The organism is Halorientalis marina (assembly GCF_023028345.1).
Lineage (GTDB): Archaea > Halobacteriota > Halobacteria > Halobacteriales > Haloarculaceae > Halorientalis > Halorientalis marina.
This window is the reverse complement of sequence record NZ_CP095487.1, coordinates 1,215,599-1,324,760: the sequence shown is the minus strand read 5'-3', so window position 1 is coordinate 1,324,760 and position 109,162 is coordinate 1,215,599. Positions and strand designations below refer to the sequence as shown.

The window sequence follows — 109,162 nt, the reverse complement described above, 5'->3', positions numbered from 1 at the left end:
CCCGGCGCGTTCGCTTCCTCGCTTTCGGGTTCCGCCGTCCGCGACGGGTCGAGCGAGGGAATCGACCGGGTTTCGAGGTCACCGACAGAGCCAGCGTCCGCCGAGCCGCCAGTCGTGCCGCGGCCACCTCGGCGCGAACCGCCGGCGGCCGCCCCGCCCGTCGACTCGCTCGACCGACCGGCGTCTTCGCGGCGCGCTCCACCGGTGCCGCCCGACTCGGTCCGCGAGCCAGCCCCACCGCGCGACTGGTCCCGACCGCGCGACCGCGTCGCGTCGTCCCCCCGGGAATCGGCCTCCCCGCTCCGTGACCGCGAGCCACCCTCCGCTCGGTCGCGTTGATCGCGCTCGTCCGTGCGAGACCGCGTCTCGGCTGCGGTGTCGCGTCCTTCGCTTCGCGTCTCCGTCCGCGATTCCCCGCGGTCACCGGCCCCCTGGCGTTCGTCCCGACTGCCGCCCTCCTCGCGCCGGTCCGGGGTCGACCCGGTGTCCGCCTGGGCCGTGCGGTCGGCCTCCCCGTCGGCCGACTCCGTCGCGGTCGCCCCCTCCGGCTCCGGATCGGTATCGGTCGCCGACGCACCAGCCGGGTCCGCGTCGCTGTCAGCCGCCGTATCGGCGTCAGCGGTTGCGGAGTCGTCCGTCGCGGCAGTCGTCTCCGCGGCCTCCGTCGCGTCGGCATCGGCAGTCTCCGCGGCCGCCGCAGCACCGGTAGCGGCGTCCGCTGTCCCCGTGTCGCCTCCGGCCGCGCCCGCTGGCTCGGGGATTTCCGTCACGTCGACGCCCGCGTCGACGACCTCGTAGATACCGACCTCGTCGTTGGCGCGCTGGAACGCCTCGTCCTCGGAGAGGAACTGTTTGGTGTTGCCGACGTACGCGACGCTCATCGAGCGGCCCTGGTGGTAGACCACGTAGTAATCGCCGCTGAGGACGTTCTCGGAGAGTTCGATGTAGCCGGTGAAGTTGCCGTCCGAGAGCGTCCCGTTGACCTCGCGGATCGGCGTCTCCTCCGTGTAGTACTGTGCCTGCACCTCGCTGTTTCCCTCCTGCATGACCGCCAGCAGGGGGAGCGCGGGCGAGGGTGCGACGTGGGCCGTCCCCGAGGCATCCTCGAAGTCCTCGATAGCACCGTCGAGAACGCCGACGACGGTCCCTTTGGTCATACACAGCCGGGTTGGCCCGACGGTGACGATACCGGAGAACCCCTCGTCCGCCAGGTCGTGCAGGCCACGATACCCGCCCGAGAACGACCGTGTGTCCCAGTCGTCCACCTGCTCGACGGCGCGCGTACTCATTGTATTTCACAAGTCCCATGCATCCCAAATACTTTGCGGGGAGCACACCCCAGCCAGCGTCGGGCCGGGAGCCGACGGAGCGGGCGCCGACGGGTGACAGCGTCCGTCACAGCGAACCGACCGCTTCGTAACCTTCAATGCCGCCAAGAGTGGAAACGTGGGTATGGAACTGCGGGTCATCGAGAAGACCGACACGGAACTCTCTATCGAGATCGCCGGCGAGGACCACACGTTCATGAACGTCCTCAAGGGCGCGCTGCTGGAGAGCGAGGGCGTCGAGGCCGCCACCTACGACATGAACCCCGAGCAGTCCGGGGGCCAGACCGATCCGATCCTCACCATCAAGACCGGCGAGGACGTCGACGCGCTCGACGCGCTCGAAGCCGGTGCCGACCGCGTCATGGACAAGGCCACCGGCTTCAAGGAATCGTTCCAGAGCGCAGCCTAACAGGCGTACTGCAGCACGTACACCGTCCCGTCGGGCGCGACGTGGACGTCCACACCGGTCCGGCCGCGGTCCGGTTCCACGAACGCACCGCCGCTTCGGCCGGAAGCGTTCAGCAAGGCTCGCGCCAGTGCGCGCTCGGACTCGAAGGCGGTCGAGTCCGTGTCGAGGTCCGTCTCGACCTCGAACTCGTCGACGAGGATGCGGTCGCCACACGCGTCGCCGATTCGCGACTCGATCTCTTCCTCGTTAGCCGGTGATCCGTCGCCGTAGGCCGCCCGGACCCGCTGCTGGTTGGCGAACCGGACCGCGTCCGCGATCTGATCGTCCCGCGTGAGTTCGTCGAACCCCCCGTCCGCCCGCCGCTCGTTCAGTTCGGAAACGTACGCGGCCTCCACCTCCGCGAGCGAGAGCGAGCCGGCCGTCGTCGCATTGCCCGGAACGGGGCCCGGAGAGGGACCGATGCCGTACCGCGTGAGGTCGACGATACCGACGGCGCCCAGCCCGATGACGACGACCAGCCCCAGCACCGCGATGAACGCGACCACGAGTTTCGCGTCGAGAACGTCCAGATAGCCTACGTCGGCCGACGGCGTGCTCGCCGTTTCCGACCCGCCGAGCATCTCGCTCATTACCTCCTCCTCGTCGAAATCGATGGGCTGGCGCTCGAAAGTGTCGTGACCACAGCGGTCACAGGGCGGCGTGTTCTTCGGGTGGTCGTTACCACACTCGGTACAGACCCAGACGTACCCATAGGCGTCCGAGGTCGTCTCGTCGCCCTCCGGGGCCGCGGGGACCACCGCTTTCTCGAACTCGCTGTGCCCGCAGTTGTCACAGGGCGGATCGTTCTCGGTGTGTGGTTTCCCACACCACTCACAACGCCACTTCACTACCGGGGAGGAGGGGGCGGGAGCGCAAAAGCCTGCGGAAAGCAGTCGCTCGCGGGCCCCTCACAGCCGCACCGGCACGCCCCGCTCGTCCAGGTACTCCTTCGTCTCCGCGATGGAGTACTCGCCGAAGTGGAAGATCGAGGCGGCGAGTCCCGCGTCGGCACCGGCGTCGGTGAACACCTCGTACATGTCCTCGGGGCCGCCACAGCCCGAGGAGGCGATGACCGGCGTCGAGACGGTGTCACAGACCGCCTTCGTCAGCGGGATGTCGTAGCCGTCTTTCGTCCCGTCGGCGTCGATGGAGTTGACGAACAGTTCGCCCGCGCCGCGCTCCTCTGCCTCCTCGGCCCACGAGAGCACGTCGATGTCCGTCCCCTCGCGGCCGCCCTTGACCGTACACTCGAACCAGCAGGACTCGCCGTCGACCTCGACGTAGTGGTCCCCGGCCTCGTCGAACCGGCGGCGGGCGTCGACGCTGATGACGATACACTGGCTCCCGAAGGCCGCCGCGCCCTCTTCGATGAGTTCGGGGCGCTCCAGCGCACCCGTGTTGATGGAGACCTTGTCCGCGCCCGCACGCAGGGTCTCTTTCACGTCCTCGCGCGTGCGGATGCCGCCGCCGACGGTCAGCGGGATGAACACCTCGTCGGCGATGGACTCGACGACGTGGAGCATCGTCTCCCGCCCCTCCGCGGAAGCGGTGATGTCGAGGAAGACGAACTCGTCGGCCCCGGCCTCGTTGTATTTTTTCGCCATCTCGACCGGGTCGCCGGTGTACTCGAGGTCCTCGAAGTTGACGCCCGTGTACACCGCGGGGTTCCCGTCCTCGTCCAGGTCCACGTCGATACACGGGATGATGCGCTTGGTGAGGGTCATCTACTGTCTCGGGGTTCGCGCGTCCCGGGTTTCACGGTTTCGTTCGCCGCAACGCGCTTCCGACAGGTCGAAGTACCCGCCGCCGGAACCGGGGGATATGAGCGACGACCACGAGGAAGTCGACAACGACTACCCGGACCCGCCGGAGCGCAGCACTGCACCCCAGAGCGACTACTCGATGAGCGACGTGCTTACCGGCTTCGTCGTCATGCTCGTCGGCGTCGCCATCACGTTCGGCGTCCCGCTCCTCCTGGCCTAGGGACCGCGAACACGCACCCGCCGCCCCACGTCGACGCTCGCGTTCCGAACGAACGCGGGCGGGCCGGCGAAGACGGTCGTGGTGCGATTCCCGTCCGTCCGGACGCGGAAGGCGGTGTCGCCGTCACGCCACCCCGCGTCCGTGCGCGTCGCCCGCCGGTCGAGAGCAGTCGTGAACGCCGCCCGGAATTCGCTTTCGTTCGCCGCGTCGTCCCAGCGGAGAACCCAGACGTACCCCCGCTCCGAGCCGTGGCTGAAGGGGATGAGCGTGTCGTTGCCCCACCCGTCGGCCCCGGCTGCGGCCCGCGAGGCGTTCAGGGACGCCGAGAGCGCGATCCGGGTGCCGAGTTCGCCGACACGCTGGCGGTCGGCCGGTCGCCACCGCTCCGCCGTGACCGCCACCGAGAGGTTCGCGGGCGGTTCCGCGCCCGGTTCCAGTCGGTGGAGTATCGCCTCGGTCGTCCGCGGCGGCCGGTCGTAGACCGACGCGAGCGTGTCGTTGTCCGCTACGCGGTCGGCCACGTACCGGTACCCGTACCAGTACGGTGCCATGAAGTACCGACCGCCGGCGGTGTCGCGTTGCCGGTAGAACCGACCGTAGCGGGTCCCCTGCGGGAGCGTGTCGGTGTGGGCACGCCCGTACCGATCGGCCGTGTACGTCGCCGCCCCTTCCTTGACGCTCAGGGTAAGCAGTCGCTGCTCGACGCCGGAGGGGACCTCGTCCCAGGCGAGGTACATCCGTCCCGAGACGTTCCGCTGATTCTGGACGACGTGGACGTACTCGTGGGCGAGGACGCTCTCGATGCGCGGCCGCGTCGCGACGCTCCGGTTGACGCGGATCAGATCGGTCCCGATGGTCTGTGCGGCGAACCCGGCCCCTGGCGGGGACCGGGCACCCAGGAGGCGGAGGAACTCCGGCGGCCGCGGGTCGGTCCTGGTCTCGGCGGGGTCGACGATCCGGATGCGGTCCGGCGGCCGCGCGTCGACGCCGAGTTGTGCGGTCACGTGGCGGAATACCCGGTCCTGATCCGTCCCGAGGCGACCGCCGACCACCGGAACCGTCGCGGCGTCGCCGGTCGAACCCGTCGAGCGCGCCTCCGTGGTGGTTTGTGGCGTCGCAGTGGTGGCGGCCACCGGTTCCGAAGTGGGCGATGCGGTCGTGGCCGCCGTATCGGCGGGCGAACTGGTCGGCGCGCTACAGCCCGCGACGGCGACCAGAGCGAGGAGGAGGAGGGCGATCCGGGCGGACATCACCCGGGTGTAGGGAACCCGCTGTTAGGAAAGTTCCCGTTCGATGACGGCCCGCAGTTCCGCGATCTCCTCGCTGTCGTAGCTGAGCCGTTCGCCCGCGACCGTCAGGCCGAGCGCTCCCGAGCCGTCGGTCGCGCCGACGGCGGTGACCGGTGCCACGCCGTCGAACGCCTCCCGAACGGCCGCCGGGTCCGTAGTCTCCACGACGACCCGGCCGGGCTGTTCGTGAAAGAGCAGTTCGGCGGGGTCGGCGTCGCCGTCGAGTTCGACGGTCGCGCCCGCCTCGGCCGTGACCATCTCCGCGAGCGTGACCGCGAGGCCGCCGTGACTCGTGTCGTGGACAGCGAGCGTGGCCTCGTGGTCCGCCACTTCGGCGAGCGTCTCGACGAACGCCGGCGCGTCCTCGGGCAGTTCGGGGAATCGATCGCTCCCGCCCTGCTGTGCGAGGTATTCGGAGCCGCCGAGTCGCGCCTCCGTGTCGCCCGAGAGCGGCAGGTCGCCGACGACGAGCAGGTCGCCCTCGCCCGAGAACGCGGCCGGCGGCGCAGCGTACCCCTCCTTGGTCCCGACCAGCGCGAGCGTCGGCGTCGGCGGAATGGGGCCGGCCGCCGAGTCGTTGTACAGCGAGACGTTCCCGCCGACGACGGGCACGTCGAGTTCGCTGCACATGTCCGCCAGCCCGTCGACGATGTTCTTGAAGCCGCCGTACACGTCCGGTTTCTCCGGGTTGCCGCCGTTCAGGCAGTCGACCGCCGCGAGCGGCGTCGCGCCCTTCGCCGCGACGTTCGTGGCGTTCTCCAGCGCGACCGCGCGGGCACCCTCGTACGGTGCGGCCGTCGTCCAGTTGGGGTCGGCACCCGAGGAGAACGCGAGGCCGACGCCCGTCTCGCGGCTGTCGCCGCTCAACCCATCGGCGGAACTCCGTTCCGCCCGCTCTCGGATCGCGAGCACCGCGGCGTCGTCGCCCGGCGGCGTCGCCGTCCGGACCTGTACCTCGTGGTCGTACTGCCGGTAGACCCAGCGCTTCGAGGCCGTGTTCGGACTCCCGACGACCGCCTCGAAGGCCTCGGTGAGGTCCGCGTCGGGCAGGTCCCGTTCCGGCTGGGTCGGCTCCTCGGCGGGCAGGTCGTTCATCGGCGCGCCGTCCCCCAGGAACTCCGCGGGGGCGTCGACGACCGTCTCGCCTTCGAACTCACAGACGTAGTTGCCCTCGGTGACCTCGCCGATGACCGAGCAGCCGAGGTCGTAGCGCTCGGCGATCTCGCGGACCGCCTCGACGTTCTCGGGTTTCACTTCGTAGGCCATCCGCTCCTGGGACTCGGCGAGCAGGATTTCCAGCGCGTTCATGTTCGGCTCGCGCTGGTGGACCCGTTCGAGTTCGATGTGGGCGCCCAGCCCGCCCTTGGCGACGAGTTCGCTGGTCGCACCGCCCAGCCCCGCCGCGCCGAGGTCGCGGGCGGACTCGATGACTCCCGCCTCGATGAGGTCCTCGCTGGCCTCGATGAGCAGTTTCTCCGTGTAGGGGTCGCCGACCTGGACCGCCGGCCGGTCCTCCGTCTCGGCGTCCTCCGCGAGGTCCTCGCTGGCGAAGGATGCGCCGCCGAGACCGTCGCGGCCGGTGGCGTTCCCGACCAGTACGAGCTCGTTCCCCGCCGATTGGGCCTCGGCGGTTACCATGCGGTCGGGATCGTCGATCAACCCGACGCAGGCCACGTTCACCAGGGGGTTGCCCTCGTAGTCGTCGTGGAAGGCGACGCTGCCCGTGACGGTGGGGACGCCGATGCAGTTCCCGTAGTGGGAGATACCCTCGACGACTCCCTCGAAGAGGTAGCGGGAGTGTTCGCGGTCGAAGCCGCCGAAGTAGAGGGAGTCCGCGAGCGCGATGGGGTAGGCACCCATCGAGAGCGTGTCGCGGACGATGCCGCCGACGCCGGTCGCCGCGCCGTCGAACGGGTCGACGTAGGAAGGGTGGTTGTGGCTCTCGATACCCATCGTGATGTAGGTCTCGCTGTTCTCACCCTCGGTGTCGGGGAGGGCGACGACCGCGGCGTCGTCGCCGGGCCCGACGACGACCCGGTCGCCCTCGCTGTCGAACGCCGAGAGCAACGGCCGCGAGGAGCGGTACGCGCAGTGTTCGCTCCAGAGGTTCTCGAAGAGCGCGGTCTCGGCCGGGGTCGGCTCGCGGCCGAGTTCCGCGGTCACGAGGTCGTGGTCCCCATCGGACAGACTCATTGCCGGGGCCTTACCCCAGACCGGCTAAATCGCTTTCCATACGCGGGCGGGCGCGGGACGAACCCCGTGACGGACGGGACCGCGCGAGGGACGGGCCCGCCCCGCCGGCCTCGCTCACTCACCGTCGGTCGCGTTCAGCATATCCGTCTCGAACGTCGAGTTTTGCCCCAGCGCGTCCAGCGGTCGCCGCTCGGAACCGAGCCGGCTTTCGGCCGTCGCGATGACGGTCACGTTCAGCCGCGACCGCTCGCCGTTCCGGACGTGCGTCGGCCACCACTCGTCCATCTTCCCGTTGTCCAGTTCCATCGCTATCGGGAGCGTTCGCGTCTCCCCACCGGGAATCCGGTGGCTGTTCGGTGCCTTCCTGTCGGCGAGCACCACCTCGTTCAGCGTCACCCGATACCGGATATCCGTGATCGTCATCCGGGCCGGGAGTTCGTTCGAGACCGTCGTCCGCACGTCGAGCGGCGCCGTCTCCGGCGTCGCCTCGCCCCACGAGGACTGCACGCGCTCGACGGTCAGCGCCTCCCGGCCGTCGACCGTGATCGTCTCGTCGCGCTCGCCGTTCATGTCCGCCAGCACGTCGGTCTCGGTCGTCCCCCGCCGCTCGGCGAGGTCGGTGTCGAACTTCGTGATGCCCACGTCCGCGGTCGCGGTCGGGACCGTCGCCACTACCGACTCCTCACCGCGGTTGAGGTGTCTGGCCCACCACTCCGGCGTCTCGCCGTTGTCCATCGGCGACGTGAACGAGAGTTGCGTCTCGCCGGCGGTGACCGTCCCGACGGTCGTCGACCCCGTCGCGACCCGGACGCCGTTGACCGCCGTCCGCTGTTCGATGTCCAGCGTCAGCAGGTCGTTGATCTCCTGTTCGGGTGCCGACAGCGTCGCCGTCGTCTCGATGTCCGTCCGCTCGTCGGTCACTGCGCCCCACTCCTGGCTCGTCCCCGTGACCTCAGGGTCCGCGAAGTCGGTGCCGTTCGTCGGCGTCTCCATCGGCTCGACGCTCGTCGCGCCGTCACCGAGCATGTCCGTCTCAAGCGTCAGCGACTTCTCGAACAGCCGCATCGGAACGCGCTTCCGCTCGCCGTCGTCGTCGACCAGCCCGTACATCTCGACGCGGAGTTCGCTCCGCTCGTCGTCCCGGACGTGTTCCGGCCACCAGTCGGCCATCTTCGCCGTCTCCAGGTCGACGGTCACGTTCAGTTCGCCCGTCTCGCCGGGTTCCACGTCGATGCCGGACTCGCGGCGTTCCTGCCCCAGTCGGACGCCGTTCATCGTCACCACGTACTCGACGCCGTCGAGGGTCACGTCGTAGTCGTGTGTGTTCTCGACCGTCGAGGAGAACCGGATCGGCGAGGCCTCGGCGTCGGCCTCGCCCCACGTCGCCGTCTCGTCGCTGATGCGCATGACCGACTCGTTTCTGATCGTCACCGTTCGCGGCTCCTCGTTCGTGAACCCGGCGAGGATATCCGTCTCGATGGTCGTCCGATCGGCGGGCACTGCCCGCGAGAAGCCGGGGCCCGAAACCGTCCCCGTCAACGCGAGTTCGGACTGCTCGCCGTTGTTGACGTGGGTCACCCACCAGTCGGCGATGCGGGCGTTCTCCATCTCCGTCGTGAGGGCAAGTTCGTTCGTCCCGGTCCCGAAGCCGACGCCCTGCTCGGCCCCCTGTGCGAGCGTTACGTCGTTGAGCCTGGCCGTGTAGTCGACGGTCAACAGGCCGGGAATCCCGACGGGGTTCGGGTTCGTCACCGTGACCGACGTCTCGATACCCGTCGTCTGCCCCTCGACCGCGCCCCACTGACTCTGTGTCGACTCGACCGTCGGCGCCGCGAGTACGCCCGTCGTCGCGAGGGCCGCTACGAGCACGACCGCGAGAACGAGCACGACGGCGAGCCCCGCACCGCCGAGTTTGAGCGCACGCCTCCGGGATACCATACACCCACTCGGCAATCAGCGGGGATGAGTCTTATTGCCAAAACGAGCGGGGATATCGAGCGGTGAAAACGAGGCGTTCTCAGTCGTCGGCGGTTGCGTCTTCCTCGCCAGCGTCAGTGGTGGCTTCCGTCCCGCCGTCAGTCATCGGTTCCTCCTCTTCCTCGCCGCCGTCCGGGATGGCGGTGGCGAGGCGCTGTTCGTGCCACTGGAACTCGCGGCCGTAGAGAGTCGGCGCCTCTTCCTTGAGGTTCCACGGGTCCTCCTCGTCGACCGTCGCGCCCTCCATCCAGGACTGAACGAGGTTCCAGACGAAGATGAGCTGGCCGACGAAGAGGATGATCGCGCCGGCGCTCGCGAGCGCGTGGAAGTTCGTGACCTGGGCCAGCGGCGCGAGTGCGCCGTCGAAGGCGTAGGTCGCATACCGGCGGGGCATCCCCAGGTAGCCCAGCGCGAGCATGGCGAAGAAGGTGAGGTTGGTGCCGATCATCGACAGCCAGAAATGCCACTTCGCCAGCGTCCGCTGGTACATCCGACCGGTGAAGATCGGGAACCAGTAGTAGATGCCGGCGAACACCGCGAAGCCGATGGCACCCATCACGATGTAGTGGAAGTGGCCGACCACGTAGTAGGTGTCGTGGAGGATCTGGTTGACCGGCACCGCCGCGAGGAACACGCCGGTGACGCCACCGAGGATGAAGTTCGAGATGAACCCGATGCAGAACAGCATCGGCGCTGTCGTCCGAATCTTGCCGTTCCACATCGTCGTGATCCAGTTGAACGTCTTGACGGCGGACGGTATCGCGATCGCTAACGATACCGCCATGAAACTCGCCTGTAGCCGGGGGTCCATCCCGGTGGTGAACATGTGGTGTGCCCAGACGCCGAACGACAGGACGCCGATTGCGAGCGTCGAGTAGACGACGAACTTGAACCCGAACAGCTTCCGGCCGCTGAAGCGCGGCAGGATGTAACTGACGAGTCCCATCGGCGGGAGCACGAGGATGTACACTTCGGGGTGACCGAAGAACCAGAACAGGTGTTGCCACAGTATCGGACTGCCACCTTCGACCGCGAAGAACGTCGTGGCGAAGTTCCGGTCCAGCAGCAGCATGATGAGCGCGCTGCCCAAAAGCGGGAAGGCGAAGAGGATCAGCGCCGACTGGGTGAGGATCGTCCACGAGAAGATGTCGAGGTTGGCCCAGTTGACGTCCTCACCGCGTTCGGTGAAGATGGTCGCGATGAAGTTGATCGCCCCCATCGTCGCCGAGACGCCGGTCAGGTGCAGCCCGAGCAGCATCAGGTCCACGCCGGGGTTGGCCTGTTCGGCCGACAGCGGCGTGTACATCGTCCAGGCCGTCTGGGCGGGTTCGACCGCGTTCCCGGTGAGGGGTGCGGTGAAGAAACCGGCCCAGATGAGGATGGCGCCCGGCGGGAGCAACCAGAACGCGATGGCGTTGATCCGCGGGAACGCCATGTCGTCGGCCCCGATGAGGAGCGGGACGAAGTAGTTCGCGAACGCCGCGATGATCGGCGTCCCGAACAGGAACAGCATCGTGATCCCGTGACTGGTCAGGATCGAATTGTAGAAGCTGTTCCCGATGATCGCGCCCTCCGGCGCGAGCAGTTGAATCCGGATGAGCATCGCCATGATTCCCCCGACCGCGAGGGCGATGATAGCGTACGTGCCGTACAGGAACCCGATGTCCTTGTGGTCGACCGTCGTGAGCCAGCGAACGATGCCGGCCGGCTTCTCGTCGTGTCCGTAGGACGTCTCCTCGCCGAGCGCGCCGCCGCCGGCGAGTGGCGTGTACGAACGCCAGTCCTCGACCCGAGAGAGCGCGACCGCGACGGCGACGAGGAAGACCCCCATCAGCACCGTCAGCGCAAGCTGTTCTCCTGCCATATTCGCCTCTCAGGACTGGTCCCTAAAGAAAGGTTCCATTCGATTCGCGTCACAGCCGTCGATGCGCCGCACAAACCGCTAGGCTGCACGCTGGTCGGTTCGCGCCCACCGTGGGAACGCTCGGCCTCAGGTCGTCGGTTCCTCGTCGCCCGAGCCCTCGCCCTCGGCGGCGACGGGTGCCGCTGACTCGCCGGGTTCGACCTCCATCTCCCCTTCGGCCTCCTGGATCGCCTTCCCCGCGTAGTAGGTGAGGACGACGAGCAGCACGAAGGTGACGATGACGATGGCGAACTGGAGCCCGGAGATGAGGTTGTCCCAGCCGAACGGGTTGGCGACGGCGAAAGCGACGATGAAAAAGACCAGAATACCGAGCGGTATCACGTTGACCGTGAGGTCGAGCATCGTTTCGCGGTCGAATCCGAGTACCATACACGACCGTTTCCAGTGCCCGGTAAATAGAGTGTCGAAATCTCGCGACCGGACGGTGCCGTTCACCGCGTGGTCCGGCCCGAGAGCCTCAGGCCTCGACGTTGCCTTCGAGGACGCGCCCGGTCCCGCCGGCGGCGAGCAGGATGACGCCGGAGACGCCGATAGCCAGCGCCCGCGGGACGACGGCGCCGTAGCCCGCGGGTTCGGCGATCACGTCGAGGACGGCGATGGTACCGGGGTCGACCTGTGAGACGAACAGGCCGCCGCCGATGGCGACGAGGACGACACCGAACGCGAGCAGCGACCCCCACAGCTGGGCGACGTAGCCCGACTCTTTGAGGATGCCGGCGACGCTCCCGCCGAACAGGAGAAGGCCGCCGACCGCGACGGAGAAGATGCCCACGACGATGCCGACTTCGGAGATCGCTAGCCCGAGCGCGACGAACACGGGCCAGGGGCTGGCCATGCGGTACTGATCGCTCAATCCCGGGTCTTCTTCCATACACCGACCTTGCGGTTCGGCGGTGAAATGTACACCGGAATGCAGCCGAGACCGGTTCCCGGCCGCCAGCGGGCCGGACGCCGACGCCAGCACCGTCACGGGGGTGGGCACCGACGACGAGTCGGAACCAACATATTCACTACACCCCTCACCCAAGCGCATCGTATGAGCGACCGGACCACGGGCGTCTCGCGCCGGGGCTTCCTGCGGACGGCGGCGGGCGGTACCGCAGTGGCCGCGGCGAGCGGGACCGCAGCCGCACAGGACGGGACTACGACCGGCACGCCGACCGGGACCGCGAGCGGGGAGACCCGCCCGGACTTCGGCGGCTACCTCGAAGACGTCAGCAACTTCGAGGGCGAGGTCGTCGACGAGCGCGGACAGGACGAAATCACTATCGAGGTCGGCGCGCAGGGCAACAACGGCGCGTTCGCCTTCGCGCCGGCCGCGGTCCACATCGACAGCGGGACGACGGTGGTCTTCGAGTGGACTGGCGAGGGTGGCGGCCACAACGTCGTCAACGAGGGCGGCGCCTTCGACTCGGGCGACCCCGTCGCCTCGGCCGGCGTCAACTTCGAGTACACCTTCGAGGGAGACGGCGTGTACAACTACTTCTGTACGCCGCACAAGGCGCTCGGGATGAAGGGAGCCATCGTCGTCGGCGACGACTACCCGACGACGACCGGCCCGTTCCCCGGCGTCGGCGGCGGTGGCGGGACGACCACGATGGGCAGCGGCACCGAAAGCGGTGGTGGCGGCGGTGGCGGCGGTGCCGCCGGCCAGCCCGACCTCGGTGGCTATCTCGACGACGTCGAGAACTACGGCGGGTCCGTCACCAGTATGCGTGGACAGGGCGAGGCCACCGTCGAAGTCGGCGTCGACAACGGCGGCCAGCCCTACGGGTTCGGTCCGGCAGCCGTCTGGGTCGACACCGGCACGACGGTCAAGTGGGAGTGGACCGGCGAGGGCGGCGGTCACAACGTCATCGCCGAGGACGAGACCTTCGACTCCGGCTCCGCGGTCGCGTCGGCCGGCGTCAACTTCGAGTACACCTTCGAGGAGTCCGGTGTCTACCAGTACTACTGTGCCCCGCACAAGTCACTGGGGATGAAAGGCGTGATCGTCGTCGGCGACGACGTGCCGACGGTCGCCCCGGCCGGCGGCGGTGGTGGCGGCGGCGGGTCCGTGTTCCCCAACAGCGCAAAGACCATCGGCGTCGCGACCAGTTTCGTCATGGCCGCGACGCTCGGGCTCGCCTACTTCTTCATGCGGTACGGCGGCGACTACGACACGCCTGAGTGACGGCACTCGCCGGGTACCACAGGCAGGGGTTTTCGCCCGCTCAGATCGACTCCGGAGTCGTGTGAACCGCCAGTTCGACCTCGCGGTGCCGTCCCTCGATGTCGGCGACGATCCGCTCGACGATTCGCCGCGCCTCCCGTTCGATGATCGGTTTCGCCTTCTCGATCACCCAGTCGAGCGAGACGAACCGCGGGAGGTCGAGCGTGTTCGAGTCCGCCGAGTGTGGGTCGAACCCGATGTAGAGATGGACGCGACAGGCGTGGTTCTCGCCCGCGGGCGCCTCCTCGGGAATCGGGTCGATCAGCCAGTAGCCGGTGGCGTCGATGTCCTTTGTTAGCTCCCAGTCGATGCGCTCGGGCGGGTCGACGTCGGTGACACGCGAGTGGGCGGTGTAGGCGAGCTTCCACCAGGCGAACGTGATGTAGTACATCGTCCCCGGACTGCCCTCACCCTCGCTACGGACCTCCTTGAGGTGTTTCGAGTACTCCGCGTAGCGGGGGAAGTCGACGAGGAACTCGTAAATCTCCTCGGGGGGCAGATAGACGACGGTGCTGACCTCGACTTCGTCCACACCAACAGGACGGGCGGGACATCCCTAACGGTTCCCCCCACTCAGTTGGGTACCGAACGGACCGTGAGTCGGTCCGGCGCCTCAGGCCGGCTCGAAGACGTGCAGCGGCCACCCGTCCTCGTAGGACAGCGCGGCGTCCGGGTCGATTCCCTCGGCGACGGGATCGCGGACGGCGAGTTCGACCGCCGACCCGATCTCGATATCGGCCGCATCGGCGTCCACGCGGCCGGTCAACCGCGCTCCCGAGTCGAGTTCGACGACGGCCACCGGGAACGGCGCGAGGTCGGCGAACGCCGAGGGCGGGCGATAGACCTCGGTGAAGGTCTCGACGAGACCACGCCGGGGCTGTTCCTCGATGGTCACGGCGCGGCTCCCGCAGCCGTAGCAGGCCGGCCGCGGCGGGAGCAGGTGTTCGCCGCAGTCGGTGCAGACGCCGGCCAGCAGCCGTCCGTCGGTGAGCGCGTCGAAGAAGCCGGGGAGCGTGAACGGGCTGTCGCTGTCGATGTCTCCTGTTGCGAGCGGGCCGGTGGGGTAGTCGTGGTCGGTCATGATTGGGTGGTGAGAACGTGTGCTGCGGTCGCCGCGTCGGCGAGGCCGCCTTCGTTGATCAACAGGGCCGTCTCCGCGCCGTCGACCTGGCGGTCGCCGGCCCGGCCCGTGAGCTGTTCGTGGGCTTCGACGGCCTGCAGGAGGCCGGTCGCGCCGATGGGGTGGCCCCGTGCCTTCAGGCCGCCGCTCGTGTTGATTTGCACGTCGGTCCAGCCGTCGGAGCGTTCACTCGGGTCGCGTACCGTCTCGACGCCGTGTCCCTGGGGCGCGAACCCGGCCGCCTCGGCGAGCAGCGCCTCACAGATCGTGAAGGCGTCGTGGACCTCCGCGATATCCACGTCCGACGGGTCGATCCCCGCTTCGTCGTACGCGTTCGTCACCGCCACGTCCGCCCCCTCGACGTACGTGAGGTCGCGCTCGGCGACGGCGAGGTTGTTCACGGTCACGCTGGACCCGGTGGCGGTCACACGGTCGTCGATCCCGAGTTCGTCGGCGACCTCGTCGTTGGCGACGAGGACCGCGGCCGCGCCGTCGGTGACGGGCGCACAGTCGAACAGTTTCAGCGGCGGGGCGACGTAGTCGGAGTCGAGGACGGTGTCCACGTCGACTTCGCGCTGGAACATCGCCCGCGGGTTCGCCGCGGCGTTACGGTGGTTCTTGACGGCGATGCGAGCGAGGTCGGTCTCGTCGGCGTCGAACTCGTGGCAGTACCGCCGGGCCAGCATCGCGTACAGTGACGGCGCAGTGATACCCGAGCGCTGTTCGAGCGCGCGCTCGAAGGCCGCGGAGAGGGCGTTGGTCGCCCCCTCGGTCCCGCCGGCGGTCATCTTCTCGATACCGCAGGCGAGGACGGCGTCGTGGACGCCCGCGCGCACGTCCCGGACGGCGTTTTTCAGCGCGAGCGCACCGGCGGCCGCGCAGGCCTCGACGCGTTCGGCGGGGACGTTCCGGAGGCCGGCCCACTCGGCGGCCAGTGTCCCGTACATGATCTGGTTCTCGTAGCGTTCGGACTGGTTGCCGACGTAGAGCGCGTCGACGACCGACGCGGGGTCGGGCAGGTCCGCGAACGCCTCCGCGAGCGCCGCGGAAAACAGATCTCGCCCCGGCAGGTCAGTGTCCCCGAGGTCCGAAGCCCCGACGGAGAGGACGTGTGCTGGTTGCATCGTCTCGAGATTCTACTCGGGCTGTGTTAACAGTTGGCGTTAGCAGAGTGACAGCTGCCGACGGCGGTAACGGCGTCCGTTCGCCGGTGACACGGTCCGATACACCTATGTGGAGGTTCCCACATACCACGGCTATGAGCCAGGAGACAGAGGCCGGCCAGTTCGGCGACTACGGCGGTCGCCACGTTCCGGAACCGTTGCAGGAACCGCTCGCACAGCTCGCGGCCGCCTTCGAGGAGGTCGTCCCCTCCGAGGAGTTCCAGGAGGAGTTCCACTACCTCCTCGAACAGTTCGGCGGCCGGCCGACGCCGGTGTACTACGCCGAGACTCTCAGCGAGCGCTGGGACGCGGACATCTACTTCAAACACGAGGACCTGCTCCACGGCGGCGCGCACAAGCTCAACAACACGCTCGGGCAGGGACTGCTCGCGAAGAAGGCCGGCAAGGAGCGCCTCATCGCCGAGACGGGTGCCGGCCAGCACGGCACTGCGACCGCGATGGTCGGCGCGATGCTCGACCTCCCCGTCAAGGTCTACATGGGCGAGAAGGACATCCAGCGCCAGGAGATGAACGTCTTCCGTATGCGTCTGATGGGCGCGGAAGTCGAGCCCGTCACTCGCGGGAACGAGGGACTGGCCGAGGCCGTCGACGCCGCCCTCGAGGACTTCGCCGAGAACATGGAGGACACCCACTACCTCGTCGGGAGCGCCGTGGGCCCCGACCCGTTCCCGCGGATGGTCCGTGAGTTCCAGTCGGTCATCGGCCACGAGGCCCGCGAGCAGATCCAGGAGCAACACGGCGACTTGCCCGACGCCTGCGTGGCCTGCGTCGGCGGCGGCTCCAACGCCATCGGCCTCTTCCACGCGTTCAAGGACGACGACGTGATGTTCTACGGCGCCGAGCCGGGCGGGAAAGGCGAGGGACACCACTCCGCGCCGCTCTCGATGACCAAGACGGAGGACCCCGAAATCTTCCAGGGGATGAAGACGAAGGTCATCGACGAGGACACCGAGAACCACTCCGTCTCGGCCGGACTCGACTACCCAGCGGTCGGCCCGGAACACGCCGCCCTGCAGGAACTCGGCCGCGCGGAGTACCACGCCATCCCCGACGAGGACGCGCTCGCCGCCTTCCGCGAACTGAGCGAGGCCGAGGGGATCATCCCCGCGCTCGAACCGAGCCACGCCATCGCGCTCGCGAAGAAACTCGCCCAGGAGGATCGCCACGACACCCTGCTCGTGAACCTCTGTGGCCGCGGCGACAAGGACATGCAGACCGCCGCCGAACACTTCGACCTCGGGCCGAACTGACGAGGCCAGCGGAGCGAAATCCCTTCGGAGGGGGGCGGTGAACGGACGAGTACGGATGACCGAGACACGCGATGTCGTGATCGTCGGCGGTGGCGTCGCGGGCCTGACAGCGGGCGTGTTCACCGCCCGCCACGGCCTGGAGACGACGGTCCTCGATTCGGGCGAGTCGATCCTCCGGCGGAACGCACACCTGGAGAACGTGCCGGGGTTCCCGGCCGGCGTGAACGCGCGACTGTACCTCGATATGCTCGGCGACCAGGCCGAACGGGCCGGTTGCGAACGGGAACTCGCGGAGGTCACGTCGGTCGCCGCGGACGACGAGGGGTTCGTCGTCGAGACGGCCGCCGGCGCCGACTTCTGGGCCGACTACGTGATCGCGGCGACGAAAAACACCGTCGACTACCTCCGGGGCATCGAGGGCGTCGGATTCGTCGACCGCGGAAAGACCTTCGTCGACTGCAACGAGTACGGCGAGACCGGCGTCGACGGCCTCTACGTCGCGGGACGGCTCGCCGAGAAGGCCTACCAGACCGTCGTCTGTGCCGGCCACGGCGCGGAGGTGGCGACCCGTCTGCTCGACGAGGACGAGCGCCCGTTCTATCACGACTGGACCGTCCCGGAGGACTACTTCACCGGCCGCGGCCGAGACGTCCCGCCGGGCTGTGAGGAGATCGACGCCGCGGAGCGCCGTCGTCGCGAGGCCGAGTCCGTCGAACTCATGCAGGAGTACTTCGCGGAGCCGTACGGGGAGGAACCGGTCCAGCACCCGAGCGTCGCCGGCGACGACTGAGACGGCGGCCGCCGGAGTGTTGAGCCCGGGGTAGTTTCTTTGGGCCGCCGGTCGTATCGCCGGTCGGAGGGGATACTGTGAGCGACCTACGATTATCGAGTCCGGCCTTCGACGACGGCGACCGGATTCCAGAGGCGTACGGCTACACGGAACGCAACGTCAACCCACCACTGACCATCGCGGGGGTCCCGGCCGCGGCCGAGTCGCTGGCGCTGATCGTCGACGACCCCGATGCTCGGGAGCCGGCGGGGAAGGTCTGGGACCACTGGCTGGTCTGGGACGTGCCACCCGACATCGCCGAAATTCCCGAGGACTGGTCGGCCGACGCGGCCGGTACGACCGAGGGACAGAACGACTTCGGTGAACACGGCTACGGCGGGCCGAACCCACCGGACAGGGAACACACCTACCAGTTTCGGCTGTACGCGGTCGACACGACGGTCGGGCTGTCGGCGTCGGCGGACAAAGGCGACCTGCAGGACGCGATGACGGGCCACGTCGTCGCGGACGCGACGCTCGAAGGGACGTACGCGCCGTGAGCCGTCGGTTCGGCCGCAGAAACACGCCCCCCATCCCCCACCAGGGGAGTTGGGCGTGGTAGTCGCTCGCCGTTCAGTACTCTTCGTGGACGAAGTACGCGTCGACCGAGCCCGCGATCTCGGTCAACAGCGTCGCGGAGTCGGTGTACTGCAGGACCTTCTGCATGTCACCGTCGAGCTCGAACTTCCCGGACATCATGCCGTCGACGGCACCGATGTTACCCCGGATGAGCTCGACCCAGTTGTCGTAGGTGCCCGTCAGCATGAACCCCTCGTCGACATCGTCGGTGCTCTCGATGAGGCGGGCGCCCGTACACTCGCCGTCTTCGAGGCCGACGAACGCCTGCCCGACGTAGCCGTCGGCGCCGTCCTCGCTGACGTACTGGTCCATCTCGTCCTGGAGTTCCTCGGGCATCGCGTCGATGTCGAGGCTGTCGACCGGCATATCCGTCATCTTGAAGATGAAGTCGCCGTTGAAGTCGACGCCCCAGCCCGAGGACTTCTCGTTGTACTCGTCGTGACCGTTGATACCGTCGTTGTACTCGTCGAACCACGCCTGACTCGGGAATGCCACTTCTGACATACGTGTGCCCTGTGGCGGCAACCCCACTCAAGCTTTGGCAATTTATGTGAGGTGGGTTTTTAACGGCGGCACGGACCTCAGACCGCGTCGAAGCTCTTGTACCCCCAGTAGAGGCCCAGCAGCGTGATGGGAAAGCCGATGATGTTCAGCGAGACGGCGTTGAGCACAGTCCCGATACCGTACAGCACCGTCCCGCCGTAGACGGCGACGGCCGAGCGCCGCCTGGCGAAGTACCAGACGCCGAGGTAGAGGGCCGCGATTCCGAACATGATCACGTAGAACACGCCGAAAAGGGCCTCCATACCCGTCGGCACGCCGGCCATCGACCGAATCGCCTCGCCGAGCGCGACGAACAACAGCCCGAAGAACGCGGAGAGGATCGCCAGCGTGAGGTTGAACCACGCGAACCGCTTGAGGTACTTGTCGGCCTCCGTCCGGACCACCAACGTGCCCGAGTCGGGCGCCCCACGGCCGCCGTGCTGTGGTTGCTGGGTGTTGCGAGCGTGCCCGCCCTGCCCGCCGCCGTACTGCGGTTGTTGTGCGTTCCGCGCTCCCTGCTGGCCGCCGTGGGCTGTGCCGCCCTGCCCGTGACCCGCCGCCTGCGCCCCCCGAGCGTGGGTTCCCTGCTGGCCGGTCCCCCCCACACCGGTCCCGTCGCCGACCGGCGTGCCGCAACTCTGACAGTACTGATCACCCTCCAGTACCTCCGCACCACAGTTCTGGCAGTGCATTCCTCCCGATACGTCGAGTAGAATACATGATAACCGTTGTGGACTTTTCGAAGGGTGACGTGGGTTTTTGGTCCGGGAGTGCGGAGTCGGGGGTAGATGCTGTCGGGAGTCAACGTCGCGCTCGGCGTCACAGGGTCGATAGCGGCCGTCAAGACCGTCGAACTCGCCCACGAACTGCGCCGCCGCGGGGCCGCAGTCCGCGGCGTCATGACGGAGAGTGCACAGGGAATCGTCCACCCCTGGGCCGTCGAGTTCGCCACGGAGAACCCCGTCGTCACCGAGATTACCGGCCGGGTCGAGCACGTCGAACTCTGTGGCCGCGAGGGGTGGGCAGACGTACTGTTGATCGCACCCGCGACCGCAAACACCGTGGGAAAGATCGCCGGCGCCATCGACGACTCGCCGGTGACGACCTGCGCGACGACCGCCCTCGGCGCAGACGTGCCGGTCGTGATCGCCCCCGCGATGCACGAGCCGATGTACGACCACCCCGGCGTCCTCGACGCCATCGAGCGCGTCGAGTCCTGGGGTGTCGAGTTCGTCGACCCGCGAATCGAGGAGGAGAAGGCCAAGGTCGCCACGGAGGACGCCGTCGCGTCCGCGGTCGCCCGGGCGACGACACCCGACACCCTCGCCGGCGAGCACGTGATCGTCACCAGCGGCGCGACCACGGAGTCGGTCGACCCCGTCCGAACCCTCTCGAACCGTGCTTCGGGCCGGACCGGCCGGGCAGTCGCGCAGGCCTGTCACGTCCGTGGCGCGGAGGTGACGCTCGTCCACGACGCCGCCCGCTACGGCGACGACGACGAGATCACCTACGCCTCCGTCGTCCACGCCGAGAGCGCCGCCGAGATGCTTGCGGGGGTCCAGGCTCACGCCGGCGACGCCGACGCGCTCGTCTCCGCCGCCGCCATCGCCGACTACACCGTCGCTGGCGCCGACGAGAAGATCAAGTCGGGCCAGGGGGACCTGACGCTCTCGCTCGCGCCGACGCCCAAGCTCATCGACACCGTCCGGGAGGAGCACCCCGACCTCACGGTCGTCGGCTTCAAGGTCGAGACGGAGGGCGGCGACGAGACGCTGATCGACCGCGCCCGCGAGGCGCTCCGCCGGGTCGACCTCGCGTTCGTCGTCGCCAACGACGCGAGCGTGATGGGCGAGACGGAGACCCGCGCCCTGCTCGTCCACGAGGACGACGTGGCCGAGTACGAGGGCAAGAAGTACGGTCTAGGGGAGCGTGTCGCCGACGAACTGGCGGCCGACCGCTGAGCAAGGTTCTTCTACCGGGCGGGCGAGTGACTGGCCGTGCTCGAAAACACCACCGCGTTCGTCACGGGTGCGAGCCAGGGCATCGGCCGCGAGATCGCCGTCACGCTCGCCGACTACGGCGCGAACGTCGCGCTGGCGGCCCGGAGCGACGGCATCCACGAGACAGCCGAGATCATCGACGACGAGGACCGGACGCTGACCGTCGAGACCGACGTGACCGACGAGGACTCGGTCGAAGCCGCCATCGAGGCCACCGTCGAGGAGTTCGGCGGCCTCGACTGTCTCGTCAACAACGCCGGCATCGCCGGGCCGGTCCAGCCGTACGACCGCATCGAGGAGACCGACTGGGAGTACGTCCTCGACGTGAACCTGATCGGTGCGTGGCGCTGTGTCAAACACGCCGGCGCGCACCTCCGGGAGAGCGACCAGGGCAGCGTCGTCAACATCGGCTCCATCGGCGGGAAACGGCCCTACCCGAACCGCACTCCCTACGCCGCCTCGAAGATGGGGATGGTCGGACTGACGCGGACGCTCGCGTACGAACTCGGTCGCGACGACGTGACGGTCAACTGCGTCCAGCCCGGCCCCGTCGCTGGCGACCGGATCGACGAGGCCATCGAGAAACAGGCCGCGATGGCCGAACTGGAGAACGCCGAACCCGCGTCCATCGGCGACGACGACTTCGCCCTCCCGGAGTTCATGATTCCCCCGGCGGACGTGGCCGAGCAGGTGGCCTACCTCGCCGGGCCGTACGGGCGGAAGATCACGGGCCAGGAGATCGCCATCGACTCCGGCGGGACGTACTGAACCACGCGTCGCCCCGACTCACCCCTCGCCGGGCCGCCGCTGGCCCGCCTCGTCGGCCAGCAGTTCGTCAAGCACCTTCCGCTGCGCTTTCCGGAGGTGGTCGTGCAGCGTCGCCGAGGCGATGTCGAGCGAGTCGGCGACCTCCTCGGCGGTGCTGTCCCGGGGCCAGTTGAAGTAGCCCCCGAGGTACGCGGCTTCGAGGACCTCCTGCTGGCGGTCGGTGAGGTCAGCGAGCGCCTCGTCGGTCAGTTCGGCCGGGGTGTCGGTGGGGCGCTGTTCGCGCTTCGCGAGCATCGTCGTGTCCGGATACGTCTCCTGGACGCGGTCGACCACCCCACGGGCGTCGGCGTCCGGTGCCACCTCGACGACGACCTCCGCCCGGCCGCTCTCGACGGTCGCCTCGTTGACGTTGGTGCCGTACTCGGCCAGCGGGACGAACACGGAGCCGGCTTCGAGCGTACACTCGATGGTGTCGCTGTCGTCGACGGGCCGCGCGTCCTCGGCCCCGGCCTCGGCCAGTTCTTCGCACGCGACGGCCGTGTCGACACCCGAAACCGCCAGGTACGCGAGCAGCCGGTGGTCCGCGATGGGGACCAGCCCCTCCAGTTCGAAGGTGCAGTCGAGGGCCGCCGAGGTGCTGACGAGCGCAGAGGCGTCGTCCGTACAGGCCAGTTCCATCTCGACGACGGCGTCCGACAGCAGGAGATGGCGGTTCTCGATGGCGTTGATCGCGTGGCCGATGGTCGCCCCCAGTTCGTCGAGGACTTCGAGTTCGCGCTCCCCGAAGGCGTCCGGCCGCGTCGAGAACACCACCAGCACACCGTAGACAGTCCGCTCGTAGACCAGCGGGACCGTCGTCCACCGTCCCGATTCCTCGCTCTCGGCCCGGCCGGGCACCGTCAGCGAGGTGGGGCCGCCGTCGGGGTCCGTGATCCCGTCGGCCTCGCGCATCGCCGCGACGATGGCGTCCTCACCGCCGTCAGGAGCCTCCAGAACGGTCCCCCCGGTGCCGGTCCGGCAGGTAAATTCGTCGGTCGGACCGGTGCCGGACCCGATACAGACCGCGTCGTAGAAGGCCGAGTCGACGAGGCGGTTGAGGACGGCCTCCTCCACCTCGTCGCGGGTCGACGCGCCGACGAGCGCCTGGTTGACGCTCCGGATGACGTGATTGATGGAGTCGAGCGTTCGCAGTCGGTCCCGCTGTCGGCGGAGCATCTCCTCCCGGCGCTTCCGCCCGGTAATGTCCGTGACGACCAGCGTATAGCCGATCCGTCGCTCCGTGGGGTCGGTGATGGTCGACGACCTGACCTCGTAGGTCCGGTCGTCGATGGTGACCTCGCCGAGCGCGTCCTCGGTGTCGAAGTCGACGGGCTCGTCGAGGTACGTCGACAGCGGCGCGCCGAGCATCTCGGTCCCGTCGGTGTCGAACAGTTCCTCGGCAGCCTCGTTGCAGTAGACGATCTGTCGTCCCTCGTCGACGATGACGACGCCGTCCTCCAGGTCGCGGATCGCGACGTTGCGGCCGATGTGGCGGGTCGCGGGCACCAGGTCGAACAGCCGGGAGCGAAAGAGCGCGTAGCCGAACGTCAGTCCCGTGGCCGTCAGCGCGTACGGCGTGAGGTCGATCCCCGGGAGCGGCCCGAGGGCCGCGACCGAGAGGGCGTTGCTGACGACGGGGATGACGACGCCGACGAGCAACAGGACCGACTGGTCGAGATAGAGGTAGTCGGAGACGAACACGAGCCGCACGAGCAGGATCGAGCCGACGGCGATCAGGGTGTACGCGTAGACGAGGTGGAACCAGTACCAGGGGCCGAACTGCTGGGCCGCGAGGACGAGGCCGCCCGCCCGAACCAGTTCCGTCTCTATCCAGACCAGTTCGTGGACCGGATTCGTCCAGACCAGCACGACCGTCGCGACGGGGACGGCCAGCAGGGCGCCGAACCGGCGCCGGGAGAGCAGGTCGTCGTACCCGGTGTAGGCGAGCCCGAACCAGAGGAAAGAGACGGAGACGAAGGGAATACCGAACCACTGCACCCGCTCCCAGAACAGGCGAGCCGACTCGTCAGGCTGGACGAGCGCGGCGGCGTACCCGACCGTCCAGACCGTCAGGGCGAGCATCAGCCCGACGAACGGTCGTGCGCCCGGCTCGTGCCGTCGCGGCCAGGCGTACGCCGCCAACCCGAGGGTCGTGACCCCCGAGAGGACGAGGAGTGTGAGGTGAAACGCCGCAGTCGGGATCATACCGGTTAATCATCCCATACTCACAATATACGAACATATTAACGTATGGACTCGTGGCAAGTATCGGTGCAGAACGTCTGAGACGGCCCCGGGACGCCTCAATCGTCGTCCCAGGTGTTCGAGTCCGCCGGCCACTCCGCCTCGCCGTAGAAGGCCACGCCCATCCGTTTCGCCGCCTGGGAGATGACGTGCCCGCCGGTCGGCGCCGTCAGGAACAGGAAGGCGATCCCGACGAGCGAGGTGAGGCCATTGCCACCGGGGCCGAAGTAGACGAACCCGGCGAGGAACATCGAAGCCGCGCCCAGCGTCGTCGCCTTACTCGTCGCGTGCAGGCGGTTGTACACGTCCGGCAGCCGCAGGAGGCCAACGGTCCCGACGAGCAGGAAGAAACTGCCCACCACGACGAGTGCGGTTACGACGACAGCACGAACGAAGCCGATCTCCGGCGGGCCGCCGCCGCTCGCGGCGAGTGCGATGTCCCCGATCATGGTTCGATGATGTCCCCCTCCGTGACGTAGCGCGCGACCGCGATGGTGCTGATGAAGCCGATGATGGCGAGGACGAGGCTGACGGTGACGAACAGGCCACGGCCGGTCGCCAGCGCGTAGAGGACGGCGATGGCGACGACGTTCGTCCCGATGGTGTCCAGCCCGACGACCCGATCCGGCGTCGTCGGCCCGCGGACGACCCGGTAGCCGGCCAGCAGCGTCAGCCCGCTCGCGATCACCAGTCCCGCGGTGATCGCGAGTTCGAGGAACGCGGGCACCGTCGACTCAGCCATCCGTCTCACCTCCGGTGCCGTCCGCGCCGTCGGCCTGGTCGTCGGCGTCCGTGGTGCCGTCGGCCTGGTCGTCGGCGTCCGTGGTGCCGTCGGCCTGGTCGTCGGCCGCCGACGCACGCGTACTCGGCCGCGGCGGTGCGGGGTCGCCCGGATCCGCGTCCTCGCCGAAGATGCGGATGGCGTAGTCCTCCCAGGCGCGGATCGGCTCGACGACCGAATCGCGGTCGCCTCCGGCTATCGTGTGGATGTAGAAGGTGTTCGTGTCGTCGTCGTAGTCCATCGTCAGTGTCCCCGGTGTGAGCGTGATGCTGTTCGCGATCGTCGTGATCGCCAGGTCCGACTCGACGCGGAGCGGGAGTTCCACGACGGTCGGCCGGATCGGCATCGACGGCGCCAGCACGCGGTAGGCGACGTCGACGTTCGCCGTCGCCAGTTCCCGCAGGAACAGGGCAACGTACGCCATCGCGGGCGGCACCCCCCGGACGACCCCGCCGAGTTCGACCTCCGGCTGGTAGAACCGCCGGAGCAGGTACGCGAGCGGGAGTCCGAGCAGGAGTCCCGTGAGGAGTTCGGCCGCGATCCGCGTCGGCGTCAGCGTCACGCCGCGCACGAACAGCCAGAGCAGGGCCAGTCCGACGCCGGCCACCGGCCACCGCCGCGTCATCGGACCACCTCCAGCGCGCGGTCGCCGAGGCGGTGTGTTTCGCCCCCGCCCTCACCGGTGGCACTGGCGTTGCCCGTGGCGTTCAGCGCCTCGGAGGCCGTCGTCGGGTCGACGACGTCGACGTATCCCTGCGAGTCGACGGCCGCCTCGGCGGCAGCCTCGGCAAAGCTGAAGACGAACTCGAAGCCGACGCCGATGGCGACGAGCGTGAGCGCGAGCAGGGCCGTGACGGTCACGAGGGCGTACTGTGGGGACCCCTCCAGGACCATCGCCGTCGGCTCGCCCCAGAACCCGCGGGACCAGGTACGGGAGACGTACGCGATGGTCAGGATGGCGCCGAACAGCGCGACCCCGAGCGCGAGCGGGGCGAATGGCGCGCCGGCAATCGTCGCCCGGCCGGCCGCGTCGAACACGAGCATCTTCCCGAAGAAGCCGGCCAGCGGCGGGATACCGACCAGTGCGAGGCCGCCGACGAAGAACGCCCCCGAGAGGTACGGCGCCTCGCCGGTCAGCCCGCCGAGGTCGCGGAACTTGATGGAGCCGACCGTCTCGAAGACGGCGCCGCTGGTCATGAACAGGAGCGCCTTGGCGACAGCGTGGTTCAGCGAGTAGACCAGTGCGGCGACGATCCCGAGAACCGCCACCGACTGGCCGCCGACGGTCGCACTTACCGTCGCGCCCACCGCCAGCGGCAGGACGATGAAGCCGACCTGGCCGATGCTGGAGTGGGCGAAGACGCCGTCGAGGTCCGGCTGGTTCACCGCGGCCAGCCCGCCGAGGACGATGCTCGCGGCCGCCATCAGGAACATGACGGGGCCGAAGAAGGCGAGGAAGGAAGTCCCCGAGAGGCCGGGCAGTCCCAGCCCGGCGGGCAGGGTCGCCGTCGCGAACACCGTGAAGTAGAGGCGGACGATGGCGTAGATGCCCACCTTCTTCGTGATGCCCGCGAGGACGGCGGCGACGGGCGCGGGCGCGGCGCGGTAGGCGCTCGGGACCCAGAACTGGAAGGGGACGATCCCGGCTTTGAGCGCGAAGACGGCGAAGAGGATGGTGGCGATCCCGAGGACGGGCGTGGGGTCGATACCGTATGCGCTCGCGTTCCCGAGGCGACGGGCCATGTCGGCCATGTTCAGCGTGCCCGTCGTCGCGTACAGCCCACCGATGGCGACGAGCATGATCGCGCTCCCGACGAGATTGAGGACGGTGTAGATCAGCGCCGCGCGGGTGTGTTCCGGGCCGCTGTAGAAGACCACGAGGACGTAGCTCGGCATCAGCATCACCTCGAACCAGACGAAGAGGTTGAACACGTCGCCGGTCAGGAAGGAGCCGCTGACGCCGACGAGCATGAAGTGAAAGAGCGGGTGGTAGGAGAGCCGCTGGCCGAACTCGTCGAGGTAAAACACCGAGAAAGTGACGGCAGCGACGGCGACCAGCGCCGCCAGCCCGAGCATGAACACGGCGAGTTCGTCCGCGACGAGTGTGATACCGAACGGGGCATCCCAGTTCGACAGCTGGTAGGCGACCGGGCCCCCGCCGAGGACGCGCTGACCGAGCGCGACGACTGCCAGCAGATAGCCGACGCCGCCGAGCAGACTCAGCCCCCGCTGGAGTCGCGGGGCGCTCCGCGTCAGGAGCGTGACGATAGCGGCGGACAGCGCCACCAGCATCGGCACGACGACGACGGGGTCCGTCACGCCTCCTCACCTCCGTCGGTCGCGGGTTCCGTCGCTCCCGCGCCAGCCGTGTCCGAGTCGGCCGCCTCCGTCTCCACGGGCCGGCTCCGACCCAGTTCGGACACGTCGATGGTGCCGTGTTCCTGATAGACCCGGAACGTCAGCGCGAGCGCGAAGGCGGTCGTCCCGAACCCGATGACGATGGCGGTCAGGACGAGCGCCTGGACGAGCGGGTCGGTGACGCTCCCGGACGCGCCGCCGTGGCCGCCGATGGGGACGCCGCCGCCGAACCCGCCCATCGTCACCAGGTAGACGTTCGCGGCCTGGCCGATGATGGCGACGCCCCAGACGACCCGGACCACGTCACGCTGGAGGATCAGGTACGTCGCGAGCGCGAAGAGGAGGCCGAGCACGGCCGCGAGGACGAACTGAGTCATTCCTGTCCCACCACCGCGAGGATCGTCAGGATGCCGCCGACGACGACGAAGTACACGCCGAGGTCGAACACGAGCGCGCTCGCGACCTCCAGTTCGTGATACAGCGGGAGCCCCTCGATGAAGACGACCCCCTGTGTCAGGAAGGGATAGCCGAGCGCCATCGCGGCCAGTCCGCCGCCCGCGGCGATTGCGAGGCCGACTCCGAAGACGGGAGCGAAATCACGACCCATAACCGAGGAGAGGTTGTCGGGGTAGGTCACTGACTGGTCGAGCAGTTCCGACTCGATATAGTCGAGCCCGTAGATGATGTACGTGAGCGCGAAGGCCGTCGCGGTCAGCACGCCGGCGATGAACCCGCCGCCGGGGAGGTTGTGCCCCTGCAGGAGGAGCGCGATGGCGGTCACGAGGATCAGCGGGACCACGATCCGCGTGACGGTTCGGGCGATGATCGTCGGCTGGCGGTCGGTCACTGTGCTTCCCCCCGTTCGCGCATCGCGACGATTGTCAACACCGAGAGCGCCGCCATCGCGACGACCGAAATCTCGCCGAGCGTGTCGAACGCCCGGAAATCCACCAGGATGACGTTGACGATGTTGCCCCCACCGCCCCAGTCGAGCAGGAACTGGCCGTGGGTCTCGGGGACGCCCGCACGCGCGACGAAGTAGCGAGCGATGACGTCGTCCGGCGTGGCCGCCGTCGACAGCAGGACGGTCACGAAGACGGTCACGCCGACCAGTGACGCGACCAGCGCGTCGCTGGCAGTCCGCAGTCGGCTCTCCTCGCCGTAGAACGCCGGGAGTTGGTCGAGCACGAGCAAGAAGAGCACGAGCACGAGCGTCTCGATGACGAGCTGGGTGAGCGCCAGGTCGGGCGCGTCCGCGAGGATGAAGAAAATCGCGACCATGAACCCGAGAATCGACAGCGTGAGGACGCCCGCGACGTGGGATGGCGTGAGGTCGACCGCGACCGCAGCCAGCACGGCGACGCCGAGCACGAGGAGCATCGGGAGCGTCACCGACAGCGCGCCGAGTCCGAACCCGGCGAAGGGGTTCGGGACGTTCGTCGCCGCGTACCCCGCGAGGGCCATCACACTCACCGCGACGAAGAGGGCGGCGGCGTAGGTCCGCAACTGCCCGGTCTGGAGGTACCTGTCGACGGCCTCGCTCCGGTCCAGCCCGGTCGTCGCCCCGTCGTAGTACCAGTTGGGGCTGAGGGGCCGGACGGCGCGCAGTCGCCGGATGCCGTCCCGGAGTCGGCCGTAGAACGGGTACGCGACGAGGCCGAGGGCGATGGTCACCACGCTCATCAATACGGCCGGTTTCGGCTTCGTCGGAATGTAGTAGCTGAACGAGAACGACTCGCCGCCGTGGGCGGCCGCGCCGGCGGGCAGGGTCGCCTCCGTGATCCGGCCGACGAACGATTCGAGCGGACCGAGGTGGACTCCGAACGTCGCGGTCACGCCGCCGAGCCCGATTATCGAGGCGACGACCGCGAGGAAAAGCGGCGGGACGAGCATCGGGAGCGGTGGGGTGTGGACCGACTTCAGGCCGTCGGGTTTCTCCCCGAAAAAGAGCATCATGAACCGCACGGAGTACAGGAAGGTGAACACGGAGCCAAAGACCGCGATGGCGGGCAGGAGCCACCAGAGGGCGGAGCCGCCGTCGGCGACGGTCACGTGGGCGACCTCGTACGTCGCCTCGAAGAGCAACTCCTTGGAGTAGAAGCCGTTGAACGGCGGGACGCCGGCCATCCCGAGCGCGGCGACGACGGTGATGGCCGCCGTGATCGGGAGGTCGCGCCAGAGGCCGCCGAGGTCACTGATCGCTCTGGTGCCGGCCTCGTGGGCGACGATCCCGGCGACGAGAAACAGCGTCGCCTTGAACACCGCGTGATTCAGGATGTGGAAAGCACCGGTCTCCGCGCCGAGGACGTTCGCGACGCCGAAGCCCGCGATGATGAGCCCGAGGTGTGATGCCGTCGAGTAGGCCAGCAGTTCTTTGATGTCCGAGGCGGCAACAGCGAGGATGGCAGTGACGGTCATCGTCACGAGCCCCAGCACCGCGAAGACGAGCATCCACTCGTCGGTCACGAGGAGGGGGCGGAACCGACCGACGAGGTAGACGCCGGCCTTGACCATCGTCGCGGAGTGGAGGAACGCGGAGACGGGCGTCGGCGCCTCCATCGCGTTGGGCAGCCAGATGTGGAGCGGGACCTGCGCCGACTTCGCGGCCGCACCGATCGCCAGCAGGAGTAGGGTCGGGACGAACAGCCCGGTCTCTCGTAGTGTCGCACGCATCGCCTCGGCGTTGGCGATCAGCGACTCCTCGGTACCGATCAGCCGGAAGGTCGCCTGCCCGATGGCCTCGGCCGACAGCGCGTGCAAGAGGAGAAAGCCCACGAGCATGAACAGCCCCCCGGCGACGGTGATGAGCATCGACTTCCGGGCGGCATAGAGTGAACTCGAGTCGTCGCGGTAGTGGCCGATGAGCAGAAACGAGGAGACGCTGGTGAATTCCCAGAACAGGAACAGCGAGATGAGGTCGGCGGCGAAGGCGACACCGAGCATCGACCCCATGAACGCCAGCAGGGTCGCGTAGTACTTGACCTGGCCCGGCTCGCCATGCATGTACCCCCCGGAGTAGGTGAAAATCAAAACACCGACACCGGAGGCGAGCAGGCCGATCAAAAGCGAGAGACCGTCGACGTAGAGGGCCATGGACACGTCGAAGGAGGGAATCCACGAGACGGCGACGGTCCCTTCGGCCCCGAACTGGCTCGCGACCAGTCCGAAACAGGCCAGCGCGACGGCGGCAGCGAAGTACGCAGTTCGCTCCCCGAGCACCCGGTAGACGAGCGGGACGAGCGCCGCACCGAGAAACGGGAGCACCAGGAGGGCGAACAGCGCCGTCGGTGTCGGTTGCACGCCCAGAAATCACCGCGAACAGAACTTAATCCTTCTCAAATGTGGTCGTGTGTGTCGTGTGACCGGGCATCAATATATCAGATGGAATACAACAGTTCGTCGCGAGCCGAACGTCCTCGCTTTCAGTCACTTTTATATCGTCCTACTACTGTAAATATCCCATTACTGAACGAGTAAACAGTGGTTAAAATAGAACGAGGGTTTATATAAACAGGTACTCTTTTCTGTTACAAGCACGCCCCCGGAACAGATAGCCGGTATCTCGGCAACGAGCGATCCACCGTGGACCGCGTGCGACCCACCCCCCAATCATGCAACTAAAACGAATCATATCCGACGACGACGCAGTGAGTCCGGTCATCGGAGTCATCCTGATGGTCGCGATTACGGTCATCCTAGCCGCAGTCATCGCGACGTTCGTCCTCGGCCTCGGCGAACAGGTGAGCTCGACCGCGCCACAGGCGTCCTTTACCTTCGAGTACAACGCCGGCAGCAGTGACACCGGTCCGCTGACGATCACCCACGACGGTGGTGACTCGGTCAAGGCCACCGAACTGTACGTCAGAGGGCAGAACGGCGGCAGTGGTGACTCAATCAACGACGCCTGGGCGGATTACCTAGGCACGTCCAATACCGGACTGACTGACACACAAGTGACCGCGAGCGGTTCGATCGGTTCCGAGAGCGCAGTCGTCGCGGGCGACTTCGTGGAACTGACCGGTGTCAACAGCGACGCCAAGTTCCGGATGATCTACAATCCCGCGCAGGGTGAGAGTACCGCGACGCTGAGTACCTGGGAAGGCCCCGACGCCTGATCAGGTAGCCACGTTCGCGACAGTTCCGAGCGTCTACTGCCGAACTCCGGTCCGCCGATTTCCACGTTTTCTCTTTCGTTCGTTCCGTTAATTTGTCATTCGAAGAACCAAACGCATAAATAAGGCAGAGGATAACGGCCGCGTATGCAGGTTAGGCAGCTACTGAACGACGACGACGCAGTGAGTCCGGTCATCGGGGTCATCCTGATGGTCGCGATTACGGTCATCCTGGCCGCAGTCATCGCGTCGTTCGTCCTGGGGTTGGGCGGCAACCAGCAGGCGACACCGACGGCGAGTTTCACGTTCGACTACACGCAGCAAGGCTCAGACTCGAACGAGAACGGCGACGGTGACAGCGACTACAACTACCTCTCGATCACCCACGACGGCGGGGACACGATCAAGGCCAGCGAACTGTACATCAGGGGCAGTGGCGTCGGCAATACTGACATAGTTGCTGCGTCTGACGTGACCTCGGACAACCAGTGGCAGTCCGGTGACGAGACCTGGCCCGCCACGTCGACGAGCACGACGAAGGGCGACGAGAGTGCCGTCGCTGCTGGCGACCGCATCTACGCGTCGGCCGAGTCCGACTACGAGGTTCGGGTCGTCTGGCAGCCGGGCGGCGGCGACACGTCCGCGACCCTCGGGCAGGACACCGGTCCGGACGCCTGATCGGTCGAACCGTTTTCCGCTTTATCGATCCGGTAGCGGTGGCACCGGCACCGTCGACACGCGCGATGGGTTTATATTTCGGATGCCCGACAACGGAGACATGAACGTCCTCCGGGGGATTCCGGTCGTCGCTGTCGCGGTCATCCTCGTGGGGACACTGCTCTCCGGGCCGCTCGTGCCCGGGGTCGACTTCACGAAGGTCAGAGAGACCGAAGAGGGACTCGGCTCGCTCGGGAGCGGGAACATCACGATCAGTGAGGCGACGCTCCCGGACAGCGCGGTTCTCCAGCGCGGGAACTACGGTGCCGGTACGTATCGGCTCCGGGTCCCGGCGGCGACCGTCACGGTCGATCGCTACACCGGGCGACCGATCATCTCCTACGGAATCGACATCGACGAACTCGGGTACAGTCGCAACACCATCCGGATCCTCGTCAACGAGTCGGAATCCCGGCTGACGATTCCGCTCGAAGAGGACGACCTGGACAAGGGGCAACTCGAAGCCGAGGAGTACGACGCACAGTTGACGCTGCTCACCCGGGCAGGCGGGAACGAGACCGTCGTCGCGACACGCAACATCACGGTGGCGGTTCGTTCATGAGCGTTCTCGGCGAGTCCGAGCGGCTGGACCGCTGGTACGCGGGGACCAGGGCCGCCCGCGGGACCATCGAACGGGCCGTGTTCGGGGACGGCTACGGGACCGCGCTGTTCCTCGGAAGCGTCTGCTTTTTCATGCTGTACTGGCGGATCGGCGTGTTCATCACCGACAACAACGCCATCGCGACGACGCTGCTGAACGTCGCGGACGGCCGCCTCCACCTCACCGCCGCACCCTATGGTTCCGGGCTCGAATCCCCCGGCACGTACGTTTCCGGCGACCGTGTGTACGGACGCAACTACGGCGTCGTCTTCGCAGCGCTCCCGTTCCTGTGGCTCCTGGAAGGGGCGGCGACCGTCGCCGACGTCAGGGTCGTCCTCGTCGCGTGCTGGGGGCTGCTAGTGATGGGCTGGGCCGGGACGCTGGCGCGGCTGTTCGAGCGACGGTGGCTCGTCGCGGTCGGGAGCGTCGTCGCGGTCGCGACCTTCCTCGGGAGCCTCACGGCCGCGACGCCGCTCGCGCCGCTCGCGCGGCCGGTGATCGCGCTCCAGTTGCTGACGATGGTCGCCACGGCGCTGTCCGGCGTCGTCCTCTACCGGCTCGTCGCCAGGATACACAGCCGGCGGGTCGGCCTGCTCGCCGGTGCCAGTGCGATGGTGGCGACCCCGCTCGGGTTCTGGGCCTCGCTCCCGAAACGACACACGTTCACGGTCCTCCTGTTGCTGGTGAGTTGCTACGCGCTCTACCGCAGTCGGGCGGCGGCTGACGGCGCTGCTGGCAACGCGACCACCTACCGGGCGCTCGCGTACGGGGCCGTCGGCCTGCTCGCGTGGGTCCACGCCGCGGAGGCCCTGGTCGCGTTCCTCGTGCTCGTCGCCGTCGACGTCCCCACCGCTCGCTCGAACGACCGCCGGTCGCTCGCGGTCGTCGGCGGCGTCTTCCTGCTCTCGCTCGTGCCCTTCTTCCTGACGAACGTACTGATCTCGGGGAACCCCATCGAGCCGCCGCGGTTGCTGACGCCGTACGGGGAGGACCCGGGAACGGGACTCGGGAGCGGCGGCGGCCCCAGCGGTGGCTTCTTCGAGACCACGCTCGTCGGGCAGATGCTGGCGAAGGGGATCAGCGTGCTGACCGCGCTCGCGACGAAACTGTTCGGTGGCCTGCTGGTCCTCCTGACTGACGGCACCAGAGTCTACCAGACGTTCGTCAGGAGCGGGTACATCGCCGAGGTCGCCGCGGACGAATCCGGCCTCGCGATCAGCCTGACGATCCTCGAATCCGCACCGCTGCTGGCGGCCATCGTCGGCGTTCCGGTCGCAGCCGCCCGCCGGCTCCGGTCGGACGGTTTCGGGCGGCTCCGGGCACACCTCCGAACGCCGGCCGGCACCGTCGACGCGTTCGTCGTCGGGAGCGGCCTGCTTTTCACCCTGCTCTACATGACGCGGTTGCCGCTGCACGCACAGGTCACCGTCCGGTACCTCCATCCGCTGTTCGCGTTCGGGGTGTACGGCATCGTCCGGCTCGCGGTCGTGCGGGAGACGCTCACCGACCACTGGCGGACGGGGCTGTGGACGTACGCCGGGACGGTCCTCATCGGCGGCCAGCTCGTCATCGCGTACCTCGCGCTCACCGGGCCCACGCTCGGGGAAGCCGTCCAGTTCCACGCGCTGTTGAGTCTCGCGACGGCGACGCCGCTCGCCCTCTGGGTGGTCGCCGCGGCGGCCTCCGACGCCGTGCCGCGGAGCTACGGCGCGGTCGCGCTCGCGCTCGCGTCCGCCGCCGGGACGCTCTTTCTCCTGCTCTCCGGGCTGGACTACTTCGATTACGCCGGGCAGTACATGCTCCCCGTCGTCCGCGTCGTCACCGACGCCGTAACGCTCGTCGCATGAGCAGATTTTAGGGGCGGCCGTCGATACCGTCGACATGGACAGACTGAAACGGTCACTCCACGAGGCCCCGGTGGTCGAGAAGGACGGGTACCACTACTTCGTCCACCCAGTCAGCGACGGCGTCCCGATGCTCCGACCGGAACTCCTCCGGGAGATCGGCGTCAAAATCGTCCGCAAAGCCGATCTCGACGACGTGGACAAGATCGTCACCCCCGCAGCCATGGGCATCCACATCTCGACGGCCGTCTCGCTGCTGACCGATATCCCGCTCGTCGTCGTCCGCAAGCGGCAGTACGGCCTGGCCGGCGAGGTGTCCCTCCAGCAGGTCACCGGTTACTCCGAGTCCGAGATGTACATGAACGACGTCTACGAGGGCGACCGCGTGCTCCTGCTCGACGACGTACTCTCGACCGGCGGCACGCTCAAGGCCCTCTGTGGCGCACTCGACGAGATCGGTGCCGACATCGCCGACATCGTCGCCGTCATCAAGAAGGTCGGCGGCGACAACGCCCTCGACGGGACCCGATACGATCCGAAGACGCTCATCAACGTCGACGTCGTCGACGGCGAAGTCGTCATCGTCGACGAGGACGGCGACAGCTGAGTCGACACGGACGGCCGTCGAACGAAAGGTTCCCGTCGGTTCGGCGCCTCGGGTAGCCCGATGCGTCGTTTCGCACTCCTCGTCCTCGCCGTCGTCGGCTTCGGCATCGCCGGCTACGCCGTCTTCTTCTGGTCGCCGTCGGCCGACACGACCTACTATCTCGACGCCCGCGCCGTCAGCGAAGCCGAACTCGGTGACGGGCCGGTCGCAGCCTACGAGAACCTCTCCGCCGAGAACCGCCGGCTGTTCGACGCGGCAGTCGGCAACGGAACCGCGACACTCGGAAGCGACACGACCCCGCTGAACGCCCGCTACGTCGAGTACGGTGGACAGTACTACGAGACGACCGTGCGCGCGACCGGGCCCGACGACGGCACCGGCGCCACCCGACTCGTCGCGCTCGGCGTCGGCGCGCTCGCGACCCTCGTCGGGACCTTCGGGCTCGTCGGGCTCTGGGTGACGTCCTGGGAACGAGGGCGGCAGGAGATCGACGCCGAATCCTGAACCCCCGTCGCGAGTGGGCCTGACGAAGGAGCGGGAGGTGGATTTGAACCGCGGTCGTTCCGCTTCGCTCCACTCCCTGCTTCAAATCTACCACGGACAGATTCGCCGCTCGCGGTGTAGCGAGCGGCAGAATATAGCGGGAGGTAGATTTGAACTACGGGAAACGCTCGCTCCGCTCGCGTTTCTCTCGTTCAAAGTACCGTGATCCGACTCTCGACTCACGGTAGCCGCGGAGGTGGACCTCCGCGGCGTGAGTTCGTCGAGAAGTAGCGGGAGGTAGATTTGAACTACCGATCTGCGGGTTATGAGCCCGCCGGAATCTCCTGGCTATCCCATCCCGCTACGTCTCTCTAATCCCGACCGTCAATTAAGGGTTGTGATTCGCAAGCCGTCTGTGAATTTCTCCCCCGCTCACTCCGTGTGCACACGCCACGTGAACAGGCTCTCGAAGACGTAGTTCACCAGCATCCCCAGTCCGATTCCAGTCCCCTTCGCGACCAGCAACCAGAGATCGATCCCGTCGATCAGCGTGACGGCGACGAACTCGTAGAGGAGGGTGAACACCACGATCTGGACCGTCGTCCCCGTCGCACGGACGGCGTGCGAACGAAGCAATCGGTTGGGGAGCGCCCCCTCGCGGCCGTGTTCCGCGAACGTCCAGCGTTCGTTGATGGCGAACATCACGAGGATGGCGAGTTCGATGGTGAGGAGGTTGACCCAGATCGCCGGCAGGCCGCCGAACTGGACGAGCAGGAAGAGCGCGGTCGTGTCGACGACGGCCCCGGCGACGCCGACCGAGACGAACTTCCCGAACCGGACGCCCGAGAGCAGCGACGCGAGCCGCGAGTCGAGCGAGCGGTCGCTCATCGACGGTCCACCAGCGCGTCGCCTTCCTCCCGGGTCGCCGCGATGGCGGCGTGGAGGCGGCTGTCCCGGATGCGTTTCGCCCGGTGACGGGCGGCGAACAGCGCCCGGCCCATCCGCAGGGAGGTCCGGATCGGTTCGACCGTCGACCCGGGCTGGTCCTCCCAGGTGATGGGTACCTCGGCGATGCGCAGGTCCAGCGCCCCGGCGATGGCGACCAGTTCGATATCCCAGGCGAACCCGGCCTCGTAGAGATGTTCGCGGACCCGCTCCCAGGCCTCGGCGGTGATCGCCTTCGCGCCGCACTGGTAGTCGTGGAGGTCTGCATCGAGGAGCAGTCGGGCCAGCCGGACGAACCCCTCGCCGAGCCACCGGCGGGCGACGGTCTGGTGACTCTCGACGGTCGCCTCGGGATGGCGGCGCGACCCCACGGAGAGGTCGAACCGTCCGTCGACGACCGGCTCGACGACGGCCACGAACGAGTCCGGCGGCGTGCTCCCGTCGGCGTCGGTGAAGGAGCGCACGTCGGTATCGAGGGCCTCGAAGCCTGCGGTGACGGCGGCGCCTTTCCCGCGGCGGTACGGGGAGACGCCGACGGTCGCCGGGAGGGCGGCGAGTGCCTCCCGGACGCCGCTCTCGGGTGCGTCGAGTTCGATACGGATGGCGTCGGGCGACAGCCGTTCGTCGAGGGCACGGACGTACGACGAGAGCCGTTCGACGTCGGGACGGTAGGCCGGCACGACGACGCCCAGGGACCGACTCATTACCTGTCACACCGCGAGCGCCGGACAAAAACCGTTCGGCTCACCGCAGTCGGGCGACAACACAAAAGGTATACGCGGACGCGAGTTTGGGTCGGATGATGGAGTTCGGGCTCGTCGCACTCTGGCTCGTCGTCTACATCGCCCTCCTGCTGGCCGGACTGCCCCTGGCGGCCACGCTCTTTCCCCGGCTGGCGGACCGAGGGGCCGGCGTCGCGGTGCCGCTGTCGGCCGCGATACTCTGGGTCGTCGCCTACTGGGTCGGCCACCTCTCGCTGTCACTCGCCGTCCCGGTCGGTCTGCTCGTCCTGTTCGCGGCCGTCGTCGCGGCCGTCTACTTCGGCGACCCCGACATCGACACGCGAATCGTCGGCGAGACGGCCGCAGTGTTCGCCGTCGCCTTCCTGTTTCTGATCGCCATCCGGGCCGTCGACCCGGCGGTCCACCCCGGCGGCGGCGAGAAGTTCCTCGATTTCGGCCTGCTCAGGTCCCTGCTCCGGGCCGAGACGCTCCCGCCCGAAGATATGTGGTTCGCCGGAGAGCCGGTGAAGTACTACTACGGCGGGCACCTGCTTGCCTCGCTGTTGACGCGGCTGACCGGCACCGCACCGCGGTTCGCGTACAACCTCGCACTCGCGGGCTTCTACGCCATGCTCGTGACCGCGGCCTACGGCGTGGCCGGCTCGCTCGCCGCGTCCCGTGGGTCGCCGCGGGTCCTCGGCGGCCTGTTCGGCGCCTTCTTCGTCGGGATCGCGAGCAACCTCCGGACGGCCGGTGCCGCGGCGGTCAATTTCCTGCCCGACAGCGTCGGCGGATTCGTCAGCGGCCTGTTCGCCGTCCAGGCACAGGGGCTGGCAAGTGGCGACGGCTTCAGCTACTGGCACGCCAGTCGAATCATCGAGGGGACGATCAACGAGTTCCCCTTCTTCGCGTGGCTGAACGGGGACCTCCACGCACACATGATGAGCACGCCCTTCCTGTTGCTTGCCGCCGCCGCCCTCTTTTCGTACGCACGGACGCCGGGAGCGAACGTCCGCCACCGGTTGTTGCTCGTCCTCGGCGTGGTTCCGCCCATCGCCGGCCTGCTCGCGGTCGTCAACACCTGGTCGTTCCCGAGCATCGGCGGGCTCACCCTCCTGGCCGTCCTCCTGGCACCGGCCGACCCGACGACACTACTGCCGGACCAACTGGGAGCGTTCCTCCGCACCACGGGCAGTCGAGGGAAAGACGAACTCGGGCGACTCACGGTGGCGGTGGCGATGGCTGCCGGGGTCGTCCTGCTTGGCCTCGTCTGGTCCATCCCATTCTGGCTCGGGACGGCCACGGGCGCCAGCCGCAGTCTCGGGCTGTTCCCCGAACGGAGCCCCCTCGGCCCGCTGTTGATCGTTCACGGTGGCTTCCTGCTCGTGTTCGTTCCCTACCTCCTGCGCCACGGCCTCCCGCGCGTGGCCGACACCGTGAAGGCCTGGGTGATGCTGCTCGTCGTCGCCGTCGTCGCCTGGCTGGTGAAAGCCCCTGCAGTCCTCCTGTTCGGGCCGCTGATCTTCGTCGGCTGGGCGCTCCTGCGGTTCACCGGCGGCGCGTCCGACGTCGGGCGCCGCCCGGCCCCCTCGGTTGCCGCCGCGGACGGTGGCGAGCAGGACACGGAGGAGGAGGAGTCGGTCGACGAGAGCGAGGAGGCCACAGCCGAACGTGACGCATCGACCGACGGGGACCGGCTCCGCGACCGGCCGGGGTTCGAGGTCGTCCTCCTCGTCGCGGGCGCCGGCCTGGCCCTGCTGGTCGAACTGCTCTTCGTCAAGGAGGAGGCCGGCCCCGGTCGGCTCAACACCGTCTTCAAGACCTACATGCAGGTGTGGGTGCTCTGGGCCGTCGCGGCCGGCGCGATCGTCACCCACCTCGTGAGCCAGCACCGGCCGAGCCTGTCGCTCAGCGGCGGCCGCTGGAAGCCGGCCTTCTCGGTCTTCGCCGCACTGCTCGTCGTCTCGACCTCGCTGTACGCCGGGTTCGCGCTCCAGAGCCACTTCGCCGGCTGGCAAAGCGAGAAAGAGACCAGCCGGGTTGACGACCCGACGCTCGACGGGACGGCGTTCGTCGAGACCAGCCACCCCGGCGAGGCGCCGGCCATCGAGTGGCTGGACACGAACGTCGCGGGCCAGCCCAACATCGTCTCCGCGCCCGGCGGGTACAGCTGGAACGCACGGGACGGTGACGGTGCGAGCGCGCCGTCGAGTCTCACCGGCGTCCCGACGGTCGTCGGGTGGTTCCACGAGATCGGGTACCGCGGCCAGGAGGCGTACCGGACGCGCGTCTCGGACGTTCGGACGATCTACACCGGCTCGCCGGCCGAGCGGGTGCGGCTCCTGCGTCAGTACGACGTCGAGTACGTCTACGTCGGCCCGGCAGAGCAGGAGACCTACGGCCGGCCGGCGTTCGCCGGCATCGAGGGCGTCACCGTCGAGAAGCGGTGGGACGCGGTGACGATCTATCGGGTCGACCAGGACGCGCTCGAAACCACCGACGGTCAGGCGAGCTGAACACCGCGGACCGCGAAGCGAGCGCTACCCACCGGCCACCCGTGACGGCAACTCCCCGCATTATTCGCCGCTCAGCGGCCGGAGAAAGATACTATCGCACAGTGTCACGGAGCCACGAGTACGCATCGGCTTCCGTCGAGGGGCCAGCCGGGCGGAGAAAGAGGTGCTGGAACTCGTCAGGCGGCTCGTTTGCGGATGACCTCGATCTCCTCGGCGTCGGCGGACATGGTTTCGAGGTGCATGGGGACGTACTCGCGGCGCTCGTATTTTTCCATCTCAGTCTCCTCCTCGCCGACCGTACACCACAACTGGACGCGGTCGGGGCCGTGCCACTCACCCTGCCGGGAAATGCCGAAACAGAAGTACTCCTCGCCGTCGTACTCGATGAGCGCACCCTTCCGGATGCCGGGGTCCCCGCGGATGATGAGCTGCTTCATACTCGCGCGTTCGGTCGAACCGCTGTTAAGCGCTTCGACACTGGGTAGCCGAGAGCTGGCGGTAGCGGGGGCGCTCGGCCGTCCGCCTCACGGCTCCCGATGGTCACCGTTCGGCTTTCTGCTGGCGCTCCCTTCGGTCGCGCCAGCCCATCCCTGCTCGCGGCTTCCGGTGGTCGCCGCTCGCTCGTTCGACGGCGCTCCCTGCGGTCGCGCCGTCTGGAAACCAAACTGGTTTTAAGCGGCAGTGGCGAAGGACTGGCAAGGTCGATATCTATGGAGATGCCGCGCCGATTTAACACGTACTGTCCACATTGTAACGAGCATCACGAACACGAGGTCGAGAAGGTCCGTACGGGCCGGTCCTCGGGAATGAAAAAGGTCAACGACCGCCAGGCCAAGCGCCGCGGGTCGGGCATCGGAAACAAGGGGAAGTTCTCGAAGGTCCCCGGTGGGGACAAGCCCACCAAGAAGACCGACCTGAAGTACCGCTGTGCCGAGTGTGGGAAGGCCCACCTCCGCGAGGGATGGCGCGCCGGTCGACTGGAGTTCCAGGAGTAATCATGGCGGGGAGCTTCATCACCGTTCAGTGCCCGGACTGTGAGAACGAACAGACGGTCTTCGAGAAGGCCGCGACGGACGTCTCCTGTGCGGTCTGTGGTCACACCCTCGCCCGACCGACGGGCGGGAAGGCGGCCATCGAGGGCGAGGTCCTCGAAGTCGTCGAAGCCCGATAGACGGGGCGCGGCGAAGCGGCGGGTTTTAACGCCTCGGCTTCGAAGCGTGGCGTATGAAATACAGCGGCTGGCCAGAGTCCGGTGAACTGGTCGTCGGCCGGATCGACGAGATCGAGGATTTCGGCGTCTTCGTCGATCTACTGGAGTACGAGGACAAGCGCGGTCTCTGTCACATCAGCGAGGTCGCCTCCGGGTGGATCAAGAACGTTCGTGACCACGTCAGCGAGGGCCAGACGGTCGTCGCCAAGGTCCTGGAGGTCGACGAGGAGTCCGTCCAGATCGACCTCTCGATCAAGGACGTCAACGACCACCAGCGCAAGGACAAGATCCAGGAGTGGAAAAACGAGCAGAAGGCCGACAACTGGATGGAACTGGCCTTCGGCGAGGACCTGGACGACGAGAAGTACGCGGGCGTCGCGAACGTCCTGCTGGCGGAGTTCGGCTCGATGTACGACGGCTTCGAGCAGGCGGCCATCCACGGGACCGAAGCCCTCGAGGACACGGACCTCACCGACGAAGAGGTCGACGCCATCGTCGAGACCGCTCGCGAGAACGTCTCGGTCCCCTACGTCAACGTCACGGGGTACGTCGACCTCCAGGTCGCGAGCCCCGACGGCGTCGACGCGGTCAAGGAGGCGCTCCAGGCTGCGGAGGGCAACGGCGAAATTCCGGACGAGGTCGATCTCGAAGTCACCTACGTCGGCTCCCCGGAGTACCGCATCACCGTCCGGGCACCGGACTACAAGACCGCCGAGAGCCACCTCGAAGAGAGCGCCGAGCGCGCCGCCGCGGTCATCGCGGAACACGGTGGCAGCGGCGAGTACCACCGCGAGCGCCACACCGAGGAAGAGTAACGGCCCGCGGGAAATGAAGTCCGACATTCGCGTCTGTGCCGACTGGGAGGACGCCCACGAGCGGCCGGTGTACACGCTGACCGAGACCTGTCCCGAGTGCGATGGAGACGCGGTCAACAGCGCCCCGGCACCGTTCGACCCGGCCGACCCCTACGGGAAATATCGACGCGCTATTAAGCGGCGGAACCGCGAGTAAGGGCTATGGACGAGTTCGAGATCGAGACGCTCGCGGACCCGGAGCTGGACGATCCGGTTCTCATCGAGGGGCTCCCTGGTGTCGGCCACGTCGGGAAACTCGCCGCCGAACACCTGCTCGAGGAACTCGACGGCGAACCGGTGCGGAACGTCTACTCACAGCACTTCCCGCCACAGGTCACCGTCGACGAGGGACGGACCAAGTTGGCGGGCGCCGAGTTCCACGCGGTCCACACCGACCAGGGCCAGGACCTGCTCGTGTTGACCGGCGACCACCAAGCACAGGACAACCGGGGCCACTACCGCCTGACCGACCAGTTCCTCGACGTGGCCGACGAGTTCGGCGTCGAGCGGGTGTTCGCCCTCGGCGGCGTCCCGACAGGCGAACTCATCGAGGAGTACGACGTGCTCGGCGCGGCGACGACCGACGCGCTCGTCGACGACCTCGAAGCCGCCGACGTGGAATTCCGCGAGGACGAACCCGCCGGGGGCATCGTCGGCGTCTCCGGCCTCCTCCTGGGGCTTGGTGAACGCCGCGACTTCGGGGCCGCCTGCCTGATGGGCGAGACCAGCGGCTACCTCGTCGATCCCAAGAGCGCGCAGGCCGTGCTGACGGTCCTGCAGGAGGTCGTCGGCTTCGAGGTCGACTTCGGCTCGCTGGAGGACCGCGCCGAGGAGATGGAAGAGGTCGTCCGGAAGATCCAGGAGATGGAACAGGGCACGCCGACCCCCTCCGACGAGGACCTGCGGTACATCGGCTGAGAAGGTACGGGGTCCGGTCCCCGGAACGGCTCTTCCGCTGGACATAAACGGGACGCGGCAGAACAACGCCGGCGATGAACACGATCGAGCTGGCGATCCGGCTCGTGGCGGGACTCGCGCTCATCCTGACGAACGGCTTTTTCGTCGCGATAGAGTTCGCGCTGACGCGCGCCAGGCAGTTCACCGAATCGGAGTTCGTCGGGGACAACCCCGCGCTGGAGCGGGCCTGGGAGATGACGCAGAACCTCGAGCTGTATCTCACGACCTGCCAGGTCGGGATCACGGCGTCCAGCATCGCGGTCGGGATCGTCGCGGAGCCGGCGCTGGCGGCGCTTTTCGAGCCACTGTTCGAGACCACGGCGCTTGCCTCAGTCGGCGCGGGCGCCATCATCGCCTTCCTGATCATCAACCTCGTCCACCTCACCCACGGCGAGCAGACGCCGACCTACCTCGGCGTCGAGCGGTCGCGGTTCGTGTGTCGGTACGGTGCGGCGCCGCTGTACTGGTTCCACTGGCTCATCTCCCCGGTCATCACGCTCGGTGACGGGATCGCGAAGGGGACGCTCAAACTGTTCGGCATCGAGATGACCGGCGCCTGGCTCGAAACCGAGGAGGACGTCATCGAATCGCGGGCCGACCTCCGGAACCGGCTCGGGACGGTCCTCGACGAGGGGAACCTCTCCGAAGAACGGCAGGAGGAGGTGATGAACGCCCTCCAGATCGGTGAACAATCGATTCGAGACGTGATGCTCCCCGCAGAGGAGATCGTCGCGCTGTCGACGGCGGCCGACTCCGAGGAGAACTTCCGCCGGATGGAGGAGCACCCACACACCCGGTATCCGCTAGTCGGCGAGGACCTGACCGACTTCGTCGGCATCCTCTACTTCCCGATCCTCGCGCGACACCGGGAGGACCTCGCCGGGGGCGACCTCGACTTCGAGGACCTCACCGCCCCGCCGATGACGATGTCGCCGGATACAGACGTCAGCGACGCCGTCGACCAGTTCCAGGCCGAGAGCCAGGAACTCGCGTTCGTCATCGAGGACGGCGCGGTCGTCGGGATGGTGACCGTCACCGACCTGCTGGAGTCGGTCATGGGCGACATCGAGGACCCGATCGACCAGAACGCCCTCTGAGAGCGCGACCCGACAGCGAACGTTTCATACGCTGACGAGCCGTACGGTGGCTCGTGTCACCGGAGGTGCTGGCGGCGCTCCCGCAGTGGCTGGTCGACGGCGCGCTCCTCGGCGTCGCGGGGAGCCTCCTCGTCGCCGTGCTCTTCTATCTCATCGTGCGCCGGTTCCCCGGCGAGCGGACGGCCGGAGGACGCGAGGCCGGCGAGCGGACCGAGGCACGCCGGCGCAAGGAGATCAGACACTACCTCGATGCCATCGACGAGCAGTACGCGGAGGGCCACCCCGTGGCGGGCCAGCACGTCGACTTCTACCTCCCGAAACGGGACGTGGCGATCACCTTCGACGCCCGGGCGTTCTACCGTATCGACCGCTCGGCGACGGAGCCGGTGCTGGTCGAACACGAGATGCCCGGGGTCGTGCTCGGCCACCGCCTCCCCTTCGAGACGCCCGAGATCGACCTCGACGGCGAAGACGGCGACCTGGACCCGGAGCGAGCGGCCTTCGCCGTCCTCGGAGTCGCAGACGGAGCGGGCGTCGAGGAGATCAAGCGCGCTTACCGGGAGAAGATCAAGGAGGTCCACCCGGACCACGGCGGCGACCGCGACGAGTTCGAGCGGGTCCGCGAAGCCTACACGACGGCGAAAAAACACGCGAGGTGAGCGGGGCCGACTAGAGGCATCGTCAGGTCACTTCGTAGGCCACGCCGGCGTCGCGGAGGGCGTCGGTGATTCGCCCGACTTCGTCGGTAGTGGCGACGACGACGACCTGCTGGCCGCGGTTGGCGGCATCGGCGGCCACCTCACCGGCGGCGAAGTAGCTGTGGTCCGTGATGCCGGCGTCCCGGAGGGCGACGACGGCCTCGACGCCGGCGGCGGTCACGAGGTCGGCGTCGGCGCAGGCGTCGGCGATCTCGTCGACGGCCTCGACACCACCCGAACGGACCGGGCGGACCTGGATCACCCGGACGTGGCCCGGGTCGAGGTCGATGACGCCCTCGAAGCCGGTGACGCCGACGACTTCGTCGGCGTCGGCGTCGGTCGTGGCGACGCCGGTCGCCGACCCCTCTTCGCCGGGTGTCGCGCGGAGCAGGCCCTCACGGAGCGAGAGCGTGACCGGGTCGCCTTCGGCGATTGCCTCGGTGGCGATGGCGGCGTCCTCCTGGACGCTGCCGAGGACGCCCTCGGTGACGTGTTCGGCGTAGCGGCGCACGTCGGTCGCGGCCTGGAAGAGCCAGTCGACCCCCTCTTTCGTGACGCGGTACCGCGACCGACCTTCCTTCTCGACGAGGCCCTCGTCGACGAGTTCGCGGATGTACTCGCTGACAGCCTGGCTGGTGACGCCGACGGCCTCCGCGATCTCCCCCTGACTCACCGCGGGCTGACGGTCCGCGATCTCGACGAGGATACGAAACCGCGTCGCGGCCCGCTTGGTTTCGAGGACGTCGACCATATCGGTTACTCGGACGCTCCGCTTATAAACCCACGGCGAACGGACCGAAGGACGTCGGCAGGCATTTACTCGCCGCGGCCCGAAGGGTGGTCGATGGACGCGACCCTCCGTGACCGCGCGGTCCTGCTCGGGGACACCCTCGTCGTCGCCGACCTCCACGTGGGGAGGGGGACAGCCTCGAACGTCGAGTTACCGCTTGGCGAGCGTGACCACCTGCTGGAGCGGCTGAGCGCATTGGTCGACCGCTACGACCCCGAGACGGTCGTCGTCGCAGGTGATTTCCTCCACTCGTTCGACCGGGTCCCCTCGGACGTGCGGGAGACGGTCCGGGCGCTTTCGGGCCGGGTCCGTGAGTCCGGCACCCGACTGATCGTCACGCCGGGGAACCACGACTCGATGCTCGACAGCGTCTGGCAGGGTCCGACCGAGACTGAGTACACGCTCTCTGGCATCCCCGAAGTCGTCGAGGCCGATAGTTCTCACGAGGGCACCATTCAGAACGGTGAGGGTGACGGGCGGACGGTGGTCTGTCACGGTCATACCGAACCGGCGGCCGATGCGGACTGTTACGTGATCGGGCACGACCACCCGGCGATCACCGTCGAGGGGCGGAAGTGGCACTGTTACCTCTACGCGGCGGACGCCTACCGCGGGGCGGCCGTCCTGGTTCTGCCGGCCTTTACCCACCTCGCCGGCGGCGTCTCGATCAACCGACGGCACGGGACGGCGGACCTGAGTTCGCCGCTCGTCGCGGACCTGGACCGGTTCCAGCCCATCGTCCGCGACGAGGAGGCCGACGAAACCCGCGCGTTCCCGCCGCTCGGCGAGTTCCGGGAGTTACTGTAGGCGGTCGGCCGCGACCCGCCCGCTCTCCAGCGCGCCCTGGATCGACGACCAGCGAGTGTAGTCGCCGGCGAGGACGACCGGTCCCTCGGGGGCGTCGACGGCGGGCAGGTCAGTCCGGAACCCCGGCGGCTGGTCGAACTGCGCCACGTCGATGCGCTCGGTCCTGACACACCGGAAGTCGTCGAAACGGCGCTCGGGATACCAGGATTCGAGGACCTCACGGCCCCGGGCGGCGAGTTCGTCGTCGTCGGCCCGGTCCCCCTCACCGAGCCACGTCGCGCTCACGAGCGTCCGGTCGTCGGGCGCGTACTCGGGCGCGACGGCCGACAGCGGCGCGATCTGGTTGGGGTCCGCACTCGCCGCGTTGAGCAGTATCTTCTTCCCGGTGTCGAGGTCGATGTGTCCCGGGAGCGAGTAGTACTGCGTGACACACCCCTTCGTCCCGGCCGGGACGTCGTCGACGCCGGTCAGTTCCGCGGCGGTCGGCGGGTCGGTCGCGACGACCGCCCCGTCGGCGTCGATGCTCTCGCCGTCCGTCTCGACGCTGACGCCGTCGTTGTGCGCGTCGAGCGATTCGACGCGGGTGTCGAGTTCGACGGTCGCGCCGGCCGCGCGGGCGCGCTCGGCGAGCTGGGCGGTGATTGCGCCCATCCCGTCGGCGGGAACGGCCGTCTTCCCTTCCGAGAGCGCCTTGAACGTGTAGCGGAAGACGCCGGCGTCGGTCGACAGCGAGCGGTCGAGCGTGATGCCGCCGTAGAAGGGGGCGGCGAAGTTGTCGACGAACCGCCGGGAGAACCCCTGCTCGGCGAGATACGCCTCGATGGACTGGTCCGGCCCGCGGTCGAAACAGTCCGGGAAGTCGAGTTTCCCGAGGCGCCGCTGGAGTCGAAAGAGTCGGAGTTTGTCGGTCGTCCGGACGTCGGTGTTGAACAGCGTCTCGGTGAGGTCGCCGAGGTTGTCGAGGGGGTCGGCGAGCACCGAGCGACGGCCGGGGTGGGCGATGGTCGCGCCGCCGGTGAAATAGCGGAGGTCGAGCGCGTCGAAATCGAGTTCGCGCCTCGCGGCCGGGTAGGCGGTAAAGAGGACCTGAAACCCCCGGTCGAACGTGTAGCCGTCCGCGTGGACGGAGCGGACCCGGCCTCCGACCTCGTCGCGACGTTCCAGTACTCGCACGTCCACGCCGTCGACGGCGAGGTGGCGCGCGGCGACCAGTCCGGCCAGTCCCGCGCCGACGACCACGACCTGTGACATAGCCACGGGTTCGGCCCGGGCCCACAAAACCGCGGTGATGCGGGGTCGATGGCAGGCGTTTTGTCCGTGCCGTCCCGAGACGCGGGTATGCCCACGACACCGGCGTTTCGCGGCCTCGCATGTACGGACTGTGGCGAGTCCTTCCCGCTCGACGACGCCAGCCACCGCTGTCCGGACTGTGGCGGCCTGCTGGAAGCGGCCTACGACCACGACGCCGCGGCCGTGACCGCCGACGACCTCGCGCCGCGTCACGAGGCCGGCCTCGAACGCTACGCCGACCTCCTCCCCGTCCCGGCCGACGCGCTCGTCTCCATGAACGAGGGCGCGACGCCGCTCGTCGCCTGCTCGACGCTGGCCGAGGACATCGGTGTCGGCCGCGTGCTGGTCAAAGACGAGGGGCGGAACCCGACGGGAAGCGTCCGCGACCGCGAGATGGCGGTGGCCGTGACCGCCGCCGCCGAGGCGGGCGCGACCGACGTGGGTCTCCCGACGACCGGCAACGGCGGCCAGGCGATGGCCGCCTACGCCGCCCGGGCGGGACTGGACTCACACACCTTCGCCCCCTCGCGGATGCCCTTCCTCAACAAGGCGATGATCAACGTCCACGGCGGCGATATGTCCGTCGGCGAAGGCCGGTACGGCGACTCGGCTCGGGTCTACGCCGAGGAAGCCGAAAACGACTGGTACGCGCTGACCGCCTTCGAGACGCCCGTCCGCCAGGAGGGCGCGAAGACGCTCGCCTACGAGATCGCCGCCGACCTGGACTGGACGGCCCCGGACGCCGTCGTCACCCCCGTCGGCCACGGCATCACGCTGACCGGGCTCCACCGCGGCTTCCGCGACCTCCACGAGCTCGACATCGTCGACGGGGCGCCGGCGCTCTACGCCACACAGGCGGCGGGATGTGCGCCCATCGTCGAGGCGTTCACCGACGGTCTCGACGAACACGAGCCCGTCGAGCGCCCGGATACCATCTGTGGCGCGCTGGAAGTCGCCGACCCGACCGGGAGCCCGCTCGTCATCGACGCCGTCCGCGAGACCGATGGCGGGGCGGTCGAAAGCGAGGACCGGGCGATCCTCGAAGCGGCCGTGTCCGTGGCCGAGACGGAGGGGCTGGAACTCGGTGCCGCCGCCGGTGCCGCCGTCAGCGGCGCTCGAAAGCTCGCCGAGGACGGTCCGCTCGGCGCCAACGATACCGTGGTCGTTTGCAACCCAGCGACCGGGAACAAGGACAACGACATCCTGCGGAGCCACCTGATGAGCAAGGGGATCTGACCGCCCGGAGTGACTTGCGGCGGCACCCCACCATCCGAGTCACCAGACGTATTGGCCGCGAGTTCGCAGTGGTGGGCGATGGCCCTCGGCGGACTCGTCGTGACGTTCGGTGCCGGAATCGTCTTCGGACTCGCCCTGGCTGCGCCGCCGGGGCCGATGAACGCGATCATCGCCGAGGAGAGCGTCGTCCGTGGCTGGCTCGCCGGCTTCACCGCCGGCCTCGGGGCGATGACCGCCGACCTCTGTTTTTTCCTCCTCTCGCTGGCCGGCGTCGTCGCCGTCGTCCGGGACGCCCCGACGCTCCGTGGCACCATGATCCTCGTCGGCGGCCTCCTCATGCTCTACTTCGCGTACGGGGCGGCCGACGACGCACGCGAGGGGTTCGCGTCCGGTGACGGGACCGCGGGGTTCGGGGGGGCACCGAGCGAACTGGGCGGGACCAGTCGGGGCTTCAGAAAGGCGTTCGCGCTCGCCATCACCAACCCCTACCAGATCGCCTTCTGGCTGACCGTCGGCGTGGGACTGCTGGAGCCCGGCGTGGTGGACGTGCTCGCGAAGACGCCCTACGTGGGCGCGGAGCTGACGGGCCTGCTCGTCGTGCGCACGGGGAGCCCGGCGCTGCTCGTGGGCCTGTTCGGCGGCATCGTCTGCTGGATCGTCGGATTCCCGGCGACGCTGGTGGCCGCCGGCCGGCGGGTCGACAGACTGGCGCCGCTGGTAGCGGCAGGGAGTGCCGTCGTCCTCGGCGGGTTCGGCATCCTCTTCTGTTACGACGCCGCGACGACGCTGTTCTAGTCGGTGTCCAGCTCTTTAGCCATCTCGGGGCTCAGCTCGGCATCGAGGTCACCCATCCGGGCGACTTCCGATTCGAGCCACTCCTGAAACCACCGAACACGCTTGAGGCGCTGGTGGACGATGCTCTCGGCGGTGTCGCTCTCGACACGCTCGGCGGCGTCGTGACCGCGTTCGAGGACGCGTCCGACCATCTCCGAGGCGTCCATGTGTGTCCGTGACTCGTAGCCCATCCGCAACAGCATCAGTGCGGTCCCGTTCGCGCCGACCTTGTCGAGCAGGTCGGCCTCGATGAGACACTGCGTCTCCAGGGAGAGGTCCGTCAGGTCGCCCTGATAGGAGTGGTCCCGGACGGCCGCACAGACCTGGTCGACGAACGACTGTGGATAGTCGCCGTGGGTCGTGAGGTACTCGCGGGCGATGCGGGCACCTTCCTCGGCGTGGACGTCCTGTTCGGCTTCCAGTTTCGCGATGTCGTGAAAGAGGGCGGCGACGCGCGTGGCGTCGACGTTCGCGCCCTCTTGCTCGGCGATGTCGGCCGCCAGTTCGACCACGTTCATGATGTGATTGAACCGGTAAGCCGCGGAGTGCCAGGGGTACCACCGCATCCGACCGCCTTCGTCCTCGCTCTCGACGCTCGCCTCGAGATAGTCGTGGACGAACGCCTTCATTTCGGCGAATTCGTCGTCGGAGACCGGTGATTCCCGAATCTCAACACCCACGGAACCACCTCCCGACGTGACGTTCGATGTTCATCTTACCGATATAAAAGCGTGTGCGGGTCTTTAGCGTTACGACAACCCTACACCGGGGCGCCGCTGGCCGGTTCGACGGGATAGGAACCCCCCTCACACCCGGGCCGTCCCACCTTCGTCGACGGCCAGCCGGTGTAACACCCCCGTTTCCGAACGCGTCCGTTGACAGATACCCGCCGATTCGGCCACGACGTGTCGAAACGGGAGTCGAACGGCACGCCCAGTGAAAATTCACGTCGTGGACGTAGATTTATGCGGCCGAGTGTCATAGTGGATGTATGGAGTTCCGCAACGCGTCACACGAGGATGGGGAAGCGATGAGGGAGATCGCGACGCGCTCGCTCGAAGCGTCGTACTCCCTGAGCCCGGGGACCATCGAGAACGCCGTCAGACAGTGGTACGGCGACGACAGCCTCGAGGAGAAGATCGACCGCGAGGACGGTCTCCTGCTCGTCGGCGAACTCGACGGGGACCCGGTGGCGTTCACCGAGAGCGTCCTCATCGAGAACGACGACCGGACGACCGCGGACCTGCTCTGGCTGCACGTCCACCCCGACTACCGCGGCCAGGGGTTCGGCGCGGATCTGTTCGAGGAGACCCGTGACCGCCTTCACGAGGCCGGCGCCGCCGACCTCCGGGGTCGGGTCCTGTCGATCAACGAGGCCGGCAACACCTTCTACAAACAGCGCGGCTTCGAGAAAGCGGGGGAAGGCGAGATCGAGATCGACGGTCGGACCCACACCGAAATCCTCTACGTCGAGGCGGAACCGACCGGGCTCCAGCCAGTCACGACCGACGACGACACCACCGTCTACGTCGACCGCGACGACATCGACCAGGGATCAATCGGCGCCTTCCACACCGTCTACAGCGACGAGGAGCGGGACGAGCTCTACGGCTACTACTGCGGGAAGTGTGACAACCTCGCCAACGCGATGGACGCGATGGGCCGCATCGAGTGTGACAACTGCGGCAACTCCCGAAAACCGACGCGGTGGGACGCCGCGTATCTGTGACCCACCGACCGGTCAGTCATCGATCTCGACGTCCTCGCGGAGCTGCCTGACCTCCTCCTCCCGTTCGGCGATCCCGGTCGTCACGAGCAGTCTGATCCCGCGCCGGACGCTGATATCGACCTCGTGGACCTGGTCGGCCGGAACCAACAGGAGTCGCCCGCCGGTCGGGTTCGGGCTGTTCGGCAGGAAGACGTTGAAGGCCTCGCCGCCGGTCACGTCCCGGGTCTGGTCCGGCGCGTCACCGGTCACGAACCCGAGCGTGTAGACGCCCTCCCGCGGGTACTCGACGAGGACGACGCTCTCGTAGCGGCTCGACTGTTCCATCAGCGCGTTCGAGACCTGCCGGACGCTGGAGTAGATGACCCGCACGAGCGGCACCAGGCCGACGCCGCGGTCCAGCCAGCCGAACAGCCGTTCGCCGAGGCTGCGCTGTGCGAGATAGCCAAGTAGCGTGATGAGGAGGAGGATCAACACCGCCGCGAGCGCCTGCGCGACCACCTCGATGTTCGCCGTGTACTGGGCCAGTCGCGTCCCCTGAACCACCGGATCGATGAACGTCGTCAGCCAGTTCAGGAGAAAGCGGAGGGCGACCACCGTGACGATCAGCGGTGCGATCAGTGCCAGTCCCGCGACGAAACTGCTCCGCACTACCTTCGAGACGTCCATGCCCGGGAATCTCTCTCGCCCCGAAAAAGCGTGACGGCGGCGCGAAGGGTTTTGAGCCCAGCGTCCGTACACGGGGGTATGGGTGAGGAGTCGACACGGGACGACCCGACGCCGGACACGGCCGACGACCAACCCGTCACACCGAGGGGTGCCTGGACGCGCGCCGAGATGGGCGACTTCCTCGATTCGGCGACAGTCCCCATCCGGCTTGGCTGTACCACCCCCGCCGGTGGCCTCTGGATGCTCTCGCTGTGGTACCGCTACCGCGACGACGCCTTCCACTGCGCCACGAGCGCCACCGCCGACATCGTCAGGTATCTCGACGCGGACGACCGCGTCAGTTTCGAGGTCTCCGTCAACGAACCCCCCTACCGCGGCGTCCGTGGCTTCGGCCGCGCGACCATCACGCCCGACCCCGAGAAGGACCTCCTCACCGACCTCCTCCAGCGGTATCTCGGCGGCACCGACTCGCCGCTCGCCGACTCCCTCCTCGACGAGTCCCGGGAGGAAGTCACTATCCGCATCGACCCACAGAAACTCTACTGCTGGGATTACAGCGACCGGATGGGCGACGGGGCGTAGCTCACTCCAGCCCCGTCCGTCGTCGGTCCGAACCACCGACTCGACGAAGCCACAGATAGAACAGTCCGACGAGCAGCCCACCCGCACCCACCCCGAGACCGACGTCCAGCAGCGTGTGTATCGTCGATGGCCCGCCGGCCGCGTGCGCGACGATCCGACTCAGCATTCGTTCTCGGGTCGCGCTACGCTCCGGTCGGATAAGCGTCTAACGGAACGAAGCGAATCGGGAGAATTGTCAGATATTTTATATAGTCCCGGACGGATTCGAACCGTCGTCAGCGGCTTTCTTCCGCGAATGCAGAACACACCCACGTCCAAAGGCCGCTATGATTGGCCAGCTACACCACGGGACTACAGTTTGCAATCAAGCCTATGAGCCAGAAGGGAATTATACTTTCTTCTTAGTTCCGTCGCGGGAGCCTCGTCGAACCACAACCAATATACGAGATCGTTTATCGGGTCATATATCGCAAACGCATCGACTTGTTCCGAATCGTACTTTACACTCTCGTACTTGGTTTGTCCCTTGTGAACGGAACCCATCATGTTGACCCTGAGTGTCTCTTCTCGACTATCCTCGAAGCCGCGTTTGACCTGTGTCTTAGTCAGATTACCGTCGATGTCTACGATGAGGTCGTACTGACACGGAATCCGTGGTTCGGCAACGTTGTATCCCGCTTGGATCAATCTCGTGGAAACGATATTTTCGGCTACAGCGCCGGCACGGTTGGCAGAGAGAGCCTCGTCCCCTGACATCGGTTACGCGATGAGTGGCCGAAGTGAAGAGCCCACGACTTCAGGAAAACTGCCCACTGCCCATCGGTTTCAGTCCGCGGCGTCGGGGTTGGCTTCGACTTCGAGCAGGGCACAGACGTCTTCCTCGACGCCGAAACAGTCGGGACACTGGGGTTCGCGGTCGATGATGGTGTCGAGGCGTTCGGCGACGGTCTCGTCGATGACGGGTTCGAGCTGGCGGGCCTCCTCGCGGAACTCCTCGACTTCCAGTACCTCGTGGAGGAACCGCTCGATGATGCAGTAGTTCTGGAGGGCATCGCGGGCCCGGCGAATGCCCTCGTCGGTGAGGGTGACGCCCTTGTACTTCTCGTGATCGAGCAGCGCCTGCTCCTCGAGCTTGCCGATCATCTCGTTGGCGCTGGCGGGGCTGACGTCGAGCATATCGGCGATCCGCCCGGTCGACGCGGGGCCGTCCTCCTGCTCCTGTGCGAGATAGATGGTCTTGAGGTACTGATCTGCAGTGTTCATGTCGTCTCCTCCCCGTGAATCATCCGTCCGCCTCCATGAGTTCGGTCACCCTCTCGACGCCCTCGGCCTCGTCCTCCCGGATGGCCGACAGCGTCGCGACCAGTTCCGACTGGTCGACGCTGAACTCCGCGTCCGACTCCTCGATGGCCGTGATGAGGTCGTCGTAGAACTTGTAGGCAGTCTCCTCGTTACACAGCTGGTCGTAGAGGACGCCGTCGAACTCGGATTCGGCCTCGTACTGGGCCGCGACCAGCTCCTTTATCTCCTCGAAGGGGATCGTGTCGGCGTCGAGGTCGTCGATGATCGATTCGAGTCGCTGGCGGTGCTCGGCGGACTCGGTCGCCGCCTCGTCGAGCAGGGCGACGGTCTCGCTGTCGAGACCGTCGACCGACCGCGCGTGTTCCCCGGCACGGGCCTCGACGACTTCCTCGAGAACGACCCCGATCTGGAGGAGACGAGCCAGCTGGTGGTCCGACGCGACCGGCTGCTGGACGCTCACGCCGACCACCGCCGACGTACCGCTGTCATGTACGCTACTCCGGGTGGGGAGAACTTAAGTCCCCTGTCACGGACTCCGGGGAACGGCGGCGAAAAAGTCGAAACCGTTACTCGCGGAGCCGCGCCGCGATCATGTCCTCGAGGTCCTCGCGGAGTTCGTCCACCGCGACTTCCTCCATCACGGGGACGAAAAAGCCCTCGACGAGCATGTTCTTCGCCTGCTGGCGCGGGATGCTGCGGGAGGTCATGTAGAACATGTCCTCGGCGTCGACCTGCCCGACGGTGGCGGAGTGGCTCGCCTCGGTGTCGTGGTTGTTGATGATGAGTTTCGGGGAGGCGTCGGCCTCGCTCTCGTCGCTCAGCATCAGCGTGTTCTCGCGCTGGTAGGAGTTGGTGTCCCAGGCGTCGCGACCGACGTCCTGGACCCCCTCGTAGACCGAGCGGGCGCTGTCGTCCAGCACGCCGCGGGTCACGAGGTCGGCGGTGGTGTGTTCGGCCTCGTGCCAGACCTTGCTGGCGAGGTCGAAGTGCTGGTCGTTGTGTCCGAAGAAGGCACCGACGATCTTCGACTCGGAGCCGTCGCCGACGAGTCGCGTCTCGACGTTCGTTTTTGTCAGCCGCGAGCCGATGTTGCCCTCGATCCAGTTGACCGTGCCGTACGTCTCGGCGTGGCCGCGCTTGACCTGGAAGTTGTAGGTCTCCTCGGAGAGGTTCTGGAGCGCGCCGTACTGGACGTGGGCGTTCTCGCCGGCCGTCGCCTCGACGATGCCGCTGTAGTAGCGCTCGCCCTCCAGATCGTCACCAGTCGACTGCCGTTCGAGGATGGTCGCGGAGGACGATTCCTCGGCGACGACCAGCGTATAGTTGAACAGCGACCGGGAGTTCATCGTCGTCCGGATCTTCACGTCCTCCGCGTCGACGCCCTCCGGGACGTGGATCACAGTCCCGGTCGTGAACAGCGCCGTCGACAGCGCAGTCAGGTAGTTGCGCTGGGGGTCGACGACCGCGCCGAAGTGCTCTTTCACGAGCGCCTCGTGGTCCTCGACCGCCTCGTGGATCGGAAGGACGGTCACGTCCTCGTCGCCGACCCAGTCTTTCTCTTCGGCCTGGTTCTCCGGGTCGACGATGGTCTCGTAGTCGAGGTCCCGGAGGTTCGTCCAGTCCCGACCCGGCGTGCGGATCACGTCGGGCATATCGAGGTCGTCGAGGGCCGCGAGCGCGTCCAGCCGCGTCTCCAGCAGCCAGTCGGGTTCGTCGCGTGCCTCGCTGATTTCGCGGACCTGTGCCTCCGTGAGGTTCGGGTGTACCTGCGTACTCATTGTTGGATGGACACTCCCGAGGGAGTTATCCGAGGCTCCCCTCCATCTCGAGTTCGATGAGGCGGTTGAGTTCGACCGCGTACTCGATGGGCAGTTCCTCCGTGATCGGCTCGATGAAGCCGGCGACGATCATCTGCTTCGCGTCGTCGTCGTCCAGCCCACGGCTCTGGAGGTAGAACACGTCCTCGTCGCCGATCTTGCCGACCGTCGCCTCGTGGGCCACGTCGACCTGGTTCTCCTGGATCTCCATGTACGGCATCGTGTCCGACGTGGACTCGTTGTCGAACATCAGCGCGTCACACTCGACCGACGTGGAGGCGTTCTCCGCGCCGTCGGCCATGTGGACGAGCCCGCGGTAGTTCGTGCGGCCGCCGTCCTTGGCGATGGACTTCGACTCGATGGTCGATTTCGTGTCCGGCGCGTTGTGGTAGACCTTCGCACCGGTGTCGATGTCCTGGCCCTCGCCGGCCATGGCGATGGTGATGTGGTTGTCCGTCGCGCCCGGCCCCTTGAGGATGGTCGAGGGGTACAGCATCGTGGCCTTCGAGCCCATCGACCCCGACACCCACTCCATCGTGGCGTCCTTTTCGGCGATGGCGCGCTTGGTGTTGAGGTTGTAGGTGTTTTTCGACCAGTTCTGCACCGTCGAGTACTGGACGTGGGCGTTCTCCTTGACGAACACTTCCACACCGCCGCTGTGGAGGTTGAACTCGGAGTACTTCGGGGCGGAACAGCCCTCGATGTAGTGGACCTCGGAGTTCTCCTCGGCGACGATCAGCGTGTGCTCGAACTGGCCCATGCCGTCGGAGTTCATCCGGAAGTACGCCTGCACCGGCATGTCCACGGTGGTGTCCTCCGGGATGTAGACGAAGGAACCGCCCGACCAGATCGCGCCGTGTAGCGCCGCGAACTTGTTGTCGCTGGGCGGCACGGCCTTGGTCATGAAGTACTCCTTGACGATCTCGGGGTGCTCCCGGACCGCCTTGTCCATGTCACAGAAGATGACGCCTTTCTCCTCCCAGCGCTCCTGCATGTTCTGGTAGACGATCTCGGACTCGTACTGGGCGCCGACGCCCGAGAGGGCGTTTTTCTCGGCCTCGGGGATGCCCAGTTTGTCGAAGGTGTCCTGGATCTCCTCGGGGAGGTCCTCCCAGTCGTCGACCCCGCCGCGCGTCTCGATGTCCGGGCGGATGTAGGGCACGATCTCCTGGACGTCGACCTCGCTCAGGTCGGGCGCACCCGGCCAGTCGTCGGGCATCGGCATCTGCTTGAACTGCTCCAGCGCGCGCAGGCGCCGCTCGAGCATCCACTCGGGTTCGTCCTTGTCCTCCGAGATGACGCGGATCGTCTCCTCGGTGAGGCCCTTCTCGGCCTCGAAGGCCGACTTCTCCTCTTTCTTGAACTCGAACCGCTTCTCCGTGTCCGTCTCCTTGAGGTGGTCTTGATCTGAACTCATTGTTGGTAGTGTTGGTTTATTTCTCTAGCCTCTTGAGGCTGTGCTAGGTACATTTGGTTACGCCGCCTCGTAGACTTCCTCGCGGACCCAGTCGTAACCCTCGTCCTCGAGCTGCTCGGCGAGTTCCGGCCCGCCGCTTTTCGCGATCTCGCCGTCGAGCATCACGTGGACGTGGTCCGGCTCGACGTAGTCGAGGATGCGCTGGTAGTGGGTGATCTGGAGGATACCCGCGCCCTGCTCGTCGCGCAGGGCGTTGATGCCGTTCGAGACGTCCTGCAGGCGGTCGATGTCCAGCCCGGAGTCGATCTCGTCGAGCACCGCGATGGAGGGCTCCAGGATCGCCGCCTGGAGGACCTCGTTCTGCTTCTTCTCGCCGCCGGAGAAGCCCGCGTTGAGATAGCGGTTCGCGAACTTCTCGTCCATGTCCAGTTGCTCCATTTTCTCCTGGAGGATTTCCTGGAACTCCGCGACGCCGATGTCGCCCTCGTCGGCGGGGCCTTCCATCGGGGACGTGTCGTAGCCCGCCGCGTCCTCTTTGGTCGCCTCCTCGGCTTCGTCCGCGTCCGCGTCCGCGTCCTCGTCCTCGAACAGTTCCTCGCGCTCATCGAGCTTGGCGTTCAGCGCCGTCCGGAGGAAGTTGACCATCGTGACGCCCTCGATCTCGGCCGGATACTGGAAGCCCAGGAAGATACCGAGCGCCGCGCGCTCGTTGGGCTCCAGGTCCAGCAGATCCCACGTCCGCATATCATCGGGGATCTCCTCGTCGAGGTCGTCGAACTCGTCGGCTTCGATGTGCAAGAGCACGTCGCCACCGTTCACCTCGTAGGCCGGGTGACCGGCGATGACCTTCGCCAGCGTCGACTTCCCGCTGCCGTTGGGACCCATCAGCGCGTGAATCTCGTCCGACTCGACTTCGAGATCGACGCCCTGCAGAATCTGCTCGCCGCCGTCTTCGGCTACCTTCGCCTGAAGGTTCGATATTTCCAGCGTTGCCATATTTAGGGACACCTAAGTCGTATCGACATCGGGTCGTTACGCTCATAATGCTTTCGCATTCTCACGTAATGGTTTGGGTGAAGCGAAAATCTGTTTTTGTTTCGGTAACCACGGGAGGATGAGGGCCCGAATACGTCATCGCCCGCTCAGCAGCGTTCGTCGTCATCGATGTGGTCTACGAGCAGTGGTACTACGTCCACGCCGTACTCGTATCTTCCCCTCGTAATCGCGGCCGCGTTCCTGGTCGACGGAGCTGGTTTCTGACTCGCCATCGTTACCACGGCGGTCGAGGACCACGGCTGGACGATTCGCGTCAGCGAAGGCGGCGCGGACGGCACGGGTTTCGAGGACCGTGGCGTCGACGCCCCGGCCGTCGCTGACGCCGGCCCCGCCAGGGGAGTTGATTACATATACTGCCCGAGACCGGTCTGTTCCTGGCCGCTCTTGACCTCGTCCCAGGAGATGTCGAGCGCCTCCAGAATCCGCTCTATCGGCCCCTTGAGCGTCTTGTCCAGCATCTTCTCCCAGTCGACCGCGAACTCATCGGGGAGCTGGTCGGCGTACTCGAAGCAGATCACGTCCGGATCGCGCTTGAACTCGCCGTACAGCGGGTCAGTCGACGGATCGAGATCGAGTTCGTCCTCGACCCGCTGGAAGAAGTCGTCGTGGACGCGCCGCAGGTACAGCCGCTTCGGTTTCGACCCGCGGCCGAAGTTCGTCCCCAGCAGGAGGTTCGCGTACTTCGCACCGCGGACCTGCGCCGTGTCCGTGTCGTAGTTGTCGAGTTTCTGCCCGATCCCGCCGGGGATACCCACGTCCTCGGGGTCGACGTTCCCGTCCTGGAAGTCCGCGATCACGTCGTGGACGTACGTCTTGATGTTCTCCGCGTCCTCGCCGTGAACGATCCGGTCGATCACGTTCTTCTGGACCCGTTTCGTGATCGGCGCGATGTCCGACCGCTGGTACTCGAAGCCCGTGATGTCGACATCGTCGACGTCTTTCCCCTCCTTCCAGACGATGTGGCCGGCGTAGCGTTTCTTCTTGCCCGCCTGGAAAAATCGTCGGTAGAGCTTCTCGAACTCGATCTCGAATCTATGGAACTCGGCGTTGAGTTGGTCGAGAGCGAAGTCGTCGTACGACTCGTTGATGACCTCCTCCAACTCGAAGCCTTTCTCGATGGTGGCGACGATGGTTTCGAGTTCATCCTCGCCCATTTCCGGGTGTTTCTCCCGCATCGCGTCGGTGACCTCGACCTCGCTCTGCACGTCTTCCGGCGATACTTGTCCAACCTCTAGCATGACGGAATCCGTGTCTCCGTAGACGACCTCGTAGCCCTGCTGTTTGGCGACTTCGTCGGTGTACTCGATCACGTCGCGGCCCGTCGCGGTGACGGCCGCGCCCATCTCCTTGTCGTAGAGCCGGAAGCGGTCCCACCCGAGGACGCCGTATAGCGACTGCCCGACGAACTGGAACTTGCCGTTCTGACCGGCCATGAGTGTCTGATTGTCCGCGACCGTGACACAGTACACGCCGTCGTCGGCGGTCGTCCGCTCCGCGCTCCGGTGCATCCGGAGCGTGTTCTTCGAGTCCTCGGTGACGTAGATTCGGTACGTTCCGCCGTCCTCGTTGTAACTCGCGGTCAAACCGAGGTGGGCACAGAGGCGCAGGACATCGTCCCGGAGGCGCTCGCTAGCGGTGCTGTACCGCCAGGAGTTCTCCTGCCAGTCGCCGTCGCCGGCGATGAGCGTGTCGAGGAAGTCGCGTTTCTGTTCAGCGGTGGTCTCGAAGACGAACTCGGGGATTCGTTTCTCGAAACTCCCGGCACCGCAGACCCGTTCGAGGAAGGCACCGAACAGTTTCGAGGTGAACTGATAGCTCCGCTCGTCGACGTAGTAGTCGAAGCCCATCCTGTCGAGCAGGTCACCGATCCGCCCGTGATGGGACTCGCCACCGTCGGCGATGGCGTCCTGTGCGATCTTGACGGACGTCGCCGAACCACGCAGTTTCTCCCCGAACTCCTTCGTCTCGGACGTGTAGACGTTCCCCTCAGTGATGTACCACGCCAGCAGTTCGAGGAAGTCGTCGCCGTCGAAGGTCCGCGGAATCCACTTCCGTCCGGATTCGGCGTGGACGTAGGTTCGGTCCGCGACTTCTTCGATGTACTCGCGGTGTTCCTCGAACGCCGCGGCGTCGAAGACGTACCCCTCCTCGCCGATGTCGTTTTTCAGCACCTTGTCCGGGTAGTATCCGATCTCGGCCGCGAACGTGTGACCGTGGACTTCGGGGCGGACCCACACCTGATAGCCACCGTCGAGGTACTCAGTGAGATCGACCTCGTCGAGTTCGTCACCTTCCGGTCCCCCCCAGTCGTGTGGGAGTTCGTAGTTCGTCGCATCGTCGAGGTCACCTGCTTCGACGAAGTCCCATCCGTCCTCCGTGATGCCGTTCGTCTCGTTCTTCCGAACGAGCATCCGGTGGTTCGGCGTCACGCTGAAGTCGATCTTGCTCGTCTCGATGTCGACCAGCTCGCCCCGGTAGTCAGGATACGCGTGGGTCTCGACGACCGGCTTGACCTCCATCTCCATCGTGGCCGGGTCGAGTGAGTACACCTCGTCTCCGACGTCGAGGTCGCGGATGTTCCGCACGCCGTCGGGCGTCAGCACGTCCGTATCCGGCGTGAAGCAGTTCATAATCACCTTGACAGCTGCCTGCTGGCGGTCGTACTGCTCGTAGACGGCGCTGTCGGGATCGTGGTCGTTGCGCAGGGACTTCTTCTCCTCGCGTTCGCTGAGGAGTTCGTCGACCATCTCACGGATGACGCCGTCGGGTTCCTTCCGGAAGTGCTGGCCGTTGGGGGCACGGAAGGTCTCGCCGTCGTAGGCGTCGGGGTCCACTTTCGTCTCCGGGCTGGCGTTGATGGTCACCATGCACATCGGATAGAGGGACTTCAGGTCCAGCACTGTGACGTTCTCGCGCACGCCCGTGATGGGGTCGAAGACGGCGCCGCCCTCGTAGTCTTCGGCGTCGTGTTTCCCCTTGGAGGGGAGCGCGAAGTTACCGTGGAGCTTGTGGAGGACGTACATGTCGACGGCGTCGCCGGGCGTGGTCGCGTCCTCCAGTTTACAGCCGACGAACGACGCCACTTCGAGCCAGAAGGGGATGATGTTCTGCTGTTCGTTCAGCTCGACACAGAGTTCCACGTCCCTGAGGTTGTACTCGAGCAGGCGCTCGGGGTCGTCCTCCCAGAGGTCGCCGATGTCGCCGGGGTACCGTTCCTTGCCGACGCCGAGTTCCTGCTCCCCGACGGCGTCCAGTCGGTAGGAGTCGAGTTCGGAGAACTTCGTGCGCTGGTAGGCGTAGAGGAGGTCGAAGACGACCCGACCCTTGATATCGGGGCCCTGCCAGTTGCTACGCCACACCTCGTCGACACGGGAGAGCCGGTCGATGGAGAGGTCGTAGTCGTGGTGTGGGCCCTGGAGTGCCTCCATGCGGTCGAGGAAGTACGGGGCGTCGAAGTCGTCGAAGTTCCAGCCCGTCAGCACGTCGGGGTCGGTCTCCTCGATGTAGGCGACGAAGGCCTCGAGCATCGCCTCTTCCTCCTCGAAGACGCGGACGTCGGCTTCGAAGTCGTCCTCGATGGGGTCGTACGCGTCGAGGGCCTCCGGGGGGTCGATGCCCGCCGGCGAGTCGTAGAGCCAGACGATATACTGGTCGTCGTAGGAGTCGTGGGAGGTGAGACAGACGATGGTCTCCTCGCCCTCCTCGGGGAAGCCCTGGCGGTCGTCGACCTCGATGTCGAAGGTGTTGACGCGGGGGTCGACGCTGGCGTCGACCGGTTCGAGTTCGTCGTGTGGCACCCGGATCGGGCCGTCCGCGGTCTCCCGACGGGCCGGGACGCGGACGCCGCTGGTGATGTCCTTGTCGATGAGCAGGCGGTTGGGAAAGAGGATGTCCGCCTCGTAGTGGTCGAACTCCTCGCGCATCTGCCCCACGTCCCGTGGGGTCTGTCCGAAAATCTTCGTCAGGCGCTCGCCACGGATGCTCTCGTAGGGGTCGCCGTTCTCGTCGGTCTCCTCCCACCCGGTGATGCGATCGCGCTGGAGGTCGGCGTCGGTCAGCGAGTCAGTCGGCGCGTAGAAGTAGGGGTCGAACTCGTAGACCTCGACGTGAACCGCCCGCTCGTCGTCGGGGGTCCGACCGAAGACGTGGACGACGGGGAACTCGTCGTCGCCGCGGCCCTCCACCGTGTAGTCGATCTGCGTGACCGCCAGCGTCTCGTACTCGTCGGCGTCCGGGTAGCGGACGTCCTCGAGATCCACCACGTCGGCCGCGCCGTCGCCGTTGCCGGCGACGGCCGCCGCCTCGGCCGCCACGTCGCGTCCGTCGTCCTCGGCCACACCGTCGTCCGCGCGAAAGTCCGCGAGTCCTGCCTGTTTTTCGTCGGACTCGGTCTCGTCCATACTGTGGACTCGTTCGGGACCCCCGCCTAAAATCCCGACGGTCCCCCGCGGTTCGAGCCCTGTGCCAAACACAAGGTATATGGTATGAGACGGCTTACCAAGCGCCGAAGCCAATGACGGACCGCGCAAACGGTAGTCGGACGGAGTTGGACAGCGCGGCTGTGCCGCGGAACCCGGGTGTTTCCGAGGCAGTCGAGACAGTCGAAGCGTACGAGACCGACGACGGCGTCGTCCTCTACGACGCGGAGAACCCGCTCGCGTGGGTCCAGACAGACGAGGCGGTCCCCATCGAGGACGCGCGGTAACGTCCGTATCGTTCCGCGTCGCGGTGAGTGCCCGAAACCATAGCCAGTGCCGAGAGCGGCCGCAGTCACGGAATCCTTTTCTCGCTGGCCGCCCGACCAACGGGCGTGCTCGGTGACGACGAACGCTGGCCCAACGAGCCAACAGAGCCCGGCGAGCCCGAGCAGCTCGGCGACCTGGAGGACCTGGGGCCCGACGTGCCCGAGGTCGACGTTCCCACGCCGCCCGACCCCTCGGCGAACGAGGTGCCGAGCGACCTCGCCAGGGACTTCTGGAAGCTCGTAGCCACGTTCAACGTCGCCCTCTTCGCGCTCGCGCTGGGCCCTATGTTGATCGTCTTCCGCGGCGAACTCGTCAACGGCGGCGCCGTCTTCCTCCTCGGCGCCGGCTTCTTCGCCTACGGCTATCAGCGCTACCGGACCGTCCGCGCGCGCCACGACGACGGAGACGACCGCGACGCCGACGAAGCCGACCACGCCGATGATGGGACGCGGGACCAGAACGGCTAACCGCCCCCGCGGGCTAATTCAGCGTATGCGAAGCGTCCGCGACGAGTCCGGCAAACGCTATCTCCTCCTGAAGGAGTCCGGCGACGCCAGTCGCGTCCGCGACCCCGAGACGGGCGAGGAGCAGTACGTGGAGAACGACCGGCTCGAATCGGCCGACGGCGAGTCGCCACTGGCGACCGCCGCGCGTGCCGTCCCCGAGGCCGTCCGAGCGCTGACGACGGGCGTCCACGACGAGCGTGCGCTCGGCCTCCTCGTCGATATCCACGCCCGCGGCCCGCTGGACGTACGAACCCTGCTCGCGGCCTACGACCTCTGTGAATCCGACCTCCACGGGCTCCTCGCCGAGTTCCGCGCCGCCGGCCTGCTCGCGGAGACGACCGTCGCCGGCGAACGCGGCTACGAGACGACCGAGACGACCAGCGAGGCACTCGCGGCACTCGGCGTCGACGGGCCGGCTGAGTCGTAGCGACCGTCAGTCGTCGCCGGCCGTCGGGACCGCGTCTGGGTCGGCCACCCCGCGCTCGACGGTCGAGCGGTTCGTCGTCGCGTCCTTGTGGACCTGGACCAGGTCGTCGGCGGCACCGACCAGCTCGTCGTCGTGGCTGACCACGACGATCTGCTCGACACCCAGGTCCCGCATCGACTCGACGAGTTCGACCAGCTGTGAGACGTGTCCCGAATCGAGGAAGACCGTGGGTTCGTCGAGGATCAGCGGCGGCATCGGTGCCGACCCCTCGATGCCCTCCGCGAGCAGGCGGTAGATCGCACACCGGAGGCTCAGATTGAACAGCGCCCGCTCACCGCCCGAGAGCTGTTCGGGGTCGAGCGGCTCGCCGTCCTTCTGGTAGACCGTCAGTTCGTACTCGCCGTCGAGTTCGATCCGCGAGTACGAATCGTTCTGGTAGACCAGGTCGAACGTCTCGTTGAGCATCCGTTCGAGGCTCTCGACGTTGCGCTGTCGCAGTTCCGCCCGGAGCTGGCCGTACATCTCCTGGAGTTGTTCGGCCTCGGTGTACAGCGATTCGAGGCGGTCGACCGTCGCTTGCAGCCCCTCGCGGCGCTCACGGAGCGCTTCGAGTTCCTCGATCTCGTTTTCGATGCCGCCGATCCGACTCTGGAGGTCGTCGCGCTCCTCGCGGAGTTCGTCCAGTTTGGGGTCGACCTGTTCGATGTACTCGGCGGCCCGTTCCTTCTCCTCGCGTGCGCTCTCGACGGCGTCCTCGTCGAACTCGGCTTCGAGATCCGCTCTGGCCTCGCGCTTGTCGGCCAGCCGTTCGCGGCGCTCGTCGTTGACCTCGCCCTTGCTCTCGCGCTGGTCGCGGAGCCGGTCGATCTCGTCGTCGAGGTCGTCGATCCGGGCGAGTGCGTCCTCGACCGCCGCCAGCTGGTCGAGCGACTCGCGGACCTCCCCGCGGCGCTCGTTGCACTCGCCGATTGCCTCTCGGTGGTCCGCCGCCGCTTCGTCGGCTGCTTCTGCCTCCGTTCGCTTCTCCGCGGCCTCGTCGTCCAGGTCCTCGGCGTCCTCGCGGAGCCGGTCGATCTCGGCCTCGGTATCGTCCAGTCCGTCCTCCTGTTCCGCGATCAGTTGCTCGACGTTCTCCCGGTTGGTCTCCAGTCCCTCGATCTCGTCGGCCGCCGCGACCAGTTCCTCGGCCCGCTCCAGCCGGGTTTCGAGCGCCGTGCGTTCCTCGCGTACCTCGTCGAGTTCGGCCTCCAGGTCCGCCACCCGCTCGCGGTTCTCGTCGATGGACTCGACGTGGGGCGAATCCTCGACGGGCTGCTTACATTCCGGGCACTTGCCCGCCTCGAGCAGTTCCTCGGCCTCTTGCAGTGATTTGCGCTCGTTCTTGAGCTCGGTCTCCAGTTCGGTCTCGCGTTCGCGCAGGTCGGCGAGTTCCTCCGCGACGGATTCGCGGTGGTCCACGGCCTCGTCGGGGTCGACCGGCGCGTCCGCGAACGCCGCCCTCCGCTCTTCGATGTCCGCCGTAATCGTCTGCATCTTCTCGCGGCGGTCGGCGATCTTCTCCCGCGTCGCTTCGAGGTCGGCCGCGAGGTCGTCGGCCTGCTCCCGTTTCTCCTCGGCCCGGGATTCGAGGTCGCCCGCCCGCTCGCGGAGCCGTTCGGCCCGGTTCGTCTCCTCCTTCGCGTCGAGCCGGTGCTCCTCGATCTCGCTTCTCAGTTCCTCGTCGCGATCTTCCAGTTCCTCGATCCGAGCCGCGACCGCCTCGGGGTCGGCCGCGTCCAGGCCCGTCTCGGCGAGCAGTTCGTCCAGCCGCTCTCGTTCGTCGTCGACCTCGGTTTTCAGGTCCGCGATGCGCTCGCGGAGGTCCTCGCGTTCCCGTTCGGTTTCCTGGATCGCCCCGGTCAGGTCGTCGATCTCGGCGGCGAGGTCGTCCAACTGCTCGCGTTTCTGCTCGTACTCGTCGAGCACCGCCTGGGCCTCGTCGCGCGTCTCGACCGCGCTCTCGCGCTGGTCCTCGAACCGCTCGATCTCGCCGTCGATCTCCTTGCGCCGCGACCGGAGGCCGTTCAGCCGCTCGTGGAGGTCCCTGTCTTCCTTGGCCTCGATCTGTTCGACCAGCCCGTCCAGTTCCCCCTCCTTGTTGTCGAGGACGTGTTTCACGCCCAGCCGCGCCTCGCTCGCACGCTCGCGGTAGTCCTCCAGCTTCCCGAGCTGGAGGAGGTCGTCGATCATGTCCTGGCGGTCGCCCGGGCTGGCGTTGATGAGCTTGTTCACCTCTCCCTGCCGGACATACGCACAGTTGACGAACGCCTCGTGGTCCATGCGGAGCAGTTCGGTGACGTGCCCGCGGACATCCCGCGCACCCTCGTAGGTCGCGTCGGGCGTCTCCAGCACGCACTTCGCCGTCGTCGCCCGGTCGTCGGTGACGCGGACCCGCCGCTCGACGTGGTAGGACCCGCCACCGTGCTCGAACCAGAGTTCGACGGTCGCGTCCTCGGCGCCGATGGTGACGACCTCGTCGAGCGTCGCGTCGAGGGCACGCGCACCGTAGAGTGCGAAGAAACACGCCTCCAGCAGCGAGGACTTCCCGCTGCCGTTCAGCCCGTGGATGACCGTCACGCCCGGCTCCAGCCGGAGGTCCGCGTCCGCGTAGCACTTGAAATTCTCCAGGCGAACCCGCTGAAACCTCATTCCCACTCACCCAGCGTCGGCTGGTCGGCCGCGTCGTCGTCGGCCGTCTCGTTCGGTTCCGCGTCGGCGTCGGTCGGTTCCTGCGGTCCCGTTCCGTCGTCGGTCGTCGTATCGTCCTCCGGTACCGACTCACCGGAATCCGCATCCGCTTCGCCCCCGTTCGCCGCCACGGGCTCGTCGGACGCCGCGGAGCGTTTCTCGTCGGCAGTCACCGTGTCGGGCCCGCTCGCGTCCTCGTCGTCGTCCGGTGCCGGCTCGAACGCCGCGGTCTCGCCGTCGTCCAGCAGTTCACGGACGCGCCGTTCGGTCTCGTCCGTGACCTTCGAGTCCGGGGTCTTGCTGGCTCGAATAGTCTCGTCCAGGTCCCGGGCCGCCTCGCTCAGGCCGAGTTCGCGCACGCGCTCGCGGACGGCGTCGTCCGGATCGGCGAAACTCACGTCCACGTCCTCGGTGTCGGCGATCTCGCGGTGGTCGGTGACGCGGGCGACTAACGCACCCTCCTCGTCCGCGTACTCTTCGACCGCCGCGGCCGTCACCGGGTCGCCCTCGCCCTCGATGTGGACGACGACGACGGCCCCCTCCAGGTCGTGCTGGCCGACCCGCTCGCGGACGCGCTCGACCCCCTCGCTTTCGCCGAGTTCGGTGTCGACGAAGACGAACTCGCGGGTGGGGAGGCCGCGGCGCGAGATGGCAACCTCCTCGGCGAACTCGACGATGTTGTACCCGCGGTCCGCGCGCTCGTCCGCGCTCGCGCGCTCGGTCGATCCGCAGTAGGTCACCCACGTCCCGTCGACCTCGGCGCGGTCCGGGTGATGATTGTCGCCGAGCAGGAGCGCGTCGAAGTCGACGGTCGATTCGGCGAGCAGGCGCTCCGTGTCCCAGTCGGCGTAGTCGAAGGGCTCGAAGAGGCCGTGGGCGACCAGCGCCGCGTGATCGGCGTCGTGGGACTCGAACTCGTAGTCGAGCGCGTCGCGCTGTGACCGGGGGACGAAGTCCAGCCCGTAGAAGGCCGTGTTTCCGATGGTCACGGGAGCGGGACCGAGGCGGGTCGCCAGGCCGAGCGACTCGAAGAGGTCGAGCCACTGGGCGTCGCGTTTGGTCTCGTGGTTGCCGACGATAGCGAGAAACGGGACGCCGGCGTCGTCCAGGTCCCGGAGGACCGAGAGCGTCCCGAGGACGTCCTGAAGTTCGGGCCGCCGGTCGTGAAAGAGATCGCCCGCGTGGACGACGGCGTCGACGTCGTCGGCGACCGCGTCCTCGATCACCCGCTCGAACGCCGCGAGGAAGTCCGCGCGGCGCTCGGGCCGGTGGTACTGCCGGTAGCCGAGGTGCGTGTCGCCGGTGTGAATCACCCGCGTCATTTGCGACCCCTTCGAAACCGCCACTGAAAGGGGTTCCGCGACCGCGGTGAAAGTGATCCCCCGTCACCGGTCGGTCGCCCCATCGTCCCTCGCTGCGACCGTGTTCTCGGCCGCATCGACCGCGTTTCCGCTCGCGACGGTAGCGTCCCGGCCGGCGAGTGCGTCCCGGAGCGCATCGAGTGCCTCCCGCGCGCGGCGACCGCGACGGGCGGCGGCGTGGTCGTCCGCGGTTTCGGCCGCCCCGATGGCCGTATCGAGGTGCTGTCGACCGTCGGCGTCGACGAAGGCCGCAGCGTCGTCGAGTGCGTCGACGGCGTCTGCCGCCGCGTCGATGACCGTCCGGTAGTCGTCCGTCGCCGATACGGCCGGGTAGTCGGCCGATTCACCGTTCGCGAGTCGCGCCAGCGCACGTTTGACCTCGGTTGGATCGGACACGGGCACGGCTGGTCCCGGTCTGATACTTGAACGTTGGGCTCCCCCCTGGTCGGCCGCGGTCAGTCCTCGATCGTCAGCGTGTAGATGCGCTTCCGGGCGTCCGAGAAGGAAAAGCGGGAGTCGACGACGTCGACCTCTTCGAGGCGGTTCAGCGCGTAGCGCACGGTTCGGGGCGGCAACAGCGTCTCCTCGGCCAGTTGACTCTGGGTGAGACGCTCGTTGTACTCCAGGGTCTTTGCCACCAGTTTCGCGCTCGGCGGGAGGTCCCGGACCGCGTCCCAGCTACCACCCTCCGCATCCGCGCTCGCCGTTTCCGAGGTACTCATGGTACCACTGAGTACCGAATACAGGCTAATAATATTTTCCGTTCTCATTTATTACTAGTGGGAATTCAAGGGGCGCGCGGTCAGGGGGGTATAGCGCCCGGCGAATCACCCGTTGTACCTACCCGAAGTCTCTTATTATTACGGCTACTATCCGGTGGTAATGACCGACACTGTTGACGACGTCGAGTTGCCGTACGACGAAGACGCGTCACAGCAGGAGAAGATCAACGCCCTCCAGGAGCGCCTCGAAGTGCTGGAGGCCCAGAACGAGGAGATGCGGGACAAGCTCCTCGACGCGAACGCCGAGAACAACAAGTACCAGCAGAAACTCGAGCGGCTGACCCACGAGAACAAGAAGCTCAAGCAGTCGCCGCTGTTCGTCGCTACCGTCCAGGAACTCACCGGCGAGGGCGTCATCATCAAACAGCACGGGAACAACCAGGAGGCCCTCACGGAGGTCACAGACGAGATGCGCGAGGACCTCGAACCAGACAGTCGGGTCGCCGTCAACAACTCGCTGTCGGTCGTCAAGAGCCTCGACGACGAGACGGACGTGCGCGCTCGCGTCATGCAGGTCGACCAGAGCCCGGATGTCACCTACGCCGACATCGGCGGCATCGAAGAGCAGATGGAGGAGGTCCGCGAGACCGTCGAGATGCCCCTGAAGTCCCCGGAGATGTTCGAAGACGTCGGCATCGACCCGCCAAGCGGCGTCCTGCTCCACGGCCCGCCCGGGACCGGCAAGACCATGCTCGCGAAGGCCGTCGCGAACCAGACCGACGCCACCTTCATCAAGATGGCCGGCTCCGAGCTGGTCCACAAGTTCATCGGCGAGGGTGCGAAGCTCGTCCGTGACCTCTTCGAGCTGGCGCGCCAGCACGAACCCGCCGTCATCTTCATCGACGAGATCGACGCCATCGCCGCCAAACGGACCGAGTCCAAGACTTCCGGCGACGCCGAGGTTCAGCGGACGATGATGCAACTGCTCTCGGAGATGGACGGCTTCGAGGACCGCGGGGAGATCCGCATCATCGCCGCCACCAACCGCTTCGACATGCTCGACCGCGCCATCCTCCGCCCCGGTCGGTTCGACCGCCTCATCGAGGTTCCCAAGCCCGGCGTCGAGGGCCGCGAGCAGATCTTCCAGATTCACACCCGCGACATGAACGTCTCCGACGACGTGGACTACGAGGCCCTGGCCGAGATGGCCGACGACTGCTCCGGTGCGGATATCAAGGCCATCACCACCGAGGCCGGGATGTTCGCCATCCGGGACGACCGCACCGAGGTCGCCATGCAGGACTTCGAGGACGCCTGGGAGAAGATCCAGAGCGAGGACGAGAGCGAGGAAGTCTCGAAAACGTTCGCGTAGACCCGTAAAAGGCAGATTTTTCGCGCCGGTATCGTGTCAGTTCGGAGCGGCCGTGCCGGTCAGACCACGAAGTAAAAGACCGCGAACGGAATCACGAACAGCAGGACGAACATCACGAGCAGGAGCGCCCCGTACCCGAACAGCACGCCACCGGCCGAGAACCACGACGGGTGATCGAACTTCTCACGCAGGCTTGCCATATCTCGACGTTCGTATCGGAGCAGTTAGTTGTACCGACTCGGCACGCACACCCCGCCCGGTCGGCGATCAGGCGATGATCTCGCCGATCCGCCGCGGTTCACCCGAGAGGGCGGGGTCCTCCTCGACGATCTGGAGCACCTCGTGGTCGGTCACGTCCGGGTACGGTTTCTCGATGGCCTCCTCGATCAACGCCTTCTCCAGGCGAAACTCCGTGCCCTGATACACCACGTCCACCCCTTTGTCGTCGAAGGAAAGTGCAGTCATGAGCGCGGGTATGCGACTGTCGAATAAAAACCCCAAGAACCGTCGCCGCCCAGACCCTTCCGACATCCGACATGCGTCAGACGCCAGTCAGACGACGGCAGGGGCTTTAATACCGGTGAAATCGGTATGTGGGGTGTGCCGCTGCGCTCGGACCCGTTAGACGAACTGAAGATTCCGGACGGGACGACCGCCGAGGAACACGACCTCGTGACGGAGGGTGACGTGATAATCGGCGGTCAGAGTACCGTCGAGTTCGGCGTGCGCGGGCACAACGTGATCGGCGGCGAGCGCGTCCGCTTCGGTGGCGACATCGAGGCGGAAGGCGACTGCCGTCTTGACATGTGGTGTGACGTCGCGGGCAACGTGCTGGTGGGCGCCGACGCCTATCTCGGCGAGCGCGTCCACGTCGGCGGCCAGCTCATGGTCTCGGGCAACCTCGACATCGGCGACGACGTCGACATCGAGGAGGGCTTCGAGGCCAACGGCTGGATCGTCATCCGCAACCCGATGCCAACCATCGTCTTCCTCTTCGTCTACTTATCACAGTTATTGCGAATCGGTGAAGAGGAAGCCGCCGAGGAGATGCTCTCGGGATTGCTGGACGAGGACCACGAGCACGACCCGCTCTTGCTCCCGCGGGGCAGCCGCGTCAACGACGATGCCTGGCGCGTCTCGACCCCGGCGACGGTCGGCGACGACTGTCGCCTTCACGGGAACATCCGGGCGAAGTCCCTCGACATCGGCGTGGACACTGAAGTTTTCGGCAGTCTCCGCGCCCGCGAGGACATCCGGATCGGCGAGCGGACGGAGGTTCACGGCGACGTGACCACCCGTGAGGGGCTGGTCTACGTCGACCGCGACGCCCACGTGTGGGGCGACATCTCCGCCGACGACGTCATGCTCCACGACGACGCCACGATCGAGGGGTCAATCCGAGCGCGCGGCGAGATGACGGTGTTCCACGACGAGGACGACGACGCTCCCGACGTGGACGACGCAGGCGAATCTACCGAGCCATCGAGCGACGACCAGGAGAACGACGAGACGACGGCCCCGGCGTCGGCGACCGACGACCGGGACGAAGACGAGCGGGCGACCGCGACGACCGACGACGAGCGGGCGACCGCGACGACCGACGACGAGCGGGCGACCGCGACGACCGACGACGACCAGGCGTCCGACGAGACGACGGTCGATGGTGACGCGGATTCGGACGACGACACCGACGGCACAGGGAAGCGTGTGACTGCGGACGGGCAGGACCCCGACGACGCCGAACACCGTGAGAACGGCCACGACCCGGCCGAGCTCGCAGAGTAGGCCGAACGCATTCCTTTTCACCACCGCGTTCGGTCGTGCTCTCGACCGCCGAGAGCGGCGTGACCGAAAACCCCTTCCTCCGGTCGCGGGTAGACCCGGGCATGCTTTCGGTCGCGCTCGCCGGGAAACCCAACGCCGGCAAATCGACGTTCTACCAGGCCGCGACGATGGCCGACGTTGACGTGGGGAACTATCCCTTCACGACCGTCGACCCGAACCGCGGCGTCAGCTACGTCCGCACGGAGTGTCCCTGTCTGGAGCGCGACGAGCGCTGTGGCGACGAGCACTGCCGCGACGGGAAACGCTACGTCCCCGTCGAACTGCTCGACGTCGCCGGCCTCGTGCCCGGTGCCCACGAAGGCAGGGGGCTGGGCAACCAGTTCCTCGACGAACTCTCGACGGCCGACGTCATCCTGAACGTCGTCGACGCCGCGGGCGCGACCGACGCGGAGGGCGAACCGGTCGAGGTGGGCGAGCACGACCCCGTCGAGGACGTGGACTTCATCGAGGAGGAGATGGACCTCTGGCTAGCGAGCATCGTCGACCGGAACTGGGAGTCCATCGAGCGAGGGTCCCGCTCGCCCGATTTCGACATCGACGAGGCGCTCGCCGAGATGCTCACCGGCGTCGGCGCAACCGAACTCGACGTGGCCCGGACCCTCCGCGAACTGGACTACCCCGAGGACCCCCAGCAGTGGACCGATGAACACCGCGAGGCGCTGGCCCGCGACATCCGCCAGCGGACCAAGCCCATCGTCGTCGTCGCGAACAAGGCCGATATCGCGCCCGAGGAGAACATCGAACGGCTCCGGGAGGCCACGGACTACCTCGTGCCCGCGACCGCCGACGGCGAACTCGCGCTCCGGAACGGCGCGGAAGCTGGCATCGTCGACTACGACCCCGGCGACCCGGACTTCGAGATCGTCGGTGACGCCAGCGACGCACAGCGCCAGGGCCTGGAGCGCATCCGCGAGGTGATGGAGCAGTGGGGCGGGACCGGCGTCCAGACGGCGCTCGATACGGCCGTCTACGACCTGCTCGATATGCTCACTGCGTACCCGGTGCAAAACGAGTCGAAGTGGACCGACGGGCAGGGCAACGTCCTCCCGGACGCCCACCTGCTGAAACGGGGGTCGACGCCGACGGACCTCGCCTACGCCGTCCACTCGGATATCGGCGACAACTACCTCCACGCGGTCGACGCGAAGTCGGATATGCGGGTGAGCGACGACCACGAACTCGAGGAGGGTGACGTGATCAAGATCGTCTCCTCGGCGAAGTAGTCAGCCCTCGCCGGCAGCCCCGTCGACCGACTCCGTGCCGGCCGCCCGTGCCGCCCGCAGTTTCTCGATGGTCTCGTGGACGCCGACGACCATCGACGGCACGAGGATCATGAAGATGTGTTCCTCGATGGGGATGCCGAGCAGTTCGACGCCGGTCCGGAGCGGGATCTCGAAGACGCCGACCCGGAGGGTGTACCAGTCCCAGACGTACGCGGGGAGGTAGACGACGGCGACGACACGACCGGCCGCGCGGAACGCGTCGGCGTACCAGAGCAATGCGATGGCGACGGTGCCCCACATGACCTCGGTCGCGAGGTAGGTGTACGGGCCGAACACCGAGATGTCTGGAACCCCCATCACACCGCCCCCCGGCGGACCGGCGTCGAGTTCATCATACCCCCACTGAGGGTCGGGGAAAAATCAATCCCAGGCCTGCGGAGTCGACGGCGTGGGGCCCGAATCGGCAGCAGGGTAGGAGCGAAACCAAAGCATCAAGCGCCAGTTAGTTACAGTCGATAGCTCGCTCAAGACGTATTCGGACACCATCACCCGATACGAGGAGCGTCACCGGATCTCCGCACTCGACCGATTCGACCGTTCCCGACGCTGGTTCGCCGGGTTCGAGCGCTCCGTTAACGAGAACGGTCGACTCCCCGTCGACAGTGAGTTCGGCGGTTGTCAGCGTCGACCCGTCGGGAAACCGGTTCGTCACCGTCACGGTGAGGTTTGTGGTCCCGTTAGTCGTTTCCGTCTCCTGAGCGAATCCGACGTACGCCCTGGTATCGTCCACCACGGCCACCTGCACGTCCCGGTCCGCCGCGACAGAACTCACGCCGCTGGTCCCGAGTGCGAGCGCGAGTAGGGCTGTCGTAACGATCAGAAAAAGTATCACTCGCTGTCTGTGCATTGTCCCGAGTACCGAATATGGCGTGTTCCGCTGTCGGGCCTCCCTCGGCGTCGGCGCTGTCCGGCGGAGCGGCGGGTGTGACGTACCACCGCGACGACCGCCCTGTCGAGACCCGCCGGCCCGACCGCATGGCACCTCATTGCCGTCGCACCTCCGGTGGCTCCTCGGACGTCCCGAGCCGGAGTCGAGAGTAATTGTAGTAGGTGTGAACCAGTCCGGAGAGGAGGGCAGCAGTGAGAACGAAAACCGTTATTGCCGGATAGCTGATGTCGCCGAGGATGGGAGCGTCCGCCCACCTACCCAGGAGCGTCGTGAAGCCGACCGCTGCCAGTCCCGTATAGTAGAGGCTCCACGGCACGTCCACTTTCGGCACGACGTCGAGGTATACCTCCAGATTGGACGCGCTCTCGGAGATCCGGGCTGACTCCCGTCCGCTGTCGTACCTGATAAACCCGTTATCGTCCATTTTTGGGAGATGGTGCTGGTGCAACGCGGTTTTCACGCGTTTCAATTCCGACGAAGAAAGGTCGTCTAATGGTTTGTCGTTTTCCCAGGCCGCCACTCGCTCGGCGAGTTCGCGCAGGTACACCTCCCGGTCCGCGTGCTTGAGATAGTGAAACGCGTAGCGCCGACGCTCGTTGCTGAGGACTTCGAAGACTTGGTCTTCAGAGAGCGATTCCTGGTTCGCTGCCGATTCTAATTGGCCCGGTCCCGAACCACCTTTTGAGATGCTCATACTGAAATGTGCCCTTGCCCACGGAATGCTTGACACTCCCGGAGACATCTTAGTTAACAGGTATCTATGAGATTGAAAGTTAGACTTAGTATTATTTCACGACCAGGGAAAGGATCGTGGTCCGTGAGACAGGGTAAAATTACGACAGTGGTTTTAGTAGTTAACTGAACGGTATTAATCGATTACTATAACATCAGTCTCACAATGGCTCTTTTCGGCGGCAATCTGTCTTTACGCTTCCGCAGAGAGGGATTGCATCTGCGGGCCCGTATATACCAAAGGGGTGATACGTGGATGAGTCAGGTGAGCGCGTCGGACTGATTCCGTCGGCGTTGGTGTGGCGAAGACAGTCGGAGTGTGATCGTCCACAGGCGCGCGACAACGAGGTAGACGACCTATGCAACGACGCAAATTCGTGGTCGGAATCGGATCGCTCGCCGCCGGCTCGGCGGCTGCAATGGGGACTGGCGCGTTTGGCGACGTGGACGCAGCCAGAAATATGTCAGGACAGATTGTGGGAGATACAAGTGCATACTTGGGTCTAACCAGTCCCAGCAAATATTCGGAAATTGCAGGTGATGGCGAGTTGGAAATTACTTTAGAGTATCTCAACGACGAAGCTCAAAATAGTTTCGATCAAGTGCTCGTCCTTTCAAACAACGGGACAGATCAAGCGTACGTTTGGGTTGATGTGACTGCGAACGGGGATTCTGGCAATATTTACTTCTACCCAGATGGTGATGAGGACAGCAAGATTTCGACAAACAGTTTTACTGCGAGTAATAGTGACGTCGGAGGGGCGCCAAGTAACGAAGGTGCTTTTGCAGTCCCCGTTGGACATCAGCTCACAGTCGGACTATTCTTCGACACTAGACCCTCCAGCGGCGGCGCGTTCGCCGCAGACCCTGCTTTCACAGTCCACGCGTCCGACACCGCAAGCGAATCGCCGATCGGAACACTCTGATCGTATAGCCAAATCATATTTTCGCGGGTCACTGCCAACTCTCCCTGCAAAGATTTTTATATAGCCTTCAACACCTCAAATCGTCCACCGTATCGGTTCTGTGCCCATTCGTCTAGCGTGGCGTCCAGTTTGCGGTCCGCGTCACCGAGGTCACTCGCATCCGCCGACGCAAGTGACCGCCACTGTTCCTGTGCATCGTCAAAGCCGAGAGCGTATGCTGTCTCATCAGTCGCTAGCTTGATAGCGTACACGCGAACTTCCTCGTTAGAGGGGACCCCACCGTAGGGAGTGACATGAACTGAATCCACCGCATTAAGTTCGGCCAGTTCCTGCGGTCGAAGCGGTCTGTCCGGGAGACGCGTGATAGGTCTCATCTCCGTATCACTCCACAATCACCACACCATCGTAATAGCTGAAATTATTAATTCCCAATTTTAATTAAATATTGTTGAATTTGTTTATATAATCTTACCACTATCGTAGCACAGCCAAGGAACGCAGATGCAATGAAAATATTTCTGGCAGAGCGTCCGTGGATATATAAAAGAGTGGCAGAGGGGCTGAGAGCAACGAACAAGTGCGAGAATTGTGCATACGTCGGCCGAGGTTAGCGTTCTATCGATTCAAACATCCGGGTTTCAAGCCTCAACGAACGACACCTTCCCCGCCGCCAACTGCTCCCGGGACGCCACCGTATCCAGCACTCGCTGGAGGTACTCGCTGTGGTCGATGTCGCCGAGCACGCAGGCCCGCGCCCAGTCGGCGTCGATGCAGTACGACGCCGTCGGGACCGCCGCATCGGCCCCGTAGATGTGGACGGTCAGCTCCGGCCGCCCCGAGCCGTCCCGGACGGCCAGCAAATACGCGGACGCGACGGCTGCGACCTGCTCTTTCACCGCGTCAGTGTCCTCCGTGGTTGGCACGCGGTACCCCAGCGACATGGCGTCGTCGGCGACGACGAGCGACTCCAGTTCTGCCTCGGTCGTCTCCAGCGATTCGGTCACGACGGTTTGAAACGTCGGCATGTGATGAGTGTCCGTACCAAGTCCTTCGACGCCACACCGGAGTAGGTGTCGCCGGCTATACCCCGGCATTTATAACAGAACTGATTATTTCGCCGATCCTGATGAACAATTTAATTCGGCCACGGTCGCGGAATAAACATTGGTAACAGTATTGGGGCGACAGGTGTCAAGCGGTGAGAGGACGGAACCACGTAGCCGCGACGAGCACGGCGAGAAAGAGGTACGAACCGCGTATCAGCAGCATCGTCGCGCGCTGTTCGTCGGCCCGGCGGGTGGTGAGCGCGACGAGGGCGAAGACGGCGGGCGCGAGCGCCGCGCTCGGCGGGAACACTCCGGTCGCGGCGAGAGCGACGACGGCGACGAGGCCGGCGGCCATCAGCCCGTAGGCGGTACGGCGGGCGCGCCGGCGGCCGAGGACGACCGCGACCGTCCGCTTCCCGATGGACCGGTCGTAGTCGTAGTCCTGGGCGTCGTCGATGACCTTGATCCCCGAGAGGACGACGAGGAAGACCGCCGCGAACGCGACGGCGACCGGCGAGATCGCGACCGCCTGGACGTAGTAGCCGCCGAGGAGCGCGAGCGCGATTCCCGCGGGGTAGCCGGCGGTCGCCGTCAGCGGGTGTACGTCCAGTTGGGGAGCGTGGAGGTATCCGATGACCCACCCCGGGGCAGTGAGCAGTGCGGCGATGGGGCCGACGAGGACGCCGATGGCGACCACGCTACTCGCGAAGAGGAGGGTCGCACCGGCCATGGCGACCCGACAGCCGGTGGCCGTGAGCGGGTGGTCGTCGTCCTCGTCGCGGACGTGGAAGTCGACGTAGCCGTCCTTGACGTGGGCCGTGTAGAGCCCGGCGAAGACGGCGAGGGCGTGGACCGTCGCCAGCGGCACCGAGTCCAGTCCCGCGAGGAACGCGCCGAACCACGACGACGCCAGCGGCGGCAACATAAAGACCGGGTGGACCTGCGAGGCGAGCGCCGCGAACGCAGCACGGAACCCGGTTCCGTGACGAGAGAGAGCCATACTGGCAACAGGACTCGTGTGACAATAAGTACCAGTATCAGCGGTCGGAGCGGTCCGGGTCGTGGTCCGTCGGTCGCTGGCCCATCCGCGGGGTCACCCGGTACTATCGAACCGCCGCGGTCGCCTCGTCCATGACCTCCAGCGCCTCTTTCAGCGTCTCGACGTTGACCGCGTAGGAGATGCGGGCAGAGCCCGCGCCGTGGTCGCCGAAAGCCGCGCCGGGCACGACGACGACGCCGCGGTCGATGACCGCGTCCGTCCAGCCCTCCGGGACGCTGGGCATCGCGTAGAAGGCGCCCTTGGGCGTCGGGCACTGGAGGCCCATGTCCTCGAGACCGTCGAGCAACACGTCGCGGCGCTCCTCGAAGGCCGCGACCATCTCGTCGACGGCGTCCTGTGGACCCGACAGCGCCGCCTCGGCGGCGTACTGGGAGGCCGCGGTCGCGCAGGCCTGGCCGTACTGATGGGCGCGGAGCATCCGCTCGACGCGGTCGGTGGGGCCGGTGATCCAGCCCAACCGCCAGCCCGTCATCGAGTATGACTTCGAGCAGGCGCCGACGACGACGACGTTGCCCCGCTCGTCGAACTCCAGGGGCGAGCGGTGTTCACCCTCGAAGACGATGTGTTCGTACACCTCGTCGGAGATGCAGAGCACATCGTGTTCGTCGGCGATGCGGGCGAACTCGCGCATATCGTCGGGGGACTGGACCGCACCCGTGGGATTGGCGGGGCTGTTGACGACGAACGCCGCCGTGTCCTCGGTGATGGCCTCCTCGACGGCCGTGGGGTCCATCGTGAGGTCGTCGCGGAGCGGGACCGGTTTCGGCGTCCCGCCGGCGATGTGGGTCAGTGCGTCGTAGGAGACGAAGCCGGGGTCGGGGAAGATGACCTCCTCGCCGGGATCGACGTGGGCTTCCATCGCGATGTGGAGCGCCTCGCTCCCGCCGGCGGTGGCGACGAAATCGCCCGGGTCGATGGCGAGGTCGTAGTCGCGCTCGTACTTCTCGTGGAGGGCTTCACGTAGGGATTCCGTGCCTTTGTTCGAGGTGTAGCCGTCGCACTTCCCGGCCTCGATAGCGTCGATGGCGGCCTCGCGGACGTGGTCGGGCGTCGGGAAGTCCGGCTGGCCGAGCCCGAGGTTGATCGCGTCCTCGCCGGCGGCCTCGAACACCTCGCGGATACCCGAGATCGACACCTCCTCGATGCGAGCGGAGAACTTCGTCATGGGAGCATGGGAGTGGCGCGCCCCGATAATTCTTCGCCTCTCGGCGCGGTCGCCCGCCAGCACCGCTCCCTTACCGCTCGAACAGCGCCATGATCGCGCCGCCCCCGCCGACGCTCATCCCGACCAGCCCGTAGGTCGCGTCCTCGCGTTCCATCCCGTAGGCCAGCGACGTGGCGAGCATCCCGCCGCTCGCGCCGATGGGGTGGCCGAACGCGACCGCACCGCCGTTCGGATTGAGCCGGTCGGCCGGAATCCCCAGTCGGTCACGGACGTAGACGGTCTGGGCGGCGAAGGCCTCGTTGACCTCGTAGTGGTCGACGTCCTCGACCGCGAGGTCGTTCCGGTCGAGCAGCGCCGCGATCACGTCGCCGACGGCCTCGTTGAACTCGTTCGGGGCGCGGTAGACCGTCTCGTAGTCGACGAGGTGGGCCATCGCGCCGAAACCGTGCTCGTGGGCGGCCTCGGGGTCGGCGAGCAGAACGGCCCCGGCGCCGTCGGCGAGCTTCGAGGCGTTCCCGGGCGTGATCGTCCCGTCCTCGCGGAAGGGTGTCGGGAGCCCGGCGAGGGATTCGAGCGTCGAGTCCGGACGGGGGCCCTCGTCGCGCTCGACCAGGCCGTGGCGCGTCTCGACGGCGACCGTCTCGGCGTCGAACCGGCCGTCCGCGATGGCTTCGGCGGCCCGGTCGTGGCTCCGGAGAGCGTACTCGTCGATGGCCTCGCGGTCCAGCCCCTCGCGTTCGACCATGTCCTCCGTGATTTCGCCCATGTGACCCCCGTAGTTCATGTCCCAGAGGCCGTCCCGGACCATCGAATCGACCACCGTTCCGTCGCCGTGCCGACGCCCCTCGCGATAGTCCGGCAGGAGGTACGGGGCGTTCGACATCGATTCCATCCCGCCGGCGACCGCGAACTCGGCCTCGCCCGCGGCGATACGGTCGGCGGCGAGCGCTATCGCGCGGACCCCCGATCCAGAGGCCTCGTTGATCGTCGTCACCGGCGTGTCGTCTGGGAGGACCGAGCGCACGACGGCCTGTCTGGCCGGGACCTGTCCGACGCCGGCCTGGATGGCGTTCCCGAGTCCGACCCAGTCCACCTGCGTCCGGTCGACGCCGGTCCGATCCACGAGCCCGTCGAGCGCGGCCGTCCCGAGATCGACGGCCGTCTCCGACGAGAGCGAGCCGAGCAGTTCCCCGTGCGGCGTCCGCGCCGCGTCGACCAGAACGATGTCAGTCATTGTCCCACATGCACATTCCACGGCGTCCGGTATGCCGTTTCCCCCGGCGGGGTGTCAGTCCTCGGCGGCGTCCGCCAGGTCCTCGACGAGCGGGCGCAGTCGGCGGAGCGCAGCGTCGGCGTCGAGATACCCTTCATCGTACTCCTCGTAGACGGTCTCGGCTTCCTGCAGGAACGCCGCGAGTTCGTCGTCGTGGTCGGTCATGCTGGAGTCGCCGGGCGGCAGACGGGAGAGCGTTGCGGTGCGGAGGCGGGTCGGTGCCGGGGCGGTCGCGGGCTGCGGTTGCAGGGGTGGGGGTAGCGGAGCGGAGGCGGTCGCGGTGATTGGCAAGCGATTGTACGCGCAGCGCAGCTTCGCTGCGCGAGCGCACGCGACGAGTGACCGGCGGGAACGGGGAGCGGTTCTTAGCGTGGGTTTTTGCCGCGAGGCGCTCTGCGAGCGCCTCGCGTGCAAAGAGGTACTATTGGAACCCGATCGGTTGCGCCTGGGAGCTCTCGTCGGTGGCCTGGCTCATCCGCTTGGCGAGTTGTTCGCGCGCGTCGGCGATTTCCTCGGCCTGTTCGACCAGTTTACTGGTGTCGACCTCGACGCCCGCGATCGGCCCGACGGCGTCGAGAACCAGGGTCCTGGCGGCTTCGGGGTCCGGGAACTGCGGGTTCGACTGGACGACGAGCCCGAGCGCGTCGAGGCCCTCGACGCTGGCCCGGGAGAGCAAGGCGCCAGTGGGCCCGCTTATCAGCCCTCCCTGCCCGGGCTGCGGGATGTCGTACTCCTCCAGAATCGGGGTCGCGCCGTTCGTGGCGACGCCGTGGAGCGCGGGCGGACTGTCCTTCTCCTGTGTCGGGAGGCCGCTGAGATAGAGCGCCGTGGCGTCCCGCTCGTCGAGCCAGCGGGTGAGACAGGTCGAAAAGTCCGCGGCGTCGGCGGGCGAGACCGGTACGTCACTCTGGAGGGCCAGCAGGTCGGTGTCCGGGTCCGCGTAGATCCGAACCGGGCCGAGGACCTCGGTCTCGTCCTCGTGGTAGACCGCCACGTCGGGGAGGCCATCACAGTGACAGGTGGCGTAGTGAGCCATATCGAGCGCGTCGACGAGGTGATCCGTGGCGATCTTGCCCACCAGGCCGACCCCGGGCAGTCCCTCGACGAGGACGGGCGACTCGACGGCGAGGCTATCGTCGTGGACCTGAACGTGTGCCATGGGGGAGGAAACGAGAGCCGGTCTGAAAAACACGGGGGTCGGGTGACTGTTAACTGCCTGGCCGTCACACCCCGGACTATGGGGTACAGCCCGCGGGGGCGGCCGATACTCGGTCCGCTCGTTCTGATCGGTGCCGGGGCGGTGATCGCCTACGTCCCGCTCCGGTTCGAGGGGCTGCTGTCGATCATCGGCGGCGGTTCGCCGGTCGTCGGGTTCCTCGTCGGGGGCGCGCTCGCGTGCTGTGGTGTCGGCGTCCACGTCGCCCCGTCGTTCTCGACGGAACTGGGTGTCGTCGCGATGGCGCTATCGGTCCTCTCGATCTTCGGCGCGCTCGGCGGCCTCGTCGTCGGCCTCGTCCTCGGTCTGCTCGGAGGGAACATCTGCATCGCGTGGCGGCCGGCACCCGAGGAGTGACGGGGATGCCGTCGGTGACGGAGGGACGGGCCGAAGAGAAACCGACGGGCAGCACGGTATCGACGGCATCGTTTTGCCGCTGGCCCCACTCACTGAACCCATGGGAGCCATCACACTCTTCACAGCGGCGGAGTACGAACCGCAGGAGTTCGACGCGGTCCTGCTCCGCGATTCGGTCGTCGTCTGCGTCCGGGCCGAGACCGACAGCGTCCGGCTGGTCCCGATGGACAAGGTCAACCACGTCGACGGCGACGCCGAACACCTGCTGGTCGACACCGAGATTCCCGAATCGTTCTACGGCGGCTCGAACTACGGTTTCGTCGACACGGAGCAGTTCCCCGAGATCGAGGACCACCTGGCCGAGTTGACCGACGAGACGTACTGACCCGCCGGCGGCGGGCGGTACCGGGCGCCCGCATCCGCTCGTGTCCGGGCGCCGCCCCGACCGAGCGTGCGGGCCGCGATGACCGACGTTTTTATCGCCCGGGACGAACGGCCGGTAATGGACGTCCTGGAGCGGTACGAACCCATCGTCGACGACTTCGAGGCGTTCGTCGCGGCCTGCGAGCGCCCGCTTCCATCCGTCGTCCGGGTCAACACCATCAAGACGACCGCCGACCGCGCCCGGCAGGCGCTCGCCGACGAGGACATCGCCGTCGAGCCCTGCGACTGGCATCCCGGCCTCCTTCGGCTCCCCGAGACGCAACCGGGGGCCAACTGGCCGTACTTCCACGGCTGGCTCCACGGCCAGGAGGAAGTGTCGGCCGTGCCGGCGACCGTCCTCGACCCAGAACCGGGCGAGCGCGTCTGGGACGCCTGTGCCGCCCCGGGAAGCAAGACCACCCAGCTCGCGGCCCTGATGGACGACCGCGGCCTGCTGGTCGCTACCGACACCAACCTCGGGCGCATCTCGGCGCTGCGCTCGAACGCCGAACGCCTCGGCGTGACGAACCTCGGCATCACCAACGAGGACGCCCGCAATCACTCGCTCAAGCCCTGGGCGGGCGAGGCGTACGACCGCGCACTCGTCGACGTCCCCTGCTCCTGTGAGGGGACGGTCCGGAAGAACCCCGACACGCTCGAGGACTGGTCGCTCGACCACGTCGAGGGGACCGCCGGCGTCCAGAAGGGCATCCTCACGCGGGCCGTCCAGGCCACCCGCGCGGGCGGCACCGTCGTCTACTCCACCTGTACGTTCGCGCCGGAGGAGAACGAGGCCGTCCTCGACCACGTCCTCGACGCCGAGGACTGCGCCGTCGTCGACTACGACCTCCCGCTTTCCCACGTCGACGGCGTCACCGAGTGGCAGGGCGAGGAGTTCGACCCGCAGGTGGCCGCCGCGAAGCGCATCTACCCACACCACAACGACACGGGCGGCTTCTTCTGCGCGAAACTGGAGGTGGCCGAATGAGCAATTCGGGCCAGGAGTTCGACCGGCTACCCGCCGACGAGAGCGAGCGCGACCTCGAACGACGGGCGACCCGCGCCGAAGTGCTCGACTGGTGGGCAGAACGGTTCGGAGTCCCCCGGGAGGCGTTCGACGGGTACACCTTCTGGGAGAAAGGCAAGGGGAAAATCTGGGCGTTCGCGAGCGATACCGACTCCCCCGTCGGTGTGGAAGGGCTCGGGATGAAGTTCCTCCGGACGCGCCAGGAACACTGGAAGCCGACGACAAACGCAGTCCAGCGGTTCGGGTCCCTCGCAGATGAGAACGTGCTCCACCTCGCCCGCGACGAGGCCGAGGCGTTCGTCGCTGGCGAAGACCAAGAACTCGACTGGGACGGCGACTGGGGCTACCTGATCGTCACCCACGACCTCGCCGACGAGCGCGAACCGGTCGGTGTCGGCCTCTACGTCCACGGGGAACTGCGGTCACAGATTCCGAAAGGGCGGCGCCGGGACCTGTAGGCCGTCGGGGCTATCGGGCGCTGCTGGCGCGGTACTCACCGTGTTTGACGCCGATAACGAGACAGATGAAGCCGAAAATCGCCATCGATGGCAGGACCATCATCAGGATGGTATCCGTCCCCATCGGCACGGGTGAGCCGATCAGGCCACCGACACCGACGGCGACGATCAGGGCGAACAGTGCGGCCGTCTTCGGGAGATCGAGGTCCATACGCGTACTGAGGACGGCACGGAAAAAGAGGTTGCGTCATGGGTCGGCCTCGCCGGCTTCCGGATCGGCGGCCTCAGTCCTCGTCCGCATCCCGCGGCTTCGGACGCACGAGGTCCGCGAGCGTCACGAGGATGCCGAGCAGCCAGCCCAGGGGAACGGCGATACCGAACCACATCCCGGCGTAGGCGATGCCCTCCAGATTGTACCGGGTCCGGAGGTACGTGTTCACGTCCGCGAACGTCAGGTAGTTGTCGAGGATGTAGATGGCGATGTTCTCGCTGTAGGGGAAGACGGCGTCGGCGACCGTCGGCGAGTACAGCGCCGCCACCGACGGCGGGAGGAAGATGGCCGTCATCGCGAACGGATAGGCGAAGACGACGGTCGTGACCCGCCCGCCGAGAAACCGGAAGCCGAGCGCGAGCAACGAACAGAGGACGGCGACGGCCGACGCGGCCGCCACCGCGATGAACCCGGCGAAGGAGAACTGCGCGTACGCGAGTGCCGTCAGCCCGCCCCACAGCACGAGCAGGAAGAGGAACACGCCGACGGTGCCCAGTCGGAGCGCGGCGCTGTCGAGACGACGGGCCTGAAACCGCAGGAGATAGCCCAGCAGGACCAGCGGATAGACCACCGCGATGATGGGGATGCCGAGGTAGTACCACGCGTTGTAGGTGAGTTTCTCGCGGGAGGTTTTCGGCTTCCATTTGCCGAGCACGGAGCCGGCGGCCTCGCGCTGTCGCGGGAAGAACAACTCCATCCACGTCTCGTGCATCCGCTTGACGTCGAAGCGGACGCCGTCGATGAGACCCGACTCGTTGGCCGCAGCCATATCGCCCGGTTACAGTCGCCGCGCTTTAACCGTTCTGGCCTCCGTGACGTCCGTCAGACATCGCCCCCAGCGGCGCGACGGAATCCCCCACCAGTACTCCGACGGTCCCCGTCGGCCCCTACCAGGCGTCCGGCGCGAAGTCCGGATGGACCCGGCGGTCGACCGTGTCGATGTCGTCAATGGCAGCGACGTCCTCGTCGTCGAGGGCCAGGTCGATACTCCCGAAGTTGTCGCGGATGTGGGCCGCGCTCGTGGCCTTCGGGATGGCCGTCACGCCCTTCTCGCGGAGCCACGCGAGGCTGACCTGGGCCGCACTGGCGTCGTGTTTCTCCGCGATGTCGACCAGCGTGTCGTTCTCGAAGACCTCGCCGCGGGCCAGCGGCGAGTACGCGACCAGTTCCAGGTCCGTCTCCGCGGCGTACTCCCGTAGCTCCTCCTGCTGGAGCATCGGGTGCATCTCGACCTGATTGGCGAACACCGGCGCGTCGAGGTGGTCACGAGCCTCGTCGACGTGGTGGGGCTCGAAGTTCGAGACGCCGACCGCCTCGATAGTCCCCTCGTCGTAGAGTTCGTCGAAGGCCTGTAACGTCTCCTCGGGGTCGTACTCGCCGGCCGGCCAGTGGATGTAGAGGAGGTCGACGTAGTCCACGCCGAGCCGGTCGATGCTGTCCCGTGTCGATTCGAGCACGTCGTCGTAGGCGAGCTTCGAGATCCAGACCTTCGTCGCGAGGAAGACGTCCTCGCGAGGTACGTCGGCGGCCGCGATGCCCTCGCCGACGGCGTCCTCGTTCCGGTAGGCCTGTGCGGTGTCGATGTGGCGATACCCGGTCTCCAGGGCCGTGCGGACGCTCTCGGTACACTGGTCCGCGTCGTCGTTCTCCCAGGTACCGAGGCCGAGCATCGGCATCTGTCCCGCGTATGGCACGCTGTCGGGGTCGATCTGCTGGTGAGACATACAGGACGACGCAGGGTGCTCGGACCCAAAGGGGTTGTGAAAGGGGCGACGGTCACAGGAACTTCTTCAGCACCGCGGCGGACACGGACGCGAGTCCCGACCCCGCGTCGACGTCGGCCGCCTCGTCGAGTCGCTGACGGGCGAACTTCCCGAGCAGGGGTGCGTCCGAGAGGTGGAACATTCGGGTGATGGCGAGGAAGTCGCCGTCGTTGGCGCGGGCCAGGGTGTCCTCGTCGGCGTGCTGGAGGTCGCGCATGAGCCGGTCGTACCGGTCGTTGGGCGCCAGGTACAGCAGGCGCGTCATCCTGAGCCGGGCGTCCATCCGCGGCGCGACCCGGTCGTGCCAGAGTTCGTCGTAGATCGTCATCTCCGCGGCGGAGGTGTCCGGGTCCCGTGGCGTGAGACACCGGTCGGCCGTGATCGCGGCGACCCGTCCCGACTCCATGCACTTGTGGATGCCCTCACCCCACAGCGGGTCGACGGTCGGCACCGTGTCCCCGATTGCCATGAAGTTGTCCGTGCTGAGCGAGTTCGGCATCTGGATGTGGGCCGACCCGCGGTGCATCTTGCCTTCGAGGCGCTCGGCCTCGGCGAAGCGCGGGTCGTCGTCGAGCCAGTACTCGAGGTAATCGTCGATGGTCATTCCCTCCTGGCCGTAGGTCTGGTAGGTCTCGTTCTGGATGTAACAGACGCCGACCTTGGCGGTGTCCCCGCCGGTGTGGAAGATCCAGGAGTAGCCGCCGGGCGCGATGTCGTGGTCGAGCCGGAGCATCATCGAATCGGTCAGGTCGGCGTACTCGGGGTGGTCTATCGCGACGCCCTCGAACTCGTACTCGATACCGATGGCCTGGTGTTTCCGTTCGAGACCGGTCACGTCGAGGGCCTTCGCCAGCGGCGCGGCGGGGCCGGTCGCGTCGATCACGATGTCGCCGTAGACCTCCTCCCCACCGTTGTACTCGACGCCGACGATCTCGCCGTCGTCCATGATGGGGCCGGAGACCCTGGCGTCGAACCGGTAGTCGGCGCCGTTGTCACGGCCTTCGGCGACGAGCCAGCGCTTGAAGTCGGCGAACTCGAGCACCGCGCCGGCCTGATCGCGGACGAAGTGTTCGTTCGGCGACTCCAGGACGACGCGGTCGGTGAAGTTCATCACCACGTCGTCGGGGACGCCGAAGGAGGCCATCATGGAGGGGAACGTCCCGGCGGTCGACTTGTTGGACTGGCGCGGGAACTCGTCTTCGGCCTCGGTTTCGAGGACGAGCACGTCGTAGCCGCGTTTCGCCACGTCGCGGGCGCACTGGGCGCCTGCCGGGCCGGCGCCGGCGACGATTACGTCGTAGTGATCACTCATGCGTGTCGAGCAGGGCAGCAGCGGACGTCACGGCCGAACCGGTCGACGTGGCGTCCGTCCCCGTGTCGTCACCCTCGGGGCGGGCGTCGAACTGCGCAGTCATCGAACGAGTAATTGATGCCCATCTCATAAAAAAGAACGTATCTTGGACAGTTCTGCCCCAAACCCCGGAGAGCGGCCCTGGCGCTGAAATTACACCTCGGATCAGGGGTGAAAGATTAATTGTGGTCTCGGAACATATCGCGGGTATGTTCGAGGACCAGCCGGTTCGGGGGGAACTGGACGGGCACGTCGAGAACATGCTCGACCTGCTCAACGACTACGACGTCACGCTGTCGGCGGACACCGTCGCGGAGGCCCGCGGCCAGTTGGAGATCATGGTCGACCTCGCTGCCGGCGATCCCGTCGACGTCGACACGGTCGAGGACGTGTCGGTCCCGGGGCTCGAGGACGGGCAGGACCCGATCCCTGCCCGCGTCTACGCGCCCGAGGGCGAGGGGCCGTTTCCAACCGTCGCCTTCTTCCACGGCGGCGGGTTCGTCCTCGGCGACATGGACACCCACGACAACCTGTGTCGCCTGCTCTGTGACCGCGCCGAGGCAGTCGTCGTCTCCATCGACTACCGCCTCGCGCCGGAACACCCCTGGCCGGCCGCGCTCAAGGACTGCTACGCCGGTACCCAGTGGGCGGAGCGCAATGCCGCGGACTTCGGGGGCGACCCCGACCGCCTCGTCGTCGCCGGGGACAGCGCCGGCGGCAATCTCGCCGCGACGGTCTCGCTGATGGCCGCCGAGCGCGGCATGCCCGACATCGACCGCCAACTCTTGCTCTACCCCGCGACGACCTACATGGAGCCGATGCCCTCCCGGTCGGAGAACGGCGACGGCTTCTTCCTCAGCGCGCGGGACATGCTGTGGTTCGTCCAGCACTACATCGAGGACGAACTCGACGCCCACCACCCGTGGGCGTTCCCGATGAACGCCCGCCAGGACGCCCTCGCGGAGACGCCGCCGGCCTACGTCACGACCTGTGGCTTCGACCCGCTCCGCGACGAGGGCCACGCCTACGCGGCCCGCCTCGCCGAGGCCGGCGTCGACGTCGAGTACAGCAACCACGAGACGATGATCCACGGCTTCCTGAACATGGAGGGCATCGTCGACTACACCTACGAGGGGGTCGAGGAAGTCGTCGAGCAGATTCACCGGGCCTGAACGCGGGACTTATTCGCCCGGCGGCCCTTCGACGGGACGATGACAGCGAGTGGCGTCCGCGTCGCCGATACCGAGGCCGAGCGCGCCGACGCCTTCGCCGTCCGGCACGCCGTCTTCGTCGACGGACAGGGCGTCCCCGAGGCCCGTGAGCGGGACGGACAGGACGACGAGGCCGTCCACTTCGTCGCCACCGACGACGGCGAGGCCATCGGCGCGGCCCGCCTGCGGGACGTCGAACCGGAGACCGGGAAGGTCGAGCGCGTCGCCATCCGCGAGTCCCGCCGCGGCGAGGGGTGGGGACGCAGGGTCATGGCGACCGTCGAGGAAACCGCGCGCGACCGGGGCCTCGACACGCTCGTCCTCCACGCCCAGACGCACGTCGAGGGGTTCTACCGGCGGCTCGACTACGAGACGGTGAGCGACGAGTTCGAGGACGCGGGTATCCCCCACGTCGAGATGCAAAAGGAATTGTAGCGGAATCGACCCCGAGCCGTCACCGGCAAAACGCCGACGCCAGGGGCGTTTCGGGGAGCGAAACCGTCGAAGTTTTTTGACAGGGTGGTCGCGAAAATCGGGGCATGGAGACGGGAATCGATAGCGGGGCGGACGGAACCGTCGGCGGCTCCACAGGAGAGGCAGCGACCGATACCGACACCGACCTCTGGCTCGACCGATTCGCCCGGCTATTTGGGTTCGGGTGGCTGGCCGAGCGCGTCCCCGGCGACCTCCCCCCGTCGTACCTGTACGCGGTCGTCACGATAGTCCTGTCGAACGCCCTGACGATTTCGTACAACCTGCTCAACGGCGTCCCGTTGATATACAGGGAGAACCCCTACTTCGCGCTCCAGCCGTTCCTGCTGTTCGCGGCCGTCTACGGTGCGCGGTCGCTCCATCGCGAGTACGACACGGTGATGACGGAGATGGCAGTCGAAGCACGTGCCGACGACCCGGAGTTGCTGCTCGACCCCGTGCCGACGTGGCTCCCGTGGGCGCTGTTCGCCGTCGGGGCGCCGCTCCAACTCGGCCGGGCAGTCCTCGACATGGGTGCGTTCGGCGTCACGGATATGATCGCCAACTTCGTCCTGTTCCCGTTCGTCTTTCTCCCTATCGTCGTCCAGTTTTTCACCGTCTACGTCTCGATAGAGTTCCTCGCGCCGTGGCGGCTCGCACGGTCGACGGTCGGAATACACTTCCTCGACCCACAGGGTGTCGGCGGTCTCAGGCCGCTCGGCGAACTTATCAAGAAAGCGTACTACTACATCGTCGTCGGGCTCGTCGGGTACGCGCTCATCACCTACGCGCCGTTCGTCGATTCGACGTGGACGGTCTCCGCGGCCGCCGGCGTCATCTTCACTGCAATCTGGGTCCTGACCGTCGGCACCGTCGCGTTCGCGGTGTTCACGCTCCACCGGTTCATGCACCGGGAGAAACGTGCGGAGATACGGCGGCTCGAGGCCCGCCTGCGGGAGTACATCGAGAACCCGTGGGACGTGAAAGCCTACGAGATTCCGGCGGACTGTCGCGAGGAGGTCGAGGACCTCCGCGAGCGGATCGACCGGGTCAACGCGACCAGCGAGTACCCGGCGACGTTCAGCATCTGGTCACAGTTGTTGCTCAGCATCGCGCTCCCGAAAGCGCTCCAGTTGCTCATCGCGAACGCCTGAACGGGGTGCGGTGGCGTGGCGGTCGCGGTGCGGTTGCCGGGAGGTAGGTGTACGGAGCGCGCCGGAGACGCGCGGTTCGGTCACGAGTACGTCGTACCGGACGCGACCGCAGGGAGCGTCCGGCTTTTCACCCACGTTTAGTAGAACTCTCGGACGAGGTCCATCGCGTCGTCGGGCGCGCCGTCGGGGATGTCGGACATCGGTTCGGTGAGGCCCTCCCGCTCTTCCCACGGAACCGACCCCTCGTCCTGGTAGATGACGCCCTGGTACTCCTTGTCGGCGTCGAGGATAGCCGACTTCGCGTCGTCGTAGTCGGTCGGGTCGTGGTCGGTCTCTTCCAGGTCGACGATGGTGTCCCGGAAGTAGTCGTAGGTGTCGACGTCGTTGAACGTCACACACGGGCTGTAGACGTTGACGAAGCCGAACCCGTCGTGCTCGATGGCCTGCTTGACGATCTCGGTGTGGCGCTGGCTGTCCGAACTGAACGACTGGGCGATGAAGGTGCCGCCGGCCGCCAGCGCCAGCGCGAGCGGATTCACTGGCGGCTGTTTCGGCCCGTCCGGCGAGGTCGACGTCTCGAAGTCCTCGCGACTGGTCGGGGAAGCCTGCCCCTTCGTCAGCCCGTAGATGCGGTTGTCCATGACGACGTAGGACATGTCGACGTTCCGGCGAACGGCGTGGATGAAGTGGCCGGCCCCGATGGAGTAGCCGTCGCCGTCGCCGCCGGCGACCATCACTTCGAGGTTGGGGTTTGCCAACTTCGTCCCGATGCCCACGGGCAGGGCGCGACCGTGGACACCGTGGAGCGCGTAGCTGTGCATGTAGGTGCCGATCTTCCCTGAACAGCCGATACCGGCGACCACGAACGTGTTGTCGGGGTCGTTGCCGGTGTTCGCCAGGGCTTTCATCATGCCGTTCATCGTCCCGAAGTCACCGCAGCCGGGACACCAGGTCGGTTGCTTGTCGGATTTGAAGTCCGTGAATCGAACGTCTGAGCTCATTTATTCTGCCTCCACTTCGGTTGGTTCCGCGAGTTTCTCCTCGACTGCCTTTGCGAGTTCGTCGGCCTTGAATCGCACGCCGGTGTATTTGTTGATCCGCTTGACGCGAGTGAGCGTGTCGTGTTCGAGCACGTCGGCGAACTGGCCGGTGGCGTTACACTCGACGACGATCACGTCCTCCGCCGCTTCGATCTCCTCGGACAAGTCGGGCCGGGGGAAGATGTACGGCACCGAGATGAAACGCACGTCGGTTCCCTCCTCGTCGAGAAGCTCGAGGGCTTCCCGCATCGCACCCTCGTTCGACCCCCACGAGAGGACGAGCGTGTCCGCGTCGGGGTCGCCGAACTCGCGGTACCCCCAGTCCTCCGCTTCGCGGGCAGTGTCGACTTTCTGCTGGCGTTTCTCGACCTGCTCGACGCGGACCTCCTCGTCCTCGGTCCGACGGCCGAGACCGTCGTGCTCGAGCCCCGTCGTCATGTGGGCGCCGTCCTCGGTCCCGGGGATCGCGCGGGGACTGACGCCGTCGGCGGCGGCGAAGTGGGGCTGGAACCGGCCCTGCTCGTCGAGCCAGGACTCGATCTCGCTCTCGTCGACGACTTTCCCACGGTCGACCTCCACCTGATCCATGTCGAACGTCTCCGGCGGGAACGTCTGTTCCGTGACGGACATCGCGAGGTCGGAGACGAGGAAGACCGGCGTCTGGTACTTCTCCGCGAGGTTGAACGCCTCGATCGTCTTCCAGAAACACTCCGAGATGTTGGTCGGCGCGACGACGAAGCGGGGGACCTCGCCGTGGCCGCCGTAGAGCAGCTGATTCAGGTCGCCCTGTTCCTGCTTGGTCGGCATCCCGGTCGAGGGACCCGAGCGTTGTACGTCGGTGATGACGAGCGGCGTCTCGCTGGTGGCGACCAGCCCGAACGTCTCGGTCATGAGGTCGATCCCGGCACCGGAGGTGGCGGTCATGGCGCGAGCGCCGCCCCGGGCCGCGCCGAGGGCCATGTTGATGGCGGCGAGTTCGTCCTCGGCCTGGACGACTTTGCCGCCGTACTTGTCGAGTCGGCCAGTGAGATACTCCATGATGGAGGTCGCCGGGGTGATCGGGTAGCCGGCGTAGAACCGACAGCCGGCGACGAGTGCCCCCATGCCGAGCGCCTCGTTACCGTTCAGCAGGACGTAGTCCTCGTCGGTCGTCTCCAGCTCGTAGTCGAACTCGTGGTCGGTCTCCTCGGCGACGTACTCCTGCCCCATGCGGGCTGCCTTCTGGTTGTTGTCGACGATGGCCTGTCCCTTGTCCTTGAAGCGCTTTTCGAGCGACTCGTCGAGGTTCTCGATGGGGAACTCGGCCACCTCGCAGGCGGCACCCAGCGCGACGATGTTGCGCATGATGGCGCCACCGGCGTCCTCGGCGAGTGATTTCAGCGGGACGTCGAGGCCGATCATCCCCTCCGGGATCTCGACGTCCTGCATCGTCGTCCGTTCGCCGTCGTAGATGATGACGCTCCCCTCGTGGAGTTCGTCCATGTTCTCGTGGATCGTCCGCTCCGTGAGGGCGATCAGGACGTCGAGCCTGTCGACGACGCTCTCGACACGGTTCACTGACGTTCGTACTTTGTACGCCGTGTACCCACCGCGGATACGCGACGCGAAGTCCTTCGAGGTGAAGACGTGACGACCGGCACGGGACAGAGCCTGCGCGAAAATCTTGCCCGTAGAGTCGATCCCGTCGCCAGCCTCACCACCGATAGCCCAGTTCAGGTCCTCGGGCATACTAGCTACTCGCTTCCCACCCGCGGAGCAAAAGCCTTCTGCATGGGGTTTTTCCAGAAACGAAAGGTGTTTTCGCCGGGAACTCGATGCGACCGCATGGAAGACGTGACAGTGACCGTCGCTTCCGTACGGTCGGTCGGTCCCGACGCCATCGCCATCGCGTTCGAGTCCCCCGAGGGCTTCGACGCACGCCCCGGGCAGTTCGTCAAACTCGGCACCGAGGTCGACGGCGAACACGAGTCCCGCTTCTACACCATCTCCTCGCCGAACGTGGCCGAGACGTTCGACGTGACCGTCGAGATCGACCCCGACGGGACGCTCGGCCCCCTGCTCGCCGACCTCTCGGCCGGCGACACCCTCACCATGTCCGGTCCCTACGGCAACGCCTACTACGAGGACGACCCCCGCGTCGTCGTCCTCGCCGGCGGGCCCGGCGTCGGCCCCGCCATCGGCATCGCGCGCCGCGCCCTGAACGACGGCGGCGAGGCGGCCGTCGTCTACCGCGACGAGACGCCGCTGCACGAGGCGGACCTCGACACCCTCGATGCCGACGGCGCGACCGTCCACGTCCTCGACGCGGACGACGACATGGCCGACGCCGTTGGCGACGTGGTGACCGGCAGCGACGGGGAACAGGTCTTCGTCTACGGCTTCGCTGACTTCCTCGATGCCGCCACGGGCGCCATCGAGGCCGCCGGCGGCGACCCCGACGGGGCGAAAGTCGAGAACTTCGGCTGAGGGACCGACCCCCACCCGTTTCGAAGCGCCGTAATCGGTGAGACAGTTATGATCGGCCAGTCCGCCCAGACGGCCCCGTCCGAATCCAAGGACAGCGTCCCGGGCCCGGACGCGTCCGAATGGGAGTTCGAGAAGCGAGGGACCGTCGGCATCTGGTTCATGCAGGGCTGGCAGGGATACACCGACGAGGACCTCGAAGCGGCAAGCGACCACTACCGGGAGCGGGGGAAGCGTGCCGACATCACGGCGACCCTCGCCGTCTTCGGCGACGACACGACCCTCCCCGCGGAGACCCAGGAGTACATGGACGAGGAGTGGTCGAGAAACGGCGAGTACACCGGCGTCGACCGGATCGGCTTCGTGTCGGACGGGACCACCGCGATGGCGGTGAGATCGAACGTCGAGGTTCCGGGCGCGACGGTGGAGAGCGTCCGCGACCTCGACGACGCCGTCGCCTGGGCGCGGGACTGACGGGAGAGTTTTTACCCCGCCGCGACGGTCCCCACGTATGGCCGAACTGACTGCACGACTCCGGGAGTTCGTCTCGGAGACCCGCGAGCCGGCGGCACCGTCCTCGAGTATGGTCGAACTCGCCGAGGAGATCGCCGAGAACCCCGAAACCGTCACCGTCTCCGACGGCCGGGAGATCGGCTACGCCGAGGTCGGCGACCCGGACGGCACGCCCCTGTTCGTCTTCCACGGCTTCCCGAACTCGCGAGTGTTCGGCGCGCTGTTCGACGAGGTGGGCCGCGAGCAGGGCGTCCGCGTCGTCGCGCCCGAGCGGCCGGGCTTCGGCGTGTCGACGCCCGACCCCGACCGACGGCTGACCGACTGGCCCGCGGACCTGGAAGACGTGGCCGACGCCCTCGACATCGACTCCTTCTCGGTGCTCGGGATCTCCGGCGGTGGCCCGTACGCCGCCGTCTCGGCGGCGCTCCTGCCCGACCGGGTCGAGCGGGCCGGCATCGCCTGCGGCGTCGCCCCGATGGCCTCGGTCGGCCTGCGGGACCGGCTCTGGTACTACGCCGCGCGGTTCACGGCGCCGGTGAGCAAACTCGGTCTGTGGCTGCTCGGCCGGCGGGCGCTCGCCGGCCGCGAGGCGTTCCTCGAGGAGATGGCCGACAGCGCCTCGCCGGCCGACGAGGACCTGTGGCGCGGCGAGGTCGGGCAGACGATTCACGCGAGTATGCTCGAATCCCGCCGCCACCACGGACTCGACCCGCTCGTCGAGGAGACCGCGATCTACGGGAGTCCGTGGGGGTTCGACCTCGACGACATCGAGGTCCCGGTCTACCTCTGGTACGGGAAAGCCGACGTGCTCGTCCCGCCGGAGATGGGGCTGTACCTCGCCCGCGAGATTCCGACCGCCGAAACGCACGTCTACCCCGACCTCGACCACCTCTCGGTCGTCGAGGAGAACGAGAGCGAGATGGTCGAGACGCTGACGGCCTGAACCGCGAGTACCGGCCGAGAGGCTGGTGACGGCGGACAGACCGTCGGTTCCGAAAACATTTCAGCGAGAGGGAAGAACGGGCGGGTATGCCGGCCGCCGAAATCAACCGGGCGGAGGTCGACGAACGGCTCGACCGACTCGAGCGGGAATACGGTGACGTGCCGGTCCGGGACGAGCGGGAGACGGTCCCGGCGGGGGTGTTTCCCGACCTCCGCGCCCTCTCCCGGGAGGGATACAGCGGCGGCAGCTACGTCTGGGTGGTCCGGGAGCCGTCGGCGGCACCGCCGCCGAGCGACGGTCTCGCGGCCCCCGAGGCCGACCGGGAGCGCGTGTTGATGGTCCTCGGGCGGGGGTCGAGCCGGTGGGGACTCCCCGGCGGCGGCCGCGAGTGCGGGGAGAACTGCGAGGAGGCGGCCGTCCGCGAGGTCCGCGAGGAGACCGGCATCGACTGTTCGGTCACGCGGCCGTTCCTCGTCTGCCGGCGGGTGACTGTCTCCGAGGGCGACCACGACGAACGGCTCCACTCGCTGTGGACGTTCTTCGACGGGACCTACGAGGGCGGGCACCTGACCATCCAGCCCGGCGAACTCAACGGCGCGGCGTGGTTCGCCGACCCGCCCGAGCGGATGCAACCCGAAAACGCATTCCGCGCGGCGGACTGGCGGCGGTAGCGCCACCACCGGCCGCGACACCGTCAGTGCTCGACGTATTCGAGCAACACGCCGCCCGTCGACTCGGGGTGAAGGAAGGCCACCTCGTGGCCCCAGGCACCCTCGCGTGGCACCTCGTCGATGAGTTCGACACCCTCCTCGCGGGCCCGCTCCAGCGCGCCATCGATGTCGTCGGTCGCCAGCGCCAGGTGATGGATGCCCGGTCCGTTCCGGTCGAGGTAGGAGGCGATGGCGCCCTCGTCGTCGAGTGGTTCGAGTAGCTCGAAGTAGCCGTCACCGAGTTCGAGGAAGACGACGGACATCCCGTCGAACTCCTCGACGTGTGCGACGGGCGCGCCGAGGAGCGACTCGTACTGGGCGGCCAGTCCGTCCGCGTCCTGTGTCGCGATACCCGCGTGATCGAAGTGCATATCGGCCCGTCGGCGCCCGGGCCTAAATACGGTCGTGGTCGAGCGTGTAGTGCTAACGCGTGTCAAGAATTAAGGGCGGTGCGGTGCAGGGTAGGGGTATGGAATCGCTGGAACCCATCGACCTGGCGGACGACCGACAGCGCATCTACGAGTACGTCGAGCGCCACGGGAGCGTCGACCCCGAACGCGTCCGGAACGCGCTCGGCTACGAGCCACGGCCCTTCGGGCATTACCTCTCCCTGCTCAAACGCGACGGCTACGTGGAGGAGCGAGAGGGCGAACTGTCCATCGCGCTCGAACCCGGCGTGGACGACGAGTTCGAGCTGGACGGGCTGGCGGTCACCATCCGGCCGGCCAGACAGGACGACATCACGGGGATCGTCGGCACGATGCGCCAGGTCACGGAGGAGGGCGCCTACATCGAGGCCGAGAGCGTCGCCTCGCAACTGGACTACGAGGGGTCGCTGCTGCGACACAACGAGTTCGAGTCCCGCGTGTTCTTCGTCGCCACCGTCGAAGAGGAGGTGGTCGGCTGGGTCCACCTCGAAGTCCCCGAAATCGAGAAGCTCAGACACACCGCGGAGCTGACCGTCGGCCTCGTCACCGAGTACCGCGGTGAGGGGATCGGCCGGCGGCTCGTCGAGCGCGCGCTCGACTGGGCCCGCGCGCAGGACCTCGCGAAGGTGTACAACTCCATTCCGGCGACCAACGAGGGCGCCCTCGCCTTCTTCGAGTCGCTGGGCGGCGAGATCGAGGCCGTCCGCGAAGACCACTACCGCATCGACGGCGAACCCGTCGACGAGATGATGATGGGAATCGCGCTGGAGTGACTCACGACCGGACCCGGAAGGCCACGTAGACGGCGTTCCAGAGCAGGTAAAACGCAGAGAAGGCGTAGATCGCCCCCCAGACGGTCGGTCCGACGACGTACCGGCCGGTCGCGTCGAGGAGGTAGAGAACGACGACCGTCGGCAGGCCGACGTAGGAGAAAAGCGACACCACGGCGTTGCTTGCGCGTTCGTTCAATCGCCGCTCGCGTTCGTCGGAGAACGTAATCGACTCGCTGAACTGGCCGTACAGCGTCAGTCCAGTCGCACCGAGGGCGGCGGCGTAGACGACCAGTCCTGCGAAGTTCTGTACGATCCCGATACCGACGAACAGCGCAACGACGCCGAACGCGACGAGACCGAGGAGGAGGCGCTTGTACCGCTGTCCTTTCCGAACGGGGTGTGTGGATGACATGCGTCGAGTCCTGTAAAGCGCTCTTCTGTAAAGTCTGTTTTACAGTAAAACACACTTTACACCACGTACTTGACCCTACCGTTCACTGTCAGGTCGAGAAACACGGAGGAAACCGTCGAATCGGCCGTTCAGATGCCGCCGCCCTTGTACTCGCCGAAGACGTCCCGCATCGCGTCGCAGATTTCGCCGGTCGTGGCGTAGGCCTTGACGGCGTCGATCAGGTACGGCATGAGGTTCTCGTCGCCGCGGGCGGCGTCACGGACCGCCTGGAGCGCCGCCTCGGTTTCCTCGGAGTCGCGGCGCTCCCGGAGTTCCCGTATGCGGTCGATCTGCTCGCCTTCGAGTCGCTCGTCGACCTCCTCGATGTCGACGTCCTCCTCCTCGTCGACCGTGTAGTCGTTGACGCCGACGATGATCCGCTCGTCGTTCTCCTGTTCGCGCTGGCGCTCGAAGGCCACGTCCTGGATCTGTCGCTGGACCCACTGGTCCTGGATGGCATCGAGCATCCCGTCACGGTCGTCGACCTGGTCGATGATGTCGAGGGCGTCCTCCTCGACGCTGTCGGTCAGGTTCTCCACGTAGTAACTGCCCGCGAGCGGGTCGATGGTGTCGGCCGCACCGGACTCCTCCGCGAGTATCTGCTGGGTTCGCAGGGCCGTCCTGACTGACTTCTCCGTGGGGAGACCCACGGCCTCGTCTTTCCCGTTGGTGTGGAGACTCTGGGTGCCACCGAGGACCGCAGCGAGTGCCTGGTACGCGACCCTGACCACGTTGTTCTCGACCTGCTGGGCCGTCAGCGTCGATCCCGCGGTCTGGGTGTGGAACTTCAGCTGCTTCGATTTGGGGTTCTCGGCGTCGAACCGCTCCTCCATGATCTTGTACCAGAGCCGGCGGGCCGCCCGGAACTTCGCCACCTCCTCCAGGATGTTGTTGTAGGAGGCGAAGAAGAATGATAGCTGCGGGGCGAACTCGTCGACGTCGAGGCCGGCGTCGATGGCGGCCTGGACGTACTCGATGCCGTTCCCGAGGGTGAAGGCGATCTCCTGGGCGGCGGTCGAGCCGGCTTCGCGGATGTGGTAGCCCGAAATCGAGATGGTGTTGAAACTCGGGGTCTCCTCGGCACAGAACTCGAAGATGTCGGTGATGATCCGCATCGACGGCTCCGGCGGGTAGATGTAGGTGTTGCGGGCGATGTACTCCTTCAGCACGTCGTTCTGGATGGTCCCTCGCAACTGTTCGCGGTCGACGCCCTGCTTGTCGCCGACGGCGATGTACATCGCGAGCAGGACCGACGCGGGCGCGTTGATGGTCATCGAGGTGGACACCTCGTCCAGCGGGATGCCCTCGAAGACCCGCTCCATGTCCTCCAGGGAGTCGATGGCGACGCCGGTCTTCCCGACCTCCCCGGCGGCCATCTCGTTGTCGGAGTCGTACCCCATCTGTGTCGGCAGGTCGAAGGCCATCGAGAGCCCGGTCTGTCCCTCGTCGAGCAGGTAGTGGAACCGTTCGTTCGTCTCCTCGGCGGTGCCCATCCCGGCGTACTGGCGCATCGTCCAGAGTCGGCCGCGATACCCGGTCGGGTAGACCCCGCGGGTGTACGGGGGCTGCCCCGGGAAGCCGAGGTCCTCCTCGTAGTCGAGATCGTCGACGTCGGCCGGCGTGTACAGGCGGTCGACGGTGTGTCCCTCGGTGTCCGTGGTGAACTCTTCTTTCCGTTCACCGAACCGCTCGACAGTGGGCTGGACGTCCTCGTCCTCCCACTCGGATTTGGCGGCACGGATTTCCCGGAGGTCCTCCTCGTCGAACATACCTACCCCCTGCACCCCCAGCCGCGTAAAACCCTCGGGACGTGGTCGGCCGTTTACACCTGACCCGGGACTGCAGGGGCGATGTCGAGTGTATCGAGGACACGAACCTCGCCGGTACGGGTACCGTCACCGGCCGGTATCGTACTTGTAGGTCGCCTCGTCGGGGTCGATCCCGAAGTCCTCTGGGCCTTCCTCGGGTTCGTCCGTCCCGGCGTCGGGGGCGGCCTGTTTGAACGCCTGGCGGAACCGCTGGGGCATCTCGAAGTCCCCGGTCGAGAGGGTCAACGGCACCGCGTCCGGGGCGCTCGCGTCGCGTTTCGCCGAGAGGCGGTCCTGCAGTTTTCCCGGCAGTTCCTCGACGGGGAGCGGCTCGAACCCGAACTGGGAGAGGTAATCGGGTTCGTCGGTGAGCGCGTAGACGGTGTCGAACCCCTCGTCGCCCGCCATCTGGACGAGTCGCTCGACGATGTGGGCGCCGACACCCTGTCCGCGCCAGTCCGAGAGCACCCCGATGGAGGTGAGTTCACAGCGGTCCGGTTCGTCCTCGGCCTTGTGTACGCGAATCCGGCCGAATCCCGCCTTCTCGTTGGTCTCCTCGTCGATGGCGATCACGTAGTCCCGTGACCGGAAGGCAGTCTCGTCCAGGCCCATGTCCTCGATGTGGTCCAGCAACCAGACCTCCTCGCGGTTTTTCGCGTCCCGGACGTACATACGGAAGGATTGACGGGCCGCGAATAAAAGGTTTGCAGGACCCCACCCCCCAGTCGCCACCGACGACCGGAGCGACGCCGACCGCAATCTATTTTCGGCCAGTCTTTTTAGGCACGCCTAAAGATGGTCGGCACGACGTTGAACAAGATCAGAGCGCGGATCGAGGCGCTCGCGTCGCCGGGAGGTGAGTTCCGCGTGGTCTGTGGTCGCACGGGGACCAGCCCGGTTCCGGTCGCGGGCAAGCGGTTCCCGGACCGGGAGGCGGCGGAGGAGGCGGCCCAGACGGCCGCCGCCTACCGCGACGTGTTGCGGCGCTGGGACCCGCGTGCGCCGTGGTACGACTTCATCGCCTGTGAGGTCCCGGACGAACTCGACGGTGGCGCGCCAGCGCCGGCCGGCGAAATCGAGGCTCCCGAACGCTCCCGTTCGGCGCTGACCGGCTACTGTCACGACGTGGCGGCCGCGGTCTTCGAGACGCTCTCCGTGGAAGGCCACGAGGACGTTGAGTCCGGGGTGATGGACGCTTACTGCGAGCGGGCCGACGATTTCGACGACCCCGACGCGCTCTGTTTCCATTTGCTCGGGACGCTCGCGCGGGAACTCGACGACAGACTCTCCCCGGGCGAGGGAGCGACCGTCCTCGAGGGCGCGGCCGCGGAGTTCCCGCGGCCATCGACCAGCGAGGACCCGCTCGACGCCACCTTCGGCCGACTCCAGCGCCTGGGCCTCGTCGAGGGATACCGACTCGACCCGCGCCAGGGGGACCGGGTCGGCCAGCAGTCCTGGCGCGTGACCGTCGAGGGGTACGCACTCGCCGTCGACGGCCGGCCGCTACCCGCGCTGCCCATCGCCATCGACCTCTGCCGGCGACTCCCGAGCGCGACCCTGCGGCTCTCGGCGGCCGAGCGGCTGACCGACCGGACCTGGCGGTTCGACCTGACGGCGACGACCGACGACGACGCGGCCGGCCTCCTGTGTGTCCCACTCGCCGATGCGGCATGAGCCTGTGTGTGGCCCGACAGGAACCGGAGAAACTACTTTGTCGCCGGTGGATGAGGTATCCGGTATGGCATCGGAGTCACTCGAAGACATCGACGAGGTCGTCCACGAGCCGAGCCGGGAGTTCGTCGAGTCCACGAACGTCTGGCAGTTCATGCAGGAGTACGACATCGACGACTACGAGGAACTCATCGAGCGGACGACGACCGACATCGAGGGCGTCCCCGAGTCCGGCGTCGACTGGTTCTGGGACGAGATCGTCGACTACCTCGACATCGAATTTTACGAGGGGTACGACCAGGTGCGGGACGATAGCGACGGCCCGCAGTTCAGCGACTGGTACCCCGGCGGGAAACTCAACGCCGCCCACAACACGCTGGACCGCCACGCCGCCCGCGACAACGAACGGCGCAACAAGGTCGCCACCATCTGGGAGGGCGAGGACGGCGAGGTCCGGGAGGTCACATTCCACGAACTACAGCGTCAGGCCAACAAGGTCGCGAACGCTCTGGAAGAGCGCGGCATCGACACCGGCGACACCGTTGGCCTGTACATGCCGATGGTTCCCGAAGTCGTCTCGATCCTCTACGGCTGTTTCAAGGTCGGGGCCATCGCCGTCCCCATCTTCTCCGGGTTCGGCGTCGACGCGACCGCGACCCGGATCGAGGACCCCGAGTGCTCGGTCCTCTTCACCGGCGACGGCTTCCTCCGCCGTGGCGACCCGGTGACGCTCAAGGGGACCGCCGACGAAGCCATCGAGCAGGCCGAAACGGACGTGGAGTCGGTCGTCGTCTTCGACCGCCTCGGTGCCAGCGACCCCGACACCGACCTCTCGATCCCGATGACCGAGGGCCGCGACGAGTGGTGGGCCGACGCCGTCGCGCCCCAGGACGACGACTACGAGACGAAGTCCCTCCCCAGCGACCAGGAGTCGATGCTCCTGTACTCCTCGGGGACGACCGGCAAGCCCAAGGGCATCGTCCACACCCACGCCGGCGCGGTCACACAGGCCGCGAAGGAACTGCACTTCGGGTTCGACGTCAAGCCCGCCGACCGCTTCTTCTGGGTCTCCGACATCGGCTGGATGATGGGGCCCTGGACGCTCATCGGCAACCACGCCTTCGGCGGGACCATCTTCATGTACGAGGGCGCGCCCGACTACCCCGAGCCCGACCGGTTCTGGGAGATGATCGACCGCCACGACCTCACGCAGTTCGGCATCTCCCCGACCGCCATCCGCGCGCTCCGGAAGCAGGGCGACGAGTGGGTCGAGGGCCACGACCTCTCAAGCCTCCGTCTGCTCGGGTCGACCGGGGAACCGTGGGACCCCGAATCGTGGCAGTGGTTCTACGACAACGTCGGCGGCGGCGACACGCCCATCATCAACATCTCCGGTGGCACCGAAATCATGGGCTGTTTCCTCATGCCACTGCCCATCAACGACCTCAAACCCTGCACGCTGGGCGGGCCGGGACTGGGCATGGACATCGACATCGTCGACGCCGCGGGCGAATCGATCAGGGAGGACCACGAGCGGGGCTATCTGGTCGCGCGCGACTCCTGTCCGTCGATGACCAAGTCCCTCTGGAGCGGTGACGAGCGCTACCTCGAGGAGTACTGGGCGCGGTTCGACGACATGTGGGACCACGGCGACTGGGCCCAGAAGGACGAGGACGGTTTCTGGTTCCTGCACGGCCGGGCCGACGACGCCCTGAACGTCGCCGGCCGCAAGGTCGGCCCCGCCGAGGTCGAGGGCGCGGCGATGGAACACGACGACGTGAACCAGGCCGCCGCCGTCGGCGTCCCCGACGACACCACCGGGACCGCCGTCGTGCTGTACGTCATCGTGGAGGACGGCGTCGCGGAGACCGACGACCTCCGCGAGGAGATCCGGGACATGGTCGGCGAGGAACTCGGGAAACCGTTCCGGCCCCGCGAGGTCATGTTCGTCGACGAGTTCCCCAAGACCCAGTCCGGGAAGATCATCCGCCGGGCCGTCCAGGCGACCTACACCGGCGAGGACCTCGGCGACATGAGCAGCATCGAGAACCCCGACGCGCTCGACGACATCGAAGACGCGCGATAATCGAGTCTGCCCCCGAAAGCCGTTCTCGAATCGGATTTTCGACTCCGATTTCACATTCGATAACTACGACGGTAGGTTTAGACGCGGCGGTCGGCTATCGCCGGTATGTCCCGCTGGGCCTGGTTGTACGTCGCCTTCCTGGTCGGGGCCAGCGCGATCTCGGCGGGACTCATCGTCTACGCCTGGCGCCACCGCGACCGGCGCGGCGCAGTCCCGCTTCTGGTGACGTTCGTCGGTTCGCTCGTCTGGGAGGTCAGTTCGCTCGCGGGCGTGCTCGCTGCCGGGACGCCGACGGCGCTGCTGACGACCCAGACGACGACGGTCGGTGCCAGCCTGACGGTCATCGGCTTCTTTCTTTTCGCACTCTCCTATACCGGGCGTGAGGAGATCGTCACGCTCCGGCTGGGACTGCTGTTGTCGGTCGTCCCGGCCGCTGGACTCACCGCCAAGGTCACCAACCCGCTCCACGGCTACTACTGGACCAGCATCGCACAGGACAGCTCGGAACTGATGGGCTACGCCATCGAGTACGGGCCGGCCTTCTTCGGGTTCACGCTCTACTCGTACGCCCTCCTGTTCGTCGGGACGGTCCTGATTCTGGATTACGCCACCGACGCTGCCTCGATCTACCGCTATCAGACGACGGCGATCCTGACCGCAGTCGTCGTCCCCTGGGTCGGCAACGCCCTCCTGGTGGTGGGAGTCGTCGACGCCGACCTCACCCCCATCGCCTTCTCCGTCTCCGGGGTCGCGCTCTGGTGGGCCATCTTCCGCGCCGAGTTCCTCGATCTCGCGCCGATCGGCCGGGAAGCCGTCGTCGCCGACCTCTACGACGGCGTGTTCACCATCGACCCCGACCACCGCCTCGTCGATCTCAACCCGACCGGACGCAAACTGTTCGGGTTCGAGGACGGCGACGACATCGTCGGCCAGCACGTCGACGACCTTCTCGCTGGGTTCCCCGAGATACGGAACCTGTACTGGGAGGAGGTCGAAGCGGACGGTGACACGGAGTTCGAAGCCGCGCTCGGCAGCCGACACTACCACGTCGAAGTGCTCAGGCTGGGCGAAGGCAGCACCGTCGACGCCGGCCGAACGATTCACGTCCGGGACGTGACGGAACAGAAGCGTCGCGAGCGAGAACTCGAACGGAAGAACGAGCGGCTCGAACGGTTCGCGAGCATCGTCTCCCACGACCTCCGGAACCCCCTGAACGTCATCCAGGGCCGCGTCGAGATGGCCGAACACGACGATGGCGATGTCGGGCCCCATCTGGAGCATATCGCGACGAACGCCGACCGGATCGAGGCCATCATCGAGGACGTGCTCGCGATGACCCGCGAGGGCGAACTCCGGACGCGGGAGCGCGTCGACGTCGCCGCCGTCGCCCGGCGCGCCTGGGACCACGTCGCCACCGCCGACGCGACGCTCGAGACGCCGACGGACGCGACCGTCGAGGCCGACTCCGACCGCCTCGTCCAGGCCTTCGAGAACCTCTTCCGGAACGCTGTCGAGCATGGCTCGACGAGCCCCGACTCGCAAGCTCGTCGGAACGCCGTCGACCACGCAGGCCCCGACGTGACCGTCACCGTCGGCACGCTCGACGACGGCGCGGGCTTTTTCGTCGCCGACGACGGCCCCGGGATTCCCGCCGAGGAGCGCGACGCCGTCCTCGAAGACGGGTACACGACCAGCGAGTGCGGGACGGGACTCGGCCTCTCCATCGTCGCCGAGATCGTCGACGCCCACGGGTGGGACCTGACCGTCACCGACGCGTCGACTACCGGCGGAGGGTACGACTCGGCCGACGGCGACGCTCCCGGCGGTGCCAGGTTCGAAATCGCGTGTGAATCGCGTGCCGCTGCGAGTGCGACGGACGGGGTGACGGTCGACCCGACGACGGACGCGTCCGGGTCGTGACCGGAACGCGTCCGGGCGGAGAAGTGAGGCGTCAGTCCGCGGCGGCGCCGACCGAGAGGTACTGTTCGAGCAGGTCGTCGCGGTCCCGGAGTTGCTCGATGGTCCCCTCCCAGGCGTTCTCACCGCTCTCGATGATGTAGGCCCGCTCGGACAGCGAGAGGGCGAAATCGACGTTCTGCTCGGTGATGACGACCGTCACGTCGCGGCTCACGATGTCCTCGAGAATTTCGGTCAGGTCCTCGACGATGACCGGTGCCAGCCCCTCCGTCGGCTCGTCGAGGAGGAGGAGATCGGGGTCCTGGACGAGCGCGCGGGCGACCGACAGCATCTGCTGTTCGCCGCCGCTGAGGTTCCGCCCGCGGTTCTCCCGCAGGTCGTCCAGCACCGAGAATATCTCGTACATCTCCTCGACGGGGCGCGGGTCACCGGAAGAGGAGTCGTGGGCGACCACGAGGTTCTCCTGGACGGTCAGCGTCGGGAAGATGCGGCGCTCCTCCGGGACGAGTTTGATGCCCTTCTTGCTGATCGTGTCCACCGTGTCGTTGACGATGGACTCGCCGCGGAAGTCGATGCGCCCCTCCCGGCGCGGGACGGTTCCGGTGATCGCCCGCAGGGTCGTCGTCTTGCCGGCGCCGTTCCGGCCCAGCAGGGCCACGACCTCGTTTTGCTCGACGGTCATGTCGACGTCGAAGATGACGTGGCTGTTGCCGTAGAAGGCGTTCACGTCCTCGAGTTCGAGGAGACTCATGCTTCACCTCCGAGGTAGGCCTCTTTGACACGCTCGTTAGCCATCACCTCGTCCGGCGTGCCGTCGGCGATGAGCGAGCCGTTGTCCAGCACGAGGATGCGATCCGAGATGTCGAGGACCACCCCCATGTCGTGTTCGGTGAGCACGAAGGTCGTGTCCGTCTGCTCGTTGATGTCCTCGACGAGGTCGACCATCCGGTCGGTCTCGGTCGCGTTCATCCCCGCCGTCGGCTCGTCGAGCAGGACGACCGTCGGGTCCGTCCCGAGCGCGAGCGCGACCTCGACCTTCCGCTTGTCACCGTGAGACAGGTTCGCACACTTCGTCTGTTCGAGGTCCTCGAGGTTCACCATCTCGATGACCTCGCGGGCCTCCTCGGAGAGTTCGGCGTCGCTCCGGGCGATGGAGCGCAGGTCGAGCGAGCGCTCGTTCTGGCTGATGCGGGCGATCCGGAGGTTGTCGATGACCGACAGCCCCTCGAAGACGTTGTTGATCTGGAAGGCCCGCGACAGCCCGAGGCGGTTGATCTCGTAGGGCGTCTGCCCGGTGACGTCGATGAGGTCGGCCCCGTCTCGGGGACGCAGTTTGACCGTTCCGCCGGTCGGGTCGAGCCGGCCGGACAGGAGGTTGTAGAAGGTGGTCTTGCCGGCGCCGTTAGGACCGATGATGCTCGTGACGTCGTCGCTGTCGATGCTGACGCTGACGCCGTCGACGGCCATCAGCTTCCCGAACTGGCGTTCCAGGCCGTCGGTTTCGAGGACCGTCGTCATGCCTCGACACCTCCGAACAGCCCTTCGGGTTTGACCAAGAGCACGACGATCAGCGCGACGAACGGGAACAGCTGTCCCGCGCCGGCGGCGAAGACGCTTCCGACGGCGATCATGAGGCCGATGAGGTAGGCCCCGACGAACGCACCGCCGAAGGAGCCGAGTCCGCCGATGACGACGATGACGAAGGCGTTGATGATGACCTGATTCCCGAGTTCCGGCGTGACAGACTGCAACGGCGCGACGAGAGCGCCGCCGAGTCCGGCCAGCGCGGCGCCGATGAAGAAGACGGCCGTGTAGAGCCGGGGGACGTTGATACCGAGGAGGAGGGCCATGTCGCGGTCACTCGACGTGGCGCGGACGATGCGGCCGAAGTTCGTGACCCGGAGGACGGCGAAGATCGCTCCCATCACGACGAAGGACATCAGGATGACGAACGCCCGGTAGCCGGGGATCGAGACGCCCTGCGTGAACACGATGTCGAAGCGGAACAGTGCGGGCGGGTCGATGACGTTCGACCCGGACCCGAAGACGTTGCGCACGCCGTCCGTGATGATGAGCACGAACGCGAACGTCAACAGCAGTTGGTCCAGTTCTTCGCGCTCGTAGACGCGCCTGAGAAAGCCCATTTCGATGACGGTGCCGATCAGACCGACGGTGAGTATCGCCAGTACCACGCCGACCCAGAAGCCGCCCAGCGAGTCGTTGATCGCAACGACGACCATGTACGCGCCGATCATGTAGAGGGCACCGTGTGCGAAGTTGAGCACCTCCAGCACGCCGAAGATCAGGCTGAGACCGACCGCGATGAGAAACAGCGTACTCCCGATGCTGATGCCGGTAATCACCTGATCGATCAGGAGGCCAGTCGAAACCATGAACGCCCCGTGTGTCAGCATTGGATTAAAACTTTCGCCGCCGATAATCAGTAATTCGACGTGTCGGTGACGTGTTTCCGAATATTTGTATAAGCTCAGCGATAATGTTTACATATAATCCCGGACGTATATCCGTGTCATGGGTGTACAGGGTACAATATGCCAGCGAACGACCCGCCGGCAGGGAACGGCTCGGGCATAGGACAGTCGAATATGGTTAACCGACGGACATTTCTCACGGCAGCGGGGACTGGTGCGGCAGTCACGCTCGCAGGGTGTAGCGGCGGCGGCGGTGGCGGCGGGACGGTGCGGATCGGCGGCGTGTATCTGCTCTCCGGGCTGGCCGAGGCGCTCGGGGCAGGGTCGGCCGCCGCGGCCGAGGTCGCCGTCGACGCGATCAACGAAGAAGGGGGTATCAACGGCAACGACGTGGAGATCGAGATCCGCGACCACGGTGACAACCCACAGCAGCAGATGCGGAGCCTGGTCCAGGAGTTCGGTGCCGACGCCCTGATCGGCCTCACGTCCTCGGGCGTGACGCTCAACTCCGGGCCGACCATCGAACAGCTCGGAGTTCCGTTCACCCTCACGGACATCGGGACGCCGTACATCACGGAACCGGACACGGACACCTACGGCGACTACTACGAGAGCGACGACGGGCTCGCGGCCGGACTGCCGAACCTGTTCCGGACGAACTCGAACACGAGCCACATGACCTACGGCATCGCGTCGTTCATCCAGGAGAACCACGCGGGCGACGGCACCCTCAGCATCGCTAACATGGGGCCGGACTACGCCTACGGCCAGCAGTGCTGGGACTACGTGCAGGCGTATCTAGACGGGCTGGGCGTCGACTACGAGGTCGCCGCCTCAGAGTTCCCGGAGCTGGGCGCGACGAACATGACCCCCCAGATCAACTCCGTGCTCGACTCCGACCCGGACCTGCTGTTCACGAGCTTCTGGGCCGGCGACACCGTGACCTTCGTCAACCAGGCCTCGGAGCAGGGCCTGTTCGAGGAGGTCGACGACGTGTTCGACACCATCGGTGCGGACGCGACGAACTTCGAGGCGCTGGGCGACACGATGCCCGAGGGCGTCCACTTCTCGGGCTGGTACTGGCCCGGCGCCTACGGCACCGAGGCCGACCAGCGGTTCATCGAGCTCTACCAGGAGACCTACCAGGACGACAGCGAGGTGCTGGCGTACCCCACCTTCACGGGCGGGAGTACCTGGGCGGCGATCCAGATCTACAAGGACGCGATGGAAGCCGTCGGCGGCACCAACCCCGACGACGTCGTCTCCCAGATGGAGGGCTACACCTACGAGGACGACCCGCGCGGCTCCGTGACGCTCGACGCGGACACCCACCAGGCGACCGCCTCCTGTGTCATCGGCGAGTCCTCGTTCGACGCCGACGTGCCGTACGACGGCGTCGGCCAGGCGAACACGCAGACGTACACGCTCGACCGAGACACTGCGCTTGATCTGCTGGACGGCAGCGGCCTCCCGCCAGGCCTGTAAGACATGAGCTACGGGTTCACACAGCGGTTGCGGAACAGGCGGAGCATGGCCGGGGTAGCCGTCGTCGCGGCGGTCGCCCTGGTCGTCGCGCCGTTCGTACTCGGCGGCTTCCAGACCAATCTCCTCGCGGAGACGCTGTGTTTCGTCCTGTTCGCGACCGCGTTCAATCTGCTCTACGGGTACACGGGGCTGCTCTCGTTCGGCCACGCGATGTTCGTCGCCGCCGCGGGCTACGCGGTCGCGATCACCGTCGGTCAGATTTCGCCGATGCTCGGCGTCCCGGGAATCTTCGGCGGCGCGGCCCCGCTGGCGACGTGGTTCCTCGCGCTGATCATCGGCGTCCTCGTCGCGACCGTGCTGGCCGTGTTCATCGGGTTCCTCTCGGTTCGGCTGGAGGAGATCTACTTCGCCATCATCACGCTGTCGTTCTCGATGGCGATCTACGTGATCGTCCTCCAGGACACCATCGGCTCCATCCTGGGACAGAACATCACCAACGGCTCCGACGGGCTGACCTTCGTCATGGGCTCAGTCGACCTGTTCGGCTGGCAGTTCCGGCTCGTCGACATCGTCAATCCGGTGGCGTACTACTTCCTGACGCTGATCGTCGTCACCGTCGCGATGTACGCCCTGTGGCGGATCGTCCGGTCGCCGTTCGGGATGATCTGTCTGGCGATCCGGGAGAACCCCGAGCGCGCGGAGTCGCTTGGGGTCGACGTCCGG

Annotated in this window: 116 protein-coding genes, 2 tRNA genes and 1 pseudogene (2 of these 119 cut by a window edge); 51 read left to right on the top strand and 68 right to left on the bottom strand. The window is 66.9% G+C overall.

Annotation, left to right across the window (positions count from 1 at the left end; all coding sequences use genetic code 11):
- Positions 1 to 1,289: the 5' portion of a DUF7527 domain-containing protein gene (locus MUG96_RS06770; protein WP_246987696.1), read on the bottom strand. Its footprint begins 1,138 nt before the window's first position; the window shows 1,289 of its 2,427 coding nt (coding positions 1-1,289); the start codon lies at positions 1,287 to 1,289; the stop codon falls past the left edge of the window.
- Positions 1,290 to 1,452: 163 nt separating this feature from the next.
- Between MUG96_RS06770 and MUG96_RS06765 the strand changes: the two genes are divergently transcribed.
- Positions 1,453 to 1,737, top strand: a complete 285-nt coding sequence (locus tag MUG96_RS06765) for a DNA-directed RNA polymerase subunit L (protein WP_246987695.1) — start codon at positions 1,453 to 1,455, stop codon at positions 1,735 to 1,737.
- Here the strand turns inward: MUG96_RS06765 and MUG96_RS06760 are convergent.
- Complete coding sequence (locus MUG96_RS06760) at positions 1,734 to 2,624, bottom strand: hypothetical protein (protein WP_246987694.1); 891 nt, start codon at positions 2,622 to 2,624, stop codon at positions 1,734 to 1,736. The two genes, MUG96_RS06765 and MUG96_RS06760, sit on opposite strands and share 4 nt — an antisense overlap.
- A gap of 60 nt (positions 2,625 to 2,684) precedes the next feature.
- Complete coding sequence (gene hisF / locus MUG96_RS06755) at positions 2,685 to 3,500, bottom strand: imidazole glycerol phosphate synthase subunit HisF (RefSeq protein ID WP_246987693.1); 816 nt, start codon at positions 3,498 to 3,500, stop codon at positions 2,685 to 2,687.
- 97 nt (positions 3,501 to 3,597) lie between these two features.
- On the opposite strand from hisF, the gene MUG96_RS06750 reads away from it, so the two are divergent.
- A complete protein-coding gene (locus MUG96_RS06750) occupies positions 3,598 to 3,759 on the top strand; it encodes a DUF7550 family protein (RefSeq protein WP_246987692.1) in 162 nt (53 codons plus the stop codon).
- Here MUG96_RS06750 and MUG96_RS06745 read toward each other — a convergent pair.
- The 6 genes from MUG96_RS06745 to MUG96_RS06720 form a co-directional block, all read right to left on the bottom strand.
- The gene (locus MUG96_RS06745) at positions 3,756 to 5,009 is read right to left on the bottom strand and encodes a hypothetical protein (RefSeq protein WP_246987691.1); all 1,254 of its coding nucleotides are present in this window, start codon (positions 5,007 to 5,009) and stop codon (positions 3,756 to 3,758) included. The two genes, MUG96_RS06750 and MUG96_RS06745, sit on opposite strands and share 4 nt — an antisense overlap.
- A 24-nt stretch (positions 5,010 to 5,033) precedes the next feature.
- Positions 5,034 to 7,241 (bottom strand): phosphoribosylformylglycinamidine synthase subunit PurL, encoded by a 2,208-nt coding sequence (gene purL, locus MUG96_RS06740; protein ID WP_246987690.1) that lies wholly within the window; start codon positions 7,239 to 7,241, stop codon positions 5,034 to 5,036.
- Positions 7,242 to 7,355: 114 nt separating this feature from the next.
- Positions 7,356 to 9,179, bottom strand: a complete 1,824-nt coding sequence (locus tag MUG96_RS06735; protein WP_246987688.1) for an LEA type 2 family protein — start codon at positions 9,177 to 9,179, stop codon at positions 7,356 to 7,358.
- A gap of 79 nt (positions 9,180 to 9,258) precedes the next feature.
- Complete coding sequence (ctaD, locus tag MUG96_RS06730) at positions 9,259 to 11,082, bottom strand: cytochrome c oxidase subunit I (protein ID WP_246987686.1); 1,824 nt, start codon at positions 11,080 to 11,082, stop codon at positions 9,259 to 9,261.
- 126 nt (positions 11,083 to 11,208) lie between these two features.
- Positions 11,209 to 11,511, bottom strand: a complete 303-nt coding sequence (locus tag MUG96_RS06725) for a DUF6684 family protein (protein WP_246987684.1) — start codon at positions 11,509 to 11,511, stop codon at positions 11,209 to 11,211.
- Between the two features lie 88 nt (positions 11,512 to 11,599).
- Positions 11,600 to 12,013, bottom strand: a complete 414-nt coding sequence (locus tag MUG96_RS06720) for a DUF7541 family protein (protein WP_246987683.1) — start codon at positions 12,011 to 12,013, stop codon at positions 11,600 to 11,602.
- A gap of 165 nt (positions 12,014 to 12,178) precedes the next feature.
- Here MUG96_RS06720 and MUG96_RS06715 point away from each other — a divergent pair, with 165 nt between their 5' ends.
- On the top strand, positions 12,179 to 13,315 hold the full coding sequence (locus tag MUG96_RS06715; RefSeq protein WP_246987682.1) for a halocyanin domain-containing protein: 1,137 nt from the start codon (positions 12,179 to 12,181) through the stop codon (positions 13,313 to 13,315).
- 40 nt (positions 13,316 to 13,355) lie between these two features.
- Here the strand turns inward: MUG96_RS06715 and MUG96_RS06710 are convergent, their stop codons facing one another.
- The 3 genes from MUG96_RS06710 to MUG96_RS06700 form a co-directional block, all read right to left on the bottom strand.
- Positions 13,356 to 13,886, bottom strand: a complete 531-nt coding sequence (locus MUG96_RS06710) for a type II toxin-antitoxin system RatA family toxin (protein WP_246987681.1) — start codon at positions 13,884 to 13,886, stop codon at positions 13,356 to 13,358.
- Between the two features lie 81 nt (positions 13,887 to 13,967).
- On the bottom strand, positions 13,968 to 14,435 hold the full coding sequence (locus MUG96_RS06705) for a Zn-ribbon domain-containing OB-fold protein (RefSeq protein ID WP_246987680.1): 468 nt from the start codon (positions 14,433 to 14,435) through the stop codon (positions 13,968 to 13,970).
- Complete coding sequence (locus tag MUG96_RS06700; RefSeq protein ID WP_246987679.1) at positions 14,432 to 15,598, bottom strand: thiolase C-terminal domain-containing protein; 1,167 nt, start codon at positions 15,596 to 15,598, stop codon at positions 14,432 to 14,434. Before MUG96_RS06700 ends, MUG96_RS06705 begins: the two co-directional genes overlap by 4 nt.
- Before the next feature lie 134 nt (positions 15,599 to 15,732).
- On the opposite strand from MUG96_RS06700, the gene trpB reads away from it, so the two are divergent.
- The 3 genes from trpB (at position 15,733) to MUG96_RS06685 (ending at position 18,237) form a co-directional block, all read left to right on the top strand.
- Positions 15,733 to 16,908 carry a tryptophan synthase subunit beta gene (trpB, locus tag MUG96_RS06695; protein WP_246987678.1) on the top strand — a complete coding sequence of 392 codons (1,176 nt, stop codon included), beginning with the start codon at positions 15,733 to 15,735 and terminating at the stop codon, positions 16,906 to 16,908.
- A gap of 55 nt (positions 16,909 to 16,963) precedes the next feature.
- On the top strand, positions 16,964 to 17,698 hold the full coding sequence (locus MUG96_RS06690) for an FAD-dependent oxidoreductase (RefSeq protein ID WP_246987676.1): 735 nt from the start codon (positions 16,964 to 16,966) through the stop codon (positions 17,696 to 17,698).
- 77 nt (positions 17,699 to 17,775) lie between these two features.
- Complete coding sequence (locus MUG96_RS06685) at positions 17,776 to 18,237, top strand: YbhB/YbcL family Raf kinase inhibitor-like protein (RefSeq protein WP_246987674.1); 462 nt, start codon at positions 17,776 to 17,778, stop codon at positions 18,235 to 18,237.
- A 73-nt stretch (positions 18,238 to 18,310) separates the two neighbouring features.
- On the opposite strand, the gene MUG96_RS06680 is transcribed toward MUG96_RS06685, so the two are convergent.
- Both MUG96_RS06680 and MUG96_RS06675 read right to left on the bottom strand, forming a co-directional pair.
- On the bottom strand, positions 18,311 to 18,820 hold the full coding sequence (locus MUG96_RS06680) for an SCP2 sterol-binding domain-containing protein (protein ID WP_246987672.1): 510 nt from the start codon (positions 18,818 to 18,820) through the stop codon (positions 18,311 to 18,313).
- Positions 18,821 to 18,897: 77 nt separating this feature from the next.
- On the bottom strand, positions 18,898 to 19,551 hold the full coding sequence (locus tag MUG96_RS06675) for a zinc ribbon domain-containing protein (protein WP_246987670.1): 654 nt from the start codon (positions 19,549 to 19,551) through the stop codon (positions 18,898 to 18,900).
- Between the two features lie 96 nt (positions 19,552 to 19,647).
- Here MUG96_RS06675 and coaBC point away from each other — a divergent pair, with 96 nt between their 5' ends.
- Both coaBC and MUG96_RS06665 read left to right on the top strand, forming a co-directional pair.
- Entirely contained in the window at positions 19,648 to 20,820 is a 1,173-nt protein-coding gene (coaBC, locus tag MUG96_RS06670; RefSeq protein ID WP_246987668.1) for a bifunctional phosphopantothenoylcysteine decarboxylase/phosphopantothenate--cysteine ligase CoaBC, read from the top strand.
- A 36-nt stretch (positions 20,821 to 20,856) separates the two neighbouring features.
- A complete protein-coding gene (locus MUG96_RS06665) occupies positions 20,857 to 21,627 on the top strand; it encodes an SDR family NAD(P)-dependent oxidoreductase (RefSeq protein ID WP_246987666.1) in 771 nt (256 codons plus the stop codon).
- A gap of 18 nt (positions 21,628 to 21,645) precedes the next feature.
- On the opposite strand, the gene MUG96_RS06660 is transcribed toward MUG96_RS06665, so the two are convergent.
- From MUG96_RS06660 to mbhE, 8 genes and pseudogenes are all read right to left on the bottom strand, one after another.
- Positions 21,646 to 23,871, bottom strand: a complete 2,226-nt coding sequence (locus MUG96_RS06660) for a histidine kinase N-terminal 7TM domain-containing protein (protein ID WP_246987664.1) — start codon at positions 23,869 to 23,871, stop codon at positions 21,646 to 21,648.
- A gap of 98 nt (positions 23,872 to 23,969) precedes the next feature.
- Positions 23,970 to 24,359, bottom strand: a complete 390-nt coding sequence (gene mnhG, locus MUG96_RS06655) for a monovalent cation/H(+) antiporter subunit G (RefSeq protein WP_246987662.1) — start codon at positions 24,357 to 24,359, stop codon at positions 23,970 to 23,972.
- A complete protein-coding gene (locus tag MUG96_RS06650) occupies positions 24,356 to 24,652 on the bottom strand; it encodes an MrpF/PhaF family protein (RefSeq protein ID WP_246987660.1) in 297 nt (98 codons plus the stop codon). Before MUG96_RS06650 ends, mnhG begins: the two co-directional genes overlap by 4 nt.
- Positions 24,645 to 25,316, bottom strand: coding sequence for a Na+/H+ antiporter subunit E (locus tag MUG96_RS06645; protein WP_246987658.1), 672 nt, complete (start codon positions 25,314 to 25,316; stop codon positions 24,645 to 24,647). Before MUG96_RS06645 ends, MUG96_RS06650 begins: the two co-directional genes overlap by 8 nt.
- Positions 25,313 to 26,983: a complex I subunit 5 family protein gene (locus MUG96_RS06640; RefSeq protein ID WP_373222108.1), complete on the bottom strand. Its 1,671-nt coding sequence runs from the start codon at positions 26,981 to 26,983 to the stop codon at positions 25,313 to 25,315. Before MUG96_RS06640 ends, MUG96_RS06645 begins: the two co-directional genes overlap by 4 nt.
- Positions 26,984 to 27,090: 107 nt before the next feature.
- Positions 27,091 to 27,426, bottom strand: a pseudogene (locus MUG96_RS06635) (sodium:proton antiporter); the annotation flags it as partial.
- The gene (locus MUG96_RS06630) at positions 27,423 to 27,896 is read right to left on the bottom strand and encodes an MnhB domain-containing protein (protein ID WP_246987654.1); all 474 of its coding nucleotides are present in this window, start codon (positions 27,894 to 27,896) and stop codon (positions 27,423 to 27,425) included. The gene MUG96_RS06630 and the pseudogene MUG96_RS06635, both read right to left, overlap by 4 nt.
- A complete protein-coding gene (mbhE, locus tag MUG96_RS06625) occupies positions 27,893 to 30,349 on the bottom strand; it encodes a hydrogen gas-evolving membrane-bound hydrogenase subunit E (RefSeq protein ID WP_373222092.1) in 2,457 nt (818 codons plus the stop codon). Before mbhE ends, MUG96_RS06630 begins: the two co-directional genes overlap by 4 nt.
- Before the next feature lie 347 nt (positions 30,350 to 30,696).
- Here mbhE and MUG96_RS06620 point away from each other — a divergent pair, with 347 nt between their 5' ends.
- From MUG96_RS06620 to MUG96_RS06595, 6 genes are all read left to right on the top strand, one after another.
- Positions 30,697 to 31,164, top strand: a complete 468-nt coding sequence (locus tag MUG96_RS06620; RefSeq protein ID WP_308220119.1) for a type IV pilin domain-containing protein — start codon at positions 30,697 to 30,699, stop codon at positions 31,162 to 31,164.
- A 144-nt stretch (positions 31,165 to 31,308) separates the two neighbouring features.
- Positions 31,309 to 31,839, top strand: coding sequence for a type IV pilin domain-containing protein (locus MUG96_RS06615; protein ID WP_246987650.1), 531 nt, complete (start codon positions 31,309 to 31,311; stop codon positions 31,837 to 31,839).
- A 100-nt stretch (positions 31,840 to 31,939) separates the two neighbouring features.
- The gene (locus MUG96_RS06610; RefSeq protein WP_246987648.1) at positions 31,940 to 32,440 is read left to right on the top strand and encodes a hypothetical protein; all 501 of its coding nucleotides are present in this window, start codon (positions 31,940 to 31,942) and stop codon (positions 32,438 to 32,440) included.
- Positions 32,437 to 34,326, top strand: coding sequence for a hypothetical protein (locus MUG96_RS06605; RefSeq protein ID WP_246987646.1), 1,890 nt, complete (start codon positions 32,437 to 32,439; stop codon positions 34,324 to 34,326). The genes MUG96_RS06610 and MUG96_RS06605 overlap by 4 nt, the downstream gene beginning before the upstream one ends.
- A 34-nt stretch (positions 34,327 to 34,360) precedes the next feature.
- Positions 34,361 to 34,930, top strand: coding sequence for a hypoxanthine/guanine phosphoribosyltransferase (gene hpt, locus MUG96_RS06600; protein WP_246987644.1), 570 nt, complete (start codon positions 34,361 to 34,363; stop codon positions 34,928 to 34,930).
- Between the two features lie 60 nt (positions 34,931 to 34,990).
- Positions 34,991 to 35,434 (top strand): DUF7979 domain-containing protein, encoded by a 444-nt coding sequence (locus MUG96_RS06595; RefSeq protein ID WP_246987643.1) that lies wholly within the window; start codon positions 34,991 to 34,993, stop codon positions 35,432 to 35,434.
- A 267-nt stretch (positions 35,435 to 35,701) separates the two neighbouring features.
- Here MUG96_RS06595 and MUG96_RS06590 read toward each other — a convergent pair.
- From MUG96_RS06590 to MUG96_RS06580, 3 genes are all read right to left on the bottom strand, one after another.
- Positions 35,702 to 35,776, bottom strand: a tRNA-Met gene (locus tag MUG96_RS06590).
- Between the two features lie 69 nt (positions 35,777 to 35,845).
- Positions 35,846 to 36,301: a GtrA family protein gene (locus MUG96_RS06585; protein ID WP_246987641.1), complete on the bottom strand. Its 456-nt coding sequence runs from the start codon at positions 36,299 to 36,301 to the stop codon at positions 35,846 to 35,848.
- On the bottom strand, positions 36,298 to 37,062 hold the full coding sequence (locus MUG96_RS06580) for a glycosyltransferase (RefSeq protein ID WP_246987639.1): 765 nt from the start codon (positions 37,060 to 37,062) through the stop codon (positions 36,298 to 36,300). Before MUG96_RS06580 ends, MUG96_RS06585 begins: the two co-directional genes overlap by 4 nt.
- A 98-nt stretch (positions 37,063 to 37,160) precedes the next feature.
- Between MUG96_RS06580 and MUG96_RS06575 the strand changes: the two genes are divergently transcribed.
- Positions 37,161 to 39,596 (top strand): DUF2298 domain-containing protein, encoded by a 2,436-nt coding sequence (locus tag MUG96_RS06575; protein ID WP_246987637.1) that lies wholly within the window; start codon positions 37,161 to 37,163, stop codon positions 39,594 to 39,596.
- Positions 39,597 to 39,772: 176 nt separating this feature from the next.
- Here the strand turns inward: MUG96_RS06575 and MUG96_RS06570 are convergent, their stop codons facing one another.
- Entirely contained in the window at positions 39,773 to 40,033 is a 261-nt protein-coding gene (locus tag MUG96_RS06570) for an HAH_0734 family protein (protein ID WP_246987635.1), read from the bottom strand.
- Between the two features lie 273 nt (positions 40,034 to 40,306).
- Here MUG96_RS06570 and MUG96_RS06565 point away from each other — a divergent pair, with 273 nt between their 5' ends.
- The 7 genes from MUG96_RS06565 to MUG96_RS06535 all read left to right on the top strand — a co-directional run bounded on the left by MUG96_RS06565 (position 40,307) and on the right by MUG96_RS06535 (position 44,373).
- The gene (locus MUG96_RS06565; RefSeq protein ID WP_246987633.1) at positions 40,307 to 40,591 is read left to right on the top strand and encodes a 50S ribosomal protein L44e; all 285 of its coding nucleotides are present in this window, start codon (positions 40,307 to 40,309) and stop codon (positions 40,589 to 40,591) included.
- Between the two features lie 2 nt (positions 40,592 to 40,593).
- A complete protein-coding gene (locus MUG96_RS06560; protein WP_246987631.1) occupies positions 40,594 to 40,767 on the top strand; it encodes a 30S ribosomal protein S27e in 174 nt (57 codons plus the stop codon).
- A 53-nt stretch (positions 40,768 to 40,820) separates the two neighbouring features.
- Positions 40,821 to 41,621: a translation initiation factor IF-2 subunit alpha gene (locus MUG96_RS06555; protein WP_246987629.1), complete on the top strand. Its 801-nt coding sequence runs from the start codon at positions 40,821 to 40,823 to the stop codon at positions 41,619 to 41,621.
- Positions 41,622 to 41,634: 13 nt separating this feature from the next.
- Entirely contained in the window at positions 41,635 to 41,817 is a 183-nt protein-coding gene (locus tag MUG96_RS06550) for an RNA-protein complex protein Nop10 (protein ID WP_246987628.1), read from the top strand.
- 5 nt (positions 41,818 to 41,822) lie between these two features.
- Positions 41,823 to 42,578, top strand: coding sequence for a proteasome assembly chaperone family protein (locus MUG96_RS06545; protein ID WP_246987626.1), 756 nt, complete (start codon positions 41,823 to 41,825; stop codon positions 42,576 to 42,578).
- Between the two features lie 74 nt (positions 42,579 to 42,652).
- Positions 42,653 to 43,714: a CNNM domain-containing protein gene (locus MUG96_RS06540; protein WP_246987625.1), complete on the top strand. Its 1,062-nt coding sequence runs from the start codon at positions 42,653 to 42,655 to the stop codon at positions 43,712 to 43,714.
- A gap of 53 nt (positions 43,715 to 43,767) precedes the next feature.
- Entirely contained in the window at positions 43,768 to 44,373 is a 606-nt protein-coding gene (locus MUG96_RS06535) for a J domain-containing protein (protein WP_246987624.1), read from the top strand.
- 22 nt (positions 44,374 to 44,395) lie between these two features.
- On the opposite strand, the gene MUG96_RS06530 is transcribed toward MUG96_RS06535, so the two are convergent.
- Entirely contained in the window at positions 44,396 to 45,163 is a 768-nt protein-coding gene (locus MUG96_RS06530; protein WP_246987623.1) for a DUF7839 domain-containing protein, read from the bottom strand.
- Positions 45,164 to 45,256: 93 nt separating this feature from the next.
- Between MUG96_RS06530 and MUG96_RS06525 the strand changes: the two genes are divergently transcribed.
- A complete protein-coding gene (locus tag MUG96_RS06525) occupies positions 45,257 to 46,009 on the top strand; it encodes a metallophosphoesterase (RefSeq protein WP_246987622.1) in 753 nt (250 codons plus the stop codon).
- Here the strand turns inward: MUG96_RS06525 and MUG96_RS06520 are convergent.
- The gene (locus tag MUG96_RS06520; protein ID WP_246987621.1) at positions 46,001 to 47,260 is read right to left on the bottom strand and encodes an NAD(P)/FAD-dependent oxidoreductase; all 1,260 of its coding nucleotides are present in this window, start codon (positions 47,258 to 47,260) and stop codon (positions 46,001 to 46,003) included. The two genes, MUG96_RS06525 and MUG96_RS06520, sit on opposite strands and share 9 nt — an antisense overlap.
- A gap of 87 nt (positions 47,261 to 47,347) precedes the next feature.
- Here MUG96_RS06520 and MUG96_RS06515 point away from each other — a divergent pair, with 87 nt between their 5' ends.
- On the top strand, positions 47,348 to 48,535 hold the full coding sequence (locus MUG96_RS06515) for a threonine synthase (protein WP_246987620.1): 1,188 nt from the start codon (positions 47,348 to 47,350) through the stop codon (positions 48,533 to 48,535).
- Positions 48,536 to 48,613: 78 nt separating this feature from the next.
- The gene (locus MUG96_RS06510) at positions 48,614 to 49,330 is read left to right on the top strand and encodes a LysE family translocator (RefSeq protein WP_246987618.1); all 717 of its coding nucleotides are present in this window, start codon (positions 48,614 to 48,616) and stop codon (positions 49,328 to 49,330) included.
- Here the strand turns inward: MUG96_RS06510 and MUG96_RS06505 are convergent.
- Positions 49,327 to 50,049: an HD domain-containing protein gene (locus tag MUG96_RS06505; RefSeq protein WP_246987616.1), complete on the bottom strand. Its 723-nt coding sequence runs from the start codon at positions 50,047 to 50,049 to the stop codon at positions 49,327 to 49,329. The two genes, MUG96_RS06510 and MUG96_RS06505, sit on opposite strands and share 4 nt — an antisense overlap.
- A 311-nt stretch (positions 50,050 to 50,360) precedes the next feature.
- Here MUG96_RS06505 and MUG96_RS06500 point away from each other — a divergent pair, with 311 nt between their 5' ends.
- Entirely contained in the window at positions 50,361 to 51,098 is a 738-nt protein-coding gene (locus tag MUG96_RS06500) for a GNAT family N-acetyltransferase (RefSeq protein WP_246987614.1), read from the top strand.
- Positions 51,099 to 51,110: 12 nt separating this feature from the next.
- On the opposite strand, the gene MUG96_RS06495 is transcribed toward MUG96_RS06500, so the two are convergent.
- Positions 51,111 to 51,764 (bottom strand): DUF502 domain-containing protein, encoded by a 654-nt coding sequence (locus MUG96_RS06495; RefSeq protein ID WP_246987612.1) that lies wholly within the window; start codon positions 51,762 to 51,764, stop codon positions 51,111 to 51,113.
- 78 nt (positions 51,765 to 51,842) lie between these two features.
- On the opposite strand from MUG96_RS06495, the gene MUG96_RS06490 reads away from it, so the two are divergent.
- On the top strand, positions 51,843 to 52,346 hold the full coding sequence (locus tag MUG96_RS06490; RefSeq protein ID WP_246987610.1) for a pyridoxamine 5'-phosphate oxidase family protein: 504 nt from the start codon (positions 51,843 to 51,845) through the stop codon (positions 52,344 to 52,346).
- 1 nt (position 52,347) lies between these two features.
- Here MUG96_RS06490 and MUG96_RS06485 read toward each other — a convergent pair whose 3' ends face one another.
- From MUG96_RS06485 to MUG96_RS06445, 9 genes are all read right to left on the bottom strand, one after another.
- Positions 52,348 to 52,512, bottom strand: a complete 165-nt coding sequence (locus MUG96_RS06485) for a hypothetical protein (protein WP_246987608.1) — start codon at positions 52,510 to 52,512, stop codon at positions 52,348 to 52,350.
- 83 nt (positions 52,513 to 52,595) lie between these two features.
- Positions 52,596 to 52,699: transfer RNA gene (locus tag MUG96_RS06480), tRNA-Gln, on the bottom strand.
- A complete protein-coding gene (locus MUG96_RS06475; protein ID WP_246987606.1) occupies positions 52,698 to 53,102 on the bottom strand; it encodes a group I intron-associated PD-(D/E)XK endonuclease in 405 nt (134 codons plus the stop codon). The genes MUG96_RS06480 and MUG96_RS06475 overlap by 2 nt, the downstream gene beginning before the upstream one ends.
- Before the next feature lie 69 nt (positions 53,103 to 53,171).
- On the bottom strand, positions 53,172 to 53,609 hold the full coding sequence (locus MUG96_RS06470; protein WP_246987605.1) for a metal-dependent transcriptional regulator: 438 nt from the start codon (positions 53,607 to 53,609) through the stop codon (positions 53,172 to 53,174).
- A gap of 19 nt (positions 53,610 to 53,628) precedes the next feature.
- The gene (locus MUG96_RS06465; protein WP_246987603.1) at positions 53,629 to 54,108 is read right to left on the bottom strand and encodes a ferritin-like domain-containing protein; all 480 of its coding nucleotides are present in this window, start codon (positions 54,106 to 54,108) and stop codon (positions 53,629 to 53,631) included.
- A gap of 106 nt (positions 54,109 to 54,214) precedes the next feature.
- On the bottom strand, positions 54,215 to 55,426 hold the full coding sequence (sufD, locus tag MUG96_RS06460) for a Fe-S cluster assembly protein SufD (protein ID WP_246987601.1): 1,212 nt from the start codon (positions 55,424 to 55,426) through the stop codon (positions 54,215 to 54,217).
- A gap of 25 nt (positions 55,427 to 55,451) precedes the next feature.
- Positions 55,452 to 56,882: a Fe-S cluster assembly protein SufB gene (sufB, locus tag MUG96_RS06455; protein ID WP_246987599.1), complete on the bottom strand. Its 1,431-nt coding sequence runs from the start codon at positions 56,880 to 56,882 to the stop codon at positions 55,452 to 55,454.
- A gap of 57 nt (positions 56,883 to 56,939) precedes the next feature.
- The gene (locus tag MUG96_RS06450; RefSeq protein ID WP_246987597.1) at positions 56,940 to 57,878 is read right to left on the bottom strand and encodes an ABC transporter ATP-binding protein; all 939 of its coding nucleotides are present in this window, start codon (positions 57,876 to 57,878) and stop codon (positions 56,940 to 56,942) included.
- Positions 57,879 to 58,282: 404 nt separating this feature from the next.
- On the bottom strand, positions 58,283 to 62,338 hold the full coding sequence (locus MUG96_RS06445) for a DNA polymerase domain-containing protein (RefSeq protein WP_246987595.1): 4,056 nt from the start codon (positions 62,336 to 62,338) through the stop codon (positions 58,283 to 58,285).
- Between the two features lie 113 nt (positions 62,339 to 62,451).
- Here MUG96_RS06445 and MUG96_RS06440 point away from each other — a divergent pair, with 113 nt between their 5' ends.
- The 3 genes from MUG96_RS06440 to MUG96_RS06430 all read left to right on the top strand — a co-directional run bounded on the left by MUG96_RS06440 (position 62,452) and on the right by MUG96_RS06430 (position 63,616).
- Positions 62,452 to 62,643, top strand: a complete 192-nt coding sequence (locus MUG96_RS06440) for a DUF7331 family protein (protein ID WP_246987593.1) — start codon at positions 62,452 to 62,454, stop codon at positions 62,641 to 62,643.
- Between the two features lie 105 nt (positions 62,644 to 62,748).
- Positions 62,749 to 63,150 carry a DUF7322 domain-containing protein gene (locus tag MUG96_RS06435; RefSeq protein WP_246987591.1) on the top strand — a complete coding sequence of 134 codons (402 nt, stop codon included), beginning with the start codon at positions 62,749 to 62,751 and terminating at the stop codon, positions 63,148 to 63,150.
- Between the two features lie 25 nt (positions 63,151 to 63,175).
- Positions 63,176 to 63,616 carry a DUF7346 family protein gene (locus MUG96_RS06430; RefSeq protein ID WP_246987589.1) on the top strand — a complete coding sequence of 147 codons (441 nt, stop codon included), beginning with the start codon at positions 63,176 to 63,178 and terminating at the stop codon, positions 63,614 to 63,616.
- Between the two features lie 6 nt (positions 63,617 to 63,622).
- Here the strand turns inward: MUG96_RS06430 and rad50 are convergent, their stop codons facing one another.
- The 4 genes from rad50 to MUG96_RS06410 form a co-directional block, all read right to left on the bottom strand.
- Positions 63,623 to 66,304 carry a DNA double-strand break repair ATPase Rad50 gene (gene rad50 / locus MUG96_RS06425; RefSeq protein ID WP_246987587.1) on the bottom strand — a complete coding sequence of 894 codons (2,682 nt, stop codon included), beginning with the start codon at positions 66,302 to 66,304 and terminating at the stop codon, positions 63,623 to 63,625.
- The gene (gene mre11 / locus MUG96_RS06420; RefSeq protein WP_246987585.1) at positions 66,301 to 67,665 is read right to left on the bottom strand and encodes a DNA double-strand break repair protein Mre11; all 1,365 of its coding nucleotides are present in this window, start codon (positions 67,663 to 67,665) and stop codon (positions 66,301 to 66,303) included. The genes rad50 and mre11 overlap by 4 nt, the downstream gene beginning before the upstream one ends.
- A 63-nt stretch (positions 67,666 to 67,728) precedes the next feature.
- Positions 67,729 to 68,100 (bottom strand): DUF7966 family protein, encoded by a 372-nt coding sequence (locus MUG96_RS06415; protein WP_246987583.1) that lies wholly within the window; start codon positions 68,098 to 68,100, stop codon positions 67,729 to 67,731.
- Between the two features lie 59 nt (positions 68,101 to 68,159).
- Positions 68,160 to 68,426 carry a MarR family transcriptional regulator gene (locus MUG96_RS06410; RefSeq protein ID WP_246987581.1) on the bottom strand — a complete coding sequence of 89 codons (267 nt, stop codon included), beginning with the start codon at positions 68,424 to 68,426 and terminating at the stop codon, positions 68,160 to 68,162.
- Between the two features lie 160 nt (positions 68,427 to 68,586).
- Between MUG96_RS06410 and pan1 the strand changes: the two genes are divergently transcribed.
- Positions 68,587 to 69,798 (top strand): proteasome-activating nucleotidase Pan1, encoded by a 1,212-nt coding sequence (gene pan1 / locus MUG96_RS06405; RefSeq protein ID WP_246987579.1) that lies wholly within the window; start codon positions 68,587 to 68,589, stop codon positions 69,796 to 69,798.
- A gap of 59 nt (positions 69,799 to 69,857) precedes the next feature.
- On the opposite strand, the gene MUG96_RS06400 is transcribed toward pan1, so the two are convergent.
- Positions 69,858 to 69,998 (bottom strand): hypothetical protein, encoded by a 141-nt coding sequence (locus tag MUG96_RS06400; RefSeq protein WP_246987577.1) that lies wholly within the window; start codon positions 69,996 to 69,998, stop codon positions 69,858 to 69,860.
- Positions 69,999 to 70,065: 67 nt separating this feature from the next.
- Complete coding sequence (locus MUG96_RS06395) at positions 70,066 to 70,263, bottom strand: DUF5800 family protein (protein WP_246987574.1); 198 nt, start codon at positions 70,261 to 70,263, stop codon at positions 70,066 to 70,068.
- A 126-nt stretch (positions 70,264 to 70,389) separates the two neighbouring features.
- Here MUG96_RS06395 and MUG96_RS06390 point away from each other — a divergent pair, with 126 nt between their 5' ends.
- Both MUG96_RS06390 and MUG96_RS06385 read left to right on the top strand, forming a co-directional pair.
- Positions 70,390 to 71,583, top strand: a complete 1,194-nt coding sequence (locus MUG96_RS06390; protein WP_246987572.1) for a polymer-forming cytoskeletal protein — start codon at positions 70,390 to 70,392, stop codon at positions 71,581 to 71,583.
- Positions 71,584 to 71,684: 101 nt separating this feature from the next.
- Positions 71,685 to 72,866: a redox-regulated ATPase YchF gene (locus tag MUG96_RS06385; protein WP_246988638.1), complete on the top strand. Its 1,182-nt coding sequence runs from the start codon at positions 71,685 to 71,687 to the stop codon at positions 72,864 to 72,866.
- Here the strand turns inward: MUG96_RS06385 and MUG96_RS06380 are convergent, their stop codons facing one another.
- The 3 genes from MUG96_RS06380 to MUG96_RS06370 form a co-directional block, all read right to left on the bottom strand.
- Positions 72,867 to 73,223 (bottom strand): lycopene cyclase domain-containing protein, encoded by a 357-nt coding sequence (locus MUG96_RS06380; protein ID WP_246987571.1) that lies wholly within the window; start codon positions 73,221 to 73,223, stop codon positions 72,867 to 72,869. It abuts the gene before it with no gap.
- Positions 73,224 to 73,368: 145 nt separating this feature from the next.
- Positions 73,369 to 73,698 (bottom strand): hypothetical protein, encoded by a 330-nt coding sequence (locus MUG96_RS06375; RefSeq protein ID WP_246987569.1) that lies wholly within the window; start codon positions 73,696 to 73,698, stop codon positions 73,369 to 73,371.
- A 211-nt stretch (positions 73,699 to 73,909) separates the two neighbouring features.
- Entirely contained in the window at positions 73,910 to 74,509 is a 600-nt protein-coding gene (locus MUG96_RS06370; RefSeq protein WP_246987566.1) for a DUF7344 domain-containing protein, read from the bottom strand.
- A gap of 397 nt (positions 74,510 to 74,906) precedes the next feature.
- Here MUG96_RS06370 and MUG96_RS06365 point away from each other — a divergent pair, with 397 nt between their 5' ends.
- Positions 74,907 to 75,473, top strand: coding sequence for a hypothetical protein (locus MUG96_RS06365; RefSeq protein WP_246987563.1), 567 nt, complete (start codon positions 74,907 to 74,909; stop codon positions 75,471 to 75,473).
- 56 nt (positions 75,474 to 75,529) lie between these two features.
- Here the strand turns inward: MUG96_RS06365 and MUG96_RS24480 are convergent, their stop codons facing one another.
- The 7 genes from MUG96_RS24480 to MUG96_RS06335 form a co-directional block, all read right to left on the bottom strand.
- Positions 75,530 to 75,847 carry a DUF7964 domain-containing protein gene (locus MUG96_RS24480; protein ID WP_505465474.1) on the bottom strand — a complete coding sequence of 106 codons (318 nt, stop codon included), beginning with the start codon at positions 75,845 to 75,847 and terminating at the stop codon, positions 75,530 to 75,532.
- A 264-nt stretch (positions 75,848 to 76,111) separates the two neighbouring features.
- Positions 76,112 to 76,498, bottom strand: a complete 387-nt coding sequence (locus MUG96_RS06360; RefSeq protein ID WP_246987562.1) for a DUF8159 domain-containing protein — start codon at positions 76,496 to 76,498, stop codon at positions 76,112 to 76,114.
- A 166-nt stretch (positions 76,499 to 76,664) separates the two neighbouring features.
- Positions 76,665 to 77,519 (bottom strand): UbiA family prenyltransferase, encoded by an 855-nt coding sequence (locus MUG96_RS06355; RefSeq protein ID WP_246987560.1) that lies wholly within the window; start codon positions 77,517 to 77,519, stop codon positions 76,665 to 76,667.
- A 103-nt stretch (positions 77,520 to 77,622) separates the two neighbouring features.
- Positions 77,623 to 78,744: a pyridoxal phosphate-dependent aminotransferase gene (locus MUG96_RS06350; protein ID WP_246987558.1), complete on the bottom strand. Its 1,122-nt coding sequence runs from the start codon at positions 78,742 to 78,744 to the stop codon at positions 77,623 to 77,625.
- A gap of 70 nt (positions 78,745 to 78,814) precedes the next feature.
- A complete protein-coding gene (locus MUG96_RS06345; RefSeq protein WP_246987556.1) occupies positions 78,815 to 79,978 on the bottom strand; it encodes a thiolase family protein in 1,164 nt (387 codons plus the stop codon).
- Between the two features lie 54 nt (positions 79,979 to 80,032).
- Positions 80,033 to 80,182, bottom strand: a complete 150-nt coding sequence (locus MUG96_RS06340; RefSeq protein WP_246987555.1) for a hypothetical protein — start codon at positions 80,180 to 80,182, stop codon at positions 80,033 to 80,035.
- A gap of 256 nt (positions 80,183 to 80,438) precedes the next feature.
- Entirely contained in the window at positions 80,439 to 81,176 is a 738-nt protein-coding gene (locus MUG96_RS06335) for a proteasome assembly chaperone family protein (protein WP_246987553.1), read from the bottom strand.
- Between the two features lie 78 nt (positions 81,177 to 81,254).
- Here MUG96_RS06335 and MUG96_RS06330 point away from each other — a divergent pair, with 78 nt between their 5' ends.
- The 4 genes from MUG96_RS06330 (at position 81,255) to MUG96_RS06315 (ending at position 83,498) form a co-directional block, all read left to right on the top strand.
- Positions 81,255 to 81,590: a DUF6114 domain-containing protein gene (locus MUG96_RS06330; RefSeq protein WP_246987551.1), complete on the top strand. Its 336-nt coding sequence runs from the start codon at positions 81,255 to 81,257 to the stop codon at positions 81,588 to 81,590.
- A gap of 100 nt (positions 81,591 to 81,690) precedes the next feature.
- Positions 81,691 to 81,975, top strand: coding sequence for a hypothetical protein (locus MUG96_RS06325; protein WP_246987549.1), 285 nt, complete (start codon positions 81,691 to 81,693; stop codon positions 81,973 to 81,975).
- Positions 81,976 to 82,092: 117 nt separating this feature from the next.
- Positions 82,093 to 83,001 carry an RsmB/NOP family class I SAM-dependent RNA methyltransferase gene (locus MUG96_RS06320; RefSeq protein ID WP_246987547.1) on the top strand — a complete coding sequence of 303 codons (909 nt, stop codon included), beginning with the start codon at positions 82,093 to 82,095 and terminating at the stop codon, positions 82,999 to 83,001.
- The gene (locus MUG96_RS06315; RefSeq protein WP_246987545.1) at positions 82,998 to 83,498 is read left to right on the top strand and encodes a DUF7122 family protein; all 501 of its coding nucleotides are present in this window, start codon (positions 82,998 to 83,000) and stop codon (positions 83,496 to 83,498) included. The genes MUG96_RS06320 and MUG96_RS06315 overlap by 4 nt, the downstream gene beginning before the upstream one ends.
- A gap of 10 nt (positions 83,499 to 83,508) precedes the next feature.
- On the opposite strand, the gene MUG96_RS06310 is transcribed toward MUG96_RS06315, so the two are convergent.
- The 4 genes from MUG96_RS06310 to MUG96_RS06295 all read right to left on the bottom strand — a co-directional run bounded on the left by MUG96_RS06310 (position 83,509) and on the right by MUG96_RS06295 (position 86,844).
- Positions 83,509 to 83,709: a DUF7333 family protein gene (locus tag MUG96_RS06310; protein ID WP_246987543.1), complete on the bottom strand. Its 201-nt coding sequence runs from the start codon at positions 83,707 to 83,709 to the stop codon at positions 83,509 to 83,511.
- A gap of 73 nt (positions 83,710 to 83,782) precedes the next feature.
- On the bottom strand, positions 83,783 to 84,538 hold the full coding sequence (locus MUG96_RS06305; protein ID WP_246987541.1) for a hypothetical protein: 756 nt from the start codon (positions 84,536 to 84,538) through the stop codon (positions 83,783 to 83,785).
- A gap of 118 nt (positions 84,539 to 84,656) precedes the next feature.
- Positions 84,657 to 85,445 (bottom strand): aldo/keto reductase, encoded by a 789-nt coding sequence (locus tag MUG96_RS06300; protein WP_246988637.1) that lies wholly within the window; start codon positions 85,443 to 85,445, stop codon positions 84,657 to 84,659.
- A 100-nt stretch (positions 85,446 to 85,545) separates the two neighbouring features.
- Positions 85,546 to 86,844 carry a digeranylgeranylglycerophospholipid reductase gene (locus tag MUG96_RS06295; protein WP_246987539.1) on the bottom strand — a complete coding sequence of 433 codons (1,299 nt, stop codon included), beginning with the start codon at positions 86,842 to 86,844 and terminating at the stop codon, positions 85,546 to 85,548.
- A 248-nt stretch (positions 86,845 to 87,092) separates the two neighbouring features.
- On the opposite strand from MUG96_RS06295, the gene lipP1 reads away from it, so the two are divergent.
- The 3 genes from lipP1 to MUG96_RS06280 all read left to right on the top strand — a co-directional run bounded on the left by lipP1 (position 87,093) and on the right by MUG96_RS06280 (position 89,719).
- Entirely contained in the window at positions 87,093 to 88,055 is a 963-nt protein-coding gene (gene lipP1, locus MUG96_RS06290) for a LipP1 family hormone-sensitive lipase (RefSeq protein ID WP_246987536.1), read from the top strand.
- A gap of 39 nt (positions 88,056 to 88,094) precedes the next feature.
- Positions 88,095 to 88,529, top strand: coding sequence for a GNAT family N-acetyltransferase (locus tag MUG96_RS06285; protein WP_246987535.1), 435 nt, complete (start codon positions 88,095 to 88,097; stop codon positions 88,527 to 88,529).
- A gap of 104 nt (positions 88,530 to 88,633) precedes the next feature.
- Entirely contained in the window at positions 88,634 to 89,719 is a 1,086-nt protein-coding gene (locus MUG96_RS06280; RefSeq protein ID WP_246987533.1) for a hypothetical protein, read from the top strand.
- A 137-nt stretch (positions 89,720 to 89,856) separates the two neighbouring features.
- On the opposite strand, the gene MUG96_RS06275 is transcribed toward MUG96_RS06280, so the two are convergent.
- Both MUG96_RS06275 and MUG96_RS06270 read right to left on the bottom strand, forming a co-directional pair.
- On the bottom strand, positions 89,857 to 90,720 hold the full coding sequence (locus MUG96_RS06275) for a 2-oxoacid:ferredoxin oxidoreductase subunit beta (protein WP_246987531.1): 864 nt from the start codon (positions 90,718 to 90,720) through the stop codon (positions 89,857 to 89,859).
- Positions 90,721 to 92,487, bottom strand: coding sequence for a 2-oxoacid:acceptor oxidoreductase subunit alpha (locus MUG96_RS06270; RefSeq protein ID WP_246987529.1), 1,767 nt, complete (start codon positions 92,485 to 92,487; stop codon positions 90,721 to 90,723).
- Between the two features lie 96 nt (positions 92,488 to 92,583).
- On the opposite strand from MUG96_RS06270, the gene MUG96_RS06265 reads away from it, so the two are divergent.
- The 4 genes from MUG96_RS06265 (at position 92,584) to MUG96_RS06250 (ending at position 95,349) form a co-directional block, all read left to right on the top strand.
- Positions 92,584 to 93,225, top strand: coding sequence for a ferredoxin--NADP reductase (locus MUG96_RS06265; RefSeq protein WP_246987527.1), 642 nt, complete (start codon positions 92,584 to 92,586; stop codon positions 93,223 to 93,225).
- 48 nt (positions 93,226 to 93,273) lie between these two features.
- Positions 93,274 to 93,696, top strand: coding sequence for a hypothetical protein (locus MUG96_RS06260; protein ID WP_246987525.1), 423 nt, complete (start codon positions 93,274 to 93,276; stop codon positions 93,694 to 93,696).
- Positions 93,697 to 93,733: 37 nt separating this feature from the next.
- On the top strand, positions 93,734 to 94,678 hold the full coding sequence (locus MUG96_RS06255) for an alpha/beta fold hydrolase (RefSeq protein ID WP_246987523.1): 945 nt from the start codon (positions 93,734 to 93,736) through the stop codon (positions 94,676 to 94,678).
- Positions 94,679 to 94,764: 86 nt separating this feature from the next.
- Positions 94,765 to 95,349, top strand: coding sequence for an NUDIX hydrolase (locus MUG96_RS06250; protein ID WP_246987521.1), 585 nt, complete (start codon positions 94,765 to 94,767; stop codon positions 95,347 to 95,349).
- 23 nt (positions 95,350 to 95,372) lie between these two features.
- Here the strand turns inward: MUG96_RS06250 and mce are convergent, their stop codons facing one another.
- Positions 95,373 to 95,759 carry a methylmalonyl-CoA epimerase gene (gene mce / locus MUG96_RS06245; protein ID WP_246987519.1) on the bottom strand — a complete coding sequence of 129 codons (387 nt, stop codon included), beginning with the start codon at positions 95,757 to 95,759 and terminating at the stop codon, positions 95,373 to 95,375.
- A 98-nt stretch (positions 95,760 to 95,857) separates the two neighbouring features.
- On the opposite strand from mce, the gene MUG96_RS06240 reads away from it, so the two are divergent.
- Complete coding sequence (locus MUG96_RS06240) at positions 95,858 to 96,589, top strand: GNAT family N-acetyltransferase (protein ID WP_246987517.1); 732 nt, start codon at positions 95,858 to 95,860, stop codon at positions 96,587 to 96,589.
- Between the two features lies 1 nt (position 96,590).
- Here MUG96_RS06240 and MUG96_RS06235 read toward each other — a convergent pair whose 3' ends face one another.
- The 3 genes from MUG96_RS06235 to MUG96_RS06225 form a co-directional block, all read right to left on the bottom strand.
- Positions 96,591 to 97,001, bottom strand: a complete 411-nt coding sequence (locus MUG96_RS06235) for a DUF2178 domain-containing protein (RefSeq protein ID WP_246987515.1) — start codon at positions 96,999 to 97,001, stop codon at positions 96,591 to 96,593.
- A 128-nt stretch (positions 97,002 to 97,129) separates the two neighbouring features.
- Positions 97,130 to 98,809 (bottom strand): acyl-CoA mutase large subunit family protein, encoded by a 1,680-nt coding sequence (locus MUG96_RS06230; RefSeq protein WP_246987513.1) that lies wholly within the window; start codon positions 98,807 to 98,809, stop codon positions 97,130 to 97,132.
- 126 nt (positions 98,810 to 98,935) lie between these two features.
- A complete protein-coding gene (locus MUG96_RS06225; RefSeq protein WP_246987511.1) occupies positions 98,936 to 99,520 on the bottom strand; it encodes a GNAT family N-acetyltransferase in 585 nt (194 codons plus the stop codon).
- Positions 99,521 to 99,643: 123 nt separating this feature from the next.
- On the opposite strand from MUG96_RS06225, the gene MUG96_RS06220 reads away from it, so the two are divergent.
- The 3 genes from MUG96_RS06220 (at position 99,644) to MUG96_RS06210 (ending at position 104,525) form a co-directional block, all read left to right on the top strand.
- Complete coding sequence (locus MUG96_RS06220) at positions 99,644 to 100,522, top strand: DUF7551 domain-containing protein (protein WP_246987509.1); 879 nt, start codon at positions 99,644 to 99,646, stop codon at positions 100,520 to 100,522.
- A 64-nt stretch (positions 100,523 to 100,586) separates the two neighbouring features.
- Entirely contained in the window at positions 100,587 to 102,605 is a 2,019-nt protein-coding gene (locus MUG96_RS06215) for an AMP-binding protein (RefSeq protein WP_246987507.1), read from the top strand.
- Positions 102,606 to 102,710: 105 nt separating this feature from the next.
- Positions 102,711 to 104,525 carry a histidine kinase N-terminal 7TM domain-containing protein gene (locus MUG96_RS06210; RefSeq protein ID WP_246987506.1) on the top strand — a complete coding sequence of 605 codons (1,815 nt, stop codon included), beginning with the start codon at positions 102,711 to 102,713 and terminating at the stop codon, positions 104,523 to 104,525.
- Between the two features lie 31 nt (positions 104,526 to 104,556).
- On the opposite strand, the gene MUG96_RS06205 is transcribed toward MUG96_RS06210, so the two are convergent.
- The 3 genes from MUG96_RS06205 to MUG96_RS06195 are packed head-to-tail and all read right to left on the bottom strand — an operon-like array spanning position 104,557 to position 106,915.
- Positions 104,557 to 105,273, bottom strand: a complete 717-nt coding sequence (locus tag MUG96_RS06205) for an ABC transporter ATP-binding protein (protein ID WP_246987504.1) — start codon at positions 105,271 to 105,273, stop codon at positions 104,557 to 104,559.
- On the bottom strand, positions 105,270 to 106,040 hold the full coding sequence (locus MUG96_RS06200; protein WP_246987502.1) for an ABC transporter ATP-binding protein: 771 nt from the start codon (positions 106,038 to 106,040) through the stop codon (positions 105,270 to 105,272). The genes MUG96_RS06205 and MUG96_RS06200 overlap by 4 nt, the downstream gene beginning before the upstream one ends.
- Positions 106,037 to 106,915 (bottom strand): branched-chain amino acid ABC transporter permease, encoded by an 879-nt coding sequence (locus MUG96_RS06195; protein WP_246987500.1) that lies wholly within the window; start codon positions 106,913 to 106,915, stop codon positions 106,037 to 106,039. Before MUG96_RS06195 ends, MUG96_RS06200 begins: the two co-directional genes overlap by 4 nt.
- A 213-nt stretch (positions 106,916 to 107,128) precedes the next feature.
- Between MUG96_RS06195 and MUG96_RS06190 the strand changes: the two genes are divergently transcribed.
- The gene (locus tag MUG96_RS06190; RefSeq protein WP_246987497.1) at positions 107,129 to 108,439 is read left to right on the top strand and encodes an ABC transporter substrate-binding protein; all 1,311 of its coding nucleotides are present in this window, start codon (positions 107,129 to 107,131) and stop codon (positions 108,437 to 108,439) included.
- Between the two features lie 3 nt (positions 108,440 to 108,442).
- Positions 108,443 to 109,162, top strand: partial view of a branched-chain amino acid ABC transporter permease gene (locus tag MUG96_RS06185; RefSeq protein ID WP_246987496.1) — the 5' portion only. 480 nt of this gene lie beyond the right edge of the window; the window shows 720 of its 1,200 coding nt (coding positions 1-720); the start codon lies at positions 108,443 to 108,445; its stop codon lies off the right edge, out of view.

Excerpts from the sequence above, each read along its gene's own strand:
- MUG96_RS06765 (WP_246987695.1), top strand. The coding sequence starts at position 1,453 with ATGGAACTGCGGGTCATCGAGAAGACCGACACGGAACTCTCTATCGAG.
- hisF (WP_246987693.1), bottom strand. The coding sequence starts at position 3,500 with ATGACCCTCACCAAGCGCATCATCCCGTGTATCGACGTGGACCTGGAC.
- MUG96_RS06750 (WP_246987692.1), top strand. The coding sequence starts at position 3,598 with ATGAGCGACGACCACGAGGAAGTCGACAACGACTACCCGGACCCGCCG.
- MUG96_RS06745 (WP_246987691.1), bottom strand. The coding sequence starts at position 5,009 with ATGTCCGCCCGGATCGCCCTCCTCCTCCTCGCTCTGGTCGCCGTCGCG.
- purL (WP_246987690.1), bottom strand. The coding sequence starts at position 7,241 with ATGAGTCTGTCCGATGGGGACCACGACCTCGTGACCGCGGAACTCGGC.
- MUG96_RS06735 (WP_246987688.1), bottom strand. The coding sequence starts at position 9,179 with ATGGTATCCCGGAGGCGTGCGCTCAAACTCGGCGGTGCGGGGCTCGCC.
- ctaD (WP_246987686.1), bottom strand. The coding sequence starts at position 11,082 with ATGGCAGGAGAACAGCTTGCGCTGACGGTGCTGATGGGGGTCTTCCTC.
- MUG96_RS06725 (WP_246987684.1), bottom strand. The coding sequence starts at position 11,511 with ATGGTACTCGGATTCGACCGCGAAACGATGCTCGACCTCACGGTCAAC.
- MUG96_RS06720 (WP_246987683.1), bottom strand. The coding sequence starts at position 12,013 with ATGGAAGAAGACCCGGGATTGAGCGATCAGTACCGCATGGCCAGCCCC.
- MUG96_RS06715 (WP_246987682.1), top strand. The coding sequence starts at position 12,179 with ATGAGCGACCGGACCACGGGCGTCTCGCGCCGGGGCTTCCTGCGGACG.
- MUG96_RS06705 (WP_246987680.1), bottom strand. The coding sequence starts at position 14,435 with ATGACCGACCACGACTACCCCACCGGCCCGCTCGCAACAGGAGACATC.
- MUG96_RS06700 (WP_246987679.1), bottom strand. The coding sequence starts at position 15,598 with ATGCAACCAGCACACGTCCTCTCCGTCGGGGCTTCGGACCTCGGGGAC.
- trpB (WP_246987678.1), top strand. The coding sequence starts at position 15,733 with ATGAGCCAGGAGACAGAGGCCGGCCAGTTCGGCGACTACGGCGGTCGC.
- MUG96_RS06690 (WP_246987676.1), top strand. The coding sequence starts at position 16,964 with ATGACCGAGACACGCGATGTCGTGATCGTCGGCGGTGGCGTCGCGGGC.
- MUG96_RS06680 (WP_246987672.1), bottom strand. The coding sequence starts at position 18,820 with ATGTCAGAAGTGGCATTCCCGAGTCAGGCGTGGTTCGACGAGTACAAC.
- MUG96_RS06675 (WP_246987670.1), bottom strand. The coding sequence starts at position 19,551 with ATGCACTGCCAGAACTGTGGTGCGGAGGTACTGGAGGGTGATCAGTAC.
- coaBC (WP_246987668.1), top strand. The coding sequence starts at position 19,648 with ATGCTGTCGGGAGTCAACGTCGCGCTCGGCGTCACAGGGTCGATAGCG.
- MUG96_RS06660 (WP_246987664.1), bottom strand. The coding sequence starts at position 23,871 with ATGATCCCGACTGCGGCGTTTCACCTCACACTCCTCGTCCTCTCGGGG.
- mnhG (WP_246987662.1), bottom strand. The coding sequence starts at position 24,359 with ATGATCGGGGACATCGCACTCGCCGCGAGCGGCGGCGGCCCGCCGGAG.
- MUG96_RS06650 (WP_246987660.1), bottom strand. The coding sequence starts at position 24,652 with ATGGCTGAGTCGACGGTGCCCGCGTTCCTCGAACTCGCGATCACCGCG.
- MUG96_RS06645 (WP_246987658.1), bottom strand. The coding sequence starts at position 25,316 with ATGACGCGGCGGTGGCCGGTGGCCGGCGTCGGACTGGCCCTGCTCTGG.
- MUG96_RS06640 (WP_373222108.1), bottom strand. The coding sequence starts at position 26,983 with ATGCTGGTGGCGCTGTCCGCCGCTATCGTCACGCTCCTGACGCGGAGC.
- MUG96_RS06615 (WP_246987650.1), top strand. The coding sequence starts at position 31,309 with ATGCAGGTTAGGCAGCTACTGAACGACGACGACGCAGTGAGTCCGGTC.
- MUG96_RS06610 (WP_246987648.1), top strand. The coding sequence starts at position 31,940 with ATGAACGTCCTCCGGGGGATTCCGGTCGTCGCTGTCGCGGTCATCCTC.
- MUG96_RS06605 (WP_246987646.1), top strand. The coding sequence starts at position 32,437 with ATGAGCGTTCTCGGCGAGTCCGAGCGGCTGGACCGCTGGTACGCGGGG.
- hpt (WP_246987644.1), top strand. The coding sequence starts at position 34,361 with ATGGACAGACTGAAACGGTCACTCCACGAGGCCCCGGTGGTCGAGAAG.
- MUG96_RS06595 (WP_246987643.1), top strand. The coding sequence starts at position 34,991 with ATGCGTCGTTTCGCACTCCTCGTCCTCGCCGTCGTCGGCTTCGGCATC.
- MUG96_RS06585 (WP_246987641.1), bottom strand. The coding sequence starts at position 36,301 with ATGAGCGACCGCTCGCTCGACTCGCGGCTCGCGTCGCTGCTCTCGGGC.
- MUG96_RS06580 (WP_246987639.1), bottom strand. The coding sequence starts at position 37,062 with ATGAGTCGGTCCCTGGGCGTCGTCGTGCCGGCCTACCGTCCCGACGTC.
- MUG96_RS06575 (WP_246987637.1), top strand. The coding sequence starts at position 37,161 with ATGGAGTTCGGGCTCGTCGCACTCTGGCTCGTCGTCTACATCGCCCTC.
- MUG96_RS06570 (WP_246987635.1), bottom strand. The coding sequence starts at position 40,033 with ATGAAGCAGCTCATCATCCGCGGGGACCCCGGCATCCGGAAGGGTGCG.
- MUG96_RS06565 (WP_246987633.1), top strand. The coding sequence starts at position 40,307 with ATGGAGATGCCGCGCCGATTTAACACGTACTGTCCACATTGTAACGAG.
- MUG96_RS06560 (WP_246987631.1), top strand. The coding sequence starts at position 40,594 with ATGGCGGGGAGCTTCATCACCGTTCAGTGCCCGGACTGTGAGAACGAA.
- MUG96_RS06555 (WP_246987629.1), top strand. The coding sequence starts at position 40,821 with ATGAAATACAGCGGCTGGCCAGAGTCCGGTGAACTGGTCGTCGGCCGG.
- MUG96_RS06550 (WP_246987628.1), top strand. The coding sequence starts at position 41,635 with ATGAAGTCCGACATTCGCGTCTGTGCCGACTGGGAGGACGCCCACGAG.
- MUG96_RS06545 (WP_246987626.1), top strand. The coding sequence starts at position 41,823 with ATGGACGAGTTCGAGATCGAGACGCTCGCGGACCCGGAGCTGGACGAT.
- MUG96_RS06540 (WP_246987625.1), top strand. The coding sequence starts at position 42,653 with ATGAACACGATCGAGCTGGCGATCCGGCTCGTGGCGGGACTCGCGCTC.
- MUG96_RS06530 (WP_246987623.1), bottom strand. The coding sequence starts at position 45,163 with ATGGTCGACGTCCTCGAAACCAAGCGGGCCGCGACGCGGTTTCGTATC.
- MUG96_RS06525 (WP_246987622.1), top strand. The coding sequence starts at position 45,257 with ATGGACGCGACCCTCCGTGACCGCGCGGTCCTGCTCGGGGACACCCTC.
- MUG96_RS06520 (WP_246987621.1), bottom strand. The coding sequence starts at position 47,260 with ATGTCACAGGTCGTGGTCGTCGGCGCGGGACTGGCCGGACTGGTCGCC.
- MUG96_RS06515 (WP_246987620.1), top strand. The coding sequence starts at position 47,348 with ATGCCCACGACACCGGCGTTTCGCGGCCTCGCATGTACGGACTGTGGC.
- MUG96_RS06510 (WP_246987618.1), top strand. The coding sequence starts at position 48,614 with ATGGCCCTCGGCGGACTCGTCGTGACGTTCGGTGCCGGAATCGTCTTC.
- MUG96_RS06500 (WP_246987614.1), top strand. The coding sequence starts at position 50,361 with ATGGAGTTCCGCAACGCGTCACACGAGGATGGGGAAGCGATGAGGGAG.
- MUG96_RS06495 (WP_246987612.1), bottom strand. The coding sequence starts at position 51,764 with ATGGACGTCTCGAAGGTAGTGCGGAGCAGTTTCGTCGCGGGACTGGCA.
- MUG96_RS06490 (WP_246987610.1), top strand. The coding sequence starts at position 51,843 with ATGGGTGAGGAGTCGACACGGGACGACCCGACGCCGGACACGGCCGAC.
- MUG96_RS06485 (WP_246987608.1), bottom strand. The coding sequence starts at position 52,512 with ATGCTGAGTCGGATCGTCGCGCACGCGGCCGGCGGGCCATCGACGATA.
- MUG96_RS06475 (WP_246987606.1), bottom strand. The coding sequence starts at position 53,102 with ATGTCAGGGGACGAGGCTCTCTCTGCCAACCGTGCCGGCGCTGTAGCC.
- MUG96_RS06470 (WP_246987605.1), bottom strand. The coding sequence starts at position 53,609 with ATGAACACTGCAGATCAGTACCTCAAGACCATCTATCTCGCACAGGAG.
- sufD (WP_246987601.1), bottom strand. The coding sequence starts at position 55,426 with ATGAGTACGCAGGTACACCCGAACCTCACGGAGGCACAGGTCCGCGAA.
- sufB (WP_246987599.1), bottom strand. The coding sequence starts at position 56,882 with ATGAGTTCAGATCAAGACCACCTCAAGGAGACGGACACGGAGAAGCGG.
- MUG96_RS06450 (WP_246987597.1), bottom strand. The coding sequence starts at position 57,878 with ATGGCAACGCTGGAAATATCGAACCTTCAGGCGAAGGTAGCCGAAGAC.
- MUG96_RS06445 (WP_246987595.1), bottom strand. The coding sequence starts at position 62,338 with ATGGACGAGACCGAGTCCGACGAAAAACAGGCAGGACTCGCGGACTTT.
- MUG96_RS06440 (WP_246987593.1), top strand. The coding sequence starts at position 62,452 with ATGACGGACCGCGCAAACGGTAGTCGGACGGAGTTGGACAGCGCGGCT.
- MUG96_RS06430 (WP_246987589.1), top strand. The coding sequence starts at position 63,176 with ATGCGAAGCGTCCGCGACGAGTCCGGCAAACGCTATCTCCTCCTGAAG.
- rad50 (WP_246987587.1), bottom strand. The coding sequence starts at position 66,304 with ATGAGGTTTCAGCGGGTTCGCCTGGAGAATTTCAAGTGCTACGCGGAC.
- mre11 (WP_246987585.1), bottom strand. The coding sequence starts at position 67,665 with ATGACGCGGGTGATTCACACCGGCGACACGCACCTCGGCTACCGGCAG.
- MUG96_RS06410 (WP_246987581.1), bottom strand. The coding sequence starts at position 68,426 with ATGAGTACCTCGGAAACGGCGAGCGCGGATGCGGAGGGTGGTAGCTGG.
- pan1 (WP_246987579.1), top strand. The coding sequence starts at position 68,587 with ATGACCGACACTGTTGACGACGTCGAGTTGCCGTACGACGAAGACGCG.
- MUG96_RS06400 (WP_246987577.1), bottom strand. The coding sequence starts at position 69,998 with ATGGCAAGCCTGCGTGAGAAGTTCGATCACCCGTCGTGGTTCTCGGCC.
- MUG96_RS06395 (WP_246987574.1), bottom strand. The coding sequence starts at position 70,263 with ATGACTGCACTTTCCTTCGACGACAAAGGGGTGGACGTGGTGTATCAG.
- MUG96_RS06390 (WP_246987572.1), top strand. The coding sequence starts at position 70,390 with ATGTGGGGTGTGCCGCTGCGCTCGGACCCGTTAGACGAACTGAAGATT.
- MUG96_RS06385 (WP_246988638.1), top strand. The coding sequence starts at position 71,685 with ATGCTTTCGGTCGCGCTCGCCGGGAAACCCAACGCCGGCAAATCGACG.
- MUG96_RS06380 (WP_246987571.1), bottom strand. The coding sequence starts at position 73,223 with ATGGGGGTTCCAGACATCTCGGTGTTCGGCCCGTACACCTACCTCGCG.
- MUG96_RS06370 (WP_246987566.1), bottom strand. The coding sequence starts at position 74,509 with ATGAGCATCTCAAAAGGTGGTTCGGGACCGGGCCAATTAGAATCGGCA.
- MUG96_RS06365 (WP_246987563.1), top strand. The coding sequence starts at position 74,907 with ATGCAACGACGCAAATTCGTGGTCGGAATCGGATCGCTCGCCGCCGGC.
- MUG96_RS24480 (WP_505465474.1), bottom strand. The coding sequence starts at position 75,847 with ATGAGACCTATCACGCGTCTCCCGGACAGACCGCTTCGACCGCAGGAA.
- MUG96_RS06360 (WP_246987562.1), bottom strand. The coding sequence starts at position 76,498 with ATGCCGACGTTTCAAACCGTCGTGACCGAATCGCTGGAGACGACCGAG.
- MUG96_RS06355 (WP_246987560.1), bottom strand. The coding sequence starts at position 77,519 with ATGGCTCTCTCTCGTCACGGAACCGGGTTCCGTGCTGCGTTCGCGGCG.
- MUG96_RS06350 (WP_246987558.1), bottom strand. The coding sequence starts at position 78,744 with ATGACGAAGTTCTCCGCTCGCATCGAGGAGGTGTCGATCTCGGGTATC.
- MUG96_RS06345 (WP_246987556.1), bottom strand. The coding sequence starts at position 79,978 with ATGACTGACATCGTTCTGGTCGACGCGGCGCGGACGCCGCACGGGGAA.
- MUG96_RS06340 (WP_246987555.1), bottom strand. The coding sequence starts at position 80,182 with ATGACCGACCACGACGACGAACTCGCGGCGTTCCTGCAGGAAGCCGAG.
- MUG96_RS06335 (WP_246987553.1), bottom strand. The coding sequence starts at position 81,176 with ATGGCACACGTTCAGGTCCACGACGATAGCCTCGCCGTCGAGTCGCCC.
- MUG96_RS06330 (WP_246987551.1), top strand. The coding sequence starts at position 81,255 with ATGGGGTACAGCCCGCGGGGGCGGCCGATACTCGGTCCGCTCGTTCTG.
- MUG96_RS06325 (WP_246987549.1), top strand. The coding sequence starts at position 81,691 with ATGGGAGCCATCACACTCTTCACAGCGGCGGAGTACGAACCGCAGGAG.
- MUG96_RS06320 (WP_246987547.1), top strand. The coding sequence starts at position 82,093 with ATGGACGTCCTGGAGCGGTACGAACCCATCGTCGACGACTTCGAGGCG.
- MUG96_RS06315 (WP_246987545.1), top strand. The coding sequence starts at position 82,998 with ATGAGCAATTCGGGCCAGGAGTTCGACCGGCTACCCGCCGACGAGAGC.
- MUG96_RS06310 (WP_246987543.1), bottom strand. The coding sequence starts at position 83,709 with ATGGACCTCGATCTCCCGAAGACGGCCGCACTGTTCGCCCTGATCGTC.
- MUG96_RS06305 (WP_246987541.1), bottom strand. The coding sequence starts at position 84,538 with ATGGCTGCGGCCAACGAGTCGGGTCTCATCGACGGCGTCCGCTTCGAC.
- MUG96_RS06300 (WP_246988637.1), bottom strand. The coding sequence starts at position 85,445 with ATGCCGATGCTCGGCCTCGGTACCTGGGAGAACGACGACGCGGACCAG.
- MUG96_RS06295 (WP_246987539.1), bottom strand. The coding sequence starts at position 86,844 with ATGAGTGATCACTACGACGTAATCGTCGCCGGCGCCGGCCCGGCAGGC.
- lipP1 (WP_246987536.1), top strand. The coding sequence starts at position 87,093 with ATGTTCGAGGACCAGCCGGTTCGGGGGGAACTGGACGGGCACGTCGAG.
- MUG96_RS06285 (WP_246987535.1), top strand. The coding sequence starts at position 88,095 with ATGACAGCGAGTGGCGTCCGCGTCGCCGATACCGAGGCCGAGCGCGCC.
- MUG96_RS06280 (WP_246987533.1), top strand. The coding sequence starts at position 88,634 with ATGGAGACGGGAATCGATAGCGGGGCGGACGGAACCGTCGGCGGCTCC.
- MUG96_RS06275 (WP_246987531.1), bottom strand. The coding sequence starts at position 90,720 with ATGAGCTCAGACGTTCGATTCACGGACTTCAAATCCGACAAGCAACCG.
- MUG96_RS06270 (WP_246987529.1), bottom strand. The coding sequence starts at position 92,487 with ATGCCCGAGGACCTGAACTGGGCTATCGGTGGTGAGGCTGGCGACGGG.
- MUG96_RS06265 (WP_246987527.1), top strand. The coding sequence starts at position 92,584 with ATGGAAGACGTGACAGTGACCGTCGCTTCCGTACGGTCGGTCGGTCCC.
- MUG96_RS06260 (WP_246987525.1), top strand. The coding sequence starts at position 93,274 with ATGATCGGCCAGTCCGCCCAGACGGCCCCGTCCGAATCCAAGGACAGC.
- MUG96_RS06255 (WP_246987523.1), top strand. The coding sequence starts at position 93,734 with ATGGCCGAACTGACTGCACGACTCCGGGAGTTCGTCTCGGAGACCCGC.
- MUG96_RS06250 (WP_246987521.1), top strand. The coding sequence starts at position 94,765 with ATGCCGGCCGCCGAAATCAACCGGGCGGAGGTCGACGAACGGCTCGAC.
- mce (WP_246987519.1), bottom strand. The coding sequence starts at position 95,759 with ATGCACTTCGATCACGCGGGTATCGCGACACAGGACGCGGACGGACTG.
- MUG96_RS06240 (WP_246987517.1), top strand. The coding sequence starts at position 95,858 with ATGGAATCGCTGGAACCCATCGACCTGGCGGACGACCGACAGCGCATC.
- MUG96_RS06235 (WP_246987515.1), bottom strand. The coding sequence starts at position 97,001 with ATGTCATCCACACACCCCGTTCGGAAAGGACAGCGGTACAAGCGCCTC.
- MUG96_RS06230 (WP_246987513.1), bottom strand. The coding sequence starts at position 98,809 with ATGTTCGACGAGGAGGACCTCCGGGAAATCCGTGCCGCCAAATCCGAG.
- MUG96_RS06225 (WP_246987511.1), bottom strand. The coding sequence starts at position 99,520 with ATGTACGTCCGGGACGCGAAAAACCGCGAGGAGGTCTGGTTGCTGGAC.
- MUG96_RS06220 (WP_246987509.1), top strand. The coding sequence starts at position 99,644 with ATGGTCGGCACGACGTTGAACAAGATCAGAGCGCGGATCGAGGCGCTC.
- MUG96_RS06215 (WP_246987507.1), top strand. The coding sequence starts at position 100,587 with ATGGCATCGGAGTCACTCGAAGACATCGACGAGGTCGTCCACGAGCCG.
- MUG96_RS06210 (WP_246987506.1), top strand. The coding sequence starts at position 102,711 with ATGTCCCGCTGGGCCTGGTTGTACGTCGCCTTCCTGGTCGGGGCCAGC.
- MUG96_RS06205 (WP_246987504.1), bottom strand. The coding sequence starts at position 105,273 with ATGAGTCTCCTCGAACTCGAGGACGTGAACGCCTTCTACGGCAACAGC.
- MUG96_RS06200 (WP_246987502.1), bottom strand. The coding sequence starts at position 106,040 with ATGACGACGGTCCTCGAAACCGACGGCCTGGAACGCCAGTTCGGGAAG.
- MUG96_RS06195 (WP_246987500.1), bottom strand. The coding sequence starts at position 106,915 with ATGGTTTCGACTGGCCTCCTGATCGATCAGGTGATTACCGGCATCAGC.
- MUG96_RS06190 (WP_246987497.1), top strand. The coding sequence starts at position 107,129 with ATGGTTAACCGACGGACATTTCTCACGGCAGCGGGGACTGGTGCGGCA.